Raw genomic sequence first — 111,168 nt, forward strand, 5'->3', positions numbered from 1 at the left:
AGGCCGGCGCGTGACCACCCGGGCCAAACTGACCGTCTACTCGGCGCTGGCCACCACCCTCGCCTCGCTGTGCATGCTGCCGCTGCTGACCACCCGCAGCTGGCTCACCCACGCCGTCCTGGTCGTCGGGGTGCTCTCGGCCGTCGGCGTGGGCATGCGCCGCTCCCCGCTGTACCGCTGGTCGGTGCCGGTGGCCCAGCTGCTGGTGCTGCTCCTGCTGATGCTGATCGGCTTCGCCGGCTCCGCGATGACCGCGGGCGTGCTGCCCGGGGCGAACGCGCTGCGCGTGCTGGGCCGGGTGTTCTCCTCCGGCATCGACGACATCGGGCAGTACGCCATCCCGGCCCCGCCGACGGCGGGCCTGCGGCTGATCCTGGTCTCGGCGGTCGGCCTGATCGCCGTACTGGTGGACACCATCGCGGTGACCTACCGGCGCGCGGCGCTGGCCGGGCTGCCGCTGCTGGCGCTGTTCTCGATCGGCAACGCCCTGGCCGCGGAGCACGGCAGCTGGGTCTGGTTCTGCCTCGCCGCGGCCGGCTACCTGGCGCTGCTGTTCGCCGAGGGCCAGGACCGGGTCTCCCGCTGGGGCCGGGTCTTCCGCGGCGGCGCGCGCGGCACGGTCACCTCCAACCGGATCAGCCTGGGCGGCCAGCAGGTCGGCGTCCTGGCGCTGGCGCTGGCGCTGCTGCTGCCGGTCTTCCTGCCGCGCTGGGACCTCGGCCTGCTGGACTCCGGCTCGGGCGGGTCGTCCGGCAGCGGCACCGGGGGCAGCGTGGCGACCAGCCTCGATCCGATGGTCAGCCTGGAGTCCGCGATCACCAAGCCGAGCAACAACGAGCTGCTCACCTACACCCTGGACAGCGACCTCGCCGACCAGACCTACCTGCGCACCGGCTCGCTGGACCAGTTCGACGGCACCAACTGGAAGCTCAGCAGCCCCGTGGTCCGCGACCTCCCGGTCACCCTGCCCTCCCCCGAGGGACTGCACGACCCCAACGTCCCCCGGATCAACGGCGAATTCCAGGTCAGCGACCAACTGGAGAAGAGCTGGCTGCCGATGCCGTACCCGGCCGCCTCGGTCACGCTCCCCAACCGCAACGAGTGGAAGCTCGACCCGATGACCGGCACCCTCTTGCCGGCCAACGACAAGGCCATCCGCGGGCTGCACTACCAGGTCAGCGCGCTGGACCTGCGGCCCACCGCCGACGAGCTGCGCACCGCGCCGCTCGCGCCCCAGGACGTCCGGGAGCACTACACGGCCCTCCCCTCCGACCTGCCGTCGGTGGTCGCGGACCAGGCCAGGTCGGTCACCGCCAACGCCCGCAACGACTACGACCGGGCGACGGCGCTGGTGAACTGGTTCACCAGCCCGCAGTTCAAGTACGACACCTCGGTCGAGGGCGGCACCGGCAGCAACGCGATCGCCGTCTTCCTGCGCGACCGCCGGGGCTTCTGCGTGCACTTCGCCTCCACCATGGCGGCGATGGCCCGGGTGCTGAAGATCCCCGCCCGGGTCGCGGTCGGCTTCACCCCCGGCGACAGCAAGGACGGCAAGAACTACTCGGTCACCGGCCGGATGTACCACGCCTGGCCCGAGCTGTACTTCTCCGGCTACGGCTGGATGCGCTTCGAACCGACCCCGAGCCGGGGCGTCCCGGCCCGCTACACCGAGGCGTCCAGCGTCCCGACCACGGCGCCCACCCAGCAGCCGACCGTCGCGGCGACCAGCGCGGCAGCCGCCCCGGCACCGTCCAGCAGCACGGACTGCACCGCCAAGCAGCGCCAGCTGGGCGACTGCGGTCCCAAGGGCAAGGTCGTCAGCCAGGCCGCCGAGGAGTCCTGGCTGCTGTCCGGTCAGGTGCTCGGCACCCTGGCCGTGGTGCTGGCACTGATCGCCCTGCTGCTCGTCCCGATGTTCTGGCGCACCGCCGTGCGCCGTCGCCGGCTCGGCGGCGGCGGGCGGCGCCGCCCCGGCGGGGACGGCCCGACCGAGCTCACCGACGCCCAGGTGCTGGCCGCCTGGGACGAGCTGATCGACTCCGCCTGGGACCTCGGAATTCCCCCGGACGAGTCACGCACCCCGCGCTCGGCCGCCCGCCGGATCACCGAGACGGCGCACCTGGACGCGGAGGCGGCGGCCGCCGCCGGGCGACTGGCGCTGGCCACCGAGCGCGTGCTCTACGCCCCGGCCGGTCAGGTCACCACGGCACCGCTGGCCGCCGACGTCCGCACCGCGCGGCGCGCCCTCCAGGCCGACGCCGGCCGACGCGGGCGGATCCGGGCGCTGCTGCTGCCGCCGTCCTCGGCCCAGCTGTGGTGGCGGATCGCCGACGCGGTGCGGTCGGCCCGGACGGCCGTCGCCACCCGCACCGGACGGGCCGTCGACGCGGTCACCGGCCCGGTCCGGCGGGTGTTCACCCGGCGTGAGCGGTCCGGCCCCGGGGCCTGACGGGACGTGCGAGAGCCGGGGCGGGCAGTCGATCGACTGCCCGCCCCGGCTCTCGTTCGCAACGGTCCTCGGTGGTCCCGACGTGGTCCCGGCGTGGTCCCGGGTCGGTCCCGGCCGGCTGTGTTCCGGCCCTGACCGGTACGGCTCAGAGGCCGCCGGTCTGCTCGTCCCGGCGTCGCTGCCAGCGCTGCTCCACCCGGTCCATCATCCCGGCCTTGCGGCGCGGGACGGCGGCCTGGCGGGGGCCGGAGCCCTGGCCCGCGGGCCCGCGGCGCCAGCCGGTCACGGCGAACACCGCGCACCCGAGCATCACCAGGAACCCCACGACGCTGACCCAGATCTGGTCCGGAACGACCATGCCGCCCATCAGCAGGCCGATCCCCACCACGAATCCGGCGACGGCCAGGTAGACCCGCCGACGGGTGTAGGTGCGCAGCCCGGTTCCCTCAAGCGCCGACGCGAATTTGGGATCTTCGGCATACAGCGCTCGCTCCATCTGGTCGAGCAGTCGCTGCTCGTGCTCCGAGAGCGGCACGGAGTCCTCCTACTCGTCGGTCGCGGGTGCGACCGGTCCGCCACCCCGGTCGGGGAGGCCAGTCCAATCAGCCTTGGGCACACGGTCGGACGCCCGTGTGGGGGACCCGGCCCGTGTCGTCCATATGCCCCACGCGTCCGGCTGTCATGCTTTCCGGCTTTACCCAGATCATACGGTCCGTGGGCCCGTAACGGAGTGGTCTGCGCCGCGTGGGCCGGGCCACTTCGGGCGGCCGGTACCGCACCCCGCTCAACGCCGGACGACTCGGACAAGTGCCCGAGCCGACGGAATCGGCCCGGACCTGGGGAGCTCGGCGAGCGCACCCGCGCGAGGAGCGGGGGACCGCCGGCCGTCCGGGAAGCGAGCCGCCGCCGTACGGCGTGCGAACCGTTCGGCGGCGGGCGGGGGATCCGGCGGCCTCAGACCAGGGTGGCCAGCAGGTGCAGCTGGGTGGCCACGGCGTGGAAGGCGGGCTGCGCGGCGGCGGCCTCCTCCAGCTTCAGCAGCGCCTCCATCGCGCCCGGCTCGGTGTCCACCAGGACCCCGGGCACCAGGTCGGCGAAGACCCGGACGCCGTGCACCGACTCCACCCGCAGGCCCGCGCCCTCGGCCAGCCGGCCCAGTTCCTCACCGGTGAAGCGGCGCGGCATCGGGTCCTGCTCGCCCCAGCGGCCGTCGACGGCGGAGAGCACCGCGCGGGCCTCGTTGAAGTGGCCGGCCAGCGCCCGGGCCAGCACCGCGCCGTTGCGGTTGGCGGCCAGCAGGCTGACCAGGCCGCCCTTGCGCAGGGTGGCGGCCAGGCTGCCCAGCGACTCGGCCGGGTCGTCCACGACCTCCAGCACGCCGTGGCAGAGCACCGCGTCCACGGTGCCGGGGGCGACCAGCTCGGGCAGCGTCTGGGTGTCGCCCTGGACGGCCCGGACCAGGTCCGTCACCCCGGCCTCGGCGGCCCGGCGCTCCAGCGCGAACAGCGCGTCCGGGCTCGGGTCGACCACGGTGACCCGGTGGCCGAGCTTGGCCACCGGCACGGCGAAGTTGCCGGTGCCGCCGCCGGTGTCGACCACGTCCAGCACCGGCTGGTCCAGCTCGGCGGCCCGCTTCTCCAGGGCTGTCCGCACCACCTCCCAGACCACGGCGGTACGCAGGGCGCTGCGGGGACGCGTCGGGTACAAGGCGGGGCTCCTCGGCACGTGCAGATCGATCAGGTTGCCTCCACCTTATGCCTGACCGGTGGCGGCTTCGCCCGCGCCGCCCGGCTCCCCGCCGTCGAGCGGCAGGCGGGGGGCGGGCGGGGCCGGGTGCAGGCCGAGCAGGCGCTCGACCAGGCGCAGGAACAGGGCCGAGTTGCGGATCAGGTCGTCCGCGTCGCGGGCCGAGGCGGCGCCCCGGATCCCGGCCTCGGCGGCGGCCCGGCGGCGGGCGCCGGCGCCGTAGTAGAGCGCCCATTCGGCCAGTTCGGGGGCCACCTCGGGCAGCACCTCCCAGGCGCTGCGGATGGCCTTGCGCCGCCGCGGGTTCTTCTCCGGCCGTCCGCGGACGGCCAGCACGGCCGCCACCGTGCGCAGGGCGGCCAGGTGGGCGGTGGCGTAGCGCTCCAGCGGGTCCTCCAGCGCGCGGGCGCGGGCCAGCGTGCGGTGGGCGTCGGCGAGCAGGTCGAGGGCGGCGGGCGGCGCGGCCGTCCGGCGCAGCACCGGGTGGACGTCCCGCCCGGCGGGGCGGCCAGCGGCGGCCCCGGGGACGTGCGGAAGGGCGGAGGAGTGGAGGCGGGCGGTGACGGGCTCAGGATGGCTGATGGTCATGGTCTCCCCCGTTCCGAGGCAGCGCGCGGACCGGGTGGTCCGTGCTCCCCCATCGTGAACCGCACCACTGACAATCCGGCCCCGGGCACGGGCGTGCCGGCGGCGGTCGCGGTCCCCCCGGTCCGCGCCGCCGCCGTCTGCCGTCGCCCCGCCCACCCCCCACCGGGCGGCGGTGGCGAACTCCCCCCGTTCTCCCCCGTTCGGTGGCCGGCCTCCCCCCGGCCCGCTCCGCCGCCCCGTGCCGGCGGTGCGGGGCCCGAGACCGGCGCCCGTTCGCGGGTCCCGGCCGCCGCCCCAGGCCCTCCCGGCCGGGGGACGGACGGATCCGCCACCCGGGAGGGCGGCGCCCGACGCGCCGTCCTCCCGGGTGCCACCACTCTCCCGTCCCAGCAGGTCGGAGGCCATCCGCTGACGTACTCAACCGCGGATCTGAGTACCCGTACTCAGTCGGTCCCGGTCCCGCCGGGCGCGGAACCGCGGCGGTGGCCCGCGACGTCCCGGGTCCCGGTACGGTACGGCGGGGCCGGGCGGTCCCGGCCGGGTCGGAGGACCCGGGAGAGCGAGGAGGGGGACGCGATGACGGTCCTGCCGCTGATCTTCACCAGCGGACTGGCCAGCGGCATCAACGCGTACGCGGTGGTGCTGCTGCTCGGCCTGCTGGGCCGGTTCGCCGGGGCGGAGTCGGTGCCGCACGCGCTGGAGCGCACCGACGTGCTGATCGCGGCGGCCGTGCTGTTCCTGCTGGAGGCGATCGCCGACAAGATCCCGTACGTGGACACCGTCTGGGACGCCGTGCACACCGTGATCCGGCCGATCGCCGGCGCCGTGGTCGGCGTGCTGATCGCGGGCAACGACCCGGGCTCGCTCAGCGAGGTCGCGGCGGGGGCGATGGGCGGCACCACCGCGCTGGTCACCCACCTGGTCAAGGCCTCGCTGCGGATGGCCGTCAACACCTCGCCCGAACCGGCCAGCAACATCGTGGTCAGCCTGCTGGAGGACCTCTCGGTGGCCGGCCTGGTCACCCTGGCGATCTTCCACCCGTGGGCGGCCGCCTCGATCGCCGCGGTGCTGCTGGCGATCGGTCTGCTGCTGGTCCGGCTGGTGATCAGCCGGATCCGGGCGTTCCGGGCCCGCCGCCGCGAGCGCAGGGCGGCCAGGGCGGCCGCCGAGGGGGCTTTCGCAGGTCGGGCCTAGGATCGGGTGCCATGGCACGGATCGTCATCATCGGCGCAGGAATGAGCGGGCTCGCGGCGGCCTCCCGGCTGGCCACCCTCGGCCACCGGGTGACGGTCTGCGAGGCGGGCGGCACGTACGGCGGCATGGTCGGCCGGTACGAGCGCGACGGCTTCGCCTTCGACACCGGGCCCGGCCTGCTCACCCTGCCGGCGGTCTACCGCGACCTCGCGCTGAAGACCGGCCGGGAGCCGCTGGAGGACCTGGTCGACCTGGCGCCGGTCGACCCGGAGAGCCGGCACCTGTTCCCGGACGGCGGCGACCTCGCCCTGCCCAACGCCTCCCGCGGCGGCGTGGGCCAGGCCCTGGACGCCGCCTTCGGGTCCGGCTCGGGCGAGCGCTGGAACGCGATGATCAACCGCGGCCGGACGGTCTGGGAGGCCACCCGCCGCCCGCTGCTGGAGGAGCCGCTCCCGGCCGACCCCACGCCGCTGCACACCGACCCGTACCCCGTCCCGCCCCGGCGGGGCCTGGCCCGGCTGCGGCCCACCGGCCGCTGGACGCTCTCCGACGTCGCCGCCCGGGAGCTCGGCGGCCACCCGGGCCTGACCGCCCTGCTGGCCGAGCACGCGCTGCGCTTCGGCTTCGACCCGCGCAGCACCCCGGCGTCGGCCACCGTGCTCCCGTACATGGAGCAGTCCTTCGGCGTCTGGTACGTCAAGGGCGGCCTGCGCGCGCTGGCGGACGCGGTGTACCGCCGCTGCGAGCAGCGCAAGGTCGAGTTCCGCTTCGACACCCGGTGCGAGGAGGTGCTCACCGCGGACGGCCGCGCCCGCGGGATCGACACCAGCGCCGGCCCGGTCGAGGCGGACGTCGTGATCTCCGCGCTGGACGCCAACGCGCGGTTCCACGAGCTGACCGGCACCGCCGGGGCCCCGGACGACCGGCCGGCCTCGGCTCGCCACGCCGACGAGGTCCCCGGCCGGGTCGTGGTGCTGCTGGCCCTGCGCGGGGAGCGCCCGGCGGGCACCGTGCACCGCACCGTCGTCCACGCCGCCGACCCGGCGGCCGAACGGGCCGGGATCTTCGACCGCGGCGCCCCGCTCGCCGAACGCCCGACCGTCCAGGTGCTCCGGCCGGACGACCCCTCGCTGTACCCGGCGGGCCACCACACCGCCGTCCTGACCGCGACGGTCCCCTCCACCAGGGCGCACGACTGGGAGGCCCCCGGCGCCGCCGACCGCTTCGCCGACCGGATGCTCGCCCACGCGGACGCGGCCGGTCTGGGCCTCGGTGAGCGCGTTCTGTGGCGGGTGGTCCGCACCCCGGCCGACACCCGGCGCGAGCACGGCTCCCTGCACGGCGCCGTCCCCCGCCCGGCCCTGCCGGGCGCCCGCGGCGCCTACCTCCAGGCCGCCACCGAGGAGTACCCGGGCTACTACCTGATCGGCGGCGCCGCCCACCCCGGTGGCGGGCTCGCCCGGGTCGGCATGTCGGCCTGCATCACGGCCAACCTCATCGGCCCGGCCTGAGCGCCCGGACGGCGCCCGGGTCTCAGCCCTGGTGCCAGGTGTTCTGCTGCTGGTAGCCGTAGCCGCTCTGGTCGTAGACCGGCTGCTGCGGGATGCCGTGGCCCTGCTGGTCGGGCTGGGGCTGCCACTGCTGGCCGTGCTGGTCGTGCTGCTGCTGGTGCTGCTGCTGGGCGTTCGGGTCCCAGGCCTGCTGCGGGTAGCCCTGGTACGGGTCCTGGGGCTGCTGCTGGTAGCCGCCGTACGGGTCCTGCTGCTGGGCGTAGCCGCCGTAGGGGTCCTGCTGGTCGTAGGCGTAGGCGGGCTGCTGCTGGGTCTGCCACTGCTGCTGGTCGTACCCGGACCGGTAGTCCGGGGCGTACGGGTCCTGCGGCTGCTGGGCCTGCTGCTGCTCGTAGTAGGCCGGCGCGTAGATGCCGTCCTGGGCCAGCTCCTGCATCTCGAAGGCGGCGGTCTGCTCGACCGCCGGGACCTCCTCGGCGAACGGCTCCGGCTCCGGCTGCTCGACGGGCGCCGCGCCCGGGGCCGGGGTCTCCTCGACCGCGCTGACCTCGCCGACCCGCTTCTCCTGCGCCGCCGCGACGGCCGCGACCGCCGCGCCGCCGGTCAGGGCGCCGAGCAGGGGCACCTTGGCGAGCGGGCCGGGCAGGCTGCCGTCGGCCTTCCGCAGGGACCAGCCGTTCCGGTGGCCCTTCTTGACCGACAGCGTCACGAAGGCCTGGCCGACCGCGAACAGGCCCGCTCCGGCGCCGATCACCACGACCGAGCCGAGGCCCATCCCGACGGCCACGCCGAGGAAGCCGGCCAGGGCGAGCACCCGCCAGTGCAGCGGCGCCCGGTTCTGCAGCAGCACCTCGGCCACCAGCCAGAGCGCCACCACCGCCAACGCGACGTACAGCAGCAGGTATCCGATGCCCATCCGCGCGCTACCTCCAGTCGCGTGCCCGCGCGCGCCGCGCGTGTGCGGCGACTGTACCGGTTCAACGGCCGGGGCACCGCATTGCGTTCCCGCCGTCCGCGGCACGGGGGGCACACGACCGAGCCCGCCACCGCGGAACGGTGACGGGCTCGTGAACGCCGTGCCAGGTCGGGGACGACACCACCTACGGGCGCTGGTGCAGCCCCAGGTTCTGGTAGATCTCCAGCGTCGCCGTCGAGTGGTTGAGCGTGATGAAGTGCAGGCCGGGCGCGCCCTCGGCGAGCAGCCGTTCGGCCATCGCGGTGGCGTGCTCCATGCCGATCGCCCGCAGCGCCGCCGGGTCGTCGACGACGGCCCGCAGCCGGGCCTCCAGGTCGGCCGGGAAGGCCGAGCCGCTGAGCTGCGGGAAGCGCTCCAGCTGCTTGGCGTTGGTGACCGGCATGATCTCCGGGATGATCGGCGTCTCGCAGCCCGCCGCGGTGACCCGGTCGCGGAACCGCAGGTAGTCGTCCACCTCGAAGAACATCTGGGTGATCGCGTAGTCGGCGCCGGAGCGGACCTTGGCGATGAAGTGCCGGATGTCCTCGTCCCAGTCGGTCGAGCGCGGGTGCATGTTCGGCGAGGCCGCGACGCCGACGCAGAAGTCGCCGATGCCCTTGATCAGCTCCACCAGCTCGTACGCGTAGGTGACGCCGTCCGGGTGGCGGACCCATTCGCCCATCGGGTCGCCGGGCGGGTCGCCCCGGACCGCGAGGACGTTCCGCACGCCCTGGTCGGCGTACTGGCCGATGATGTTGCGCAGTTCGGCGACCGAGTGGTCCACCGCGGTCAGGTGGGCGACCGGGGTGAGCGTGGTCTCGGTGGCGATCCGGCCGACCATGTTGACGGTGCGCTCGCGCGAGGAGCCGCCGGCGCCGTACGTCATGCAGACGAAGTTCGGGTCCAGCGGTTCGAGTCGACGGATGGCGTCCCAGAGCTTCTGCTCGCCGACCTCGGTTCGGGGCGGCATGAACTCGAAGGAGAAGGAGCGCTTTCCGGCCGCCAGGAGCTCGCGGACCGTGAGTGCGCGGTCCGATCTCGTGGAAGCGATGCCGAGTGCCATGCTGGCAGGTTATCCGGCCCCCGAAGGGGCCGGACAACCCGATTCCACGATTCGGGACAAGTAATGGACCGCCTTCCGCTTCCGTCCCGCCGGCCCCTCGGGCCCCCACCGGCCCGCTCGCACGCCCGTTCCCGGCCGCCCCGCTACGCTTGCTGCACCCCCAGCGAACAGCGGAGCCTCATCGTGACCTCGTCCAGCAACCGGCCGGCCAACCCCATTGACGTGGAGGACGTCCGCACGCGCGTCAACGCCGCCCTCGCCGCGTTCATGGAGGACCGGTCCGCGCTGCTCGGCAAGATCTCGCCGCAGCTGGTGCCCGCCGCCGACGCCCTGCGCGACTTCCTGCTGGACGGCGGCAAGCGGCTGCGCCCGGCCTTCTGCTACTGGGGCTGGCGCGCCGCCGGCGGCCCGGCCGGGGACGGGGGGATCGCCACCGCGGCCGGCGCGCTGGAGCTGCTGCAGGCCAGCGCGCTGGTGCACGACGACCTGATGGACCGCAGCGACACCCGCCGCGGCCTGCCCTCGGTCCACCGCCGCTTCGAGGCGCTCCACCGGGACAACGGCTGGCGCGGCGACCGCGAGCAGTACGGCGCCTCGGCCGCGGTGCTGCTCGGCGACCTGCTGCTGATCTGGTGCGACGAGCTGTTCCTGGGCTCGGGCCTGGACCCGGCCGCCGTGCTGGCCGCCAAGCCGGTGTTCGACCTGATGCGCACCGAGGTCATGCTCGGCCAGTACCTGGACGTGCTGGAGCCGGTGGCCGGCGACTCGGCCGACGAGGGCGCCCTGGAGCGGGCCCGGACCGTCCTGCACTACAAGTCGGCGAAGTACACCATCGAGCGGCCGCTGCAGGTCGGAGCCCTGCTCGCCGGGGCCGGACCGGAGCTGGTCGAGGCGCTCGGGGCGTTCGGGCTGCCGCTGGGCGAGGCCTTCCAGCTGCGGGACGACCTGCTCGGCGTCTTCGGGGACCCGGCCGTCACCGGCAAGCCCGCCGGGGACGACCTGCGCGAGGGCAAGCGCACCCTGCTGGTCGCCCACGCGATGCGCGGCCTGCCGCAGGCCGAGGCCCGGCATCTGGACGCCCGGCTCGGCGCGCCGGACCTGGCCGCCGAGGAGGTCGCCGAGCTGCGCGAGCTGGTCGCCCGCAGCGGTGCGCCCGAGCTGGTGGAGCGGCGGATCGAGGAGCTGATGGGCCAGTCGCTGGCCGCGCTGGCGGCGGCGCCGCTCGCCGACGAGCGGGCCCGTACGGTGCTGCTGGCGCTGGCCGAGGCCGCCACCGTCCGCAAGTACTGACGGCGACGGCCCCGGAGGGCGGTCCGGGGACGGACGTCAGGCCGCGCGCACCCGGCGGGCGAGCTCGGCGGCGGCGGCCCGCGGGTCCTCCGCCGCCGTGATGGCCCGGACCACGACGATCCGGCGGGCGCCGGCGGCCAGCACCTCGTCCACGTTGCCGAGGTCGATCCCGCCGATCGCGAACCACGGCCGGTCGGTGGCCTGCTTCGCCGCGTACGAGACCAGGCCGAGGCCCGGCGCCGGGCGGCCCGGCTTGGTCGGGGTCGGCCAGACCGGGCCGGCGCAGAAGTAGTCCACGCCCGGCTCGGCGAGCGCCGCGTCCACCTCGGACTCGGCGTGGCAGGAGCGTCCGATCAGCACGTCCTCGCCGAGGATCGCCCGGGCGGCCGGCACCGGCAGGTCGTCCTGGCCGAGGTGCAGCACGTCCGGCCGGGCCGCGTGGGCGACGTCGGCGCGGTCGTTGACGGACAGTAGCTTGCCGTGACGGCGGCAGGCGTCGGCGAAGACCTCCAGCGCCGCCAGCTCCTGCTTGGCCTCCAGGCCCTTGTCGCGGAGCTGGACGATGTCCACTCCGCCGGCCAGCGCCGCGTCCAGGAACTCGGCCAGGTCGCCCTGCTCGCGCCGGGCGTCGGTGCACAGGTAGAGCCGGGCGTCGGCCAGGCGGGCGCGCGTGTCCGTCGCCATCAGATCAGCATCGCCTGGGCGCGGCGCTTGACCTCGGTGCCACGGTTCTCCCGCAGGGCCTGGATCGGGCTGCCGGGCAGCGACGGGTCCTCGGTGAAGAGCCACTCCAGGATCTCCATGTCGTTGTACCCGCAGTCGCGCAGCACGGTCAGGGTGCCGGGCAGGTGCTTGACCAGCCCCGGGCCGTCGATGAACGCCGCAGGGACCTGCAGCGACTTGTTCGGCCCCCGCCGGACGGCGATCAGCTCACCCTTCTTCACCATGTTCCGGACCTCGGTGACCAGCACCCCCCACTGCTCGGAGATGTCGGGGAGGTACATCCACTCGGGGACCAGGGCTTCAATCTTGCTTTCGATCTCGCTCACGCCACCAGACTGCCACCTCGGCGCCGCCCGGCGCTAAGCGGTGGCCCCCTTGAGCGCGGCCTTGAGCGCGACCGACGGGTCCGCCGCCAGGGCCGGGTCCAGCGCCGCCCCGCGCTCGATCAGCTTCCGGCCCTGGGTGAGGTCGCGCGGCCGGTCCACCGCGAGCAGCGCGCTGGGCACCCCGTCGCGCAGCCACAGCACCGACCAGGCGGCGTCCAGCGGGCTGCCGCGCCACAGCAGTTCGTCGCCCTCTGCGTGCCGGCCCGCGTACTGGACCATCCGCCCGAACTGCTCGGACCAGAAGTACGGCACCGGGTCGTACGGCGCGTCCGCCCCGAGCACGGCGAGGGCCGCGGCCCCGCCCGACTGCAGCGCGTGGTCCCAGTGCTGGACGGCCAGCCGGGCGCCGGAGCGGGCCGACGGGTAGCTGACGCAGTCCCCGGCCGCGAACACCCCGGGCAGGGCGGTGCGCAGCCGCCCGTCCACCACCACCGCGCCGGAGGCGTCCAGCTCGACGCCCGAGCCGGCCAGCCAGCCGGTCGCGGGGCGGGCGCCGACGCCGACCACCACCTCGTCGGCGGGCAGGTGGGAGCCGTCCGCGAGCAGCACCGCCCCGGGCTCGACGGCGGCCACGCCGACGCCGCAGCGCAGCTCGACCCCGGCCTCGGCGTACCAGTCGGCCATCGCCGCGCCGATCTCGGTCGGCAGCGCGCCCGGCACCGGCGCCGGGCCGGCCTCGACCACGGTGACCTCGCAGCCGGCCTGCCGCGCGGCGGTGGCCACCTCGGCGCCGATCCAGCCCGCGCCGACCAGCACCAGCCGCAGGCCGGGGCGCAGCAGCGCGCGCAGCGCCAGGGCGTCGTCCAGGGTGTGCAGCAGGTGGGCGCGCTCGGCCCCGGGCAGGACGCGCGGGCTAGCGCCGGTGGCGATCACCAGGGAGTCGTACCGGAGGTCGCCGCCGTCGGTGTGCAGCACGCCGGGGGTGAGGCCGGTCGCGCGGCGGCCGGTGAGCAGCTCGATGCCGAGCCCCTCGTAGTCGATGTCCAGGGTGGTGGCGTCGGCCTTGCCGAGCAGCACGTCCTTGGAGAGCGGCGGCCGGTCGTACGGGGCGTGCGGTTCCTCGCCGACCAGGACGATCCGCCCCCGCAGGCCGCCCTGCCGCAGCTTCAGGGCGCACTGCGCCCCGGCCAGCCCGGCTCCGACGACGACGACCACCTGGTCCGTTCCGCTCAGCTCTGCCACGCCCGTCACTGTACCCACCGGCCGGGCGGGCCCCGGCGGCCGTCCGGCCCTCGTCCGCTCCTCGTCCGCTCCCCGTACGGCCCTTCGGCCGGGCCGACCCCCGGCGTTAAGGTGGGGGCACCACACGGGAGCCCGGCGAACCGGGCTGAGAGGCGGGCTGGCACGGCCCGCGACCGTCCGAACCTGATCCGGGTCATACCGGCGAAGGGAGAAGAGCAGCTTTGTCACGCTTGCCAACGGACAGCCGCGCGGACGTGCTGGTGATCGGCGGGGGCGTCATCGGCCTCGCGGTCGCCTGGCGCGCCGCACAGCGCGGGCTGCGGAACGTGACCGTGGTCGACCCCGGCCACGGCGGGGGCGCGGCAGGGGTCGCGGCCGGGATGCTCGCCCCGGTCACCGAGCTGCAGTACGGCGAGGAGCCGCTGCTGCACCTCGGGATGGCCTCCAACCAGCGGTACGGGACCTTCGCCGCCGAGCTCACCGAGGCCGCCGGCGGCCTGGACACCGGCTACCGCCGCTGCGGCACCATCGCCGTCGCGCTGGACTCCGACGACCGCGAGGAACTGCGCGAACTGCACGCCTTCCACCAGCGGCTGGGTCTGGACTCCAGCTGGCTCACCGGCCGGGAGGCCCGCAAGCTGGAGCCGATGCTCGCCCCCGGTGTGCGCGGCGGCCTGCACGTCGCGGACGACCACCAGGTGGACCCCCGCCGACTGCTCAGAGCCCTGGTCGCCGCCTGCGAGCGGGCCGGCGTCCTGCTGCACCGATCCGAGGCCGTCGAGCTGCTGGTCGGGAACGGCCGCGCGGTCGGAGCCCGGCTGAGCACCGACGAAACCGTGACCGCCGAGCAGGTCGTCCTGGCCGCCGGGCCGCACAGCCACCGGCTGCCGGGCCTGCCCGAGGGGACGCTGCCCCCGGTCCGCCCGGTGAAGGGGCAGGTGCTGCGCCTCCAGGTCCCCGACGCCTACCGGCCGTTCCTCTCCCGCAACGTCCGCGCGGTGGTGCGCGGCCGGCACCTCTACCTGGTGCCCCGGGAGAACGGCGAGCTGGTCATCGGCGCGACCACCGAGGAGCAGGGCTACGACACCACCGTCACCGCCGGCGGGGTGTACGAACTCCTGCGTGACGCCCATGAGTTGGTCCCGGGCATAACCGAACTCCCGCTGCGGGAGACGGCGGCCGGGCTGCGCCCCGGCTCGCCGGACAACGCCCCGCTGCTGGGCCCGACCCCGCTGCCCGGACTGGTCGCCGCCACCGGCCACTACCGCAACGGCGTGCTGCTCACCCCGGTGACCGCCGACCTGCTCGCCGACTACCTGGTGACCGGTGAAGTCCCCGAGCTGGCAAGGCCGTTCACGCCCACCAGGTTCTCCCCCGACGCCCCCACCACGAAGGCCTCCGCATGACCGAGAGCACCCCGACCGAGACCCCGACCGAGATCGCCCTGACCGTCAACGGCGAGCCCCGCCGGCTGCCCGCCGCCACCACCCTCGCCGAGCTGGTGGCCACCGTCAGCGCCGCCAACACCGGCGTCGCCGCCGCCCTCAACGAGGCCGTGGTGCCGCGCAGTTCGTGGCCCGCGACGCCGCTGAACAGCGGCGACCGGATCGAGATCCTCACCGCCGTCCAGGGAGGCTGAACCATGGCCGACGACCTTCTCACCATCGCCGGGACGACCTTCTCCTCCCGGCTGATCATGGGCACCGGCGGCGCGCCGAGCCTGGAGGTCCTGGAGCGCGCCCTGCTCGCCTCCGGCACCGAGCTGACCACCGTGGCCATGCGCCGGGTCGACGCCACCACCCAGGGCTCCGTCCTGGACGTGCTGGCGCGCAACGGCATCCGCGTGCTGCCCAACACGGCCGGCTGCTTCACCGCCGGAGAGGCCGTGCTGACCGCCCGGCTGGCCCGCGAGGCACTCGGCACCGACTGGGTGAAGCTGGAGGTGATCGCCGACGAGCGCACCCTGCTGCCCGACCCGATCGAACTGCTGGACGCCGCCGAGACGTTGGTCGACGACGGCTTCACGGTGCTCCCCTACACCAACGACGACCCGGTGCTGGCCCGCAAGCTGGAGGACGTCGGCTGCGCGGCGATCATGCCGCTGGGCTCGCCGATCGGCTCCGGCCTGGGCATCCGCAACCCGCACAACTTCCAGCTGATCGTGGAGGGTGCGGGAGTCCCGGTGATCCTGGACGCGGGCGCCGGCACCGCCTCCGACGTCGCGCTGGCGATGGAGCTGGGCTGCTCGGCGGTGATGCTCGCCTCCGCGGTGACGCGGGCTCAGGATCCGGTGCTGATGGCCGAGGCGATGCGGCACGCCGCCGAGGCGGGCCGGCTCGCCCACCGGGCCGGCCGCATCCCGCGCCGCTTCCACGCCGAGGCCTCCTCCGCGATGGCCGGCCGCGCCGACCTGGACACCCGGGAGCGGCCCGCCTTCGGGCCCGTGTAGGGCATGTCACAAGCCGGTCCCGGAGCGGTGTCCGCCGGGACCGGCGTCCGCCCGCCCCACTAGACTCCCCCGGGTGGACATGGCATTGCACGATCCCCTGATCGGTACCCTGCTCGACAACCGGTACCGGGTCGAGCAGCGCATCGCGACCGGCGGGATGTCCACCGTCTACAAGGGCACCGACACCCGGCTGGACCGGGTGGTCGCCCTCAAGGTGATGCACCCCCAGCTGGCCGGGGACGAGGGCTTCACCGCCCGCTTCATCCGCGAGGCCAAGGCGGTCGCCAAGCTCACCCACCCCAACGTGGTCAACGTCTTCGACCAGGGCGCGGACGGCGGAAACGTTTTCCTCGCCATGGAGTACGTGCCCGGCCGCACCCTGCGCGACCTGCTGCGCGACCGCGGCGCGCTGTCGGCGCGGGCCGCGCTGGACGTCCTGGAGCCCGTGCTCGCCGCCCTCGGCGCCGCCCACCGCGCCGGGCTGGTCCACCGGGACGTCAAGCCGGAGAACGTGCTGATCACCGAGAGCGGCCTGGTCAAGGTCGCCGACTTCGGCCTGGTCCGGGTGCTCGGCAGCGCCGACGGCGCGCCCACCTCGACCAGCACCGCCACCGGCGGCACCGTCATGGGCACCGTCTCCTACCTGGCCCCCGAGCAGATCCTCCCGGACGCCCCCACCGACCAGCGGGTCGACGTCTACGCGTCCGGCATCCTGCTGTACGAGATGCTCACCGGCCGCCGCCCGCACACCGGCGACAACCCCGTCCAGGTCATGTACAAGCACCTGCACGAGGACGTCCCCGCGCCCTCGCTGGCCGCCCCCACCGTCGCCCCCGCGCTGGACGCCATAGTGGCCGGCGCCTGCGCCCGGGCCGCCGACGCCCGCCCGTACGACGCGGTGGAGCTGCTCGCCGCCCTCCAGCGGGTGCGCCGCGCCCTCACTCCGGCCGAGCTGGACGCCGAACCGCCGGCCTCCACCCGGCCCAGCCCGCGCTACCCGACCAACGAGCCGACCTCGGTGATCCAGCCGCTGCCCCGGCCCGCCGACGCCCCCGCGCCGGAGCGCACCAGCGTGCTGAACGTTCCGGCGGAGGTGATGGACCAGCTGCTCGCCGAGCCCCGCCCGTACGACGAGCCGACCCCGGTCCGGGTGGAGCGGCCGAGCCGGCTGCGCCGCCTCCCCCGCAAGCCGCTGATCTGGACCGCCGCGCTGACCGCCCTGGTGCTGGCGGTCGGCATCGCCACCTACGGGATCTCCGGGGGGCTGTACGGCTCGGTGCCGGGCGTGCTCGGCAAGGACCGGGGCGAGGCCCAGCGGATCCTGGACGACGCGGGCATGCACGGCAGGTTCGTCGAGGCGTTCAGCGAGTCCGTCCCGGCCGGGCAGGTGATCTCCACCGACCCCGGGGTCGGCGCGCGCACCCGCAAGAGCGACTCGGTGACGGTCACCGTCTCCAAGGGCCCCAAGCGGATCGCGGTGCCGGACCTGACCGGCAAGAGCGCGGACGCCGCGGCCGCCGCGCTGGCCGCCGCCCAGCTGACCAGGGGCACGGTGACCCAGACCTACAACGACACCGTGCCGGAGGGCTCGGTGATCAGCAGCTCGCCGGCCGCCGGGCAGATGCTGCAGGAGAACGCCGCGGTCTCGCTGGTGGTCAGCAAGGGCATGGTGCCGGTCCCGGACGTCACCGGGATGGGCCGGGACGACGCCCAGAAGGCGCTGCAGGCGGCGGGCTTCACCATGAAGGCCTCCACCGACTGGACGCTCGGCATGGGCAAGGTGAGCAGCCAGTCCCCGGCGGCCGGCGAGCGGCGCCCGCAGAAGACCGTGGTGACGGTCAACTTCTCGCTGTTCTAGCGGGTTCGGGGGCTCAGCGCAGCGGCCCGTCGCCCGGCTCCTCCTGGTAGGAGTAGCGCTGCTCGCGCCACGGGTCGGCGAGGTTGTGGTAGCCGCGTTCCTCCCAGAAACCGCGCCGGTCGGCCCGCATGTACTCGACCGCCCGCACCCACTTGGGGCCCTTCCAGGCGTACAGCTTCGGCACCACCAGCCGCACCGGGAAACCGTGCTCGGCGGTCAGCGCCTCGCCGTTGCGGTGGGTGGCGAGCAGGGTGCGGGCGTCGGCGAAGTCGGCCAGCCGCAGGTTGGCGCTGTAGCCGTACTCGGCCCAGACCATGACGTGGGTGACGCCGGGCGCCGGGGGCACCAGGTCGAGCAGCAGGCCCGCTGGCACGCCCGTCCACTCGTTGCCGAGCACGGAGAACTTGGTGACGCAGTGCAGGTCCGCGACGACGGTGGCGCGCGGCAGGGCGTTGAATTCCTCGAAGTCCCAGCTGTGCTTCTCGGCCGAGGCGGTGGCGCCGAACACCTGGAGGTCCCAGGTCAGCGGCTTGAAACGGGGCACCGGCCCGTAGTGCAGGGCGGGCCAGCCCCGCTGCACGCGCTGTCCCGGGGGGAGCCTCGGGTCAGACGGCGGAAGCGGTTCTCTTTCGGACTGACCCATGGCTCCATGGTGACAGACGGCGGGCGAGCCCCGGCGTGCGCCCCTTGGCCCCGGTTCACGCCCCGCCCGTACGGGCCAACGGTCGATCGCACACTCCCGGATCTCCGCCCAAACCGGCTATTCCGCCACATGTCCTAGTGAGTGTGAACTTACTGGAATTTCCTGCCGATACGGTGCCAGGATGCCCAGCGCAGGACTCACCGCAGGACTCACCGCAGGACGTAACGCAGGGAGGCAGCACCATGCAGGGCGACCCGGAGGTCATCGAGTTCCTCAACGAGCAGCTCACGGCCGAGCTCACCGCGATCAACCAGTACTTCCTGCACGCCAAGATGCAGGAGAACTTCGGCTGGACGAAGCTCGCCAAGTACACCCGGCACGAGTCCTTCGACGAGATGAAGCACGCCGAGACCCTCACCGACCGGATCCTGTTCCTGGAGGGACTGCCCAACTACCAGCGGCTGTTCCACGTCCGGATCGGCCAGACGGTCAAGGAGATGTTCGAGGCGGACCGCCAGATCGAGGTCGAGGCGATCGACCGGCTCAAGCGCGGGATCGTGGTGATGCGGGCCAAGAACGACGTCACCTCGGCGAACATCTTCGAGGACATCCTGGCCGACGAGGAGCACCACATCGACTACCTGGACACCCAGCTGGAGCTCCTGGAGAAGCTCGGCGAGGCCCTCTACATCGCCCAGCTGATCGAGCAGCCGGAGTCCTAGGACGGCTCCGGCTCAGGCCACCCGCAGCGGGACCACCGGCGCGAGCGGGCCCAGCGGAGCCGTCGGGCCCGGCTTCGGGGCGGCCGGCGCCGGAACGTCCTGGACCTCCGGGTCGGCGAGACCGAGCTTGGCGGCCAGCCGGGCGGTCGGGCAGGGCCGGGCGCCGTGCTCGCCGAGCAGCGCCTGGATCCGGCGGACGCAGGACCCGCAGTCCGTGCCGGCCTTGCAGCCCTTGGCTATCTGGCGCGGGGTGCCGGCGCCCCCGTCGATCGCCTTCTTCACCTGGTCCTCGGTGACCGCATGGCACATGCACACGTACATCGCGGTCTCTCCCGGGGGTGCGGCGCAGGTGAAGCGCGGAGTGGATCTTGACTAAGGCTTGCCTTAGTTCACTAAGCCTCACCTTACCCGGCGATCCGGGCATGAAAAAGCCCCTCCGGCTTCGAAACCGGAGGGGCCTTCGTCACATCAGGGCCGACGCCTCACTGGCCGCGGTACATCTCCGCCACCAGGAACGCCAGGTCCAGCGACTGGCTGCGGTTGAGCCGCGGGTCGCAGGCCGTCTCGTAGCGCTGGTGCAGGTCGTCGACCAGCACCTCGTCGCCGCCGCCGACGCACTCGGTGACGTCGTCGCCGGTCAGCTCCACGTGGATGCCGCCCGGGTGGGTGCCGAGCGAGCGGTGCACCTCGAAGAAGCCCTTGACCTCGTCGAGCACGTCGTCGAAGCGGCGGGTCTTGTGACCGCTGGAGGCCTCGAAGGTGTTGCCGTGCATCGGGTCGCAGATCCACACCGGCTTGGCACCGGAGGCGGTGACCTTGTCCACCAGGGTGGGCAGGTGGTCGCGGACCTTGCCCGCGCCCATCCGGGTGATGAAGGTCAGGCGGCCGGGCTCGCGCTCCGGGTCCAGCTTCTCGATCAGGGTGAGCGCCTCGTCCACCGAGGTGGTCGGGCCCAGCTTGACCCCGATCGGGTTGCGGATCTTGGAGGCGAACTCGATGTGCGCGTGGTCCAGCTGCCGGGTGCGCTCACCGATCCACACCATGTGGCCGGAGACGTCGTACAGGTCGCCGGTGCGCGAGTCCACGCGGGTCAGCGCGGTCTCGTAGTCGAGGATCAGGGCCTCGTGCGAGGAGAAGAACTCGACGGTCTTGAACTCCTCCGGCGCCACGCCGCAGGCGTTCATGAACGCCAGGGCGTTGTCGATCTCCCGGGCGAGCTGCTCGTAACGCTGGCCGGCCGGCGAGTTGCGCACGAAGTCCTGGTTCCAGGCGTGCACCTGGCGCAGGTCCGCGTAACCACCGGTGGTGAAGGCGCGCACCAGGTTCAGCGTCGCGGCGGACGCGTTGTACATCCGCTTCAGGCGCTCCGGGTCCGGGATCCGGGACTCCGGGGTGAACTCGAAGCCGTTCACCGAGTCGCCGCGGTAGACCGGCAGGGTCACGCCGTCCCGGGTCTCGGTCGACTTCGAGCGCGGCTTGGAGTACTGGCCGGCGATCCGGCCGACCTTCACGACCGGCACCGAGGCGGCGTAGGTCAGCACGGCCGCCATCTGCAGCAGGGTCTTCAGCTTGTTGCGGATGTGCTCCGCCGAGACGCCGTCGAAGGCCTCGGCGCAGTCGCCGCCCTGCAGGAGGAACGCCTCCCCGCGCGCCACGGCTCCGAGCCGGGCGCGCAGCTGGTCGCACTCGCCGGCGAAGACGAGCGGCGGATAGGAGGCGAGCTCAGCAAGGGTCTTGCGCAGAGCCTCTTGGTCCGGCCATTCAGGCTGCTGCGCCGCGGGCAGGGACTGCCAGGAGTGGCCAGTCCTCGTTGTCTCAGTCGTAGCGGTCACACGGCAAGGCTACGGGGTCCCGCGAGCGATCCGTGACCATTGCCCGAGGGATGAGACACGTCTCGGACAATGCCCGGCATCGGCCTCGCCCGCCCGGTCGAATCGGCTAGGCTCGCCCCATGCACGCGCCCCACACCCACTCCTGGTGGTGGGCCTCCCCCATGGGTGGCCCACAGATCGCGCGTTCCTAGACGAACACGACGGCCGCCCCTCGGGGCGGCCGTCGTGTTTTCCGAGCAGACGGCCCTCCGGGAGCGGAACAGCACCGCCTCGCCATCCTCCCCGGAAGGAAGCCGTACTCGTGACCACCCCAGCCGAGCTGCTCGCCCGCCTCACCGCCCCCGGCGCGCCCGCCTTCGCCCTGCTGCACCGCCGCACGCCCCGGCACGCCCCGGACACCGTCGAGGTGCTGCTGGGCACCGTCGACAGCTACGAGCACCTCGCCGACCTGCCGGTCCGGGCCGGCATCCCGGCCGCCGGGCCGGTCCACGACCTGCTCGCGCTGGTCCCGTACCGGCAGATCCGCGAGCGCGGCTTCGAGGCGCACGACGACGGCACCCCGCTGCGGGCCCTCGCGGTGACCGAGCAGTACGCCCTGCCGCTGGCCGAGTTCACCGCCGCCCTGCCGCAGCTGCCGGTCACGCTGTCCGGCGGCGCGTTCGACGTGGACGACGAGGCGTACGCGGAGATCGTCCGCCGGGTGATCGAGGACGAGATCGGCAACGGCGAGGGCGCCAACTTCGTGATCCGGCGGGACTTCCACGCCACCCTGGAGGCCCCCGGCGGAGCCGAGGACGGACGCTGCGGGCCCGAGCTCGCGCTCACCCTGTTCCGCCGGCTGCTGGACCAGGAGCGCGGCGCGTACTGGACCTTCCTGGTGCACACCGGCGACCGGGTGCTGGTCGGCGCCTCCCCCGAGGTGCACGTTCGGCAGAGCGGCGGCACCGTCGTGATGAACCCGATCTCCGGCACCTACCGCTACCCGGCCGGCGGCTCCGACATCCACTCGCTGCTCCGCTTCCTCCACGACCCCAAGGAGCTGGAGGAGCTGACCATGGTGGTCGACGAGGAGCTGAAGATGATGTGCACCGTCGGCGACCTCGGCGGCCAGGTGCTCGGCCCCCGGCTCAAGGAGATGTCCCACCTCGCCCACACCGAGTACGAGCTGCGCGGACGCACCTCGCTGGACGTCCGCGAGGTACTGCGCGAGACGATGTTCGCCGCCACCGTCACCGGCAGCCCGGTGCAGAACGCCGCCCGGGTGATCCGGCGCTACGAGCCCGGCGGGCGCGGCTACTACTCCGGCGCGCTCGCCCTGATCGGCCGCTCCGCGAGCGGCGGGCAGCTGCTGGACTCCCCGATCTGCATCCGCACCGCCGACATCGACCCGGCCACCGGGCGGCTGGTCGTCCGGGTCGGCGCCACCCTGGTGCGCCACTCCGTCCCGGAGTCCGAGGTCGCCGAGACCCACGCCAAGGCCGCCGGGGTGCTCACCGCGATCGGCGCCCGGCCCGCGCCCGCCCGGCTGCCCCACCCCGGCGGACCCCGGCTCGCCGACGACCACCGGGTGCAGGCCGCCCTGGACGCCCGCCGGGCCGACCTGGCGCCGTTCTGGCTGCGGATGCAGACGCCGTCCCGGGTCACCGAGGCCGAACCGACCCTGGTCGTGGACGGCGAGGACACCTTCACCTCGATGCTCGACCACCTGCTGACCTCGCTCGGCCACCGGGTCACCGTGGTCCGCTTCGACCGGCCCGGCCTGCGCGAGCTGGTCGCGGCGCACCGCGGCCCGTTGGTGCTCGGCCCCGGCCCGGGCGACCCGGCGCTCGCCGGCGACCCCAAGATGGCGGTGCTGCGACCGGTCGTCGCGGACGCCCTGGCCGCCGTGCGCTCCGGCGCCCGCACGGCCCCGCTGCTCGCGGTCTGCCTCAGCCACCAGCTGCTCTCCGCGGAACTCGGGCTCGCGCTGGGCCGCAAGGCCGTCCCGCACCAGGGCGCTCAGGAGCGCATCGACCTGTTCGGCACCAAGCGGACGGTCGGCTTCTACAACACCTTCACGGCGCGCTGCTCGGACGCCGACGCGGTCCGGCTCGCCACCGCGGGCGTCGAGGTCTCCCGGGACGCCGCCACCGGCGACGTCCACGCGCTGCGCGGCCCCGGCTTCGCGGGCCTGCAGTTCCACCCGGAGTCGGTGCTCACCCGGGACGGCGTGGACATCGTCGCCGGCCTGCTGCGGGAGGCGACGGCCGTACGGGGCTGAGGAGTTGGGGCGGCCCGGGCGGCAACCCCGCCCGGGCCGCGCTCACAGCTCCTCGTCCAGCCCGCGCTCGATCGCGTACCGGACCAGCTCCACCCGGTTGTGCAACTGCAGCTTGCCCAGGGTGTTCTGCACGTGGTTCTGCACCGTCCGGTGCGACAGCACCAGCCGGTCCGCGATCTGCCGGTACGACAGGCCCTTGGCCACCAGGCGCAGCACCTCGGTCTCCCGGGCCGTCAGCTGCGGGGCGGCCGGTGCCGAGGCCGGGGCCGGCTCGGCGGCGAGCCGGCGGAACTCTCCCAGCACCAGCCCGGCCAGACCGGGGGTGAACACCGCGTCGCCGACGGCCGTACGGCGCACCGCGTCCAGCAGCTCCTCCCGACCGGCCGACTTCACCAGGTACCCGGTCGCGCCGGACTTCACCGCCTCCAGCACGTCCTGGTGCTCGCCGCTGGCCGACAGCACCAGCACCCGCACCGCCGGGTCGTGCGCGACCACCTGGCGGCACACCTCGGCGCCGGGCAGGCCGGGCAGGTTGAGGTCCAGCACGACGACCTGCGGCGAGCAGGCCCGGGCGCGGCGCACCGCCTCCTCGCCGTCGCCCGCCGTGGCCACCACGTCCAGGCCGGCCTCGGCGAGGTCGCGGGAGACGGCGTCGCGCCACATCGGGTGGTCGTCCACCACCATCACCCGCACCGGCCGGTCGGTGTCCGGCCGCTCGGCGGCCGGCTGTTCGGTCATCGGCTGGTTGGTCATCAGGAGGCCTTCCTCGGGACGCGCAGTTCGACCTCGACGCCCTCCCCGGGCGCCGAGTACAGCTCGGCCGTGCCGCCGAGGTCCAGCACCCGGCCGCGGATGGACTGGGAGACGCCCAGCCGCCCGGCCCGCTCCGCCTCGCCGAGCCGCCCCGGCGCGAAGCCCGGGCCGTCGTCGCGGATGCTGACCGTGACGGCCTCCGGCTCGTCCTCCACCAGGATCCAGGCCCGGGCGCCCTCCCCGGCGTGCCGGCGGACGTTGTCGACGGCCGCACCGACCGCCGCGGCCAGCTCGCCCGCGGCCGGGCCCGGCAGCAGCACCGGGGTGCCCGGGGCGGAGAGCGTGATCCGCTCGTCGGCGTACGGGCGCAGCAGCGCGGTGAGGTCGCGCGGTCCGGCCGGGTCGGGTTCGTCCGCCCCGGCCTCCGGCAGCCGCTGCGCCGGGAGCGGACCGCCCGTCATCAAGGCCCGCAGCGCGCGCTCCTGCTCACCGGCGAGGCGGCCCAGCTCGGCGAAGTCCGTACCGTCGGCGTCGCGGCCGGCGTGGGAACCGCCGCCCAGCTCCGCGCCCCGGCGCTGGACCAGGGCGAGCACCTGGAGGACGCCGTCGTGGATGTCGCGGGAGAGCCGCTCGCGCTCCCGGGTGGCCGCCTCGACCTGCAGCGCCCGGGTGAGGGTGGCCTCGCTGGCACGGGCCAGCTCGATCACGTACCCGATCGCGCAGCCGGCCACCAGCAGCAGCACGATGTTGTGGACGTTGTCGCCGGTGGGCCCGCCGTGGCCGAGGATGTTGGCCACCCCGATGACCGCGCCGGAGGCCGCCGCCGGGCGCCAGCCGCCCTTGGCGGCGAAGCCGAGCACCGTACCGGCGGCCCAGATGGTCGGCAGGGTGGGCGCGCCGTGGCTGATCCGGGCCGGCGCGTCGGTCAGCCCGCTCAGCACGATGCCGGTCACGGCCAGGGCGAGGTCGAAGCCGAGGACGTACCAGGTGCAGCGCTGCGGGTTGGCGAAGGCCCGGGTGCTGGCGAGCGTCCAGAGGATCAGCGCGCCGAAGTAGATCCAGCCGGCGACCGGGTGCAGGAAGTGCAGGTAGGAGTTGAAGTACCGCAGCAGCGCGTAGCACAGGGCCAGCACCCGGAAGTAGGAGATGGCCTTCCACAGCGGCAGCTCGACGGACATGCCGCCGGCCGCCAGCGTTCCGCCGACCGCGCCGCCGGTTCCCGTGCCGACCGTTCCCGTGCCGACCGTTCTCGCGCCGTCCGTTCTCGCGCCGTCCGCCATGCCCCGGCCCCTCCCCCTGGACCCGTCCGGGTCGGTCAGGCCGACCCGGTGTCCTTGTGCTCCTGCTGGTGCTGCTGCTCGGCCTTCTCGGCCTCGGCGGCCTTCTCTGCTTCGGCGGCCTCGGCCTTCTCCGCCTTGGCGGCGGCCCGGCGCTCGGCCTCGGCCCGCTTCTTCTCGTCGGAGATCTGCCGCTTGGCCGCGGTCGCGTAGATGTCCACGTACTCCTGGCCGGAGAGCCGCATGATCTCGTACATCACCTCGTCCGTCACCGAACGGAGGATGAAGCGGTCGTTCTCCATGCCGTGGTAGCGGGAGAAGTCCAGCGGGCGGCCGATCCGGATGCCCGGGCGGATGCCGAAGTTCGGGATCACCTGGCCGGGCGGCTGCACCTTCTCGGTGTCGATCATGGCGACCGGGATGACCGGGGCGCCGGTGGCCAGCGCGACGCGGGCCAGACCGCCGACCTTGCCGCGGTACAGCTTGCCGTCGGGCGAACGGGTGCCCTCCGGGTAGACGCCGAACAGCTCGCCGCGGTCCAGCACCGCGATGGCGCTGCGGATCGCGGCCTCGCCGGCGCCGCGCACGCCCGAGCGGTCCACCGGCAGCTGGCCGACGCCCTTGAAGAAGGCGGCCGTCAGCCGGCCCTTGAGGCCCGGGGTGTTGAAGTACTCGGCCTTCGCGATGAAGGTCACCCGGCGCTTGATCAGCGCGGGGAAGAAGAACGAGTCCGAGAAGGACAGGTGGTTGCTCGCGATGATCGCCGCACCCTCGGTGGGGATGTTCTCCTCACCCTCGATCCACGGCCGGAAGAAGATCCGAAGCAGTGGCGCGACGATCATCTTCATCAGTCGGTAGAACAACCCGGGCCTCCTGTTATGCGGACCGGTCGATCCTAATGCCCCGCGGCCGTCGGCTGTGCCCGGGCCCGCCGTAGGGGGTGTACGTCCCGGCTCGGGGCATGGGACGATGCGGATTCCTGCAGCTCCCCTCCCAGCGTCCCTCCCCCAGCGCCACCTGCCCGCGAAGGAGTCCGCCATGCCGCTGCTGCCCGGTGCCGAACCGTACCGCCACCGCGGCGGACCGGTCGGGGTGCTGCTCTGCCACGGCTTCACCGGCTCGCCGCAGTCGATGCGGCCCTGGGCCGAGGAGCTGGCGGCGGCCGGGTTCACCGTCTCGCTGCCGTTGCTGCCGGGGCACGGCACCCGTTGGCAGGACATGCAGGTCACCCGGTGGGAGGACTGGTACGCGGAGGTCGAGCGCGAGCTGCTGGCCCTCGCCGAGGAGTGCGAGCAGGTCTTCGTCTGCGCGCTGTCGATGGGCGGCGCCCTGGCGCTGCGGCTGGCCGCGCTGCACGGCCCGACGGTGTCCGGGCTGGTGCTGGTCAACCCGTCGGTGCGCTCGGACAACCCCGCCGGGGTGCTGCTCCCGGTGCTCCGGCACCTCGTCCCGAGCATCGCGGGGGTCGCGAACGACATCCACAAGCCGGGCGCCCGGGAGCTCGGTTACGACCGGACGCCGCTGCACGCCGCCTGGTCGCTGGGCCGGCTGTGGCGGGAGGTCCAGCGGCGGCTGCCCGAGGTGACCCAGCCCGTGCTGCTCTTCCACAGCCCGCAGGACCACGTCGTCTCTCCGGCCAACTCGGAACTGGTGCTGGCCCGGATATCCTCGACCGACGTGACGGAGCGGCTGTGCCAACGCAGCTTCCACGTCGCGACGCTGGACCACGACGCGGCGGAAATATTCGCGGCGAGCCAGGACTTCATCCGACGGCTGGCTCCCGCGTACGCGGCGGGGGCGGACTTGGCCGAATCCGACGATCACCATGGCTGAAGGGCCGGAAGTGCACGAGAGCAGCACGGCGGGCAGTGGGGACGAGAAGCCCCGCGAGGACGGCGCGCGGACGGACGGAGCGCCGACGGACGCCACCGGCCGGGGGGACGCCGGCGCCGAGGGGACCCCGATCGTCCCGGGCGACGCCACCGTCCACGGGGACGGCACCGTCCAGGGCGGCCCGGCCTCGGGAGGTGCGGCAGCCGGCGGCGCGCCGACCGTCCCGGCCGGGGAGCCGACCGAGGCGGACGCCCCCGTGCCCGTGGAGCCCCGCCCGCGCCGCAGCGCCCCCGAGCGCAGCCAGGCCGAGCAGGACGCGATCTTCGCCGCCCTGGTCGCCCAGTTCGACGACCCGGTCGACCTCACCAACCCCAACTGGCCCGAGGTCGAGAACCTCCGGGCGCAGAACGACCTCAAGGGCGGCTTCAAGGACGGCACCGGCCCCGGGGCCGGCCAGGGCGCCCCGGACGACCTCTCCGACCTCGCCCCCCAGCCCCGCTCCCGCTCCGGGCGCCCCGTGCTCCCGGCCGCCACCTCGGGCCCGCGCGACTTCGAGCTGGCCGAGGAGAGCGACGAGGGCCACTACGTCCCGCCGGAGCCCCCGCCGCTGCCGCCCGCCGACACCACCGCCAAGTTCGCGTGGCTGGCGGTGCTCGGTGGCCCGGCCCTGCTGCTGATCGACGCGGTGGTGTGGCGGGAGATCTCCGGCTGGCCCGCCTGGGTCGGGGTCACCGCCTTCCTCGGCGGCTTCGTCACCCTGGTCGCCCGGATGAAGGACCGCGACGAGGACGAGCCGGAGGACCCGGACCACGGCGCGGTGGTCTGACCGCCCTGCTCATCGGCCGGCCTCGGGCAGTTCGACGACCGCCAGCACCGGCAGGTGGTCGGTAGCGGCCCGCAGGTCGGCCTCGGTGACGCCGGGCAGGCCGTGCGGCACCCCGCAGCCGAGGACGGTGATCCCGGGCGTGGCGAAGACGGCGTCGATCCGCTGGTAGGGGTTCTCGGGGACGGACGTGAACTCGCCGCCCCAGGGCGCCGTCGGATATCCGTCCCGCATCCGGGAGGCCAGCAGCTGCCAGCCCGGCCCGTCCGGATGCTCGTTGAAGTCCCCTGCCACGACGCCGTGTTCGGCGATCGCGAGCTGGTCGAGCAGCAGCTCGAACTGCCCGCGGCGCTCCTCGGCGTCCAGGCTGAGGTGGCAGCTGGTGACGGTGAACGGTGCCGCGCCGGGCACCCTCAGCAGCGCGGTGGCGAAGCCGCGCGCGTGCAGGCCGCGGGTCTTGGGCAGCAGCCGGTCGTGCCGGCCGAGCACCTCCACCGCGTCGGGCCGGCCGAGCAGCAGCGGCCCGGCGGCGGTCCGGCCGCCCCCGGACAGCACCACCGTCCCGGTGCTCCGGGCCAGCCAGGCGGCCTGTCCCTCCGGGCGCCAGTAGCGCGGCGACTCCTGGACGCAGACCAGGTCGGGCGCGCAGGCCCGGATCACCCGCACCAGCGCCCGCCGGTCGTCGCGCAACGAGCGGATGTTGTAGCTGAGCAGGCGCAGTCGGCGCGGGCCGCCCGGTGGCGGAGCGATGGGCGCGGCGGTCATCTCACGGTCCTCCCCTGTACGTGTCACCTGTACGTGTCACTGGGAAGGACGGTAGGGCGTGTCCGACCGTTCGCGCCGCATCAGCGCGCGCGGCGGGAGTGGTCGGACCCGCCCGACGACGACGGCGGCGGCGCGTCCGGGATCGGTCGGGGCCCGGTCGCACCGCCGCCGGCGGGTCTGCGCAGGGGAGCGGACGTCAGGTGCGGGCGAGGTCCGCGGCGCCGACGATGCCCGCCGCGGAGCCCATCGAGGCGAGTACGACCTCGGCGCGCGGGCGGTGCACCCCGCCGGTCAGGTAGTGCTCGAAGGCCTTGGCGACCGGGTCGAGCAGCAGTCGGCCGGAGTCGGAGACGCCGCCGCCGAGGACGAAGACGCCCGGGTCGAACAGCGCGGCGAGGTCGGCCATGCCGCGGCCGAGCCAGTCGGACAGCTCGGCGTAGCACTCCAGGGCGAGCGGGTCGCCCCCCTCGGCCGCCTCGGTGATGTGGATGCCGCGGATGGTCTCGGCGACGCCGTCGTTGAGCTCCAGCATCCGCCGGCCGCGCACCGGGTCGGCCGCGGCCCGCTCCCGGCCGTAGCGGCGCAGCGCGCGCCCGGAGCCGTACTGCTCCCAGCAGCCCTTGCCGCCGCAGCCGCACGGCAGGCCGTCCGGGACCATGTTGAGGTGGCCGATCTCGCCGGCCACGCCGAAGCGGCCGCGGTGCAGCCGCCCGTCCAGGACGATGCCGCCGCCGATGCCGGTGCCGACGGTGATCAGCACCATGTCCTGGTGGTCGGCGGCCGCGCCGAAGCGGAACTCCGCCCAGGCGGCGCAGTTGGCGTCGTTCTCGACCACCGTGGACAGGCCGGTGAGCTCCTCGATCCGGCCGCGCAGCGGTTCGTTCTCCCAGTCGATGTTGGGCGCGAAGATCACCGTGGAGCGGTTGCTGTCGACGAAGCCGGGGGCGCCGACGCCGACCGCGGTGACGTCGGGGTGCTGCTCCTTGAGCTCGCGCACGGCCTGGGCGATGGCGTCGACCGCCCACTGGGGGTCGGCCGGGGTGGGGACCCGGGTCCGCGCCAGGATCGCACCCGCTTCGTCGACCACGCCTGCCGCGATCTTGGTCCCGCCGACATCGACGCCGATGGTCAGAGCCATGTGTCCCTCAGCTATTCACTCGTTCCCGCTGGACGGAACGGTACCGTCCAACCCAGCCCCCGTACACAGCCTCGCATACATTATCCGAAGACAATTTTGGGAAAACCGGGCCGCGACGCTTCAAAAGTCTTATCTAATCTCCGCCTTCGTGACGTACGAGAGCAGCGCGATCACCCTCCGAAGGTTACGGATTCATTGCTTGGCGGACGTCTCGTCAGTGCCGTCCGCACCGCCGTCGTCCGTGGCCCGGCCGGGCCCGTCGAGGTCGATCTTCTCCACCGGAGCGCTCTCCCCGGCGGTCCAGCGCTGCTCGTGCCCGGCCACCGCGGCCCGGTAGGCGGCCAGCAGCTCGGAGCCCGCGGCGGCCAGCCCGGAGCCGGCCGCGGCGAGGTGGGAGTAGACCTCCGGCTGCTGGGTGCGCAGGCGGTCGGCCAGCCCGGAGAGGGCGATCAGGGTGGTGGCGCTGGTCTCCTGCGCCTTCTCGCCGACGGCGGTGGCGAACCTGCGCACCTCGTCGACCAGCGGGCCGAGTTCCGGCCCGAACGGGTGGGACGGCCCGCTCCCCTGCTCCGCGCCGGGCTCGGTACGGTCGTCGGTGCTGGTCATCGCGGGCGCCTCCTCAGCCGTGGCCGCACCCCGCGGCCCTCCGGCCCGACGCTACCCGACCGGCGGCGGCCCCCGAAAAGACCGGAGAACCCGTCAGCCCTGCGGCCAGAGCGAAGGGTCGGGCGCGAACCGCACCGACAGCACGCCCTCGTGCAGCCCCGCCCCGGCGACCGTGCAGCGGCGCAGCGCGGCGGGCAGCGGCAGCACCCGGCGGTGGGCGCCGAGGCCGACCACCAGGTCGTCGCCCCGGCGGACCAGGTCGAGCCCGGCGCGGTCGGCGCCGGGCAGGTCGAGGTGCCAGACCAGCAGGCCGTCCCGGGCGAGCCGGTCCTCGACCGCCCAGGGCTCCGGGGCCAGCCGCTCGGGGCCGGGCCCGTCCCCGTACAGGCGGTCGGCGACGGCCTCCAGGGTGCCCTCGGCCAGGCCGGTGACCAGCACCGGGGCGTCGGTCACGGCGGCGAGTCGGTCCAGCTCCTCCTGGCGGCGGCGGGCCAGCGCGGCCAGCCAGGCGTCGGGCGAGGCCAGGGCAGCCGGCGGCAGCGCGCCGTGCACCACGACGGCGTCCGGCCGGTGCCCGTACAGCGCGAGCGCGGCCCTGATCCGGCGCAGTTCCTCGTACGGGTGGCCGTCGGCCGGCACGACCAGGCGCACGCTGGTTCCCGGGTCGCTGATCGCGGCGCGGGACTCGGCGAGCACCGCGGCGGCCTTGGTGCGCCCCTCGTACAGCCACTCGGCGGGCATCGGGACACCGGCCAGCCCCGCCAGCAGCGGGCGCAGCGCGCGGGCGGCCTGCCGCTGCTCGGGGACCAGCCGGTCCAGGTAGCGGGCCAGCTGCTCGGGCAGGGCGAGAGTGGCGATCAGCTCGGCGGGCGGCGGGGCGAGCACCACCAGGACGTCCTGGTCGGCGGCGGGCAGGGCACGCAGCAGGGCGAGCCGGGCGATGCCGGGGAGGGCGCTCAGTTCCTCGGGGTCGAGCTGTTCGGCGCCGAGCAGGTCGAGGGCGGGCTTGAGCCGGCCGGTGAGCTCGCCGACGGCGTAGCGGAAGGCGGCCTGCTCGTCGATCCGGGAGACCGTGAGGCCCGGGGCGTAGCGGATCGGTTCGGGTTCCAGCCGGGTGTCGAGGACGGCGTCCAGGGTGCGGTGCGGGTCGTCGGCGGCCAGCAGCCAGGTGCGGTGGCCGCTCCGGGCGGCGTGCAGGGCGGTGGCGGCGGCCACGGTGGGCGCGCCCGCGTCACCGCTGACCAGGATGGTGCGCGTCGCCGTCATGCCGTCAGCCCCCGTTCCGCCGTGCCGTGCCGTTCCCGTCAGCCCTCGACGCGCTTCTTCAGGCCGTCCAGGGCGCGGTCGATGATGACCTTCTCGGCCTTGCGCTTGATCATGCCGAGCATCGGGATCTTGACGTCCACGGCGAGCTGGTAGGTGACCTCGGTGCGGCCGCCGGCCAGCGGGGCGAGGGTGTAGGAGCCGTCCAGCGAGCGGAGCATCTGGCTGCGGACGAGGGTCCAGCGGACCTCGCGGTCGCCGTCCCAGGTGTAGGACAGGGTGTGCTCGTCGCGGATGGCGCCGGCGTCCAGCAGCAGCCGGACCTCGGTGGCGCGGCCGTCCTCGGCGGTCCCCAGGACCTCGACCTCCTTGACCTCGCCGGTCCAGGCCGGGTAGGCGGCGAAGTCGGCGATCACGGCCATGACCTCGGCCGGGGTCGCGTCGATGGTGATGCTCGACCTGGTGTGCTCCGCCATGGAATGACCCTCCGCGTCGTCCCTCTGCCTGCCGGCCCGGGTCGGGGCACGCTCGACCCGATCCGCCCGGAGCAGGCTACCGCGACCGGCGATCGGCTCGGCCGCGCGGGCACCGGCGGCGGGCGCTGCGGGGCGGGCGGCGGGGCATGCTACCGGCCGGTCACCGGGGGCTGCCGTAGGGTGCCAGTCGAACGACCCGGTCACGGCCTGGTCCGACCCGCCCCGGTGTGACACTTCGAACACCGGGGCCGACCCCCCTGGTCGAAGCTGCCTACCGGGCAGTAACGTCCTGCCGTCCCGCAGCGTCGCGAACGAGGAGCAGTCTTGCTCGACTTCAGCCTTCCGGCCCTCTACCAGGTACCGAGCGGCGGTAACCTCTCCGACCCTGTGCACCGGAACGCCGAGGAGCACCCGGACGTCGCGGTGCTCAGCCGGAAGGTGGACGGCCGCTGGCAGGAGTTGACCTCGGTCCAGTTCCTCGCCGAGGTGCACGCCGCCGCGAAGGGCCTGATCGCCGCGGGCATCGAGCCCGGCGACCGGGTGGGCATCATGTCCCGCACCCGGTACGAGTGGACGCTGCTGGACTTCGCGATCTGGACGGCCGGCGCGATCACCGTGCCGGTGTACGAGACCTCCTCCGCCGAGCAGGTCGAGTGGATCCTCGGGGACTCGGGCGCGGTCGCCGTCCTGACCGAGACCGACCAGCACGTCAAGGTGGTCGCCGAGGTCCGCGACCGGCTGCCGCAGCTGAAGCGCACCTGGCAGATCGAGGGCGGCGCGCTCGCCGCGCTGACCGAGGCCGGCCGGGACGTCCCGGACGCGACGGTGCAGGAGCGCCGCTCGATCGCCGGCCCCGACGACATCGCCACCATCGTCTACACCTCGGGCACCACCGGCCGCCCGAAGGGCTGCCAGCTGACCCACGGCAACTTCCTCGCCGAGTGCGGCAACGTGGTCGCGCGCCTGGCCCCGCTGTTCCGCACCGGCGACAGCTCCGTCCTGCTCTTCCTGCCGCTCGCCCACGTGCTCGGCCGGATCGCCGAGATCGCCCCGGCGATGGCCCCGATCAAGCTGGGCCACGTCTCCGACATCAAGGACGTCACGGCCGAGCTGGCCGCCTTCAGGCCGAGCCTGATCCTGGGCGTGCCCAGAGTGTTCGAGAAGGTCTACAACACCGCCCGCGCCAAGGCCCAGGCCGACGGCAAGGGCAAGATCTTCGACAAGGCCGCCGAGACCGCGATCGCCTACAGCCGGGCGCTGGACGCCGGCGGCGCGGGCCTGGTCCTGCGGCTCAAGCACGCGGTGTTCGACAAGCTGGTCTACAGCAAGCTGCGCGCCGCCCTCGGCGGCCGGGCCACCCACGCGATCTCCGGCGGCGCCCCGCTCGGCGAGCGGCTCGGCCACTTCTACCGGGGCATCGGCTTCACCGTCCTGGAGGGCTACGGCCTCACCGAGACCTGCGCGGCCACCGCCTTCAACCCGTGGGACAAGCCGAAGATCGGTACGGTCGGCCAGCCGGTCCCCGGCGCCTCCGTCCGGATCGCCGAGGACGGCGAGGTCTACTTCAAGGGCCCGCACGTCTTCACCGGCTACTGGAACAACCCGCAGGCCACCGCCGACACCCTCAAGGACGGCTGGATGGCCACCGGCGACCTCGGCTCGCTGGACTCCGAGGGCTACCTGACCATCACCGGCCGCAAGAAGGAGATCATCGTCACCGCCGGCGGCAAGAACGTCGCCCCGGCCGTGATCGAGGACCGGATCCGCGCCCACGCCCTGGTCGGCGAGGTCATGGTGGTCGGCGACCGCAAGCCCTTCATCGCCTGCCTGATCACCGTCGACCCGGACTTCTTCCCGAAGTGGAAGGAGCTCAACGGCAAGCCCGCCACCGCCACCGTCGCCGAGCTCGCCGACGACCCGGACCTGCTGGCCGCCCTCCAGACGGCGGTGGACGACGGCAACGCGGCCGTCTCGCACGCCGAGGCGGTCAAGAAGTTCCGCCTGCTGGACACCGAGTTCTCCGAGGAGAGCGGCCACTTGACGCCCTCGCTCAAGCTCAAGCGCAACGTGGTGCTCAAGGACTACGCCGCCGAGATCGAGGCGCTCTACAAGAAGTAGGGGGTGTGGACGGGCCCCGCCTCCCCGGACGGGGGCGGGGCCCGTCCGCGTCTCAGCCCGCCAGCAGCGAGGTCAGCCGCCCGGCCAGCAGGTCCCAGCGCCAGGAGCGCTCCACCCAGCGCCGCCCGGCCTCGCCCATCCGCCGCCGCAGCTCCTCGTCCCCCAGCAGCCGGACGATCCGCTCCGCGGCCACCGCGGCCGAGCCGCCCGGCACCACGTACCCGGTCTCGCCCTCCAGCACCGCGTCCGGAGCCCCGCCGGAGTCCCCCGCGACCACCGGCAGTCCGGTCGCCGAGGCCTCCAGGTAGACGATCCCCAGGCCCTCCACGTCCAGCCCGCCGCGCCTGGTCCGGCAGGGCATGGCGAAGACGTCCCCGGCCCCGTAGTGGGCGGGCAGCTCCTCCCACGGTACCGAGCCGGTGAACCTCACCGAGGCCCGGACGCCCCTGGCCTCCGCGAGCTTCTCCAGGTCCGCCCGGTACGGTCCGCCGCCGACGACCAGCAGCACCGCGTCCGGCACGTCCGCCAGGATCTGCGGCATCGCCTCGATCAGGGTGTCCTGGCCCTTGCGCGGCACCAGCCGGGAGACGCAGACCACCACCGGCCGGTCCGCCAGCCCCAGCCGCCGGCGCACCTCGGCACCCCCCGAGGCCGGGTGGAAGGTCGACTCGTCGACGCCCGGCGGCAGCTGCACCATCCGGCCCGCGGCCCGCGGCCCGACCGCGGCGGCGATCCGCGAGCGGGTGTACTCGCCCAGGTACGTCAGCACGTCGGTGCCCGCCCCGATCCGCCGCAGCAGCTGCCGGGAGCCCGGCAGCTGCGCCCAGGCGGCCTCGTGCCCGTGGGTCATGCCGAGCAGCCGCCCGGCCCCGGCCCGGCGCAGCGCGGGCGCCATCAGGCCGAGCGGTGCGGCGGCGCCGAACCAGACCGAGTCGCACTTCTCCGCACGCAGGATCTCGGCGGCCCGCCGGGTGACCCGCGGTGTGGGAACCATCACCTTCGTGCGGTCCCGGATCACCGGGAACGGCTGCTCGGCGTCGAAGCGCCGCACCTCGGTGCCGTCCCGCCAGGTCGAGGCGTACACCACGACGCTCCCGGCGGGCTGACGGACGGCCATGTTGTGCACGAAGGCCTGGATGCCTCCCGGGCGGGGCGGGAAGTCGTTGGTGACGATCAAGGTTCTGTGCATCAGGCCACGGCTCGCTCGGTCGGGGGGTGCTCGGTGTACCGCTGGGTGATCCGTACGATAGGTCAACACCATGACCCGCCGGGAACGGAACCGCACACGGCAACCGTTTGACCCCCGGGTCAGTCCTAGTACCTAGGTTGCTGCGCACGCGGCGGCCCGGGCGTCCGTCAGTACGACGCCTCCGGTGAGGACGTCGAGACGAACGAGGGAGCGCAGTGGAGTTGGCCCCGGCCACCGAGTCCGGTACTTCGCGCGGCCGCCTCGGCCGCCCGCTCGGGGCGCTCGCCGCCCTCGGGGCGACCTGGGTGGCCACCCGCACCGTGCTGGTGCTGCTGATGACCGGCGTCCTGAAGTCGCCCGGTGGCGACGTCACGGCCGACGTCTGGATGATCTACCACGCCTGGTACGGCGTGCTGCAGACCGGCACCTTCCCGTTCGACGACGTGACCTGGCAGTACCCGCCCGGCGCCGCCCTGGTCATCCTGCTGCCGGGCCTGCTGCCCTGGTCGTACCTGACCTCGTTCTGGGTGATCTGCGGCATCGCCGACGCCGCCGCGGCCGCGCTGCTGATCCGCACCGGCCTGCGCAAGGGCCGGGCGCTGACCGGCGCCTGGATGTGGGTGGTCGGCGTGCCGCTGCTCGGCCCGATGATCTACAACCGCTTCGACCTGCTGGTCACCGCGCTCGCCCTGGCCGGCCTGCTCGCGCTGATCCGCCGCCCGGCGGTCGGCGGGCTGCTGCTGGGCCTGGGCGGCATCGTCAAGGTGTGGCCGCTGCTCGGCCTGATCGGCACCCCGTCCGGCCGCCGCACCCGCCGCTCCTGGACGCTGGCCGCGGCCACCGCCGTCTCGGTGGGCTTCCTGCTCGCGGCCGGGATGAACGGCGCCTTCGGCTTCCTCGCCTTCCAGAAGGACCGCGGCATCGAGGTCGAGTCGGTCGGCGCCCTGCCGCTGCACCTGGCCCGGATCGCCGGGGGCTGGAACGGCAGGGTCACCATGAACTACGGCTCCCCCGAGATGCTCGGACCGTGGGTCAGCGTGATCAGCAAGGTGATGATGGCCGGCACCGTGCTGGGCTTCCTCTGGCTGCTGCTGTGGCGCTTCACCGCCCGCCGCCGCAACGCGGCCACCATGTACGACGCGGCGCTGTGCGCGCTGCTGGTCTTCGTGGTGACCAGCCGGGTGATCAGCCCGCAGTACCTGGTCTGGCTGATCGGCGTGGCGGCGGTCTGCCTGACCGTGCGCGGCACCAGCCAGCGGCCGGTGGCGCTGCTGATCCTGGTCGCCTGCCCGCTCACCCTGCTCGAATTCCCGACCATGTTCACCCAGGTCCTGGACAGCGATCCGCTGGCGATCACCGTGCTGGGCCTGCGCAACCTGCTGCTGCTGACCGCCACCGTGCTCTCCGCCGTCCGGCTCTGGCGCTCCACCCGCGCCGCGGCGCCCCTGCCGCCGACCGTGGTGCTGTCCGAGCCCGCCGCGCTGCCGCCCGCCTCCGCCTACCCGGTCCGCCCGGGCATCGCCTACGAGCAGGACCTGCTGGACGGCATCGACCACCCGGCCGGTCGCTAGGGCCTGACCGACGAGGGCCGCCCTAGCCGGCTTTCAGCGCCTGCACCTCGGCCAGCCAGAGCGTGGTGAACTCGGCCAGTCCGATGCCCAGTTCGCCGCGCAGCAGCCGGTCGGTACGGCGGTCCCGGTCCTCACCCTGCCCGTCGGCCGCGCCGACCGCCCGGTAGAAGGCGACCAGCCGGTCCGTCCCGTAGCGGCGGGCGATCAGCTCGCAGGCGAGCCAGGCCTGCTCGTAGGCCTGGGCGATGCCGGTGGCTCCGGCGGAGAAGTCCCCGTCGGCGGGCAGCGCGGTGGGCAGCTTCCCGGCGGCGACGTCCCGGGTGAGCTCGGGGGCGATCTGCTGCGGGCGGCGGCCGGACCCGCGGTAGGCGGTCCAGTCGGCGACGCCCTCGGAGAGCCACAGCGGGGTCCAGGCCCGGGTGTCGGCCCGGGTCGCGACGTGGGTGGCCTCGTGGGTGACCACCACCTGCCGGCCGAAGTCGCTGAGCCGCCCGAACGCCTCGGGGTTGATCACCACCCGGTCCGCCGGGGTGTGCCAGGGGGCGCCGGGGGCGGCCACGGTGACCGCCGCCATGCCCGTCCAGCCCGCCGGGTCGGCCTCCAGCAGCCGGGCGAACTCCGGCTCGGTGGCGGGCAGTTCGAGCAGCAGCCGGCCGGCCCAGCCGCTGCCCCAGACCGCGCTGACGGCCGGCACCGCCTGGTCCCCCACCGCGACCAGCCCGGCCGGGTCGGGCCCTGCGGCCAGGCCCAGCACCAGGCACCGGGCGCCGGGGGCGGTACGGGCGGGGCCGAGGTCCCACAGCGCCGGGGGTCCGCCCGTGCCCTCCTCGTGCTCGACCCGCCAGCCGCCCCGGTCCCGGACCAGCTCGATCCGGCGCGGGTACACCACCGGGTACTCGTCGTACCCGGCGACCCGCAATGCCAGTTCGACGGACGCGGTCAGCCGCTCCGGGCCGCCGGCCGCCGGGGCCGTCGGCCCGGGCGACAGCACCAGGTTGCGGTACGCCGCCCCGGCCCCGGTGAGCCCGGACCAGACGGGCAGCGAGCGCGCCCGCTCCGCCAGCAGCGCGGCCACCTCGGTGGCCCGGTCGGCGTCCCGCGCGTCCGGCGGCGCCGCCGGGGCGGCCGGGGGGAGCGACAGCTGGACCAGCCCGCCGGCCGCCAGCAGCAGTGCTCCGCGCCGGGACAGCACGCGACCGGCCGCGTCTATCGGGTGCGGCTCGGCCGCGCCGGAAGGCGTCGCGCTCAGAGCCGGACCACCCCCGAGACCGGCATCGAGTTGACGCTCTCGTACCGGACCTTGGCGCCCGGGTAGGGGGCGTGCACCATCACCCCGCCGCCGGCGTACATCCCGACGTGGTGCATGTCCCGGTAGAAGATCACCAGGTCTCCCGGCCGTGCTTCGGAGAGGCTGATCCGCTGCCCGGCGTACGCCTGGGCCTGCGAGGTCCGCGGCAGGGTCACTCCGGCCTGCCGCCAGCTGTAGTACATCAGACCGGAACAGTCGAAGGCGCGGGGCCCGGTGGATCCGTAGACGTAGGGCGAGCCGATCATCCGCACCGCGGCGGCCAGCGCGGCCGCCCCGCGCTCGGAGGCGGGCGGGGCGGTGCCGAGGTCCAGCCGGTCGGTGCCGCGGGTGGCGCGCTGCTCGGCCTCCCGGGCGTCCTGGACGGCCATCCTGGCCCGCTCGGCGACGCCCAGGCCGCTCAGCAGCTTCTGCGCCGCGGCCAGCCGCTGCTGGATCTGCTGCTTGTTCTCGGCCAGCGAGCGGCGGGCCTGGTCCAGTTCGGCGAGCTTGGCCGCCGTCTCGGCGCGGCGCTGGTCGAGCCTGCGCTGACGGGTGACCAGCTCGTGCAGGGTCTCCTGCTGCCGCTCGGCGGCCTGGCCGAGGGTGCGGGCACGGGCGAGGTAGGCCTCGGGGTCGGTGGAGAGCATCAGCTGGGCGGTCTGGGCCATCCCGCCGCTCCGGTACTCGGCCCCGGCCACCGTGGCCAGGTCCCCGCGCAGCTGGTTGAGCTGGTCCTGGGCGGCGGCTACCTCGCCCTGCAGGTTCGCGGTCTCGCTCAGGAGCCGCTTCTGCGCCTCCTGAGCGGCGTTGTACTTCTCCGAGGCCTGCTCGGCCTCGTCGTACAGCTGCTCGACCTGCGCCTTGACGTCCTTGCGGTCGGGCGTGTCCGGCGCCCCGGGGGCGGCCTGGGCGCTGCCGGCGGTCGCCACGCCCAGGGCCGTGGTGGCGGCCGCGGTCAGTACCAGCGCACGGGCGAGCAGTTGGGAACGGCGGTGCACGGGCATGGCGGCAGCGGCTCCAGTCCTGCGGCGCGGCCCCGCGGCCGCGCCCCGGTGGGCGGCCGTCGAGCGGGAGTCCGGTGGCAGACGTTAGCGAGTCCGGGCAAGTGAGTCCAAACCCCTCCTGACCCGAATATTTGACCCCTATTCGGACACCAGAGCGCGTCGCCGGAAAAGCCGCAGGCCCGGCCCTCCGTGGTGGAGGACCGGGCCCGTCGGACCGGGCGGGGATCAGACCCGCACGATGGAAGCCAGCGGCATGTTGGAGACGGCCTCGTAGCGCACCGAGGCACCCGGCTTGGGTGCGTGCAGCACCTGGCCGTTGCCCGCGTAGATGCCGACGTGGTGGGCGTCGCTGTAGAAGATCAGCAGGTCGCCGGGCTGGGCCTGGGAGAGGTCCGTGCCGATCCGGGTGCCGGCGCCGGCCTGCTCCTGCGAGGTGCGCGGCAGCGACACGTTGGCCTGGTTGAACGCCCAGACCATCAGGCCGGAGCAGTCGAAGGAGCTGGGGCCGGTGGCGCCCCAGACGTACGGGCTGCCGACCTTGGAGGCGGCGGCGGCCAGCGCGGCCGCGCCGTGCGAGCTGCCCGGGGCGATCTTGACCGGCGCGCTCGAGGAGCCCGAGCCGAGGTCGGAGCGGCCGCTGTCGCGCGAGGCGCGGTCACCGGAGCCCGACTGGGAGGCCTGCGCGGCGGCGTCCGCCTTGGCCTTGGCGTCTGCGGCGGCCTTTTCCTCGGCCGCCTTGATCGCCTGGCGCTCCTGCTCGGTCAGCGTGTTGAGCAGGTCCTGGGCGGCCTTCAGCTTGTTCTGGACGTCCTCCTTGGACGCCTTCAGCTGCGTGGTCGTGGACTCCAGCTCGGCGAGCTTGCCCTGGGCCTCGGTGCGGTCCTGGTCGAGCTTGCGCTGCTGCTCCTGGAGCTGCTTCAGCTGGTTCTTCTGGGTGTCACCGGCCTGGTTCAGCGCCCCGGCCTGGTTGAGGAAGTTGTCCGGGCTGGAGGAGAGCATCAGCTGGACGGTCGGGGATATACCCCCGTTGCGGTACTGCTCGCCGGCGATCTCGGCGAGGCCGCCCTGCAGGTCGGTGACCTGCGCCTGCTGACGGGCCACCTGGTCCTGCAGGCCGGAGACCTGCTTCTCCAGCTCCTGCTGCTTCTCCTGCGCCGCGTTGTACTTCTCGGTCGCCTGCTCGGCCTGCTCGTTGAGCTGGTCGACCTGCTCCTTGACCTGCTCCTTGGTCGGCTGCGGGTCGGCGTGCGCGCCGGTCTGCGCGGAGAGGGCGACGGCCGCGGCGGCGACACCGGTCAGGATCGAGACACGGGCGCGGCCGGCGGGCTTGGGACGACGATGGGACGCCACGAAGGCGGACTCCTTCTTCCTACCTCCGTCTACCGGGTGAGCTGACGGGTTCGGGCCGGAAGCATGCCCTACGACGCCTCACGGCCTCAGCAACGGCCGACCTGGCGCCGATTCACCCCGGAGGAACGTGGTTCCCCGGCTCCGCTCCGCAGCGCCCCCGACCACTGGGCTCCCCTGTCGGGCAGTCGCTTCGACCTGCCCCGCTGTTTCGCGAACTCGACGGAAACCACCGCCGCCACCCAGGCTGGGTGATCGACAGTGCGGTGGTTCGGGGCACGACCCTAGTAACTGAACCGTGATCCGTTCAAATCCTTGTCAGAAAAAAGACGGAAGATTACCCATGTTCTTTTGTGAAAATGACTGATCGTGATCGCCGCCGCACGCAAAGCTGATCGACGCTCACCGGTCGGCCGATTGCGGGCAAACCCGAAGCGCCACCCCCGGTCGGGAGGTGGCGCGGATCACAGGGCCGGAGTCGGACCCCTCGGGCGTGTCGGGCCGTCAGACCCGGCGGATCGTGTTGATCGGCATCGCGTCGGCCTTCATCACCTTCACCACGTCACCGGTGTGCGGCGCGTGGACCACCATGCCGTTGCCGATGTACATCCCGACGTGGTGCCGGTCGCTGCCGTAGATCACCAGGTCGCCCGGCTGGGCCTGGTCCAGCGAGGGCACCCGGGTGCCGACGTCGCCCTGCTCCTGCGAGGTGCGCGGCAGCGAGACGCCGGCCTGGGCGTACGACCAGAGCATCAGGCCCGAGCAGTCGAAGGTGCTCGGCCCGGTGGCGCCCCACACGTACGGCGAGCCCTGCTTGCTCATCGCCTTGGCCACGGCCACGGCCGCGTAGCCGCTGGCCGGCGGCAGGCTGCTGAGGTCGACCCGGGCCGCGCCGCGCGAGGCGCGGTCGTCCTGCTGCTGCTGGGCCTTCAGCGCGGCCCGCTCGGCGGCGCTGAGCGAGTTCAGCAGGTCCTGCGCGGCCTTCAGCTTCTGGTTGACGTCCGTCTTGGCCTGGTTGAGGTCCTTGGTGGTGGCGTCCAGCGAGGCCAGCACGGCGGCCGCCTCGGCCTTCTCCTGGTCCAGCCGGCGCTGCTGGTCGAGCAGCCCCTTGAGCGCCTCGGTCTGGCTCGCGCTGGCCTGCTGGACGCTCGACGCCTTGTCCAGGTAGCCGGTCGGGTCGGAGGAGAGCATCAGCTGGACGGACGGGTCGATGCCCCCGGTGCGGTACTGCTCGCCCGCGACCTGGGCCAGACCGGTCTGCAGCTGGCTCATCTGGTCCTGACTGCGGGCCACCTGGTCCTGCAGCTGGTCGGCCTGCTTGCGGAGCTGGTCGGCACGCTCCTTGGCGCCGTTGTACTTCTCCGCCGCCTGCTCCTGCTCCTGCTGGAGCTGGTCGATCTGCGCCTTGACGTCGGACGTGTTCGGCTGCGGCGCGGCATGCGCGGCCACCTGGGCCGAGAGGGCGACCGCGGTCGCAGCGGCAGCGGTGAGCACGGAGACCCGCGCGCGGCTCGGCTGCTTGGGACGGCGGTGGGAGGCCAAGGGATCCGGCTCCTTCTTCCAATGGACTCACCTGTTCGGGTGAGATTCCGGAAAATAGGTTTGACGCCAGACCCTAGTGAAGATCTATCCGTTTTGCCACTCCCCCGAAGGCGTGAACTCCGGTTCCCACGCTGGCTTCACCGGATCCGCACACCCCCACGGAAAGCGCCCGAAAAGGGCACTGACCAGGAATCACGGCCACCGGCCCGGATCAGGGCCGGGCGAGCCGGTTCAGCAGCAGCACCGAGGCCACCGGGCGCGCACCCGCCTTCCGCACGCCCTCCGCGACCTCCCGGTCGGTGGACACCACCACCACCGGACGGCCCTGCGGCTCGGCCCGGACCAGACGCCGGATCAGCTCGTCCGCCGTCTCCCCGGTCCGGCTGAACCGTACCCGAACCCCGCGCGGCGGCGCCATGATGACCGGCACGTCCAGGTCCTGCCCGTCGAACACGCAGGTGACCTCCGCCTGGGTGCGCTGGGCGAGCATCGCCAGCCCGCCCAGCAGCCGGATCCGCTGCTGCTCCAGCGGCAACGTCGGGTACCCGGTCTTGGTCACGTTGTAGCCGTCCACCACCAGGTGCACCTGCGGGATCGCCAGCAGCTGGTCCAGCAGCGCCGGATCGTCCTCGGCCAGACCGCGCCGGGCCACCTCGTGCGGCGAGGCCGCCCCCGGGACCACCGCCTCCACCAGGTCCGCCGGGCGGATCTGGGAGACCGGCAGCGCCAGCTCGCGCTGAAGACCCTGCGCCGACTGCAGCACGGTGTCCAGCAGCAGCCGCAACCGCATGTCCTCGACGCTGCGCCCCTCGCGGGCCGACCGGCGGCCCTGCTCGGCCGCGGTCTCCAGCTCGGACACCCGGTGCCGCAGTCGTCGGGCCTCGCCCTCGGCCGCACTGCGCTCGCCCGCGGCCTGCGCCTTCGCGGCCTCCAGCTCCCCGGTCACCCGCCGGGTCTCGGCCTGCGCCCGGCGGGTGTCGCTCTCCAGCGACCGCACCTTCTTGCGCAGCGACTCGACCTCCCGCCGGACGCCCTCGAACTCCGCGCGCTGGCGGTCCAGGTCCGCCCGCGCCGCGGCCCGCACCTCGGCCAGCTCGGCCTGCAGCTTCTCCACCAGCCGGGTGGCCTCCGCCGCCGCGTCCTCGGCACCGGCCCGCTCGGCCTCCTCGCCGGCCTCGGTGACCAGTCGGCTCCAACCCGCCGAGCGCACCAGGTAGGCGGCGGCCGCGACGTCCATCGGATCGGCGGCGCCGGGGACGGTACCCGACTCCAGCGCCTTGACCAGGTCCGGCTGGCCCAGCCGCAGCCGCTCCGCTATCCGTACCCGGAAGGCCGGCTCGGACTCCAGCGCCGCCGCCAGCGCGGTGGCCGCGTACTTGGCCCGCCGGGCCGGGGTGAACTTGACGTACTGACGCAGGCTCTGCGGCAGCTCCGCGGGTGGCAGCCCGCTCAGCGCGTCGGAGGCCAGCCCGACCACGCGCCGGCGCACCCCCTCCGGCAGCGGCCGGTCCAGCTTCTCGACCACGCGCTCCGCGGCGGGCTCCGGCGCGGCGGGCTCCGACGGGACCGCCCCGGCGGCCGGCTCCGGTGCCTGCGCAGCGGGCTGGAGCCCCTGCGCTTCGCCGGGCTCCCTCGCTGCGTCCACCACGTCCTCGGCTCCGATCCTGGTCCAGCGGGTGCGGCCCGCGGCCGCCCCTGTCGTCACGCTCCGTGCGTCTTGTCTGTATTGTCCCGTGCGGTGGACGGCCGCGTCGCGCACCGCCCACCGCACCGGCGGGGTCAGCCCTGCTCGGCGGGGGCCTCCGCGCCCTCGGCACCCGGGCGGGCCACCAGCTCGACCTGGTCCACCGCGTTGCACCAGCGGCAGCGCACCGACTCGATCGTCTCGCTGTGCACCTCGGTCTCCTCGACCTTGGAGTCCCCGGCCAGGTCGAAGTGCAGGAACTCGGTCACCCGCGCGGTGCGGGTCACGTCGAAGCGGGTGAGGTTGCCGCACAGCGTGCAGCGCCAGCGCGTCTCGGCGGTCAGTGCGGGGACGGTCATCGGGGATCCTCTCGGCTGGTCCCTGGGTGGGCTAGGCGCTCCCCCCGGAGCCCCGGCGTCGGCGGCGGGAGACGGGATTGCCCGCCCCAAGCCTATTGCCTGGGGCAACCACCCCGACCACCGGTTGCCGGAACACGGCGGCTGGTCCACTTGCCGTAAACCGCCGTGTCACCTGCCGCGCGCGGAGGGATGCTTGGCCGCATGGCGCTCGCGGCCCCCCGGTACACGGAAGCGCGGGGAGACCGCCCGGCGGTGCCCGCAGCGGCGGTCACGTACGCCCTGATCGCGGTCAACACCCTGGTCTTCCTGCTCGGCCCGGCCGCCGGCCTCAACCCGCTGTACGGCACCGGCCAGGCCCGGATCTGCGCCGAGCAGCGGTACGAGCAGCGCTGGGGCGCCGTCCCCGCCGAGCTGCTGACCGGCCACCCGCTCACCGCCGAGCAGCTGGCCGCGGGCCCGGACCCGGTCCCTGGCTGCCCCGCCTCCCCCACCCCGGGCAAGCACCCGGCGGTCTCCGCCCTCACCGGGCTGTTCCTGCACGCCGGCTGGCTCCACCTGCTGGGCAACCTGCTCTTCCTCCACGTCTTCGGCCCCACCGTCGAACGGCGGGTCGGCCGGGCCAGGTATCTCCTCTTCTACCTGGCCGCCGGCAGCCTCGCCTCGTACGGCTTCGCGCTCGCCGAGGCGCACTCTCCCGACTCCACCCGGGTCCTGATCGGCGCCTCGGGCGCGATCTCCGCCGTGCTCGGGGCGTACCTGCGCTTCCACCCGAGGGCCCGGGTGACCACCCTGGTGCCGCTGCTCCTCTTCCTCCCGCTGCGCTTCCCGGCCTGGCTGGTGCTCGGCCTCTGGTTCGCCCTGCAGTGGTGGTCGGTGCACTCGGCCGGTCCCGGGGTGGCCTACCTGGTGCACGTGGTCGGCTTCTCGGCCGGCTTCCTCTACGCCTGCACCGTCGTCGGCCACCCCCCGAGACGCCCCGGCTGAGGCCCGATACGCTGGCCGCACCTCACGAAGGAGCCCTGAACAGTGATCACCGCCATCGTCCTGATCAAGACCAGCGTCGACCGCATCCCGGAGATCGCCGAGGCCATCGCCGCCATCGAGGGCGTCAGCGAGGTCTACTCGGTGACCGGCGGCTACGACCTGGTGGCGATGGTCCGGGTGCGCCGCCACGACGACCTGGCCGAGGTCATCCCGGGCCGGCTGAACAAGGTCCCGGGCGTGGCCCACACCGAGACCCAGATCGCCTTCCGCACCTACTCCCAGCACGACCTGGAAGCGGCCTTCGCCCTCGGCCTGGACGAGTAGTCCCGCCCTAGCGGCGGCTGTCGGCGACGCAACGGCCGCCCTCGTTGCGGTAGTTCCACGCCGCGCCGTCGGTGACCAGCTCGCGGACGGCGGTCAGGAAGCGCTCGACGTGCTCGTCCGGCGTGCCGGCCCCGAAGCTCACCCGGATCGCGTTGAGGCTGCGCTCCCCCGGGAGCGAGGGCTCCGGGGCCCCGCACTCGGACGGCGCCACGTCCTCGTCCCCCAGCAGTGTCCGCACCAGCGGGTGGGCGCAGAACAGCCCGTCGCGCACCCCGATGCCGTACTCGGCGGACAGCGCGGCCGAGAAGTGCGAGCTGTTCCAGCCCCGGACGACGAAGGACAGCACGCCCACCCGGGCGCTGCTCCGACTGTCGCCGGCCTCGCCGAACAGGTTCAGCACCTTGACCTCGGGGATCTCCGCCAGCCCCGCCGTCAGCCGCTCGACCAGCTGCCGCTCCCGGGCCTCCAGCGCGTCGAAGCCGGCCTCGGTCAGCGCCCGGCAGGCCGAGGCGATCGCGTAGGCGCCGATGACGTTCGGCGAGCCGGCCTCGTGCCGGGCCGGGCCGGTGTGCCACTGCACCGCCACCGAGCCGTCCGACTCGCGGGCCACCGTCCGGGTCGCCCCGCCGCCGGCCAGGTACGGTTCGGCCGCGTCCAGCCAGTCCGCCCGCCCGGCCAGCACCCCGGCGCCGAACGGCGCGTACAGCTTGTGGCCGGAGAAGGCGATCCAGTCGACGCCCAGCTCGCGCACCGAGACGCGGTGGTGCGGGGCCAGCTGGGCGGCGTCCAGCACCACCCGGGCGCCGTACCGGTGCGCGGTCCCGGTCAGCTCGGCGACCGGCCACAGCTCGCCGGTCACGTTGGAGGCGCCCGTCACGCAGAGCAGCTTCGGCCCCTCGGGCGCCGCGGCGAGCGCCGCCTCCAGCGCGGCCACCGCCTCGGCCCGCGAGCGCGGCGCCCGCAGGTAGCGGACCTCCAGCCCGGCGTGCGCCCAGGGCAGCAGCGAGGCGTGGTGCTCGGTCTCGAAGGCGAACACCCGGGTGCCGGCCGGCACGGCCGAGGCCAGCAGGTTGAGCGAGTCGGTGGTGGCGCGGGTGAAGACCACCTGGTCGCCCTCGCGCAGGTCGAGGAAGTCGGCGACGGTCCGGCGGCTCTGCTCGAACAGGTCGGTGGACAGCTGCGACAGGTACCCGGCGCCGCGGTGCACGCTGCCGTAGTACGGCGCGTAGGCGGCGACGTCGTCCCAGACCCGCTGGAGCGCCGGCGCGCTGGCCGCGTAGTCGAGCGCCGCGTAGCCGACCTTCTCACCGCTGGCGAGCGGCACCTGGACGTCGTGGCCGAGGACGGCGAGCGGGGCGGAGGTCTCGGTGGCGAGGGACATGAGGATGCACTCCTTCGGGGGGTAAGGGACCCCGGGAGTGCTCGTCGTCCGGCGTCCGCGCTTGTCGCGCGGACGGCTTGCCCGGCGACCCGGTCCTCACCCAGGGCACCCCGCCACGGACGGAGGGTTGCCGGACAGCCAGCTGGGGCTTGGCGCTGTCACTCATGACCTGGCGAAGACTCTAGGTCGGGTGCGTCGGACGGTCAAACAGGCATCCACCATCCGGACGGCGTTCCCGCCCCCGCGGCGGGCGGCAGCCCGAGGGCCCGTGCCGACGGAACGGCACGGGCCCTCAACTACCGTCTCAGATCCGGCTGGTGGCCTCCGACCAGCGCCGCAGCAGCTCCTGCGCCGCGCCCGAGTCGATCGCCTCGGCCGCCCGGACCATCCCCGCCGCGAGCTGCTCCGTCAGCGGCGCGTCGCCGAGGTCCATCGCGACCAGCGCCGCCGCCGTGTTCAGCAGGACGGCGTCCCGCACCGGCCCGCGCTCCCCGGCCAGCAGCCGGCGCGCGACCTCGGCGTTGTACGCGGCGTCGGCCCCGCGCAGCGCCTCGATGCCGACCAGCTCGATGCCGACGTCCCGCGGGTCGAAGCCGGTCTCGGTGACCGCCCCGTCGCGCACCACCCACACCCGCGAGGTGGTGGTGACGGTCAGCTCGTCCAGCCCGTCGTCACCGCGGAACACCAGCGCCGTCGCCCCGCGCCGGGCCAGCACGCCCGCGATCAGCCCGGCGAGCCGGGTGTCGAAGCAGCCGATGGCGTGCGAGGTGACCTTCGCCGGGTTGGTCAGCGGACCGAGGATGTTGAAGGCGGTCGGCACCCCGAGGTCGCGCCGCGCGGTGGCCGCGTGCCGCATCGAGGGGTGGAACTTGGCGGCGAAGCAGAAGGTGAGCCCGACCTCCTCGGCCACCTCGGCCACCCGCCGGGCCGACAGGTCGAGCGCCACCCCGAGCTTCTCCAGCACGTCCGAGGAGCCGCTGGAGGAGGAGGCGGCCCGGTTGCCGTGCTTGACCACCTTGGCGCCGGCGGCCGCCGCGACGATCGCCGACATGGTGGAGATGTTGACGGTCTTCGCCCGGTCGCCGCCGGTGCCGACGATGTCGACCGCCGGGCCGGGGATGTCCAGCGGCTCGGCGTGCGCGTACATCGCGTCGACCAGACCGGCGATCTCGTCGACCGTCTCGCCCTTGGCCCGCAGCGCCACCATGAACCCGGCCACCTGGACGGGGGACGCCTCGCCGCTCATGATCCGGTCCATCGCCCACGCGGTGGACGAGCGGTCGAGGTCCTCCCCCTTCAACAGTGCCGCCAGGAGGTCCGGCCAGGTGCGGACCACCTGCGCGGGGTCGGTACCACCGTTCGCAGGGTTCACGTTCACCATGGCTGACTCCAGCTGTTGTGGGTTCCCCGCACCGGGGGACGTCCGTACGGATGGAGCCAGCCTATCGAGCGGTGGGGCGCCCGGCCCCGGTCATCTCCGGTACTGGGACGACACCGCTCAGCGTGCGACCGGGGCCCGCTTCGCCAGCCGCGCCCGCAGCAGGGTGGCCACCGCCCCGGCCAGTGCCACCGGGTCGACCGGGTGGGAGATCGCGGCGTCGGCCCGGCTCCAGGCGGCGAGCCAGGAGTCCTGCGGCCGGCCGATCAGCACCAGCACCGGCGGGCAGCCGTAGATCTCGTCCTTGAGCTGGCGCCCGAGGCCGAGCCCGCCGGCCGGGACCGCCTCGCCGTCCAGCACGCAGAGGTCGATCCCGCCCTTCTCCAGTGCCTTGATCACCGCGGGGGTGGTCGCGCACTCCAGGTAGGACAGCTCCGGAAGATCCTCGGCGGGCCGACGGCCGAGTGCCGTCAGCACCTGCTCGCGGGTGTTGCGGTCGTCGCTGTAGACGAGGACGGTGAGCGTCTCGTCGGTCGTGTACGCCATGGACCCTGCTCCCTCAAGTGTGATCCGGACCACGTTCACCTGACCCGGATGCTACTCCCGTTTCCCCCGTCGCCGGTCCCCCTCGCGCACGTTCCTCCCCGAGCCGCCCCGCCCGCGGCTCACCCACCCGGAGGACGGCCCGTCACCCGGGCCCCGCCGGTCCACCCGGACGGCGGACACGGCATCCTCTCCCCTACACCCCGGCGGTGCGCCGTCCGTGCAACGACGCACCGGGCAAGGGGGTCGCGCACCCGTCCGAGGAACCGTCAGAAAAGGGACACGCCGCTGCTCAGCCCCCGTACGGACACCCCGTCGCCCCCCAAGCGGGCATACCGCACGCACCGGACACTCCGAGGGACACCCCCCGACGTGAAGACGGAATAAGGGACCGACATAATGTCCGTCGTGGCGACAGCAACAGCAACAGAAACCGGGCACGCGCACGGATCGGTCAATCGACCGAACATGGTCAGCGTCGGAACGATCGTCTGGCTCAGTTCCGAGCTGATGTTCTTCGCGGCGCTCTTCGCGATGTACTTCACGCTCCGCTCCGTCAAGGGAGCCGAGTTCTGGGCCGAGAAGGCGCACGCCCTCAACGTGACGTTCTCCTCGATCAACACCACGATCCTGGTGCTCTCCTCGCTCACCTGCCAGCTCGGCGTGTTCGCCGCCGAGCGCGGTGACGTGAAGAAGCTCCGCGCGTGGTTCGCCCTCACGTTCTTCATGGGCGCGATCTTCATCGGCGGCCAGGTCTACGAGTACACCGAGCTGGTCAAGAACGACGGCCTCTCGCTGTCCTCGGACCCGTACGGCACGGTGTTCTACCTGACCACCGGCTTCCACGGTCTGCACGTGACGGGCGGTCTGATCGCCTTCCTGCTGGTCCTGGGGCGGACGTACGCAGCCAAGCGCTTCACGCACGAGCAGGCCACCGCCGCGATCGTCGTGTCCTACTACTGGCACTTCGTCGACGTCGTGTGGATCGGCCTGTTCGCGACCATCTACCTGATCAAGTAACCAGCTGATCAGGTCGCTGGCCACCGGCTGCGGCCCCCGCCCTCACCGGCGACGGGCCGCTTCTGCCGGTGCCGACGCTCCCACCGACCGACCGCGCGCGCAGCCTTGGACAGGCAGCCTCGTGCCGGCCAGACCGGCCGCCGGGTGCACCCACCAGTCGACCAGATCCTGACACCGGGGTTATTCCGTGAAAAAGCTCTCCGCACGACGGCGCCACCCATTGGCGGCGCTGGTCGTCCTACTTCTCGCCCTGGCGGCAACCGGGGGGCTGTACGCCGCGTTCGCGCCCGCCGACAAGGCGCAGGCCGACGTCGCCGCGCAGTCGCTCGCGATCGATGAGGGCAAGAGGCTCTTCGCCGTCGGCTGCTCCTCCTGCCACGGCATCAACGGCCAGGGCGGCAGCGAGGGTCCGAGCCTGGTCGGCGTCGGCACCGCCGCCGTCGACTTCCAGGTCGGCACCGGCCGCATGCCGGCCCAGCAGCCCGGCGCCCAGGTGCCGCGCAAGCCGAAGATCTACACCCAGGGCGAGATCGACCAGCTCGCCGCGTACATCGGTTCGCTCGGCCCCGGCCCGATCGCGCCGAAGCCGGAGCAGTACAACTCGACCGACCCCCAGGACATCTCCAAGGGTGGCGAGCTGTTCCGCACCAACTGCGCCCAGTGCCACAACTTCGCGGGCCAGGGCGGTGCCCTGACCAAGGGCAAGTACGCCCCGTCGCTGGAGGGCGTGGACGCCAAGCACATCTACGAGGCCATGCAGACCGGCCCGCAGAACATGCCGTCGTTCCCGGACAGCACCATGCCCGAGGAGCAGAAGAAGCAGATCGTGGCCTTCGTCCGCCACACCACCAACGATGAGCCCAACCCCGGCGGTCTCACCCTGGGCAGCCTCGGTCCGGTGACCGAGGGTCTGTTCGGCTGGATCTTCGGCCTCGGCACGCTCATCGCGGTCGCGATCTGGGTCGCCGCCCACACCACCAAGGCCAAGAAGTCATGAGCCACGACATGTCAGAAGAGAAGCTCCCGGAGCCGCACGGCTCCGCCGGCGAGGTGGCCGACCACGGCAACCCGTTCGCCGACCCGGGCCTGCCGGCCCACGAGCCCCGCCGCACCGACATCGACGAGCGGGCCGCCAAGCGGGCCGAGCGCCAGGTCTCGCTGATGTTCGTGGTCTCGATGCTCGCCACCATCGGCTTCATCGCCTCGTACGTGGCCATCGACCCGGACAAGATCGTCTACATCTTCCCGCTGGGTCACGTCAGCGCGCTGAACTTCGCGCTCGGCCTGACCCTGGGCGTCGCGCTGTTCATGATCGGCGCGGGCGCGGTCCACTGGGCCCGCACCCTGATGTCGGACGTCGAGATGCCGTCCGAGCGTCACCCGATCGAGGCCTCCGACGAGGTCCGCAACGACGTCATCGAGCAGTTCAGGACCGGTGCCGCCGAGTCCGGCTTCGGTCGCCGCAAGATGATCCGCAACACCCTCATCGGGTCGATGGCGCTGGTCCCGCTCTCCGGCGTGGTCCTGCTCCGCGACCTGGGCCCGCTGCCGGAGAAGAAGCTCCAGGAGACGGGCTGGCGCGAGGCCACCCCGGCCAAGCCGCTGGCGCTCGTCAACATGAGCACCATGCAGCCGATGAAGCCCGAGGACCTCGTGGTCGGCTCGCTGACCTTCGCCATGCCGGAGGGTCTCACCACCCACGACGAGGACTTCCAGCAGCGCATCGCCAAGGACGCCCTGATGCTGGTGCGCATCGCGCCGGAGGACATCAAGGACGACAAGTCCCGCGACCTGGGCTTCGAGGGCATCCTCGCCTACTCGAAGATCTGCACCCACGTCGGCTGCCCGATCAGCCTGTACGAGCAGCAGACCCACCACGCGCTCTGCCCCTGCCACCAGTCGACCTTCGACCTGGCGGACGGCGCGCGCGTCATCTTCGGCCCGGCCGGCCACCCGCTGCCGCAGCTGAAGATCACCACTGACGACAAGGGCAACCTGGTCGCCACCGGCGACTTCGAGAAGCCTGTCGGCCCGAGCTTCTGGGAGCGTGCTCGATGAGTAGCGCGAGCAGCACCACGACCGGTGCCGCCAAGCCCTCCAGCACGCGTGCCAACCCCGCCAACAAGTGGGAGGCCGCGGCTGACTGGACGGACGGCCGGCTGGGGATCTACTCCCTCGCCAAGGCCAACCTGCGCAAGATCTTCCCGGACCACTGGTCCTTCATGCTGGGCGAGATCTGCCTCTACACCTTCGTCATCATCATCCTGACCGGTGTCTACCTGACGCTGTTCTTCAAGCCGTCGATGGCCGAGGTCGTCTACAACGGCTCGTACGTGCCGCTCAAGGGCATCGGGATGTCCGAGGCGTACGCCTCGACGGTCGACATCAGCTTCGAGATCCGCGGCGGTCTGCTGATCCGCCAGATCCACCACTGGGCCGCCCTGGTCTTCGTGGCCGCGATGCTCGTGCACATGATGCGCGTGTTCTTCACCGGCGCCTTCCGCAAGCCGCGTGAGATCAACTGGGTCTTCGGCTTCCTGCTGCTGGTCCTGGGCATGTTCGACGGCTTCTTCGGCTACTCGCTGCCGGACGACCTGCTGTCGGGCACCGGTATCCGCTTCATGGAAGGCGCGATCCTCGCGGTCCCGCTGGTCGGCACCTACATCCAGATGTTCCTGTTCGGGGGCGAGTTCCCCGGCCACGACATCGTGCCGCGGTTCTTCACCATCCACGTCCTGCTGATCCCGGGCATCATGCTCGGTCTGCTGGTCGCGCACCTGATCCTGGTCTTCTACCACAAGCACACCCAGTGGGCGGGCCCGGGCAAGACCGAGAAGAACGTCGTCGGCATGCCGCTGATGCCGGTCTACATGGCCAAGGCCGGTGGCTTCTTCTTCCTGGTCTTCGGCATCATCGCCGCCATCTCGGCGATCGCCACGATCAACCCGATCTGGGCGTACGGCCCGTACCGTCCGGACCAGGTGTCGACCGACGCCCAGCCCGACTGGTACATGGGCTTCTCCGAGGGCCTGATCCGCGTCATGCCGGGCTGGGAGATCAGCCTGTGGGGCCACACCCTGAACCTGGGTGTGTTCATCCCGCTGATGATCTTCCCGCTGGTCCTGGTCGCGATCGCGGTCTACCCGTTCATCGAGGGCTGGATCACCGGCGACAAGCGCGAGCACCACATCCTGGACCGCCCGCGCAACGCCCCGGTCCGCACCGCCCTGGGCGCGGCCTGGATCAGCCTGTACCTGGTGCTGCTGGTCGGTGGTGGCAACGACCTGTTCGCCACGCACTTCCACCTGTCGCTCAACGCGATCACCTACTTCGTGCGCACCGGCTTCTTCGTGGTGCCGGTCATCACCTTCATCGTCACCAAGCGCTGGTGCCTCGGCCTGCAGCGCCGTGACAAGGACAAGGTGCTGCACGGCCGCGAGACCGGCGTCATCAAGCGCCTGCCGCACGGTGAGTACGTCGAGGTGCACGCCCAGCTGCCGCAGAAGGACCTGCACACGCTCACGGCGCACGAGCAGAACCAGCCGATCGAGCTGCCGGCCCAGACGGACGGGAACGGCGTGGCCCGCAAGGCCGGCGCCCTGACCCGCACCCGGGCCAAGCTCTCCCGCGGCTTCTACGGCGAGGGCAGCCAGATCCCCAAGCCCACCGCCGAGGAGCACCACGAGATCACCAGCGGCCACGGCCACCACTGATCCCGTACGCACCCCGCGTCACCCCGAGGGCCGCTGACCAGAGTTCATCTGGTCGGCGGCCCTCGGCCTTTGCCCACCTGCCGGCCCCGCACCCGCACCGCTTCCAGGAGTCCCCCGTGCAGCTGTCCGTCGACCCCGCCGCCGCCACTCCCCCGTACGAGCAGATCCGCGCCCAGATCGCCGAGCAGGCCCGCTCCGGCGCGCTGCCCACCGGGCTGCGGCTGCCGACCGTACGGGCCCTGGCCGAGGAGCTGGGGCTGGCCGCCGGGACGGTCGCCCGGGCCTACAAGGAGCTGGAGGCGGACGGAGTGGTGGAGACCCACGGCCGACGCGGCACCCTGATCGCCGCCACCGGGGACGCCGCCCACCGGCTGGCCGCCGAGGCGGCCACCGAGTACGCCGAGCGCGCGAGCCGGCTGGGCCTGTCCCACGCGGACGCCCTGGCCGCCGCCGTCACGGCCCTGGGCGTGGCCTACCCGGAGGCCTGACCCTCCCGAGCGGAGGGACCGGCCTCAGACCTCGGGGCGCATCATCCCGACGGCCGGGGCCTGGGCGGCGGGAGTGGTGGTGCTGAGGGGCTTTCCGAGGGCGCTGTGCTTGACCCAGTCCGTCCAGGAGACGTTCCAGTCCCCGAAGCCGTTGCCGAAGGGCTCCATGGTGGCGCCGCGGCTGTTCACCACCGTCACCAGGTCCCCCACCCGGGTGTTCTCGTAGAACCACTTGGCGTTGTCGGTGCTCATGCCGGTGCAGCCGTGGCTGACGTTGTCCACGCCCTGCGAGCCGACCGACCAGGGCGCCGCGTGGACGTACTCGCCGCTCCAGGTCACCCGGGTGGCCCACTCGACGTTCAGGTCGTAGGACTCCGAGCTGCCCGCGGCTATGCCGATCGTCTCGCCGCTCATCCGGACCGAGCGCTCCTGGCCGAGCACCACCTTGATGCCGTTGCGGGTGTCGAAGCCGGGCTTGCCGGTGGTGACCGGGATGCTCCGGACCGGCTGGCCGTCACGCTTGAGGGTGAGTTCGTGGGCGGCCGCGTCGATCACCGACTCCACCCGGGCGCCGATCCGCAGCCGCAGCGAGCTGCGGTCGCCCCCGTAGAGGCCGTCGGCGATCCGGCTGCCGGTGTCGTCGAAGGCCAGCGACACGGTGGTGCCGGCCGGCCAGTACTCCTGCGGGCGGAAGTGCAGGTTCTTGTCGTCCACCCAGTACCAGGCGCCGGTGACGGCCGGCTGGGAGGTCACGGTCAGCGCGCTCTCGACCGCCTGACGGGCCTGCGGGTCCTTGACCGCCTCGGAGAGCTGGACGGTCAGCGGCTGGCCCACCCCGTAGACGCCGCTGCCGGAGGAGTCCGGGCCGAGCTTGGCGGTGAGCAGGCGCTGGGCGGCCAGGGTGCTGAACTTCTCGGTGGTGTCACCACGGCCGTTCCTGCCGTCGTCGGCGGAGATCCGCACGGTGTACGCGGTGTCGGCCTTGAGCCGTCCGGTGGTCTGCCAGCTGCGCTGGTCGTCGGCGAGCCGGCCGGCCACCACCCGGCCGTCCGGGCCGACCACGGTGACGTCGGTGAGCCGGCTGCCCTCCACGGCCGTCACGGTGACCGGCTTCGAGGGGTCGACCTTGCCCTCGGCGGAGAGGTGGACGAGCGGTCCCGCGTCGATCCGGTGCGGCCCGGAGGGTTCGTCCCCGGACGAGCAGGCGGCCAGCGGGGCCAGCACTGCCAGGGCCAGCGAGATGCTGCCGATGCCTGCGATTCCGCGCCTGTCGCCCATGACCGCCTCCGAGGGGTCTGCACTATTCGCACGATTGCTCAGATCGTAGGAACGGCCCGGGGCCGGCGACATCCGGGCGACCCTCCGTTGACCCGGGTGAGTGAGGCCGTCACCCCGGGGACGCAGCAGGGCCGGTCCCCCCGTGCGGGAGGACCGGCCCTGTGGTCGGGAGCGGGAACCTACTGGTTCTGGTTCTCGCCCCGGTAGAACTCGAAGACCCATCCGAAGATGCCGATCAGGATGATCGGGGCGGCCCAGAACATCAGCCACCAGCCGAAGATCACGCCCAGGAAGGCGAGCGCGCCACCGAGCGCCAGCGACAGCGGCTGCCAGCTGTGCGGGGCGAAGAAGCCCAGCTCGCCGGAGTCGTCCGCGACCTCGGCCTCGGGGTTGTCACCCGCGCCGCTGTCCACCCGGCGGGCGGTGAAGGCGAGGTAGTACCCGATGAAGGCGCACAGGCCGAAGGCGAGGAACAGCGCCGTGGTACCGGCGGCCTCCAGGCCCGGGCCCGAGTGGTTGGTCCACAGGCCGTAGGTGATGGCCATCGCCAGCACGAAGACCGACAGGCCCAGGAAGATCTTTCCCTGTTCCTTCATCAGGCGTCACCCTCCTGCTTGCCCTTGCCCAGCTTCGGGGCGTCGTACTTCGCCGGGGTCACACCGGCGAGGTGCTTGGCCGGCTCGCCGTGGTTCTCCAGGTAGTCCAGCGCGGCGATCTCCGGGTGGTGGAGGTCGAAGGCCGGGGATTCGGAGCGGATCCGGGGCAGCGTGAGGAAGTTGTGCCGCGGCGGCGGGCAGGAGGTCGCCCACTCCAGGGAGCGGCCGAAGCCCCACGGGTCGTCCACGGTGACCTTCTCGCCGTACTTGGCGGTCTTCCAGACGTTGTAGAGGAACGGCAGGATCGACAGGCCGAGCACGAAGGAGCCGATGGTCGAGACGGTGTTCAGGGTGGTGAAGCCGTCCGAGGCCAGGTAGTCGGCGTAGCGGCGGGGCATGCCCTCCGCGCCGAGCCAGTGCTGCACCAGGAAGGTGGTGTGGAAGCCGAAGAACAGCGTCCAGAAGGTGATCTTGCCGAGGCGCTCGTCCAGCATCTTGCCGGTCATCTTCGGCCACCAGAAGTGGAAGCCGGCGAACATCGCGAACACGACGGTGCCGAAGACCACGTAGTGGAAGTGGGCGACGACGAAGTACGAGTCCGAGACGTGGAAGTCGATCGGCGGCGAGGCCAGCAGGACACCGGTCAGACCACCGAAGAGGAAGGTGACCAGGAAGCCGACCGTCCAGAGCATCGGCGTCTCGAAGCTCAGCGAGCCCTTCCACATGGTGCCGACCCAGTTGAAGAACTTCACACCGGTCGGGACCGCGATCAGGAAGGTCATGAAGGAGAAGAAGGGCAACAGCACCTGTCCGGTGACGTACATGTGGTGCGCCCACACCGTCACGGACAGACCGGCGATCGCGATGGTGGCCGCGATCAGGCCGGAGTAGCCGAACATCGGCTTGCGGCTGAAGACCGGGACGATCTCCGAGACGATGCCGAAGAACGGCAGCGCGATGATGTACACCTCGGGGTGGCCGAAGAACCAGAACAGGTGCTGCCACAGCATCGCCCCGCCGTTGGCGGGATCGAAGACGTGTGCCCCGAACTTGCGGTCCGCCTCCAGGGCGAACAGCGCGGCGGCCAGCACCGGGAAGGCCAGCAGGACCAGCACCGAGGTCAGCAGGACGTTCCAGACGAAGATCGACATCCGGAACATCGTCATGCCCGGAGCGCGCATGCAGATGATCGTGGTGATGAAGTTGACCGCACCGAGGATCGTGCCGAAGCCGGAGAAGGCCAGACCCATGATCCACATGTCGCCGCCGACGCCGGGCGAGTGCACCGCGTCCGACAGCGGGGAGTAGGCGAACCAGCCGAAGTCGGCCGCGCCGTTCGGGGTCAGGAAGCCGCAGACCGCGATGGTCGAACCGAAGAGGTACAGCCAGTACGCGAACATGTTCAGACGCGGGAAGGCCACGTCCGGGGAGCCGATCTGCAGCGGCATGATCCAGTTCGCGAAACCGGCGAACAGCGGCGTCGCGAACATCAGCAGCATGATCGTGCCGTGCATCGTGAACGCCTGGTTGAACTGCTCGTTCGACAGGATCTGGGTCCCGGGACGAGCCAGCTCGGCACGCATGACCAGGGCGAGGATGCCACCGATCAGGAAGAACGCGAACGACGTGCCCAGGTACAGGGTGCCGATCGTCTTGTGGTCAGTGGTGGTCAGCCACTTGATGATGGTCGAACCCGGCTTCCGGGTCCGCTGCGCCCCGACCGTGACGGCCTCGGCGCCCCCGCCGGCCGCGGCGGGCTCGTTGAGGATGGTCACTTCGCTTCACTTCCCATGGTGATGACGCCGGAGGGCACCGCGCCGTTCTGGCCCTTGGCGCGAAGCTCGGCCAGGTGCTTGTCGTAGTCGGCGCGGTCGACGACCTTGACGTTGAACAGCATGCGCGAGTGGTCGACGCCGCAGAGCTCGGCGCACTTGCCCATGTAGTCGCCCTTGACGGTCGGGGTGACCTCGAACTTGTTCACCACGCCCGGCACGACGTCCATCTTCATCATGAAGTTGACGGGCCAGAAGTCGTGGATGACGTCACGAGAGGTGAGCCGGAACTGCACCGTCTCGTTGACCGGCAGCCAGAGCGTCGGAGCGTCCTTGGGCGTACCGACGTCGTACGCGGCGTCCTTGTTGGCCGGGTCGGGGGTCTCGGTGTTCTCGTAGTTGAACGCCCAGCTCCACTGGAAGCCGACCACGTTGACGTAGTGCTGCGGCTTCGCCGAGACCTGCGTCAGCTTCGCCTCGTCGCGGGCGACGAAGTAGAAGAGGACCGAGACGATGATGATGGGGACCGCGGTGTAGAGCGCCTCGATGGGCACGTTGTACCGGGTCTGCGGGGGGATCTCCACACCGGTGCGCTTGCGCCGGTGGAAGATCACGCTCCAGATGATCAGACCCCACATCAGTACGCCGACCACCAGCGCCGCGATCCAGGAGCCCTGCCACATCTGGAGGACCATGGGTCCTTCCTTGGTGACGGGGCTCGGGAGGCCAAGCCTGGGGAGGTCGTTGGCCGAGCAGCCGGTGGCGGTCGCGATGACGAGGCCCAGTGCCAGCGCCTGAGGCAGCTTCCGCCGCATCGTGCGCCGCGGCGAGCGGTCGGAGCCGTTGGGACTCACGTAGCGCCTTCCCGAAGTCTCGCCCGCCTTCGCGTCGCACCGGGAGGGGAGTGTGAGCCCCTCCGGCGACCCGTCCACGGGCACGGTTTGAATGCTTATGCGGGCCAAACCCTACTCCAGCCTTATGCGCTCCTGACGGGCAGCCCCCGGTAACGCGCCGCCCGGTCGCCCGATCAGGCCCGGCATGGGCTGCGTCGCAGGTCATCGTAGGCATTCGAGGTCCATACGCCCGATCGGGGGATGACCTCGAACAACGCGGGTGACGGCCCGTCGGTACCGGACGAAGCGGACATTCGGGGTGATCGACTGACGGCCGGTGAGCAATCCGGGCGGAGTAGCGCGCTCCCGGGTGTGTCGTCGAATGCGTGCCGTTAAATGTGACCGTGTATTTCGACGTGGCTTCGACGGCTCCCCTGCACCCCGTCGCGCGGCAGGCGCTGACCGCCGCCCTGGACGAGGGCTGGGCCGACCCGGCCCGGCTGTACCGCTCCGGCCGGCAGGCCCGGATGCTGCTGGACGCCGCCCGCGAGACGGTCGCCGCCGTCCTGGGCGCGCGGCCCGACGAGATCTCCTTCACCGCCAGCGGGACCCAGGCCGTCCAACTCGGCCTGCTGGGCGCGCTCGCCGGCAACCGGCGGCGCGGCGGGCACCTGGTGCACTCCGCGGTGGAGCACTCCAGCGTGCTGCACGTCGCCGAACGGCACGAGGCGGGCGGGGGCGAGGTCTCGGTCGCCCCGGTGGACCGCGCCGGCCGGGTGGACCCGGCGGCCTTCGGCGCCCTGCTGCGCACCGACACCGCACTGGCCGCGCTGCAGAGCGCCAACCACGAGGTGGGGACCGTCCAGCCGGTCGCCGAGGTCGCCGCGCTCTGCGCCGGGGCCGGGGTGCCGCTGCTGGTGGACGCCGCCCAGAGCGCCGGCCGGGTCGACGTCCCGGCGGGCTGGTCGCTGCTGACCGCGAGCGCGCACAAGTGGGGCGGGCCGCCCGGCGTCGGCGTCCTCGCCGTGCGCAAGGGAGTCCGGTACGCCTCCCCGCTGCCGGCCGACGAGCGCGAGGGCGGGCGGGTGCCCGGCTACGTCAACGTCCCGGCGATCGTGGCCGCGGCCGCCTCGCTGCGCGCCGTACGGGCCGAGGCCGAGCGGGAGAACGCCCGGCTGCACGCGCTGGTGGAGCGGATCCGCGGCCGGGTGCCGCAGTTGGTGCCCGAGGTGGAGGTGGTCGGCGACCCGGTGCGGCGGCTGCCGCACATCGTCACCTTCTCCTGCCTCTACGTGGACGGCGAGGTGCTGCTGACCGAACTGGACCGGGCGGGCTTCGCGGTCTCCTCCGGCTCCTCCTGCACCTCCTCCACCCTGACGCCGAGCCATGTGCTGGCCGCGATGGGCGTGCTCACCGAGGGCAACGTCCGGGTCTCGCTGCCGTACGGGACGGCTGAGGCGGACGTGGACCGCTTCCTCGCCGTGCTCCCGGACCTGGTGGCCGGCGTCCGGGCACCGCTCGGGCTGGACCTGCCCGCGCCCGCGAGCGCCACCGAGTCGCTGCTGGTCATCGATGCGCTCGGAAAGCGCTGTCCGCTGCCGGTGATCGAGCTGGCGAAGCGGATCGGCGAGGTGCCGGTGGGGGGCACGGTCGCCGTGCTGTCGGACGACGAGGCGGCCCGGCTGGACGTCCCGGCCTGGTGCGGGATGCGCGGGCAGGAGTACGCGGGCGAGGCCCCGGCCGCCGACTACGGCGGCGACCGGGGCTCGGCCTACCTGGTGCTGCGCCGCTCCTGACCGGAGCGGGCCGTACGGAGGACTACTTGACCAGGTGCGCGCGGATCTCCGCGGCGGCCTCGGCGCCGTAGGCGGCCTCGAAGCGCTTCAGGAAGCCGGTCGGGCGCAGCTCGTACTCCTGGGTGCCGACGGTCTCGATCACCAGGGTGGCGAGCATGCAGCCGAGCTGGGCGGCGCGCTCCAGGTCGAGCTCCCAGGACAGACCGGCCAGGAAGCCGGCCCGGAAGGCGTCGCCGACGCCGGTCGGGTCGACCTTGGCCTCCTCGACCGGGCAGCCGACCAGGATCGGGGCCTCGCCCTTGCGCTCGATCCGGACGCCCTTGCTGCCCAGGGTGGTGACCCGGGTGCCGACGCGGGTGAGCAGTTCCTCGGCGTCCCAGCCGGTCTTGGTCTCGATCAGCGCGGCCTCGTACTCGTTGGTGAACAGGTACGAGGCGCCGTCCACCAGCTCGCGGATGTCGTCGCCGTCGAGGCGGGCCAGCTGCTGGGAGGGGTCGGCGGCGAAGGCGTAGCCGCGGGTGCGGCACTCCTGGGTGTGGCGGACCATGCCCTGGGGGTCGTCGGCGCCGATCAGGACGAGGTCGAGGCCGCCGACGCGGTCGGCGATCGGCTTGAGCTCGATGTTGCGGGCCTCGGCCATGGCACCGGTGTAGAACGAGGCGATCTGGTTGTGGTCCTCGTCCGTGGTGCACATGAAGCGGGCGGTGTGCCGGGTCTCGGAGATGTGGACGGACTCGCAGTCCACGTTGTTGCGCTCCAGCCAGCTGCGGTACTCGGCGAAGTCCGCGCCGGCGGCACCGACCAGGATCGGCCGGAGCCCCAGCACGCCCATGCCGAAGGAGATGTTCGGCGCGACCCCGCCGCGGCGGATGTCCAGGGCGTCGACCAGGAACGACAGCGACACGGTGTGCAGCTGCTCGGCGACGAGCTGGTCGGCGAACCGACCGGGGAACGTCATCAGGTGGTCGGTGGCGATCGAGCCGGCGACGGCGATACGCACGGAGGTCTCCTCAAGATGGCAACAGGGCCAGCGGGCACGGATGAACCCACCCACGGTACCCGTCCGGGACGGCCCGCCAGCAAGAGTCCGGAAAGCTGCCGCCACCGGTCCCGCGGCCGGGGTGGCACCCCGGACCCTCGAACGTGTACTACCTCCGGGTAGCACTGGTGGGCCCCCGGAGCCGGGCCTAGGGTCGGCCGCAGGAGTCCCGCCGGACCGGTGGGGCCCGTCGGCGACCGTGGCGGTTGCGGCCACGGCTCTGGATCGGAGCGATGCCCGATGATGCCCAAGCACTCCCCGCTGACCGCCCTCCGGGCCGAGGCGGACGGCGAGACCCTCGACGCGCTGGTCAGCTCCTCCCGACGGCTGCGCCGGTTCTGGCCCCAGGTCGCGGCCGGGCCGGAGCCCGCCGCCGCCCCCGTGCCCGTCGGCGTCCGGGTGCCGTCCGGGGCGCAGCGGCTGGTCGCCGGGATGGCCGAGTACGGCCTCTGAGGGGCGGCGGGAACCGGATCCGACCGGGGCACGTCACATCCGCGCGGAACGGCCGGGACGGCGCCGCTGAGCCCTCGGGAGGATGTGCAGATGGATCTGGAGACGATGCCCCGCCGTGGTCGGCGGGCGGTTGCCCTGGCAGTGGCCGCGCTGGCGGCGGTGGTGACCCTGGCCGGCTGCGGCGGGGACGGCAAGGGCTCCGGGGACTCGGCGGCGAGCAGCGCGACGGCCTCCGCGAGTTCCCCGGCGTCGGCGAGCGCCTCCCCGCAGGCCCCGACCGCCTCCGGTTCGCCGTCCGCGGGGGCCGCGACGGCGAGCCCGTCGGGTCAGGCGCCGACCGGCTGGTCCCCGACCCCGGCCGAGCCCGCCCCCGGGCAGCCCTCCGCGGCGGCCACTCCCCCGGTCAACGGGATCGCGCCCGGTGAGCCGGACCCGGCCGGTAAGGGAACGGCCAACCCCAATGTGCGGCCGCCGGTCGGCTACCGGCTGGACGGCAGCAACAAGCTGACCGTCTACTTCTTCGGCGGGGTCTGCACCACGTACGCGGTGAAGGCGGACGAGTCGCAGCAGGGCCAGGTGGGCGTCACGGTCGTGCCCGGTCCGCCGACCGTCCAGCCGGGGCACGTCTGCACCGCGATGGCCAAGCGGCAGGCCGTCTCCGTCGACCTGCGCTCTCCGCTGGCGGGGCGGACGGTGGTGGACCGGACGAGCGGCCAGGAGGTGCCGATGGAGGGCGACCCGCACGCGGGCCTGGACCCGGTGACCCCAGACGGCGCGGCGCGCTAGGACTGCGGCCGGAGCAGCTGGAACCGCTGGAACGCGTGAGGCGGCCCCCGGGAATCCCGGGGGCCGCCTCACCGCTTCTCGCTCAGTGGGCCTTGGGGCTCAGCTGAAGGAGTCGCCGCAGGCGCAGGAGCCGGTGGCGTTCGGGTTGTCGATCGTGAAGCCCTGCTTCTCGATGGTGTCGACGAAGTCGACGGTGGCGCCGCCCAGGTACGGGGCGCTCATGCGGTCGGTGACGACCTTGACGCCGCCGAAGTCCTTCACCACGTCGCCGTCGAGCGAACGCTCGTCGAAGAACAGCTGGTAACGCAGGCCGGAGCAGCCGCCGGGCTGGACGGCGACGCGCAGCGCGAGGTCCTCGCGGCCTTCCTGCTCCAGCAGGGCCTTGACCTTGGCCGCGGCGGCATCGGTAAGGAGGATGCCACTCTCGACGGTGGTCTCGTCCTGGACGGTCATCTGCTTTCTCCCGGTCTTTGACGACGGTCTGCCGCCAGTGCCAACCAACGACCCTCCGGTTTCATTTCCCGGACGGTGATGGAATTCTTCGGCCTGTTCGACGGCGGATCTTCCGTGGGCCGGGTGTGCCACCCGTGTCCCCATACGCTCCCCATGCTCGCACAACCGGGGAGGACGGGGCACCGCCCACGTCATGGATCCGGGTGAACGGGCCCCGCGGCCGCGCCCCGGGCGCCAGGATGGTCGGCATGATCCTTCGCCAGGTCAGGGACACCGCCGCGGACGCGGAGGTCGTCTCGGAGCTGTCCCTCGCCGCGTTCGCCGCACCGTCCGGCGACCCCGCGCGGCCGCCGACGCCGACGCCGCTGCAGCTGGCCAGGACCAGGCACCTGGCGCGCACCGATCCCGGGGGCTGCTGGCTGGCGGAGAGCGGCGGGCAGGCGGTCGGGGTGGTGCTGTCGATGCGCCGCGAGGGCCTGTGGACGCCCTCGCTGTTCGCGGTCCGGCCGTCGGCACAGGGCCAGGGGGTCGGACGGCTGCTGTTCGAGCGGGCGCTCGCCCACGCCCGGGGCTGCTTGCGCGGGATGGTCTGCGCCGCCGACTCCCCGGCGGCGGCCCGCCGCTACCGGCTGGCCGGGTTCACCCTGCACCCGGCGATGCGGCTGACCGGGCGGGTGGACCGGGAGGGGCTGGTCGACCCGGGCGACATACCGGTGCACCCGGGCAACGCCCGCCACCTGCACCTGCTGGACTCGGTGGACCGCCGGCTGCGCGGGTCCGCGCACGGGCCCGACCACGAGCTGATGCTCGGGCACTTCGAGGAGCTCCTCGTCGCCGACGCGCTGGCCGGCAGCGGCTACTGCTACCGGGACGGCGGCACGGTGCGGCTGCTGGCGGCGACCAGCAAGCGGATCGGGGCCCGGCTGCTGCGGGAGGCGCTGGCCCGGGTGCCGGACGGGGCCGAGGCGCGGGTGGAGTACCTGACCGCCGAGCAGGAGTGGGCGCTGGACGTCGGGCTGGAGGTCGGGCTGACCCCGGAGACCAGCGGCTTCGTCGGGGTGCGCGGGATGCGGCCGCCGAGCCCGTACCTGCCGAGCGGGGCGTTCCTGTAGCGCGAACGGCCGGCGGACGCGTACGGCTCGTCGAGGCGCGTACGGCTGAGAACGCGTACGGCCCCCGACCGGCGGACCGGTGGGGGCCGTACGGACGACGGGGCCTCGATCAGGCCATGGTGTCCAGGATCTCCTTGACCATCGCCATGGTCGTGCCCGGGTGCAGGAAGGCGAAGCGGGCGACCGTCTCGCCGTCCCAGCCGGTCGGGGTGACGAAGCCGATCTGGTCCGCGAGCAGCTGCTGCGACCAGCGGTAGTAGTCGTCGTTGGTCCAGCCGGTGCGCTTGAAGCAGACGGCGGAGAGCTGCGGGTCGAACAGCAGCTCCAGGTGCTCGGTGTCGCGGATCAGCTGGGCGGTGTCGCGGGCCAGCTGGAGGCCGGTCTCGATGGCGTCGGTGTAGGCCTGGACGCCGTGGACGGCCAGCGAGAACCAGAGCGGCAGGCCGCGGGCGCGCCGGGTCAGGTGGTAGGCGTAGTCGGTGGGGTTCCACTCGTCGCCCTCGGTGTGCAGGACGTCCAGGTAGGAGGCGTCCTGGGTGTGCACGGCGCGGGCGAGCTGCGGGTTGCGGTAGATCAGCGCGGCGCAGTCGAAGGGGGCGAACAGCCACTTGTGCGGGTCGACCACGAAGGAGTCGGCGTGCTCGATGCCGTTGTAGCGCTCGCGCACCGACGGGGCGAACAGGCCCGCTCCGCCGTAGGCGCCGTCCACGTGGAACCACAGGTCGCGCTCGCGGGCGACCTCGGCCAGGCCGGCCAGGTCGTCGACGATGCCCTCGTTGGTGGTGCCGGCGGTGCCGACGACGGCGATCACCGTCTCGGGGTTCGGGTCGGCGGCCAGGGCGGCGCGCAGCGCCTCGCCGGTGAAGCGGCGGTTCACGGTCGGCACCTTGAAGGCCTCGACGCCGATGATGTTGAAGGTGTTCTTGACCGAGGAGTGCACCTGGTCGGCGACGGCTATCCGCAGCCGGGCCTCGGGGCCGACGCCGAGGCGGCGGCGGGCGGTGTCGCGGGCGACCACCAGGGCGGAGAGGTTGCCCGCCGAGCCGCCGGAGACGAAGCAGCCGCCGGCCGAGGCGGGCAGCCCGGCCCGGTCGGCGATCAGGCGCAGCACCTGGTTCTCGGCGGCGATGGCGCCGGCCGCCTCCAGCCAGGAGATGCCCTGGAGCGAGGCGCAGGAGACGACCATGTCGAACAGCAGCGCGGCCTTGGTCGGGGCGCACGGGATGAAGGACAGGTAGCGGGGGCTGTCGGCGGAGATGACCGCGCGGGACAGCTCGTGGTCGTACAGCTTGAGCACGTCGGCCGGGTCGTTGCCGTCCTGGTTGAGCAGGCCGGCCAGCTGGGCGCGCAGGTGCTCGCCGTCACCGGGGTGGTCGAGCGGAACGGGGTCGTACTGCAGCCGCTCCCGCATGTAGTCGAAAACCAGGTCGACCAGTTCGTTGTCGGGCCGGTGCATGCGGTCGGGTGCTGCGGACACGGCTGTCCCTCTCGGCTGTGGGTGTCGGCGGGGGGATCCGGTCCGCGGGACGCCTCACCGCACTGACCGGACGTGATCAGCGTAGGCAGCGGCGGTGCTCCGCCGCGCGTCGGAACGCGGCTGGTCAGGCAGGTTTCGAGCGTCTTCGCAGGGGGCCGCGCAGGATTCCTGCGTACCCCTGGCGCGGGTCAGCCGATCAGCTGGGAGAGGACAACCGAGGAGCGGCTGCGCTGGACGCCGGGCTCGCGCCGGATCCGCTCGATGACGGCCTCCAGGTGGCGCATGTCGGCGGCCCGCAGGTGGACCAGGGCGTCCGGGTCGCCGGTGACCGTCCAGGCGGCGACCACCTCGGGGAACTGGCGCAGGCTGGCCAGGATCTCCTCGGGGGCGGTGCGCTCGCGGCAGTAGACCTCGACGAAGGCCTCGGTCTGCCAGCCGAGCACGGCCGGGTCGAGCACCACGGTGAAGCCCCGCACGACGCCGCGCGCCCGGAGCCGGTCGATCCGGCGGCGCACAGCGGTGGCGGACAGGTTCACCTGGAGACCGATCTCGGCGTAGGAGGCGCGGCCGTCGCTGCCGAGGCGGGCGAGGAGCTGCCGGTCGGTCTCGTCCAGGTCGGCCCCGATCACCTCGTGCGCTCGGCTGCTGGTCATCGGTGCGGGGCTCCACGGTCGTGCGGGGGTCGAGGGCGCGTCCCGGCGGCGGCCGGTGCTGCCGGCGCCGCTGCCGAAACGGTTCGCCACCCATTCTGGCGGATGAGCTGAACGAGGTCACCGCCGACGGAGGACGACGAGGAGGCGGTCACTCCACCAGGAGGACGATCTTCCCCCTCGTGCGGCCCTCGGCGCTGAGGGCCTGGGCGGAGGCGGCCTGGGCCAGCGGGAAGGTGGAGGCGACGGTGACGGTGAGCCGGCCGTCGTCGGCGAGGGCGGCGAGTTCCGCCAGGCCCGCCGCGTCCGGGCGGGCCCAGACGTAGCGGCCGCCGAGGGCCTTGACCCCGAAGTCGGTGACCGAGGCGATCCGGCCCGGGTCGGACACCAGGTCCGCCGAGACCTGGACGGCGCCGCGGCCGACCAGGTCGAGGGCCGCGTCCACACCGTCCGGGGCGAGCGCCCGGACCCGCTCGGCCAGGCCCTCGCCGTACGTCACCGGCTCGGCGCCGAGGCCGCGCAGGTAGTCGTGGTTGCGCTCGCCCGCCGTGCCGATCACCCGGGCGCCGCGGGCCCGGGCGATCTGGACGGCCAGGTGGCCGACTCCGCCGGCCGCGGCGTGCACCAGGACCGTCTCCCCCGCCCCGACCCGCAGGGCGTCCAGGCTCTGCAGCGCGGTGAGCCCGGCCAGCGGCAGGCCGCCGGACTGCGCCCAGTCCAGTGCGGCGGGACGGCGGGCCAGGGTGCGGACCGGGGCGGAGACCAGTTCGGCGTAGGTGCCGTGCTCGACGGCGTCCTTGCGGACGTAGCCGTACACCTCGTCGCCGGGGGCGAACTCCGTCACCCCGCCACCGACGGCGCGGACCACGCCCGCCACGTCCCAGCCCATGACCAGCGGGAAGTGCGCGTCCAGCAGGCCGTCCAGGGCGCCGTCGCGGACCTTCCAGTCCACCGGGTTCACCCCGGCCGCCCGGACCTGCACCAGCACCGAGTCGGGTCCGACCCTGGGGTCCGGGCGGTCGGTGTACTCGACGACCTCGGGACCGCCGTAGTGGTTGATCGTGATTGCTTTCATGGGCTCAGCCATACCCGTGGGCTTCGAAATATCGATTCGGCGACGGCGGGAAGCATCCGTTTCGCCGAGCGGTTCTCGTCACATCGACAGAATGGCCGTCGTCACTCTGACGCTAACCGGTTAGAATAGATAGCGTCAGATAGACGAGAAGGCCCCACCGCTAGCTCGGCCGCACAGAAGGGCACCCGCCCGTGACCACGACCATCACCGAGACCTACGGCGTCGACCCCAGCCCGACGCCGCTCGCTCTGCTGCTGCTCGGCCGGGAGGCCGACCCGAACAGCGAGCGCGGAGTCGAGTGCCCGGGCGACCTCCCCCCGGCCTCCGACCCCGACCTGGTCGAACGCGCCCGGGCGGCCAAGGCCGCGCTCGGCGACCGCGTCTTCATCCTCGGCCACCACTACCAGCGCGACGAGGTCATCGAGTTCGCCGACGTCACCGGTGACTCGTTCAAGCTCGCCCGCGACGCCGCGGCCCGCCCGGAGGCCGAGTACATCGTCTTCTGCGGCGTGCACTTCATGGCCGAGTCCGCGGACATCCTCACCAGCGAGCGCCAGCAGGTCGTGCTGCCCGACCTCGCCGCCGGCTGTTCGATGGCCGACATGGCCACCGCCGAGCAGGTCGCCGAGTGCTGGGACGTGCTGACCGACGCCGGCATAGCCGACGTGACCGTCCCGGTCTCGTACATGAACTCCTCCGCCGACATCAAGGCCTTCACCGGCAAGCACGGCGGCACCATCTGCACCTCCTCCAACGCCCAGCGCGCCCTGGAGTGGGCCTTCGAGCAGGGCCAGAAGGTGCTCTTCCTGCCCGACCAGCACCTCGGCCGCAACACCGCCGTGCGGGACATGGGCCTCTCGCTGGACGACTGCGTCCTCTACAACCCGCACAAGCCGAACGGCGGCCTGACCGCCGAGCAGCTGCGGGACGCCAAGATGATCCTCTGGCGCGGCCACTGCTCGGTGCACGGCCGGTTCAGCCTGGACTCGGTGAACGACGTCCGCGAGCGGATCCCCGGCGTGACCGTCCTGGTGCACCCCGAGTGCAAGCACGAGGTCGTCTCGGCCGCCGACATGGTGGGCTCGACCGAGTACATCATCAAGGCCCTGGACGCCGCCGAGCCCGGCTCCAAGTGGGCCATCGGCACCGAGCTGAACCTGGTCCGCCGGCTGGCCAAGGCGCACCCGGACAAGGAGATCGTCTTCCTGGACCGCACGGTCTGCTTCTGCTCGACCATGAACCGGATCGACCTGCCGCACCTGGTCTGGGCGCTGGAGTCGCTGGTCGAGGGCCGGGTGCCGAACGTGATCACCGTCGACCCGGAGACCGAGAAGTACGCCAAGGCCGCGCTGGACCGGATGCTGGCCCTGCCGTAGTCCGGCCGCGCCGCACGCACGAAGGGCGGGCCCCCTCCGGTGGGAGGGGGCCCGCCCTTTCGTCTGGCAGCAGCCGCAGGGTTACTCGGGGAAGCCCGGGATCACGCCCTCGCCGTCGGCCATCAGCAGCTCGCGGACCTCGTCGATCGTCGCGTCGGCGCTCGGCAGGATCAGCTCGGACGGCTCCAGCGAATCCAGCGGCACCGGGGTGCCGTACTGCTTCACCGCGTCCAGCAGCTTGCCGTAGGCCTGGCGGAAGAGCTCCTCGTCCCCCGAGTCCACTGCGGTGACGAGCTCGGCGTCGAGCTCGTTGAGCAGGTTCAGGTGGGGCTCGCCCACCTCGAACTGCCCTTCACCCATGACCCTCATGATCATGCCGTGCGTCTCCCTGGTTCGTGGGGTCGAGCTCAGATCACTTGTTGTAGTTGATGCGCGGGGTGTCCTGCGACGGCGCGTCGTGCGGCTGCTGGGCCGGCTTGCCCTGCTCGATCGCGGCCGGACCGGCGGCGGGGCCACCGGACAGCTCGGCCTTCATCCGGGCCAGCTCCAGCTCGACGTCGGAACCGCCGGCCACCCGCTCCAGCTCGGCCTCGATGTCGTCCTTGCGGCCGAGACCGCTGGCGTCGTCGAGCGCGCCGGAGGCCAGCAGCTCGTCGATCGCGCCGGCCCGGGCCTGCATCTGCGCCGTCTTGTCCTCGGCACGCTGGATGGCCAGGCCGACGTCGCCCATCTCCTCCGAGATGCCGGAGAAGGACTCGGCGATGCGGGTCTGCGCCTGGGCCGCGGTGTAGGTGGCCTTGATGGTCTCCTTCTTGGTGCGGAAGGCGTCCACCTTGGCCTGGAGGCGCTGGGAGGCGAGGGTGAGCTTCTCCTCCTCGGCCTGCAGCTGCTGGTACTGCGTCTCCAGGTCGTTGATCTGGGACTGCATGTTGGCCTTGCGGGTCAGCGCCTCGCGCGCGAGGTCCTCGCGGCCGAGGGACAGCGCCTTGCGGCCCTGGTCCTCGTACTTCGCGGACTGCTGCTGGAGCTGGGTCAGCTGGAGTTCCAGGCGCTTGCGCGAGGTCGCGACGTCCGCGACACCACGCCGTACCTTCTGCAGCAGTTCGAGCTGCTTCTGGTAGGAGTAGTCGAGCGTCTCACGGGGATCCTCCGCCCGATCCAAGGCCTTGTTCGCCTTGGAGCGGAAGATCAGCCCCATACGCTTCATGATTCCGTCGCTCATGGGCCTCGGGTGCCCCCTTCTCCGGCCTGCGGTCTTAATCTCGTTACCAGACACGACGAGTGTATGTGCAGCGAGCCCGTCGCCGCAGTGCACCTGCCTGCAACAAGACTGCTACAGCGACCAGCGGCAGTTCCTCATCCCCGGGGTGGATCCGCCTCTCATCCTCCCCATAGTCCATCCGACTGATCCCCTACGGGAAGGGGCCGGGAACCCCGGTTCGCGACTCGGCCGGACGGATCGATATGCGTTTGGGTCCGAGGGGACCCGTGGTCGCCGCGCCGCACCCCGTACGCTGGGGGTGTGTTCCGACGCCGTTCAGATGATGCCGCCGCCTCCGCCACCGTGCTGGAGAAGCAGGACGAGACGCCCCAGGCCCGCCACCCGCAGGCCAAGAAGGGCCGCCCCACCCCCAAGCGCAGCGAGGCCGAGGCCAACCGGCGTACCCGGGTCACGGTGCCCAAGGACCGCAAGGAGGCCTCCCGCCAGGCCCGCGACCGGATGCGGGTCGAGCGCGAGAAGCAGCGCCAGGCGCTGATCGACGGCGACGAGCGCCACCTGCCGGCCCGTGACAAGGGCCCGGTGCGCAAGTTCGCCCGCGACTACGTGGACTCCCGCTGGTCGCTCGCCGAGTTCTTCCTGCCCGCCGCCGTGGTCATCCTGGTGCTGAGCATCATCAAGGTGCCCACCCTGCAGCTGCTGTCCACGCTGCTGTTCCTGCTGTTCTTCGTCCTGGTGATCCTGGACTTCGCGCGCCTCGGCTTCGGCCTGCGCAAGCAGCTGGGCGAGCGCTTCGCCGGGCAGAACACCCGCGGCGTGGTCGCGTACGGCATCATGCGCACCCTGCAGATGCGCCGGCTGCGCCTGCCCAAGCCGCAGGTGCGGCGCGGGGAGAAGCCCTGACCGCCGAACCGGTGGACTCCGGCTGGGCCCCGCCGTCCTGGGAGGGGCCCGGCCTGTACGCCCTGCCCGGGCAGGGCGGCACGCTCCCCGGCCAGGGCGACGGCGGCCACGACCGGCTCGGCCAGGAGCGCCGGCTGCCCTCCCGCAGCGGCTCCTTCGCCGGCGGCACCGGCGCCTGGCTGGACCGGCTCGGCGGACTGCGCAACTTCGTCCGGCAGGAACTCGTCTCCCGGCAGCTCGCCGAACAGCTGGCCGGCCGCACCGCGCAGCGCGTCCTCGACATCGGCTGCGGACAGGGCACCCAGGCCCTGCGGCTGGCCCGGGCCGGCCACTACGTCACCGGGATCGACTCCGACCCGGTCGCGCTCGGCGTCGCCCAGGGGGCGCTCGCCGAGGAACCGCCCGAGGTGCGCGGCCGGATGCAGCTGCTCAGCGGCGACGGCCACCAGTGCGGGCGCTGGTTCGGCCCGCGCAGCTTCGACGTGGTGCTCTGCCACGGCGTCCTGATGTACCTGCCCGACCCGGACCCGATGATCGCCTCGCTGGCCCGGCTGCTGGCGCCCGGCGGACTGCTCTCACTGCTGGTCCGCAACCGCGACGCGCTCGCGCTGCGGCCCGCCGCCGCCGGTGACTGGCGGGCCGCCCTGCACGCCTTCGAGAGCGACCGGTACTACAACCGGCTCGGGCTGGCCGCCCGCGCCGACCGGCTCGCCGACCTGTCCGTCACCCTCTCCGAGGTGTCCGTGCCGCTGCGGCACTGGTACGGCGTCCGGGTCTTCACCGACAACGCGCCCGACGACGCCGCCCCGCCGGTGGACGGGCGGCAGCTGGCCCAGCTGCTGGAGGCCGAGGACCGGGCCGGCCGCACCGACCCCTACCGGCAGGTCGCGGCGCTGCTGCACGTGATCGGGGCCAAGTAGGGCCCGGGGCCCGGGGGCTCAGCCCTCGTGCAGGCTCATCGAATAGACCTTGCCGCCGTCCTCCAGCAGGACCGCGGTGTCCACGCCCTCCTCGGCGAGCTGCTTCCAGGTCTCCCCGATCCAGGTCTCGGCGTCACCCTGGCCGGCGAACTCCTCCTGGCCGAGGCTCGACGTCACCGCGCTGCCGTCCGCCTTCTCGTACCGCCACGTCCAGACCATGCCCGGCTCCTCCCACTGACGCTGCCTGCCTTGTGTGCTGCGCACCATAGCTTGCCCGGCCCGATCTTCCGTATGCCTGTCCGGCAGGATGGTCGCCATGGCGACCTACCCCCCGCTCCCCCGCACGCTGCTGCTCGGCGGCGCGCGCTCCGGCAAGTCCACCCGCGCCGAGCAGCTGCTCGCCGACCGGCCGGACGTCCTGTACGTGGCCACCGGCGGCACCCGGGACGGCGACGCCGAGTGGGCCCAGCGGATCGCGCTGCACCGGGACCGCCGGCCGGACAGCTGGCGCACCGCCGAGACCTGCGAGCTGGAGGCCGTACTGGCCGACACCGCCGACCCGGCGCCGGTACTGATCGACTGCCTGGCGCTGTGGCTGACCGCGGTGATGGACGAGTGCGACGCCTGGGACGACGAGGCCTGGGCGAACGGGGCCGAGGAGGCGGTGCAGCGCCGCTGCCGGTCGCTGGCCGCGGCCTGGGCGGCCACCTCGCGCACGGTCGTCGCGGTGAGCAACGAGGTCGGTATGGGCGTCGTCCCCGCCACCGCCGCCGGGCGGCGCTTCCGCGACACCCTGGGCCGGCTCAACATGGACGTGGCCGATGCCTCGGAACGGGTGCTCCTGGTCGTCGCGGGACAGGTTCTGACGGTCAAGCCCGGCCCGCACACCCACGGCGTGTAGCCTTCCGGACGATGGACACGACCGTGGATCTCGATACGTTCTCCTCGCTCGTCGAGCGCCCCGACGACAGTGCCCGGCGCGCCGCCGAGGAGCGCTGGCAGGAGGCCGGGCGGCCGCGCGGCGGCCTCGGCAAGCTGGAGGAGCTGGGCAGCTGGCTCTCGTCCGTGCAGGGGCGCTCCCCCGTACGACCGGTGTCGGCGCCCAAGGTGCTGCTGTTCGCCGCCGACCACGGCGTGGCCGCGCTCGGGGTCTCCCGGCTGCCCGCCCAGGGCGGCACCGCGGCCCGGGTGCGGGCGGTGCTCGACGGCAGCGCGCCGGTCGCCCGGCTGGCCGCGCGCTACGGCGCGGACCTGCGGGTGATCGATGTCGCGGTGGACACCGACCCCGCGGACTTCCCGGACGAGGTGGTCGCCCACCGGATCCGGCGCGGCTCCGGCCGGATCGACATCGAGGACGCGCTCACCCCGGAGGAGACCGTACGGGCCTTCCGGGCCGGCATGGCCGTGGCCGACGAGGAGGCCGACTCCGGCACCGACCTGGTGCTGCTCGGCGACCTCGGGGTCGGCTCCACCACGGTGGCCGCCGTCCTGGTCGGCGCGCTGTGCGGAACGGACGCGGCGGCGGTCTGCGGACGCGGCTCCGGCATCGACGACCGGGTGTGGATGGTCAAGTGCGCCACCATCCGGGACTCGCTGCGGCGGGCCCGGCCGGTGCTCGGCGACCAGCTGGCACTGCTCGGCGCCACCGGCGGGGCGGACTTCGCCGCCATCACCGGCTTCCTGCTGCAGGCGGCCGTCCGACGGCTGCCCGTGGTGCTCGACGGCGTGGTCTCCTCGGCCTGCGCGCTGGTCGCGCAGCGGATCGCCTTCCGGGCCCCGGAGTGGTGGCGGGCCGGGCAGTCCAGCGGCGAGCCGGCCCAGGCGAAGGCGTACGACCGGCTGACCCTGACGCCGTTGCAGGACCAGGGGGTCACCATGGGCGAGGGCGTCGGCGCGGTGCTCGCGCTGCCGCTGCTCCAGGCGGCGGGCGACGCGCTCGCCGAGGAGGCGCCGCGGCCGTTCGTGCCGTCGGCGCCGAAGGAGCAGCCGAAGCTGCCCTCGGCGGCCGATCTGCTGCGGCGGCTGTAGCGGCCGGGAGGTCGGACGGCCCGGCGACCGGGCGTCGCCGTCCGGGCCCCGGGCACGTGGCCTTCCGCCCCGCGCCGTTCCCCGCGCCCCTTTCGGGACGCGGGGATTCTGCTTGTCCGGGGGCCCGGGGACTTCTGTTGTGGGGTGCGGTGCGGTGAAGGAGTGGGAGTGATGGCCGACGGCGGCGAGCGGGTGACCTGGGGCGAGGGGCTGCGGTTCGCGTTCGGAACGCTGTCGGTGCTGCGGGTGCGGGTGGAGCGGTGGGACCAGGCGGCGGGGGGCCGGGCGATGACGGCGGCCCCGGTCGTCGGGGTCGTGCTGGGCGGGATCGCGGCCGGAGCGGGGGCGCTGGTGGCCTGGCGGGCGGGCGGCCTGCTCGGGGCCGTGACGGCGGTGGGCGTCCTGGCCGCGCTGACCAGGGGCCTGCACCTGGACGGTCTGGCGGACGTCGCCGACGGGCTGGGCAGCGGCAAGCCGGCCGAGGACGCCCTGCGGATCATGAAGCAGTCCGACATCGGACCGTTCGGCGTCCTGACCCTGCTCCTGGTGCTGCTGGCCCAGGTCGCCGCGCTGGCCGGTCAGTTCGGGCACTCGGTGCCGCGCGGCGCGCTCGCGGTGCTCGCCTCGGCGGTGGCCGCCCGCTGCGCCCTCGCCCTGGGCTGCCTGCGGTCGGTGCCGGCCGCCCGTCCGGGCGGGCTCGGGGCGATGGTGGCGGGCACCGTGCCACCCGTCGGGGCCGCAGCCGGAACGGCCCTCGCGGCGCTCGGCCTGGCCGCGGCCGGATCGTTCGACGGATGGTCAGCCCTGCGGCTGCCGCTGGCCCTTGTGCTCGGCACTGGCTGCGCCGGGCTGCTGCTCGCACGGTGCGTCCGCCGGTTCGGCGGGATCACCGGGGACGTGCTCGGCGCCATGGCGGAAACCGCCGCCACCGGGACGCTGTTCGCCTTGGCGTTGCTCGGCTGACACCGGGCGGCGCGTGATCCCACCATGCGGACTACCATGCGTGAAGCACCGCAGCCCTGCACCGTGGCAGGTCCTGCCCGCCCGGCGCACCGAGGAGCCGGGGCCTCTGGTGTGCGCGGCCGCTGTCGGCGGACGCGCGCGCCAGGGGGCCCGGAACCGCAGGGCCCGCCGGCGGACGGCCTGCGACGGCGGGCTGCGCCGGTGCGGCAGTCACGCCGCGACCGGCCGTGGACCGCGAAAGAACAGGACGCATTACGTGACTGCATTGTCTGTGAGCACCTCCTCCGCCGCCTCGCTGCGCGCGGACGCCCTGGTGGTCGGTGTCGCTAAGGGCCCCAAGGGCATTGTGCTGGCCCCTGGCGCCGAGGCCGTGAACGAGGCGTTCGAGGGCAAGCTCGCCGAGGTCCTCGGCACCCTGGGCGCGACCGGCGCCGAGGGCGAGACCGTCAAGGTGGCCTCCCCCGCAGGCCTGAAGGCCGCGCTCGTACTCGCGGTCGGCCTCGGCGAGGCGGCCGAGGGCGGTTACGAGCCGGAGGCGCTGCGCCGCGCCGCGGGTGTCGCCGCCCGTGCCCTGGCCGGTGTCAAGAAGGCCGCGCTGGCCCTGCCGGCCGAGTCCGCGGAGGAGGTCGAGGCGGTCGCGCTGGGCGGCCTGCTCGGCTCGTACGCCTTCGGCACGTACAAGGGCAACGGCAACGGCAAGGAGCCGGTCGGCGAGCTGGTCGTGCTGACCGTCCGCAAGGGCAGCAAGGACGCCAAGGCCGCCGTGGAGCGGGCCACCGCGATCGGCGAGGAGATGAACCGCGCCCGCGACCTGGTCAACACCGCCCCGAACGACCTGACCCCGAAGATCTTCGCCGCGATCGCCCAGGCGGCCGGCAAGGAGCACGGCCTCAAGGTCGAGGTGCTGGACGAGAAGGCGCTGACCAAGGGCGGCTTCGGCGGTCTGCTGGGCGTCGGCAACGGCTCGACCAACCCGCCGCGGCTGGTCAAGGTGGCCTACACCCACCCGAAGGCGAAGGCCTCGCTGGCCTTCGTCGGCAAGGGCATCACCTACGACTCGGGCGGCATCTCGCTGAAGCCGGCCGGCCACAACGAGACCATGAAGTGCGACATGGCCGGCGCCGCCGCCGTGTTCGCCGCCGTGGTCGCCGCCAAGCGCCTGGGCCTGACCGTCAACGTCACCGCCTGGCTGGCACTGGCCGAGAACATGCCGTCCGGCTCGGCGACCCGCCCGGGTGACGTGCTGCGCATGTACGGCGGCAAGACCGTCGAGGTCCTGAACACGGACGCCGAGGGCCGCCTGGTGCTGGCCGACGCGATCGTGAAGGCCGGCGAGGACAACCCGGACGTCATCATCGACGTGGCGACCCTGACCGGCGCGATGGTGCTGGCCCTGGGCACCCGCACCTTCGGCGTGATGGCCAACCGCGACGAGCTGCGCGAGAACCTGCACGCCCTCGCGGGCGAGGTCGGCGAGCAGTCCTGGCCGATGCCGCTGCCGGCCGAGCTCAAGAAGGGCATGACCGACTCGACCATCGCCGACCTGGCCAACATGGGCGAGCGGATGGGCGGCGGCCTGGTGGCCGGCCTGTTCCTGCAGGAGTTCGTGGCCGAGGGCATCGACTGGGCGCACCTGGACATCGCCGGTCCGGCGTTCCACGAGAGCGCGCCGTTCGGCTACACCCCGAAGGGCGGCACCGCGAGCGCGGTGCGCACCCTGGTCCGCTTCGCGGAGCAGACGGCGGCCAACGGCAAGGCCTGATCCCGCAGGGCCGACCGGTTGGCCTGATCTATGGCCCCGGTCCTCGCGGACCCGAGCCCGGACGGGGGCCCGGCGCGTGTGCGCCGGGCCCCCGTCGGCGTCCCCGCGCGGGTTACCTGCGAGTAGGCCGGGACGGCCCACCGCACCTCTGTTCGCCACGGGCGAAACTTTGTTCCGCACTGCGGAAGAGGCGGCTCCGCAGGGGGCGGAAGACGCCCGTCCGGCGGCTGCCAACAAGGCTTTGAGCTGCGATGATGCCCTTCCGTCGAGGGTGTTGCCGCCCCGGTGACCACTCCTTGGGACACCCCTGGGGCGGACCCGGACATCAGCCACCGCGAACAAGTGCGAAGATGTATTTCCGGCACGACTGGGCGCCCCACAAAGGCTTCCGACCCACCGGACCGCGACCGGCCCGGCGACCCACCCCATTGCATGGAGGACGTGACGTGGCGAACGACGCCAGCACCGTTTTCGACGTAGTCATTCTCGGAGGCGGAAGCGGCGGTTACGCCGCGGCGCTCCGCGCCGCTCAGCTGGGTCTGAGCGTTGCCCTGGTCGAGAAGGGTGAGCTGGGCGGCACCTGCCTGCACCGCGGCTGCATCCCGACCAAGGCTCTGCTGCACGCCGCCGAGATCGCGGACGAGACGAAGGAGGCCGCCGAGTTCGGCGTTCTGGCCACCTTCCAGGGCATCGACATCAACGGCGTCCACAAGTACAAAGACGACGTCATCGCCGGCCTGTACAAGGGCCTGCAGGGCCTGGTGGCCTCCCGCAAGGTGACCTTCATCCAGGGCGAGGGCAAGCTCTCCTCGCAGACCTCGGTGGACGTGAACGGCCAGCGCATCGAAGGCCGCCACATCGTCCTGGCCACCGGCTCGGTCCCGCGCTCGATCCCGGGCCTGGAGATCGACGGCAACCGCGTGATCTCCTCGGACCACGCCCTCAAGCTCGACCGGATCCCGAAGTCGGCCGTCATCCTGGGCGGCGGCGTCATCGGCGTCGAGTTCGCCTCGGTCTGGAAGTCCTTCGGCGTCGAGGTCACCATCGTCGAGGCGCTGCCGCACCTCGTCCCGCTGGAGGACGAGAACTCCTCCAAGCTGCTGGAGCGCGCGTTCCGCAAGCGCGGCATCAAGTTCGAGCTGAAGGCCCGCTTCTCGGGCGTCGAGTACACCGAGACCGGTGTCCGCGTCTCCACCGAGAACGGCAAGCAGATCGACGCCGACCTGCTGCTCGTCGCCATCGGCCGCGGCCCGGTCTCGGCCGGCCTCGGCTACGAGGAGAACGGCGTCGCGATGGACCGCGGCTACGTCCTGGTCGACGAGTACATGCGCACCAACGTGCCCACCATCTCGGCCGTCGGCGACCTCGTCCCGACCCTGCAGCTCGCCCACGTCGGCTTCGCCGAGGGCATCCTGGTCGCCGAGCGCCTGGCCGGCCTCAAGCCGATGCCGATCGACTACGACGGCGTCCCGCGCGTGACCTACTCCAACCCGGAGGTCGCCTCCGTCGGCATCTCCGAGGCCAAGGCCGTCGAGCTGTACGGCAAGGAGAAGGTCGTCACCCTGAAGTACAACCTGGCCGGCAACGGCAAGAGCAAGATCCTGAAGACCGCCGGCGAGATCAAGCTCGTCCAGGTCAAGGACGGCGCCGTGGTCGGCGTCCACATGGTCGGCGCCCGCATGGGCGAGCAGGTCGGCGAAGCCCAGCTGATCTACAACTGGGAGGCCCTGCCGGCCGAGGTCGCGCAGCTCATCCACGCCCACCCGACCCAGTCCGAGGCCCTGGGCGAGGCGCACCTGGCGCTGGCCGGCAAGCCGCTGCACGCGCACGACTGATCGCGCCCACCACCCCCCGTTTCCAGTACTTCCCGTACGCAAGACTTGATAGGAGTCGCTGAAACCATGGCGGTCTCAGTAACACTGCCCGCGCTGGGCGAGAGCGTTTCCGAGGGCACCGTCACCCGTTGGCTGAAGGCCGAGGGTGAGCGTGTCGAGGTCGACGAGCCGCTGCTCGAAGTGTCGACCGACAAGGTCGACACCGAGATTCCGGCCCCGGCTTCCGGCATCCTCTCCTCGATCAAGGTCGGCGAGGACGAGACCGTCGAGGTCGGCGCCGAGCTGGCGATCATCGACGACGGCTCGGGCGCTCCGGCCGCTGCCGCCGCCCCGGCCGCCGAGGCCGCTTCGGCCGCCGCTCCGGCTCCGGCCGCCGAGGCCCCGGCTGCTCCGGCTGCCGCCCCGGCCGCCCCGGCTGCCGCTCCGGCCGCTCCGGCCGGCGACGCCACCCCGGTGCTGCTGCCCGCCCTGGGCGAGTCGGTCACCGAGGGCACCGTCACCCGCTGGCTGAAGGCCGAGGGTGAGACGGTCGAGGTCGACGAGCCGCTGCTGGAGGTCTCGACCGACAAGGTCGACACCGAGATCCCGTCGCCGGTCGCCGGTGTCGTCGTCAAGATCCTGGTCGGCGAGGACGAGACCGCCGAGGTCGGCGCCCAGCTCGCGCTGATCGGTGCCCCGGGTGCCGCCGCTGCCGCTCCGGCCCCGGCTGCCGCTCCGGCCCCGGCCGCTGCCCCGGCTCCCGCTGCCGCTCCGGCTCCGGCCGCCCCGGCTCCGGCCCCGGTTGCCGCCCCCGCCCCGGTTGCCGCTGCTCCGGCTCCGGCCGCTGCCCCGGCCGCCCCGGCTCCGGCCCCGGTCGCCGCTCCGGCCCCGGTCGCCGCTCCGGCTCCGGCCGCCCCGGCCGCCCCGGCTGCCCCGGTGGCCGACAACGGTGACGCCTACGTCACCCCGCTGGTGCGCAAGCTCGCCGCCGAGCACGGTGTCGAGCTGTCCTCCGTCGCCGGCACCGGCGTCGGCGGCCGCATCCGCAAGCAGGACGTCATCGCCGCCGCGGAGGCCGCCAAGGCCGCTCCGGCCCCGGCCGCCGCTGCCGCCCCGGCCGCCGCGCCGAAGGCCGCCGCCGCGCCGTCCGCCCTGCGCGGCCAGACGGTCAAGATGACCCGCATGCGCAAGGTCATCGGCGACAACATGATGAAGGCCCTGCACGAGCAGGCGCAGCTGACCAGCGTGGTCGAGGTGGACGTCACCAAGATCATGTCGCTGCGCGCCAAGGCCAAGGACGGCTTCCTCGCCCGCGAGGGCGTCAAGCTCTCCCCGATGCCGTTCTTCGTCAAGGCCGCCGCCCAGGCGCTGAAGGTCCACGCGGTCGTCAACGCGCGGATCAACGAGGCCGAGGGCACCATCACCTACTTCGACTCGGAGAACATCGGCATCGCCGTGGACTCCGAGAAGGGTCTGATGACCCCGGTCATCAAGGGTGCGGGCGACCTCAACATCGCCGGCATCTCGAAGAAGACCGCCGAGCTGGCCGCCAAGGTCCGCGACAGCAAGATCACCCCGGACGAGCTGTCCGGCGCCACCTTCACCATCAGCAACACCGGCTCGCGCGGTGCGCTGTTCGACACCGTGATCGTGCCGCCGAACCAGGCCGCCATCCTGGGCATCGGCGCGACCGTCAAGCGCCCGGTGGTCATCGAGGCCGACGGCGGCACCGCCATCGGCATCCGTGACATGACCTACCTGTCGCTCTCCTACGACCACCGCCTGGTGGACGGCGCCGACGCCGCCCGCTACCTGGTCGCGGTCAAGGAGATCCTGGAGGCCGGCGAGTTCGAGGTCGAGCTCGGCCTGTAAGGCGTTCCAGCCCCCCGGGAGCCCCGCGTCGTCCCCGGACGGCGCGGGGCTCCCGCCGTTCCGGGTGCGCTTTCCGCCGGGTCATGGCATGCGTGGAGGCGGCGGAACAGGGATGCTGGAGCGGTGATGGACGAGACCGACTTCTGGCAGATCATCGACGACACCTGGGAGGCCGCCGCAGGCGATCCCGACGAACAGGCCGAGCGGCTGGTGGAGCGCCTCGTGCAGCTGACACCGGACGACGTGATCGACTTCGCCCGGCTGTTCGAGGCCCGGTTCCAACGCGCCCACCGCTACGACCTGTGGGGCGCGGCCCACCTGCTGCTGGACGGCGCCTCCGAGGAGACCTTCGACTACTTCCGCTGCTGGCTGATCGGCCAGGGCCGGGAGGTCTTCGAGGGTGGGCTGGCCGAACCTGACGACCTGGCGGACCTGCTGCCGGAGTTCGACGAGGAGGAGGACGGCGAGGCCGAGGACCTCGGCTACGCCGCCGACGAGGCGTACGAGCAGCTGACCGGCCTGCCGCTGCCGGACGTCGGCGGCCGGGAGGCGGGACAGCCGTCCGGGACCCCGCTGGACTTCGAGGACCCGGAGGTCATGGCGAAACGCTTCCCCAAGCTCTGGGATCGCTACGGGGACCAGTAGGAGCGGCTCAGGTGCTGCTGCCGGAGGAGCTGTCCTGCTTGATGCCCTTGAGGATCTGGTCCAGCACCGAGGCGTCCGGCGCGGCCGGGTCGTCGTCCACGCCGCCCTCGAAGACCACGTAGCCGCCGCCCTTGGCCGGGACGGCGGCCAGCAGCACGTAGCCCTGGGTGCCGTCCGAGGTGCGGACGTGCCAGCGGGTGGCGTAGCCGAGCACGCCGGCGACAGTGACGTAGCCGGAGCCGGAGTCGGTGTGGGAGGAGATCCCGCTGAAGATCGTCCCGGCGTAGGCCGGGATCGCGGCGTCGGCGGCGCCCTTCGGGGTGTCGCCCTGGGCCGTGTCCTTCTCGATCGAGAACTGGCCGCGGATGCAGGAGTTGCCGTCGGCGCAGGTGTAGCGGCCGCTGCCGAGGTAGACCGTGGAGTGCGCGGAGTTGGCCGCCGCGTCCCAGCCGTCGAACACCGGGACGGTGATCGCGTGCTGCGGGTCCGGCACGGTGCTCTTGAGGGACGGCACCGGCTTGGGGGTCGGGGCGGACCGGGTCGGGGTGGGGCTCGGCGAGGGGCTGTCGCTGTGGGTGACGGTGACCGTGGGGTTCGGGGTGGGGTCCGCCTTCGGGTCCCCGCCGTTGCTGAGCACCAGCCCGGCGATGATGCCGCCCACCACCAGCACGGCGACGGCGACGCCGGCGATCACGCCGGTCCGGTTGCGCCCCGGGCCGGCCGGCGGCGGGTAGCCGTAGCCGGCGCCCGGGTAGGCCTCCTGGCCGGGGTAGGCCCCCTGGCCGGGGTACGGTGACTGGCCCGGGGCTGCCTGGCCGGGGTAGCCGTAGCCGGGCCCCTGGGCCGCGTCCTGCACCGGGTAGCCGTAGCTTCCGGGGGCGGGTGAGCCGCTCTGCCCCGGGTAGCCGTAGCCCGGCTGCTGCTGGTGCTGCGGGGTGGGGGGCTGCCAGGTCTGGGTCGGCGCGTCGGCGACCTGTCCGGCGCCGCCCTGGAGCGGCCGGACCTCGCTGGTCCAGGCGCTGCCGTCCCACCAGCGCTCGTGCCCGGGCGCGCCGTCCGCACCGGGGACCGGGTACCACCCGGGAGGCGTCGAGTTGCTCACGGGCGTACGGTACCCGGCGGCGTGCCGCTCCAGACAGGGCGGGTACGTCACGACTCTGCAGCACCTGTCCTGATGGAGCGTCAGGTCGTTCGGGGCGGCCGGGGAGCGGATTCGGGCCGGGTGCGGGAGGGGTCAGGCGATGAGCCGGCGGGCCATCCAGACGTCGTCCACGTAGCGGCCGTCGATCAGGAACTCCTCGGCCAGCGAGCCCTCGACCACGAAGCCGCAGCTCTCGTACAGCCGGCGGGCCGGGGTGTTCCAGCCGAGCACCCGGAGGGTCAGTTTGCGGGCGCCGTCGGCCCGGGCCGCCGCGCAGGCGGCCTCGACCAGCCGTCGGCCGATGCCCCGGCCGCGCACCGTGTGGTCGACGGCCAGGCCCTGGATCTGCCGGACGTGCCGGTTGGCGGCCAGCGGGGTCGCGGGGACCTGTCGGACGTAGCCGACGATCCGGCCGTCCAGGACGGCGAGCAGGTACTGGTCGGGGGTGTGCCGCTCGTCGAAGACGCCCTCCTCGGCGGACGGCTCCGGGGAGACGTCGGACAGGGTGGACCAGGCGGCGCGGTTGAGCTCGGCGAGTCCGCGCTCGTCCTCGGGCCGGGCCGGGCGGATGGTCAGATCGTCGTCGCGGGTCATGCCGCGTGATGCTAATAGGGCGCGTGCGAAAGGTGACAGCTGATAAGAACTGCGAGGATGAGCCCATGCGCATCGCTGTCACAGGCTCCACGGGATTGATCGGTTCGGCGCTCGTCCGCTCCCTGCTGGCGGACGGCCACGAGGTGGTCCGGCTGGTCCGGCACCGCTCCAGGACGGGCCCGCAGCCCGACGGCAGCACCGCGATCGGCTGGAACCCGCTGCTCGGCGAGGTCGACCGAGAGGGGCTCGCCGGGGTCGAGGCGGTGGCGCACCTGGCCGGGGCCGGGGTCGGCGACCGGCGCTGGTCGGACTCCTACAAGCGGGAGATCCGGGAGAGCCGGGTCTACGGCACCGAGACCCTGGCGGTGGCGCTGGCGGCGCTCAAGGAGCCGCCGCGGGTGCTGGTCAGCGCCTCCGCGGTCGGCTGGTACGGGCAGACCGGCGATCGGGTGGTCGACGAGGACTCCCCCGCCGGGGACGACTTCCTGGCCGAGGTCTGCCTGGAGTGGGAGGCGGCCGCGCGGCCGGCCGAACGGGCCGGGATCCGGGTCGTCCACCCGCGCACCGGGATGGTGCTCTCCGCCAAGGGCGGGGCGGGCGGCCGGCTGTTCCCGCTGTTCAAGCTGGGCCTGGGCGGCCGGCTCGGCAGCGGCCGGCAGTACTGGAGCTACATCTCACTGGCCGACGAGGTCGCCGCACTGCGGTTCCTGATCGACCGGGAGGACCTCTCCGGCGCCTTTAACCTCACCGCGCCCGAGCCGGCCACCAACGCGGAGCTGACCGCGGCGATCGGCCGGGCGCTGGGGCGGCCGACGCCGTTCCCGGTGCCGGAGGCCGTGCTCAAGCTGGTGCTCGGGGAGCTGGCGGTCGAGGTGGTGGGCAGCCACCGGGTGGTGCCGCGGCGGCTGTTGGACGCGGGCTTCCGCTTCGCCCACCCGGACCTGGACTCGGCGGTGCGAGCGGCGCTGTGACGGGCCCGTGCGCTGTGCCGGGCGCGGCGGGGGCCTCGCGCGCCGTGGCGGGCTCGTCCGCCACGGCGGTGACGCGTCGTCCTGCGTAGTCCCGCTACGGCGTTCGCCCTGGCCAGGGGCATATGCCGGGCGGGGTCGGAGGGGTCTCCGAAGGGGCTCCGGGAGGGGGCGCACGGGAGCACACAACGGGCGCGTCGCACGCCCCCGGTGACCGTGCGCGCCCGCCTGCCGGGCAACTCGGCCAGTACGGCGCACTGTCCGTGACCGCGCCCCCACCCGGTGCCGCACAACCCCTTCCAACCCCCGCATCGGGCTCATCGCACTTGTCTGACGCTCACACTGACTGGGCATCACCTTCCTCGGACCGTGTCCCGGCACCCCGCTGCCTGCGTCGGCCGGAGCCCCGGGACCAGGGAGGGAGCACGCCAGTGCCCACGTACGACTTCACCCGCCGCGCCCGCCGACCGTCCGACCCGGACGTCGTCGTGGTCGGCGCCGGACTCGCGGGCCTGGCCGCCGCCCGCGCACTCACCGGCCACGGACTCACCGTTCAGGTCCTGGAGACCACCGACCGGATCGGCGGCCGAATGGCCACCCGCTCAGTGGACGGCTTCCGCCTCGACGACGGCAGCCACCTGCTGAACACCGCCTTCCCGGAGCTGCGCCGGGCCCTCGACCTCGACCGCCTGGATCTGCGCCCGCTCGCGCCCGGCGTACTCGTGCACAGCGCCGGCCGCCGCTACCGCGCCGGGGACCCGCAGCTCACCGCCGCCCGGCAGGCCGCGCTCCGGGCCCCGCTCGGCAGCCCGCTGGACAAGGCGCGCCTCGGCAATTGGCTCGGCCGGATCGCCACCGCCCCGGCCGGCCGGCTGAAGGCCCGCCCCGAGACCACCGCCGCCCGCGCGCTGACCGGCCACGGGCTCGCCCCGCGCAGCATCGACGGCTTCCTGCGGCCGCTGCTCAGTGCCCTGCTCGGCGATCCGGCCCTCGGCACCAGCAGCCGGATCGCCGACCTGGTGCTGCGCTCGTACGCGCGCGGCCGGCTCTGTCTGCCCGCCGACGGGATCGCGGCCGTGCCGGCCCAGCTGGCCGCCGCGCTGCCCGCCGGCACCGTACGGACCGGGGTGCAGGTCACCTCGATCGGCGCCGACGGCGTGGAGACCCTCACCCACGGTCGGATCGGCGCCCAGGCCGTGGTGGTCGCCACCGACGCCCGCTCCGCCGCCGAACTGCTGCCCGGGCTGCGGCTGCCGGACTTCCACCCCGTCACCACCTTCTTCCACGCCGCCGACCGGGCCCCGCTGAACGAGGCCGTGCTGCTGCTCGATGCCGACCGGCCGAACGGGCACCCGTCGCTGGTCTCGCACTCGCTGGTGCTCAGCGAGCTGCACCCGTCCTACGCCCCGGCCGGGCAGGCGCTGATCGCCACCACCGTGCTCGGTCGTCGCTCCTTCGACGCGGGCGGCCCGGCCGGGCTGGAACCGGCCGTCCGGGCCCGGCTCGCGGAGCTGTACGGCACCTCGACGGCGGACTGGCAGTTCCTCAACGTGCGGCACGTCCCGGACGCGCTGCCCGCGATGCCGCCGCCGCACAACCTCCGCCGCCCGGTGCGGCTGCTGGCCGGGCTGTACGTCGCCGGGGACCACCGGGACACCAGCACCGTGCAGGGTGCGCTGGTCTCCGGACGGCGGGCGGCGCAGGCGGTGCTGGGCGACCTGGGGCTGCCGGCCGGTTCGCGGGAGGCGGAGGCGGCGGCCTGAGCGCCGTGTTCGTCGAGCGGTTCTCCGGGCAGTGCTCCGCGCGCCCGGTGCGGGCACGCGCGCGGTCTGCCGGGGTGACGGACCGACGGACCCCGGGGCTCCGGGCCGGGAGCCGGTGGGCTCCCGGCCCGGTCGTCCTCCGGGTCGTCCGGACGGGGTGCGCGGTTCAGATCACCCCCGCCTGGCGGGCCGTCTCCTCGAAGGCCCGGGCCACCTGGCTGCCCCGGTACGGGGTGAGGCGGCGGTGGAAGTCCCGGACGTACTCCAGCGAGCGGGCCGAGCGCATCTCCCCCGCCGCCCGCAGCGCGTCGGTGGCCATGGTGCAGGCCTCGTCGAGGTCCCCCATGCCGAGCCGGGCGGTGGCCAGCACCAGCCGGCAGAAGATCCGGCTGCGCGCGTAGGCGGGCGAGCGCAGCCGCAGCGACTTCTCGGCGTGCTGCGCGGAGGTGCGCCACTGCTGGAGGTCGCGGTAGCAGTGGGCGAACTCGTCGGAGAGCTGGGCCTCGTCGAAGTACCGCGCCCAGGAGGGCAGTTCGTCACCGGTGCGGGAGGCCGCCAGCGAGCGCTCGGCCCGTACCAGCGCCGTGGTGCAGGAGCGGACGTCGCCCAGCAGGCCGTGCCCGCGCGCCTCGGCGGCGTGCATCAGCGACTGGACCACCGGCGGGACGGCGGTGCCGACGCCCTGCTGGGCGACCCGGGCGAGCTGGACGGCCTCCCGCCCGTGGCCCAGGTGGACGGCCTGCTGGCTCATCGTCACCAGGACGTAGCCGCCGAGCGCGCGGTCCCCGGCGGCCTGGGAGAGCCGCAGCGCCTGGACGAAGTAGCGCTGGGCGAGGCCGTGCGCGGCGATGTCGAAGGACGTCCAGCCGGCCAGCCTGGTCAGGTCGGCGACGGCGCCGAACAGGGCCCGGCCGATCTGCTCGCCGTAGCGGCCGCGCAGCATCGGCTCGGCCTCGCTCTCCAGGTAGCGGACCAGCGCCTGACGGGCGTGGCCGCCGCCGTAGGCGTGGTCGAGCGCGCGGAAGAGGTCGCCGACGGCGCGGATGGCGGCGATGTCGCCGCGGCCGACCCGCAGGGCGGGGCGGGCCTCGCGGGTCGGGTCGGTGTACGGCGGTTCGACGGCGGTGGGCGGGCGGCGGCTCTGGGTGGGCACCCGGCCGATGGTGGCGGCGGTGCCGGTGGTTCCGGCGGTGCTGCGGGCGCCGGGGGTGCCCGGGGCTCCGGGGGCGCCGACGGGCTGGGGGCGCGCCGGGCTCAGGGCGGGCCCGCCCGGGGCGGTGGGCGCCGGTGCGCCGGGGGCGGCGCCGGGCGGACCGGCGTCCGGGCGGGCCAGGGTGGAGCCGTCCCGGGCGACCCGCTCGTCGGTGCGGCCGATCAGCCAGTCCCGGCTGGGGACGACCAGGCCGGCCGGGGTGAAGGCGATCCGGCGCAGCTCGGACTGCGGGCCGTTGTCCTTGCGCCACATGCTCGCCACGATGTCCACCGCCTCCTGCGGGGTCTCGGCGAACTCCAGGCCCGCGTAGACCGGGGCGCAGGCGTCCAGGCCGAGGTCCTGGGCGGTGAGGCGGCGGCCGAGGCGGCGGGTGAAGACCTCGGCGATCAGCGCCGGGGTGGCGCCGCGGGGCTGCTGTCCGCGCAGCCAGCGGGTGACCGAGGTCTTGTCGTAGCGCAGGTCGAGGCCGTGTTCCAGGCCGAGCTGGTCGACCCGGCGGGCCAGCCCGGCGTGCGAGAAGCCGGCCTCCTCGATCAGGGCGGCGAGCTGGCCGTTCTGCGGCGACGGGCCGGAGTGGCCGGTGTGGCTGCCGTGGCCGCTGGTGGTCGCGGGGGCGGCGGTGGCTTCGTGCCGTGCGGGTGTGGCCTGCGCGGGCAGCCGCAGCTCGTCGGCGGTCGGGGCGTCGGCGGTCAGCGTGTCAGCGGTCAGCGTGTCGCCGGTCAGCGTGTCGGCGGTCAGGGCGTCGGGGGCGTCCGGAAGGCCCCGGCCGACCTGGCCTCGGCGCTGGCCGAGCGGGTCGAGCGGTCCGTACGCCGGGCTGTCGGTTGCAGGCCGTTGGGGCATGTCAGTCAACACCTCTCGGACGTCGCACCGGGCTCCACCAGCACTTCGGCTCGCCCGGGGCGGCGCCCCCTGTCGGGAATCGGCGTGAATGTAGCGAGCATTCGGGCGCTATGGGTGGATCTGACCGAGCAATCCTCCGAACGGGTGAAGCAACCGCGCCCATTGTGGGGAAGCGAGGTCAGGATGGGTTTGGCCTTCCGGGGTCGAACCGTCGATCGACACTCGTAGTGGTTGACGCCATGGTCAGCGGTCCTGCTGTGTCGGTCCGCCACATGGGAGTCGCGCCGCCGGATTCCTACCGTTCTCGGCCATGGACACCTCTACCGCCCGCCCGCTCGACGGCCGCACGGCCCTGGTCACCGGGGCCGCCTCGGGGATCGGCCGGGCCTGCGCCGAAGCCTTCGCCGGGGCAGGCGCCCGGGTCTACGTCGTCGACCTCGCGGCCGGCCCGGCCCGGGAGCTCGCGGACCGGATCGGCGGGCACGCGATCGTCGCGGACCTCGCCGATCCCGGGGCCGTGGACGCCCTGCCGGCCGACGCCGACATCGTGGTCAACAACGCCGGCCTCCAACACGTGGCGCCCGTCCACGAGTTCCCCGTCGACCGCTTCACCCTCATCCAACGCGTCATGGTCGAGGCACCGTTCCGCATCCTGCGCCGCACGCTCCCGCACATGTACGAGCGGGAGTGGGGCCGGATCGTCAACGTCTCCTCCGTCCACGGCCTGCGCGCCAGCGCCTTCAAGTCCGCGTACGTCACCGCCAAGCACGCCCTGGAGGGCCTCAGCAAGACCGTCGCGCTGGAGGGCGCCCCCTACGGCGTCACCAGCAACTGCCTCAACCCCGGGTACGTCCGGACCCCCTTGGTGGAGAAGCAGATCGCCGCCCAGGCCCTGGCCCACGGCATCCCCGAGGACGAGGTCGTCGAACGGGTCATGCTCGACCGCACCGCGGTCAAGCGCCTCATCGAACCGGACGAGGTCGCCCAACTCGCCCTCTGGCTCTGCACCCCGCCCGCCGCGTACATCACCGGCGCCAGCCTCCCCATCGACGGCGGCTGGACGGCGCACTGACACGGGACGCGCCCACCCGGGACGCGCCGACACGGGGGCGCACCGGGACCGCGGACGAGACCGCGCCCGACACCGGCGCCCCTGGACGAAAGAACCGGCGGTGATCCCCGCGGACGCCTCGTCCGCGGGGATCACCGCCGGTGCACCGCCTGTCGCGGTCGATCAGTGGCCCTACGGCCGCCGAGTCCCCGGAGTCACTGGTACCGGGCCGCCTCCGGCCGCACGACCAGGCGGACCCGGGTGAGGACGTCAGGGGGCAGTTGCCCGTTGAGCTCACGGCCGTACCGGGCGGCCAGGCGCCGGAAGAACTCGCCCTCGGTGTCCGGCACGATCCGGTGCACCCGGCCCCGGACCTCCAGGTAGCGGTACGGCTGCTCCGGGTCGTTGACCGACACGGAGACCCGGTCGTCCCGCCGGACGTTGGCGTACTTGACCCGGGTGGTGGACGTGCTGAACGACAACTCGCCGTCCTCCCACAGGAACCACATCGGGTTGACCTGCGGGGCGCCGTCCGCCCGGAGGGTGCCCAGATGGCAGAAGAGCGGCCGGGTCAGCAGGTCCTCGTGGCCGGCCGGCACCACCTGGCGGGCCATCAGGCGCCACTGCCGGCGAGGGCGGGTACGGCGTCCAGGTCGTCCGCCGAACGCAGGGCCGCCGTCCGCAGCCAGGGATGGGCCCGCTCGGCCAGCTTCGTCAACGGCCCCGCGGGCGCCAGCTCGACGTGCAGCGTCCGCGCCGAGGAGTGCCGGGCGGCGGACTCCGCGCACAGGTCCCACCGGACGGCCGAGGTGAGCTGCGCGACCAGCCGCTGCCGGAGGTCGTCCGGTCCGCCGACGAGGGCGCCGTCACCGTTGCCCAGCATCGCGGAGTCCGGCGCCCGCCACGGCGCCCGGGCCACGGCGCGGGCGAAGGGCTCCAGGGCCGGAGCCATCGCCTCGGTGTGGAAGGCCCCGGCCACTTCCAGCCGGACCACCCGCACGCCGGCCGGCGGGTTCGCGCCGAAGGCCTCGACCGCGGCCGAGGGACCGGCCGCCACGAACTGGTGGCTGCCGTTCCAGTTGGCCACGGACAGTCCCCCGGCCCGGATCGCGTCGACGATCGCCTCGTCCGCCGCGCCGTCCCGCTTGGACGGCATGCACGCCGCCATGCCGGTCGGGGCCGTCGCGCACGCCGCCGACATGGCCTTCCCGCGTTCCCGGGCGAGGGCGACCGCCGCCTCCGGGGACAGGTAGCCCGCACCCGCGGCCGCGGCCAGCTCGCCGACGGAGTGCCCGGCGTACAGCACCCGGTCGGGGTCCACGGCCAGCCGGGCCCGCAGCCGCTCCAGCGACAGCAGCGCCGTCGCCGTGATCAGCGGCTGCGCAACGGCGGTGTCGGCCATCGCGGCGGCGTCACGGCCGGCCTCCAGCAGGTCGAGCCCGGCGGCCTCGGACCACTCGGCGAGCAGCTCCCGGGCGTGCGGTGCCGACGCCAGCCAGGAGTCGAGCATCCCCGGTCGGTGCGCCCCCTGACCCGGCACGGTGATCACGTGGTCGTACATGGTGCCTCACTTTCGTCGGACGGCAGGTCGGTCGGCGCTGCTCGCCGTGGCGAGGGAGTCCGGGGGCCGGCTCAGGGTGATCGCGCGCTCCACGGTGAGCACGGGCTGTCCGTCACCGGTGCGGGAGACCCCGGAGAACACCGCGGTGTCCTCGTGCGCGTCGAGCAGTCGCACCGAGTGCACGAGCAGCTCGCCCGCCCGGACCGATCCCTCGAAGCGCAGGTTGCGGGCCGACCCGAACACCAGCAGCCGGTCGCGCGAACCCTCCTCGGCGTCGAGCACGGCCAGCAGCCCGCACGCCTGGAGGAAGGACTCCAGCACCAGGGTCGACGGGAGCCGGGCCGGCCGGGCCGATCCGGCGTGACCGCCGAGCTCGTGCTGGGACACGGCCTTGACGGCGGTCAGCTCGCCCGGCGCGTGGGCGAGGATCCGGTCGACGTGGAGCGCCGGGTGGCCGTACGGCAGCAGGTCGGCCGGGTCCGGGTACTCGGTCATGACGCGCACCTCCAGGTCGCGGCGATCCGGGCGCACCGCCGGCCGTCGACGGTGCAGGTCGTCGTGGTCGACAGCAGCGGGCGCTCTCCGGTGACGCTCGTGTCGAACAGCACCTCCTCCCCCGCCAGGACCGGCAGGCTGAACCGGGCCGACTCGACGGAGACCAGTTCGATCCCCCCGGGCGCGCCGTCCAGGTGGAGTTCGAGCATCTGCTGCACGCCCTCGATCAGGAACACCCCGGGGTAGACCGTCAGCGACGGGAAGTGCCCGGCCAGGTAGGGGTCGTCGGCCCGTACCCGCTTGCGCCCGAGGAACCCGCCCTCCCGCGCCTCGACCGCGTCCACCGCGGACAGCGGCAACTGCCGGGCGGCGATCACGGCTTGCCGGGCGGCGGTCACCGCTTGCCGTCCTGGCGGCGGAGCAGCACCAGCACGGCCACCACCGACAGCGCGGCCAGAACCACCGAGATCCACATCACCTGGTGGAACGCCGAGGCGTGCGCCGAGGCGAGGGTGGAGACCTGGTCCGGGTGCTGCGCGAAGAGCTGCTTGACGTCGCCCGCGGCCAACTCGTCCGCCGCCTTGGCGGCGTTCAGGTCCGCGGGCAGCGAGGCGTCCGCGAGCCGGGTGTTGACGAAGGAGGCGACCAGGGCGACGACGACCACGGAGGCGAGGGACTCCGCGGCCAGCCTGATGGTGTTGAACATCCCCGCCGCCATGCCCGCCGAGGTGTTCGGCACCGAGCCGACCGCCGCACCGTCCATGACGCCGTTGAGCACACCGACACCCGCGCCGGTGACGGCCAGCGGGACCGCCAGCGCCCACAGCGCGCTGTCGCCCTCGACGAAGGTCAGCCCGAACGCGCCGAGGCCGATCAGGGCGAGGCCGCCGACCAGGATCAGCCGCAGCGGCACGCCCGCGGCGCTCAGCCGGCCGGACACCATCGGCACCAGGAAGATGGGCACGGTCAGCAGCAGGATCCGCAGGCCGGCCGCCCCGTTGCCCAGTCCGCCCACGCTGAACAGGAAGGCGGGGAGCAGCAGGAGCAGGCCGATGAAGCCGAAGGCGAACTCGATGTTGACCAGGTTGACGGTGAGGAACTGGCGGTCGGCGAAGAGGCCCAGTTCGAACATCGGGTTGCTCGTGCGCCGCTCGTGGAGGACGAACAGGACGAAGGTCAGCGCCGCGCCCGCGAACAGGGCGATGGTGCGGGCGTCCGCCCACCCCGACTGCGGGCCCTCGATCGTGCCGATCGTGAGCAGCAGCAGCGCGGCGGTGAACAGGCCCGCCCCGAGGAAGTCGAAGCGGTTGCCGCCCTTGCTGCGGGACTCGGTCAGCACCAGCGAACCGAGCAGTCCCGCCGCCACGATCACCGCGTGGAACCCGAACACCGCCCGCCAGTTCAGGAGTTGGGCGATGAAGCCGCTGATGGTCGGCCCCAGCGCGAGCCCGGCGCCGATCACCACGCCGACCAGCCCGAAGGCCTTGGCCCGGGCCGGGCCGTCGAACGAGTTGGCCACGATGGCGGTCATCGACGTCACGATGGCGCCGGCCCCGATCCCGGCGGCGGCCCTGGCCACGTCGATCACCAGGGTGCTCTGGGCCAGGACGGTGACCAGCAGGGAGACCAGGTACATCCCGGCGCCGAGGCGGAAGACCCGGCGCCTGCCGTACCGGTCGGCGAGCACGCCGGTGGCGAGCATGGTGCTCGCCGCGGCCACGTTGTAGGCGTTGACCACCCATTGGAGCGGGGCCAGGCCACCGCCCAGGTCGGTGCCGATCCCCGGTAGCAGGAGCGGCGTGCCGCTGACTCCGAGGGGCACGATCACGACGGCCACCGCGGCCACCGCGAGCACCGACCACGACGGTGTGCGGTGTTCGCGGGTGTCGGCGGTGCCCGTGTGGATGACGGACTCCGTGCTGGTCACTGTTGGACTTCCTGTCTGTGAGGTGGTGGCCTACGCGGCGAGCGAGCCCGCGAACGAGGTGATGGCACGCACGAGGGAGTTGGCGGGCAGGTCGGCGAACAGGACGTCGTGGTGGCTCAGGGCCTTGTCCTCGACGAGGTCGAGACGGCTGATGGCCGACAGCTGGGCGAGTTCCTTCGCGGCCTCCAGCGAGGAGCCGTTGGTGAACGCGGAGGCGTAGGCCAGCACCGGGACGTCGATCTCCTTGACGTGCAGGCCGCGCAGGCCGAGCAGCTCGGTGATCTCGCTCGGCCGCAGCGGGTCCGCGGCGATCAGGTCGAGCAGGGTGCGGTTCAGCGTGTGCCACTGGAACCCGCCCGCGCCGAGCGCGTGGGCGTGGGCGACGACACCGAGCCGGGTCGGGCCGTCCTGCACCCAGGTGCCGCCGTCGAAGTGTCCGGCCGTCACGCCGTAGCCCGGCTTGGCGTTGCCCAGGTTGACCAGGGCGGCGAAGACCTCGTGGTTGGTGGCCGAGGCCGGCACGGGGTACCGCTCCGGCAGGCGGGCGGCCAGCGGCGAGACGGCGGTGGGCTGCTCCAGCACCGCGCGGGCCGCCAGCTTGTAGAACAGCGCGGCGGTCTCCGGCGGGCCGTCGAAGCCGAGGGTGGCCGACGTCGAGGTGTCGGTCTCGAACACGCCGCCCGCGCGGATGCCGGCCAGCCAGCCCTGCGCGGTGGCGAGGTCGATGCCGAACTCCATGCCGGCGCCGCGGAAGGCGTTGAGCGCACCGCCGTCGACCAGGATCAGGCCGTCGATGCTCCGGTGGCCGCCGACGCCGTCGAAGTCCCAGCTCGCGTAGTGCACGGCTTCGGCGGAGCCCACGGAGTGCCCCGCGAGCAGCACCTTGCGCCCGCCCTCGGCGGCCGCGGCGACCGCGACCCGGATGTCGTCGACCAGGACCTGCAGGCCCCACTCGGCGTACTCGGCGAACCGGGCCTCGTCGGGGCGCCGGTAGCCGCCGTCGAGGTAGTAGGCCACGGCCTGGTCCAGGGGCGCCTCGGCGCGGGAGGTGTCGGCGAGGAACGCCTCGCGCCGGTCCATGGCCCAGAACTGAAGGTCGGGCGCGACCGCGGCGACGCTGCGGCCCAGGGCGGTGAAGCCGGCGGCCGTGCCCTCCTTGCCGCCGAGGAACAGCACGACCGTGGAGGCGTGCGGGTTGCCGATCTTCAGCAGGCCGATCGAGGCGTCCGTGCCGGTCCCGGTCGACACCGGGAGGGTCACGTACTCCTCGCGCCAGGGGCGGAAAGAGGTGGTCAGGGCTGCGTCCATGTCTGGGTGTTCCTTTCGGTGGTTCGGATCGGTTGCCGCGGGCGGGGCGGGCGGGGTGGACGGGCGGGTCACACGCCCATCCCGATGCCGCCCCCGATGGGTATCGAGGCCCCGGTGATGAATCCGGCCTCGTCGGAGACCAGGAAGCCGACCAGAGCGGCCACTTCCTCGGGTGTTCCGGTGCGGCGCAGCGGGGTCTGGGAGACCACCTGGTCGCGCCTGCGGTCCGTCAGGCCGGCGATCATCTCGGTCTCGATGAGGCCGGGCAGGACGGCGTTGGCCGTGATGCGCGCCCGGCCCAGTTCCCAGGCGAGGGAGCGGGTCAGACCGATCAGCCCGCTCTTGGAGGCGGAGTAGCTGGTCTGCCCCGGCGAGCCCCACAGGCCCATGACCGAGGAGACGAACACGATCCGGCCCCACTTGTTCGACATCATGTCGGACACGGCCTCGCGGACGACGTTGAAGGCGCCCGTCAGGTTGGTGTCCAGCACGCCGGCCACGTCGTCGGCGTTCTGGGTGACCAGCAGCCCGTCCTGGGTGATGCCCGCGCTGCTGACGACGATGTCGATCTCGCCGAGCACCTCCCGGGCCTCGCGCACCGCCGAGGCCACCGAGTCGGGGTCGCGGACGTCGCAGTGGACGAACGAGACGCCGTCCACGTCGGGGCGGGTGCTGCGGTAGGTGCCGACGACGCGGTACCCGCGCTTGGCCAGGTCCCTGGCGATGGCCTCACCGATGCCCCGGTTGGCCCCGGTGACAAATGCCGATCGCGAGCTCATCGCGACACTCCTTCACAGATCGCCGCGGAGCCGCTGATCATCGAGTCGATGAGCGCGATCGCGGATTTCGTCGAGTCCCCGCCGGAGAGCACGCCGCCCCAGCCCGCCTGTCGGGCGCCTGCGACGTTGCCCGGCAGGTCGTCGACCAGGACGTTGAACCGGGGGGCCAGGCCCGAGCGGGCCTCGGCGAGACGGAATATCCGGGTTTCGGGTTTGCGGGTGCCGACGTCGCAGGACAGCACGACGTCGTCGAAGCCGTCCGCGACGGTGGGGAAGGCGGCCAGGTGCCCCCGCCACTCGACCGGCAGGTTGGACATCAGCCCGACGAAGGCGCCGGCCGCCCGCCACTCCCGCAGGGCCGCCACCCAGTCCTCGTCGAGCCGCCGGTCGCTCCACCACCGGGTGGCGAAGTCGGACAGGTCGGCGGAGACGTCGTAGCGGCTGAGCAGTTCGCGTTCGATCTCCCCGGTCCAGCGGCGCTCGTCGAGGACGCCGGAGTCGAGCACCGCCATTCCGTCCGGGCAGCCGTGGCGCTCGGCGATCGCGCGCAGGCACTGCACGATCTGCGCGGGGGTGAAGTCCGTGCCCTCGCAGAACCGTCGCACCCCCTCGGCCAGCGGCGGGGTGAGGACGCCGCGGAAGTCGCTCCAGATCGCGATCCGGGTCATGACCGCCTCGCCATCGACGTCAGTTCGAACCACATCCCGGTGACGACGCGGTCGTCCTGCCGGCAGCTGACCTCGACCTGGTTGCCGGACCTCCGGGCGACGACGGTGGTCCGGGTGTCGAGTTCGGCGAACCCGGGGAACTCCGCGCGGCAACCGCTGATGATCCAGTCCACCGGACGGTCGGTGCACGCCAGGGCGAGCTGGCGGCCCGCCTCGATGAGCACCATCGCGGGGTAGTGGTCGTAGTCGTGGTCGAACAGACTGGTGTTGGCCAGGTCCGCGTCGAGGAGCGCGGTGGCCCCGTCGGCGGTCCGCTCCAGCCCGGCCAGCACCACGTTGGCCGTCTGGGTCCGGCCGACCCGCGCGGGCTCGGCGATGTCCCGGTGGCGCCGGAAGGTGGCCCGCATCGTCGCGGTGGTCGGTGCCGGGGAACCGTTGCGCTGGTAGGCGCGCAGGTCCGCGTACCGCCCCTTGGGCACCCCCTGGACGGCCATCCGCGAGTTCAGCACGGGCTCCTTCGAGCCGGTGACGACGGCCTCCTGCGAGTAGACGATCTGCTTCGGCGAACCGTCGGCGCGCAGCTTCATCTGCTCCATGGAGGTGGTGATCATCAGCTCCTTGGTGGAGTTCACCAGGGTGTCGACGTTGCTCAGCCGGATGTCGATGGAGTTGAAGAACGCCGCGACCCCGAGCGGAACGCCCTCGAAGCGGTGCGCCGCGCTGATCGCCGCCTGTCTGCACGCCTCGGTCATCAGCAGCAGGTCGAGCCGGTGCCGGCCGTGGTGGTCCAGGTAGTAGGAGCTGATGTCGGTGGTGACCGTCGTGGTGTGGTACCGGTGTTCGGCGCCCCAACTCGGCGCGGAGACCAGGATCTCCTGCGGGTTCGCGCGGTGCACCAGCTCCTGGGTGATGCGGTTGACGGCCGTGGTCATCGAGTGCTGTCCCCCCTGTTGCGAGCGGTCTCCGGTGCGATTTCGGCCACGATCCCGTCCGGACGCACGACGCAGGTGACGCGCCGGCTGATGCCCAGGGCGGACCGCAGGGCCGGACCGGTCAGCGACACGACGTCGAGCCCCGCCCGCTGGGCGACCGAGTGCCGCACCTTGCTGTGGCGGCCCGACGTGCCCGCGGGGTCGAACTCGATGGCGACCGGTTCGGTCAACGACAGGAAGTCGTGCAGGCGCGCCCCGCCGGCGGTGTCCGTGGGGATCGCGACGTTCGGCAGCCTGGCGTGGCTGCGGAGCACCCCGACGGCCTTCGGACGGCCCTGCCCGGGGCCCGGGCTGAACCGCTGGGCGATCTGGGTCTGGCGGGGGATCACCACGCGGTCGAGCAGCCCGGTGCGCTCGGCGCCGTACAGCACCGCGTCCCGCAGGCGGCGGCGCAGTCCGCGCACGCCCCAGAGCCGGGTCTGCAGGTCGGTGTCGCGCAGCACGTTCTCGACGACCTGGTGGCGTTCGTCCGCCCACTGGGTGAAGACCCGGCCGGACTCCGCCGCGGACCGCGGGTCGCGGCAGACCGCGCCGAGGCGCCAGGCGAGGCTGGTCGCGTCCTCCACGCCGGTGTTGATGCCCTGCCCGCCCGCCGGACTGTGCGCGTGGGCGGCGTCCCCGACCAGGAACACCCTGTCCCGCCACACGTGTTCCGCGGCCTTGCGGTGGATCCGGAACCGGCCGGCCACGTGGCCGTCGAGGAACCGGACCGGGACGGGCGACCGCTGGCCCACCACGCGCGCCACCGTGTCGACCAGCGCCTCGCCCTCCGGGATCTCGCGCGGCGCGCTGATGAAGGCGCGCCACTGTTCGTTCGGGAGCGGCACCATGACGAGCACACCGGTGTCGGTCATGAAGTAGTGCGCGGAGTCGGTGGAGAGCTTCGTGTCGCAGGGGCCGTCCGAGAGGAGGAAGGTCTGTTCGTAGGTCTGGCCCACGAACTCGACGCCGATCGCCGAGCGGACGGAGCTGTGGACCCCGTCCGCGCCGATCACCCAGTCGTAGGCCTCCTCCTGCGCCGCGCCGGTCCCCAGGTCGGTCAGCGTCGTGGTCACCGCGTCCACGTCCTGCCGCAGCGCGGTCAGTTCGGTGTGGGTGCGGATCGAGCCGCCGAGCTCGGACAGGCGGTCGCGCAGGACGCGCTCGGTGGTGTGCTGCGGGATGGCCAGCGCGTACGGGTACTTGGTGTGCCGCAGCCTGCGGAAGGTCATGCTGGCGACGCGGGTGCCGTTGGAGTGGTAGTGCTGGCCGGTGAGTCGGTGGCCCTCGGCCACCAACCGGTCGGCGACGCCCAGGCGTTCGAAGCTCTCCAGCGCGCGCGGCCAGAGCACCACGGCCTTCGGGTGGGTGTGCGGGGCGGCGGCCTTGTCGACCACGGTCACCGGCAGCCCCTGGAGGCGCAGGGAGACGGCGGCGGACAGGCCGACCGGGCCGGCGCCCACGACCAGGATCCGCGGGCTCATGTCCCGGCCCCGATCCGCAGGACGGCCGCACCGACGGCGCCGGAGATGTCGATCCCCGTGATCAGCGCCGTGTCGCCGGGCCGTCCGACCGCCAGGGCGGCCGCGACCTGGAGGGCCCCGGTGGCGCTGCCGCACTCGCCGAGCGCCTTGCGCACGTCCACCCGCCGGGCCGCGAAGCCGGCCAGTGCGGTCTGCTCGGCCGCGGCCAGCACCGTGCTCTCCGAACCGGGCAGGACGAGGTCGACGGCGGTGCCCTCCACCCCGGCCTGCCGGAGCACTCCGGTGACCACCCGGCGCAGGGCGTCGCCGTACCCGGCGGCCGAGCGGTCGGGGGCGAAGCCCACCGCGCACGCCGGTACGGTCGCCAGCGCGGGCGCCTCGCTGAGCCCCTCGGGCTCCAGCGCGAACACCGCGGCGGCCTCGCTGACCGGCACGGTCTCGTGCACGATCTTCTTCGAGCGGATGCCCCAGGCCGTGTGCGGGGACAGCTCCTCCACCCCGCCCACCAGCATCCGCTGCCCGTGGCCGCGGCTGATCAGCCGCGCCGCGTACTGCAGCGCCGAGACGGCGCTGAGGTTTCCGTTGGCCAGCGTGGAGTTGGGGCCGCTGAACCGGTGCCAGATCGCGATCTGGCTGGCGCAGCAGTTCATCGTGGTGTTGGGGAACTGGGCCGGGTTGACCAGGTCGATGCCGGCCCCCTCGATCACCCGGGAGTCCAGTTCGATGCTGCTGCGGAGGCTGCCCACCATGCTGCCCATCGCGACCCCGGTGGACAGCCAGGAGTCGTCGGTGATTCCGGCCCGCTCGGTCAGCGATCGCTTGAGCGTGGCGCTGACCGCCAGTCCGAGAGCGGTGGTGCGGTCGATGTTCTTCGTGCCCTTCTTGGGCACGTAATCGGTGATCCTGAAGGAGGGCACGGCCGAGATCCGGCCGGGAATTCCGACGTAGTCACCGGCGTCCGCCTCCGGCGGCGGGTTCTGCGGCAGACCGTCGGCCGCGTTCAGGCGTTCCCGTAACGCGTCCGTGCCGAGGCCGGCGACGGACAGGACGGAGATGTCGGTGATCCGAGGTGCACCGGTCCGGCTCATCACAGCGACTCCCCCGTCGCGGCGGCCACGGGGCGATCCGTGACGGCGCCGAATATCGTGATCGCGTTGTTCCCGCCGAACGCGAAACCGTGGTTCTGGGCGACCTTCACGTCCGCGCTCCGCGCCTTCCCGGCGACGAAGTCGATGCCGGGTCCGAGCTCGGGATCGACCTCGGTGAGGTTGATCGTCGGCGGCAGGAAGGAATCCTCGATCGCCTTGCAGCAGGCGATGGCACCGAATCCGCTCGCCGCGCCCATGGTGTGCCCCAGCATCGACTTGATGGAGCTCATCGGCGGGTGCGCGTCACCGAAGACGCTGCGCGTCGCGGTGACTTCGGTGACGTCGTTGGTCGGCGTGCCCGTGCCGTGGGCGGAGATGTAGTCGACGCTGCCCGCGTCGATCCCGGAGTGCGCGTGGGCCTTCCGGATGCAGTCCGCGATGCTGTCCGCGTCCGGGTGGACGATGTGGTGCGCGTCGCAGGAGAGCCCGTAGCCGAGGAGTTCGGCGTAGATGTGGGCGCCGCGGCTGGTGGCGTGCTCCAGTTCCTCCAGCATGAGCACCGCGCCGCCCTCGGCCGTGACGATGCCGGTCCGGTTGCGGTCGAACGGCCTTCCCACCCCGTCGGCGATGGCGCCGAGGCTGAGGAACCCCGCGTGGGTGAAGCGGTTGACGCTGTCGGCGCCGCCCGCGAACATCACGTCCGCCTCGCCCGAAGCGATCTTGTCGCCGGCGCTGCCGATGGCGTAGTTGGCCGCCGAACAGGCCGTCGGGATCGTCATCGTCTCGCCGTGGAGGCCGAGTTCGACCGAGACGGCGGCGGCGATGTTGCCGGCGGGTAACTGGCTGACCAGGCCGGCGTCCATGAGGCCGGGGCCGTGGTCCAGCCAGTGGCCGGTGAGGGTGTCGACCGTAGGGGCCTCCCCGTTGGTCGTCCCGATGATCGCCCCGGTCGCCAGCCGAAGTTCCTCGGTCAGCTCGATGCCCGAGTCCTGCGCGGCCAGCCGAGCGGCGGCGGCCGCGATCTGCGCGGTCCGGCCCCAGTCGCCCGGGTCGATCGTGCGGACGATCGATTCCGGTACGAAGTCGTGCACTTCGCCGCCGAGGTGGCTGCCGAAGTCGCTGCTGTCGAAGGAGCGGATTTCCGATATCCCGCTCCGGCCGTGCTTGATGCCTTCGGTGAAGTTCTCGACACCCGTGCCGATGCTGCTGACGCAGCCGATTCCGGTGACGACCACCCGACGGGTCCTAGCCTTCATGGCCGGCCTCCTCGGCGGCGCGCAGCTGGATGATCCGCCGGATGATCTCGTCCACGGTGCGCAGTTCCCCGACCTCTTCGCGGGGCAGGCGGATCGCCAGTTCCTTGTTCACCCTCGCGAGGACCTGGATCAGGCCGAGCGAGTCCGCCTCGTAGTCGTCGATCAGGTTCGCGGTCAGGTTCACCTCGTCGGGCTCGACATCGAGTTCGAGTTCGTCGACGACGATCTCCAGAGTGACCTGCTTGATCGTCTCGTCGCTGAGCTTGGTTTCCACTTGCGCCTCCATGACTGGATATGGGCAGCCGTCATCACCGGCGATGCCGGGAAGGGGATTGCTCTTGAACGCCGTTTTCCGGCGGAGTCCCCGTCGTGGACGGAGGACTCCCGCGCGCTCACGCGCGGTGCGGCCGATCGGGTCGGCTGTCGGGGACTTGACTCGCCCCGGTCCGGCGGCGATCGGCTCCTGCGGGCACGACTGCGCCCGCGTCATCAGCCACTGACGCCCACCTGCGGTTGCTACCCACGTCTTCGCTCACCCCCGTAGCGACGGTCAGCCCCATGTGGGGGTGACTCCCACAAGGGTTATACACCCAGAAGGGAATCGCTGCCTAGTGGGGGTCAAACCCATGCGGGTGCTGCTACCTTCCGCTTATGACGAGCAAATCCCCTCAGAAACACCAGCCGGAGTCGCTGCGCGACATCAAGAAAGCCGAGGTCAAGGAGCAGATCCTCCGCTCGGCGCGCGAGCTCGGCGCCACCTACGGCTACGACGCGACCACCGTCGCGCAGATCTGCCGGCACGCCCGCGTGGGCACCAGCACCTTCTTCCGGTACTTCCCGGAGAAGCAGGGGGTGTTCCTGGCCCCCGAAGTCGAGCTGTGGGACCGGTACCTGGAGGAACTGTCCCCGGAGGCGTCGACGATGGCGGACCTCAACGAACCGCTCGAACACGTGCTGTCGACCGCGGGCGAACAGTGGGCCGACGACTTCGCCGCCTCCCTCGACCTGGCGGCCGGGAGCATGACGCTGGCCAAGCACAGCTTCGACCACTGCGTCGAGATGGAACTCACCATCCTCGGCAGGGTCGTCGCGAACGGCGCCCAGGACAGCCTGGTGACCCACATGCGGGTCGGGGTCTTCCTGGCCTCGTGGCGCATCGCGCAGAGCCGCTGGCGCGAGGCCGGCGACCGCACCGTCAGTTCACTGGCCGCGATCAGGCGGGAGGCGTTCGACCTGGTGAAGCACCTCGGGGCCGACCCCCCGTCGGCCTGATCCCCTCCCACGGCCCGGTCCGGACCGGGCCGGGCTGACCAGTAGCCGGGGTCGTCATGGGGTGGGCGGCTACATCCACCCCATGGGCTACGTGGGTCAACCACATAGTCCCGGGGACGCGGGGTTCCTACCTTGTGGCGACGCGTCCCCGTCCGGTTCTGGGAGGAGCGGTAGCCATGGAGGGCTCTGCACGTGGTTCGGCGGTGAGCAGCTCACTCCCCCGAGTGGTGGCTGCGAGCCTGATCGGTACGACCATCGAGTGGTACGACTACTTCTTGTACGGAACGGCCGCGGCCCTCGTGTTCGGGAAGCTGTTCTTCCCCCACACCGATCCGCTGACCGGGACACTGCTGTCGTTCCTGACCTATGCGATCGGGTTCGCGGCGCGGCCGATCGGAGCCCTGGTGTTCGGGCACTTCGGTGACCGGATCGGGCGCAAGAAGCTGCTGGTGGTGAGCCTGCTGCTGATGGGCGGGTCGACCACCGCGATCGGGCTGCTGCCCACCTACGACTCGGTCGGGGTGGCCGCCCCGGTGCTGCTGACGGCCCTGCGCCTGGTGCAGGGGTTCGCGCTCGGCGGCGAGTGGGGCGGCGCGGTGCTGCTGGTGTCGGAGCACGGCGACCAGCGGCGGCGGGGGTTCTGGGCCTCCTGGCCGCAGGGCGGGGCGCCGGCCGGGAACCTGCTGGCGGCGGGCGTGCTGTCGCTGATGACGTCGGTGCAGTCCGAGAGCGCGTTCCTGGCCTGGGGGTGGCGGGTGCCGTTCCTGCTGTCGGCGGCGCTGGTCGGGATCGGCATGTGGATCCGGCTGGCGGTGGACGAATCGCCCCTGTTCCAGCGGGCGTTGGCCGCACGGCAGGGCAGGACGGAGCAGAAGCCGCCGCTGGTGGGGGTGTTGCGGCACCACTGGCGGGAGGTGCTGGTGGCCATGGGCGCGCGGATGGCGGAGAACATCTCGTACTACGTGATGACGACCTTCGTGCTGACCTACGCCGTCACCCACGCGCACTTCGACAAGCAGAGCGCGCTCAACGCCGTACTCATCGCCTCCGCGATCCAGTTCGCGCTGATCCCGCTGTTCGGGGCGCTCTCGGACCGGGTCGGGCGCAAGCCGGTGTACCTGGTCGGCGCGGCCGGGGTCGGGGTGTGGGCGTTCGTGTTCTTCGGGATGGTCGACACCGGCTCCTTCGGGACGCTGGTACTGGCGGTGACCGTCGGGCTGGTGTTCCACAGCGCGATGTACGCGCCGCAGGCGGCCTTCTTCTCCGAGCTGTTCGCGACCCGGATGCGCTACTCGGGGGCCTCGATCGGCGCCCAGTTCGCCTCGGTGGCGGCCGGCGCGCCCGCGCCGCTGATCGCGACCGCCCTGCTGAAGGACTACGGCAGCGCCACGCCGATCTCGGTGTACGTGGCCGCCGCGGCGGCGCTCACCGTGCTGGCGGTGCTGTGCGGGCGGGAGACCAGGGGACAGGACCTCGCGGAGGTCGAGGAACGGTCGGCGGAGGGCCTGCCGGCGGACGGCGGCGCGGTCGGAAAGCCTGCCGTCACCTGACGGTTGAGCCGATAGCATCGCGATTTCCCGGGAGCGACGTCTCCGACCCGAGGACGGCCTCCCGGGAGCGACTTCTCGGCACCGACGGAACCGACGCCGATTGGCGGCCCGCACCATGAACCACGCGCCATGAACCACCCCGACGAGAGCGCCGCGCCCGCACTGCGACGGCTGCTCGACCTGCTCGCCTCCGGCGCCGCCACCGAGGACTTCGCCGAGGTGCTGGCCGACGCCCGCCGCCGCGGGGCGCCGGCCGGCGTCCTCGCCGAGATCGACGACGCCACCTGGCAGGCCCTGCGGGTGCACCGCACCCTGCGTCAACACCGGCGCCGTGAGGCAGAGTTGACGGCGCTGTTCGACACCGCCGGGGACCTCGCCGCCTCCCGGGACCTGGACACCGTGCTGCAGGCGATCGTCCGCCGGGCCCGGATGCTGCTCGGCACCGACACCGCGTACCTGACCCTGCCGGACGAGGCCGCCGGCGACACCTACATGCGGGTCACCGACGGCTCGGTCTCCGTCCTGTTCCAGACCCTGCGGCTCAGCCTCGGCGACGGCCTGGGCGGGCTGGTCGCCCAGACCGCCCGGCCCTACGCGACCCCCGACTACCGCACCGACGAGCGCTTCCACCACACCGGCACGATCGACGCCGGCGTGCTGGACGAGGGCCTGGTGGCGATCATCGGGGTGCCGCTGCTGCTCGGCGGGCAGGTCATCGGCGTCCTGTTCGCCGCCGACCGCTCCCCGCGCGCCTTCTCCCCCGACGAGGTCGCGCTGCTCTGCACCCTGGCCGCGCACGCCGCGATCGCCCTGGACACCGCCAAGTCGCTGGCCGACACCCGGGCCGCGCTCGCCGAGCTGAACACCGCCAACGAGCTGGTCCGGGCCCACTCCGCCGCCGTCCAGCGCGCCGAGCAGGCGCACGACCGGCTCACCGACCTGGTGCTGCGCGGCGCCGAGGTCCCGGACGTGGCCGCCGCCGTCGCCCACCTGCTGGACGGGGAGATAGCCGTCCTGGACGCCGAGGGCGAACCGCTGGCCGGGCGCCCCGCCCCCGCCGCCGAACTGGCCGCGGCGGTGGCCGCCTCCCGGGCCGAGGGCCGCTCCGTACGGCACGGCGAGCTGTGGGTGTGCGCGGTGCTGGCCGGGCACGACACCCTCGGCACCCTGGTGCTGCGCGGCCGGCCCGGTCTCGACGACGCCGACCGGCGGCTGTTCGAGCGGGCCGGCGTGGTGACCGCCCTGCTCCTGCTGCTGCGCCGCTCGGTCGCGGAGACCGAGAACCGGGTCCGCGGCGAGCTGCTCACCGACCTGCTCACCGCCCCCGAACGCGACCCGGCCGGGCTCACCGCGCGCGGCCGCCGGCTCGGCGTCGACCTCGCCCGGCCGCACCTGGTGCTGGTCGCGGAACCCGCCGACCGCGACGGCGACGACCGGGGACGGCTGGCGGGCGCGGCCCGGCGGTACCTGTTCGGATCCCGCGGCGTCAGCGCCGAGCACGGCGCGGCGGTGGTGCTGCTGGTGCCCGTCGGACCGGGCGACACCGGCGACGCCGAGAAGACCGCCGACTCGACCGCCCGGCGCGCCGCCGAACGGCTGGCCCGGCTGGCGGGCTTCCCGGTCACGGTCGGCGCCGGCCGCCCCGCCGCCGGTCCGGCCGCGCTGGCCGCCTCGTACGGCGAGGGCCTGCGCTGCGTGCGTGCCCTGCGGGTGCTCGGCCGCGCCGGTGAGGGGGCCTCCGCCCGCGCGCTCGGCTTCCTCGGGGTGCTGCTCGGCGACGGCCACGACGTGGACGGCTTCGTCGGCTCCGCGCTCGGCCCACTGCTCGCCTACGACGCCCGGCGCGGCACCGAGCTGGTGCGCACCCTGCGCGCCTACTTCGACTGCGGCGGCAGCCTCACCCGGGCCAAGGACGAGCTGCACGTCCACGTGAACACCGTGGTGCAGCGGCTGGACCGGGTGGAGGCACTGCTCGGGCCGGACTGGAACCAGCCGGAGCGGTCGCTGGAACTGCAGCTGGCGCTGCGCCTGCAGCTGCTCGCCGGGGGCGGGAACGGGCACGGGGACGGCTGAACGGGTGACACGGCCGTGGGCGTACAGTGGCGAGGTTGGTCTCGAACGCCTGGCAAGGAGCGGCAGCGGTGAACGAGCGGAGCGAGCGAACAATCGGCCGGGGCGCGTCTCGCGAAGCGACCGCCGAGCGAAGCGGGGCGGGCGCATGAGCGAGCAGGTGCGTTTCGTTCGCCTGGGCATAGGCGAGCACCTCGTCCCGTACGAGGAGGCGTGGGAGGAGCAGCAGCGCCTGCACGCGCTGCGGGTCGCCGACGAGATCCCCGACACCGTGCTGCTGCTGGAGCACCCGCCCGTCTACACCATGGGCAAGCGCACCAACCCCGCCGACCTGCCGCTGGACGGCACCCCGGTGGTCGAGGTCAACCGGGGCGGCGAGATCACCTGGCACGGCCCCGGCCAGCTGGTCGGCTACCCGATCATCAAGCTGCCCGACCCGATCGACGTGATCGCCTACGTCCGCCGGCTGGAGGAGGCGCTGATCCGCGCCGCCGCCGACTTCGGCGTCGGGACCACCCGGATCGAGGGCCGCAGCGGGGTCTGGGTGCTCGGCGAGAACATCCCGGACGCCGTGGTGGACCCGTCCGAGGTGGTGGACATCGGCAAGCTGACCCTGCGGATGGGCCTGCCCCTGGGCATCGACCCGCGGCTGGCCGGGCCCGAGTACGCTCCCTCCAACGCCGGGCAGCGCGGCGACGACCGCAAGCTCGCGGCGATCGGCGTGCGGGTCGCCCGCGGGGTCACCATGCACGGCTTCGCGATCAACTGCGACCCCGACATGACGTACTTCGACAAGATCGTGCCCTGCGGCATCCGGGACGCGGGCGTCGCCTCGCTGGCCGGTGAGCTGGGGCGCGACGTCCCGGTGAGCGAGGCGCTGCCCTCGGTCGAGCGCCACCTCACGGACGTGCTGGCCGAGCTGCCGGAGCCGGCGATCAGCCGCTGAAGCCCCCGCAAGTCCTCACCGGTCGGGGGGAATCGCCGGGATTCCCTGGGAATCACCGGAAATCACTGGGAATCTACTGGCCGGTAGCCGCGTTGCCCTGCGATTGCAGGGCGCCAGGCCCGGCGAAGGCCGTACAACCACAGGCGTACCCTGGGGGTACCCCGTCTAGTTCTAGGAGTCGCACGTGTCCGCTGTCGCGCCCGACGGCAGGAAGCTGCTCCGCCTGGAGGTCCGCAACAGCGAGACCCCCATCGAGCGGAAGCCCGAGTGGATCAAGACCCGCGCGAAGATGGGCCCGGAGTACAACGCCCTCCAGTCGCTGGTGAAGAAGGAGGGACTGCACACGGTCTGCCAGGAGGCCGGCTGTCCCAACATCTTCGAGTGCTGGGAGGACCGCGAGGCGACCTTCCTCATCGGCGGTGACCAGTGCACCCGCCGCTGCGACTTCTGCCAGATCGACACCGGCAAGCCCGCCGAGTTCGACCGCGACGAGCCGCGCCGGGTCGCCGAGTCCATCGTCACCATGGACCTCAACTACGCCACCATCACCGGCGTCGCCCGCGACGACCTGGAGGACGGCGGCGCCTGGCTGTACGCCGAGACCGTGCGCCAGGTGCACGCGATGACCGCCGAGCGCGCCGGCGGCCGCACCGGCGTCGAGCTGCTCATCCCCGACTTCAACGCGGTGCCCGAGCAGCTGGCCGAGGTCTTCTCCTCCCGCCCCGAGGTGCTCGCGCACAACGTCGAGACCGTCCCGCGCATCTTCAAGCGGATCCGCCCGGCCTTCCGCTACGAGCGCTCGCTGGACGTCATCACCCAGGCCCGCGCGGCCGGCCTGGTCACCAAGTCCAACCTGATCCTGGGCATGGGCGAGACCCGCGAGGAGGTCAGCCAGGCACTGGCCGACCTGGTCGGGGCCGGCTGCGAGCTGATCACCATCACCCAGTACCTGCGGCCCTCGCTGCGCCACCACCCGGTCGAGCGCTGGGTGAAGCCGCAGGAGTTCGTCGAGCTCCAGGAGGAGGCCGAGGAGCTGGGCTTCGCGGGTGTCATGTCGGGGCCGCTGGTGCGTTCGTCGTACCGGGCCGGCCGGCTGTACCGGCAGGCGCTGGAGCGGCGCGAGCAGGCCGCGGTCTGACGGGGGAGTTCGAAGACCGACCCGCCGGTCGGTTTCGCGCCGTGTCGGCCATTGGAAGGGCGGAGCTGCGGCTCCGCCCTTCCGGCTTTCACCACGCTTTGACTGCCTGGTCACAGGCTGGTAACACGGGGTGGGGACGATGGACGCCCGGTAGGCGTTCGATTCTTCTCAGCCACGGCTCGGCCACGCCTCGGCCGCGCCCCAGCCAGGGCGGCCACACGGTCGCAAGAGGAGCTGTTCGGGATGCAGATGCTGCACATGCGGATCCGCTCGGTGAGGACGGCGCTGCGGTTCGCCGAGAGCGTCCTGCTGGCGCCCGGCCAGCGGCACGCGCGCCGCAACGCCTGGGCGGCGGTGTGCGAGAACCGTGAGTACGCGGCCCACCGGCGGCACGACGCGCTCGGGGCCTCGAACCCGGCCGGGAGCACCGGCCCGCGGTCCGCACGGCGGTGAGGTCCTGACGTCGCTGTGCGCGACGGCGTACCGGCACACGGGTCACGGTTCGGGCGAACGGGTACCCGGGCTTGGATATCCCGTACCCGCGCCACGTACCATGAGCGTTATGGCGAGGGAAACATCCGAGAACCCCGGGCGACTGAAGCAGATCCGCCTGGCGTACACCATGACCAAGAAGGTCGACACCAAGATCGGCCTGATCATCGCCGGCGTCGGCCTGCTGACCTTCGGCGTGTTCCTCGCCATCGGCTTCGCGATCGACCACCCCATCTACCTGGGCATCCTGGGCTTCATCGTGGCCGTCCTGGCCATGGCGATCGTCTTCGGGCGCCGGGCCGAGCGCGCCGCGTTCGGGCAGATGGAGGGGCAGCCGGGTGCCGTGGCCGCGGTGCTGAACAACATCCGGCGCGGCTGGAGCTCCAGCTCCACCCCGGTGGCGGTCACCCGTAACCAGGACGCGGTCTACCGCGCGGTGGGCCGGGCCGGCATCGCGCTGATCGGCGAGGGCAACCCGAACCGGGTGCGGCAGCTGCTGATCTCCGAGAAGAAGAAGATGGCCCGCGTGGTCGGCGACGTGCCGGTGCACGACATCGTGGTGGGCAACGGCGAGGGCGAGATCCCGCTGAAGAAGCTGCAGATCCACCTGATGCGCCTGCCCCGCTCCATCACCGCCGCCCAGGTCACCGAGACCAACGACCGGCTGCGCGCGCTGGGCGACCTGCTCTCCAAGGCGCCGATCCCCAAGGGCCCGATGCCCAAGGGCGCCCGGATGCCCAAGGGCGGCCAGGCCCGCTGACCCTCCCCTCCCCTGACGACGACGGCCCCGCCCCGGAAGCTTCCGGAGCGGGGCCGTTCCACGTCCTGCGGCGGGTGACGCCCGCGGGAACCGTCCGGCTCTAGAGCCGGACCTCGACGGTGCCGACCGCCTTGTCGTGCAGACCGCGGGTGTCGCGGTCCCAGACCAGCGGCGGCACCACCAGGCAGAGCAGCAGGGTGCGCAGCAGGACCTGCGGGATGGTCGCGCGGCGCCCGTCCAGGCGGACCACCCGGAGGCCGAACAGCCGCTTGCCGAGGGTCGTGCCGGTGGTGGAGAGCAGGAGCACCGCGACCAGGAAGAAGAGCGGGAGGGTCCACAGGTTGGCCTCGGCAGGGTCGCCCTTGGCGAGCATGCCGAAGGAGACCAGCGAGACCAGCCAGCCGTCCACGAACAGGGCGCCGATCCGTCGGCCGGGGCCGGCGATCGAGCCGGGGCCCGCCTCGGGCAGCCCGAGGCGTTCGCCGCGGTAGCCGAAGTCGGCACCCATCTTCTCGGCGGCGGCCTTGGGGCCGTCGATCCACGATCCCAACGCTTCTCTGGTGTCCACGAATCCACACTAACCGGGCTCACGCCGCGGCCCGGCACCGGCTCCCTCCCGGCGGGGCGCGGCCGGGCCGGCTGCCCCGGGGGCCTGCGGCGTCCGTCCCACGTCGGGAGGGGGTCCGTCCCACGTCGGGAGGAGGTCCGTCCACGACCGGGTGAATCGCGTGCGCCGGGCTTACCGAGTGGTCCAGACCACTTCCGGAACGGCTCCCAGGTGGGCGGGGTGATTTGCCCCGTAGCGTGCATCTTTGCCGCCCGTTCGGCGGTCGTGGTTAACATCTAGGAAACGAGCGGGTCACCGGCCGGAAACGACCCATTCCTAGGGTGAGCCCAATTCGCACGCCGAGGAGGATGGATGTTCAACAACGCCGCCGAAGTGAAGCAGTTCATCCAGGACAACGACGTGAAGTTCGTCGACGTCCGCTTCTGCGATCTGCCGGGCGTCATGCAGCACTTCTCCGTACCTGCGGCGACCTTCGATCCGTCCGAGACCCTGATGTTCGACGGTTCGTCGATCCGCGGCTTCCAAGCCATCCACGAGTCCGACATGGCCCTGGTGCCGGACCTCGCCACCGCCCGCCTCGACCCCTTCCGGGCCGAGAAGCACCTCAACATCAACTTCTTCATCCAGGACCCGGTCACCGGCGAGGCCTACAGCCGCGACCCGCGCAACGTCGCCAAGAAGGCCGAGGCCTACCTCGCCTCCTCCGGCATCGCCGACACCGCCTTCTTCGGGCCCGAGGCGGAGTTCTACGTCTTCGACTCGGCGCGGTTCGAGACCAGCGCCAACGCGTCCTTCTACCACATCGACTCGGAGGCCGGCGCCTGGAACTCCGGCGCCGCCGAGGGCGACGTACGCGGCTACAAGGTCAAGTACAAGGGCGGCTACTTCCCCACCCCGCCGGTCGACCACTTCGCCGACCTGCGCGCCGAGATGTCCCTGGAACTGGCCAGGTCCGGCCTGGAGGTCGAGCGCCAGCACCACGAGGTCGGCACGGCCGGCCAGGCCGAGATCAACTACAAGTTCAACACCCTGCTGCACGCCGCCGACGACCTGATGCTGTTCAAGTACATCATCAAGAACGTCGCCTGGCGCAACGGCAAGACGGCCACCTTCATGCCCAAGCCGATCTTCGGCGACAACGGCTCCGGGATGCACGTCCACCAGTCGCTGTGGAGCGAGGGCTCGCCGCTCTTCTACGACGAGCAGGGCTACGCCGGCCTCTCCGACACCGCCCGCTACTACATCGGCGGCCTCCTCCGGCACGCCCCCTCGCTGCTGGCCTTCACCAACCCCTCGGTGAACTCCTACCACCGCCTCGTCCCGGGCTTCGAGGCACCCGTCAACCTGGTCTACTCCCAGCGCAACCGCTCGGCCGCCATCCGCATCCCGATCACCGGCTCCAACGCCAAGGCCAAGCGCATCGAGTTCCGCGCCCCGGACCCGTCCTCCAACCCGTACCTGGCCTTCTCCGCCATGCTGATGGCCGGCCTCGACGGCATCCGCAACAAGATCGAGCCGCTGGAGCCCGTCGACAAGGACCTCTACGAGCTCGCCCCCGAGGAGCACGCCAACGTCCCCCAGGTGCCCTCCTCCCTCCCCGCCGTCCTGGAGGCCCTCGAAGCCGACCACGAGTACCTCCTCGCCGGGAACGTCTTCACCCCGGACCTGATCGAGACCTGGATCGACTTCAAGCGCACCAACGAGATCGCCCCGATCGCCCTCCGCCCCCACCCGCACGAGTTCGAGCTCTACTACGACCTGTAGGAGCCGTAGCCCGTTGTACTGTGCCCCGGCCGGGACGCCTCCGGCCGGGGCACGGCCGTGTCCGGGGCGGAAAACCGGTTGAAGGGGGCGGTTGGATGGGGGGATGGGGAGCAAGCGGAAGGTGACGCCGACGGTGTACCTGTCGGTGGACGTGGAGGCCGACGGGCCGATTCCGGGGCCGTACTCGATGGTGAGCTTCGGGGCGGTGGTGGCCGGTTGGGACGACGGCGAGGGGTTCCGGCGGGCGGGGGCGGGGGCAGCGGGGTTCTACCGGGAGCTGCGGCCGATCAGTGCGGAGTACGACCCGGAGGCCCTGGCGGTGTCCGGGCTGGAGCGGGCGGCGCTGGAGGCCGGCGGCGCGGAGCCGGAGGTGGCGCTGCGGGAGTTCGCGCGGTGGGTGGAACGGACGCGGACCGGGCCGGACGGGCGGCGCCACCGGCCGGTGATGGTGGCGTACCCGGCGGTGTACGACTGGCAGTTCCTGTACTGGTACCTGATGCGGTTCACCGGCTCCAGCCCGTTCGGGCACTCCGGGTGCCTGGACCTGAAGACGCTGTACGCGGCCCGGGCGGGGGTGCCGTTCGCCGGGATCGGGAAGCGGTCGATGCCCGCGGAGCTGCTGCCGGACCTGCCGCACACCCACCACGCGCTGGACGACGCGCGGGAGCAGGCGGTGCTGTTCGCGAACCTGTGGGAATGGCCGGGACCTACGCCCGGCGGTCCTGCTCCGGACGGTCCGGGTCCGGATGTCCCGGCTCGGGGGTGAGGGCGAGGACGGCGAGGTCGTCGGCGAGCAGGACGGCGTACTGGTGGACGTCCTGGGCCAGGAAGGAGACCAGGCGGTCGGGGGCCGTGCTGCCCAGGGCGGCCAGGCGCGGGGCGAGGGGGTAGAAGGAACCGGTGGCGTCGCGGGCCTCGCTGACGCCGTCGGTGTAGAGCAGGACGGTGTGGCCCGGGG

General features: G+C 73.1%; 106 protein-coding genes, 1 pseudogene and 3 riboswitches (2 of these 110 cut by a window edge). Of the genes and pseudogenes, 48 read left to right on the forward strand and 59 right to left on the reverse strand.

What is annotated here, in order from left to right; translation table 11 throughout:
- Both ACZ6Z8_RS06025 and ACZ6Z8_RS06030 read left to right on the forward strand, forming a co-directional pair.
- Positions 1-14, forward strand: the 3' portion of a protein-coding gene (locus tag ACZ6Z8_RS06025) for a DUF58 domain-containing protein (RefSeq protein WP_465606769.1). The gene continues 1,309 nt to the left of window position 1, outside the view; 14 of the gene's 1,323 nt are visible here — the last part of the coding sequence; its start codon lies beyond the left edge, outside the window; its stop codon occupies positions 12-14.
- A complete protein-coding gene (locus ACZ6Z8_RS06030; protein WP_465606771.1) occupies positions 11-2,449 on the forward strand; it encodes a transglutaminase TgpA family protein in 2,439 nt (812 codons plus the stop codon). Before ACZ6Z8_RS06025 ends, ACZ6Z8_RS06030 begins: the two co-directional genes overlap by 4 nt.
- A gap of 145 nt (positions 2,450-2,594) precedes the next feature.
- On the opposite strand, the gene ACZ6Z8_RS06035 is transcribed toward ACZ6Z8_RS06030, so the two are convergent.
- The 3 genes from ACZ6Z8_RS06035 to ACZ6Z8_RS06045 all read right to left on the reverse strand — a co-directional run bounded on the left by ACZ6Z8_RS06035 (position 2,595) and on the right by ACZ6Z8_RS06045 (position 4,783).
- Positions 2,595-2,984, reverse strand: a complete 390-nt coding sequence (locus tag ACZ6Z8_RS06035) for a DUF3040 domain-containing protein (RefSeq protein WP_465606773.1) — start codon at positions 2,982-2,984, stop codon at positions 2,595-2,597.
- A gap of 419 nt (positions 2,985-3,403) precedes the next feature.
- Positions 3,404-4,156, reverse strand: a complete 753-nt coding sequence (locus ACZ6Z8_RS06040) for a methyltransferase domain-containing protein (protein ID WP_465606774.1) — start codon at positions 4,154-4,156, stop codon at positions 3,404-3,406.
- Positions 4,157-4,201: 45 nt separating this feature from the next.
- Positions 4,202-4,783, reverse strand: coding sequence for an SAV_6107 family HEPN domain-containing protein (locus tag ACZ6Z8_RS06045; RefSeq protein WP_465606775.1), 582 nt, complete (start codon positions 4,781-4,783; stop codon positions 4,202-4,204).
- A gap of 576 nt (positions 4,784-5,359) precedes the next feature.
- Between ACZ6Z8_RS06045 and ACZ6Z8_RS06050 the strand changes: the two genes are divergently transcribed.
- The gene (locus tag ACZ6Z8_RS06050; RefSeq protein WP_465606777.1) at positions 5,360-5,977 is read left to right on the forward strand and encodes a DUF4126 domain-containing protein; all 618 of its coding nucleotides are present in this window, start codon (positions 5,360-5,362) and stop codon (positions 5,975-5,977) included.
- Positions 5,978-5,988: 11 nt separating this feature from the next.
- Positions 5,989-7,488, forward strand: coding sequence for a phytoene desaturase family protein (locus ACZ6Z8_RS06055; protein ID WP_465606778.1), 1,500 nt, complete (start codon positions 5,989-5,991; stop codon positions 7,486-7,488).
- 22 nt (positions 7,489-7,510) lie between these two features.
- On the opposite strand, the gene ACZ6Z8_RS06060 is transcribed toward ACZ6Z8_RS06055, so the two are convergent.
- A complete protein-coding gene (locus ACZ6Z8_RS06060; RefSeq protein ID WP_465606780.1) occupies positions 7,511-8,404 on the reverse strand; it encodes a hypothetical protein in 894 nt (297 codons plus the stop codon).
- A 184-nt stretch (positions 8,405-8,588) separates the two neighbouring features.
- Positions 8,589-9,506: a methylenetetrahydrofolate reductase [NAD(P)H] gene (metF, locus tag ACZ6Z8_RS06065; RefSeq protein ID WP_465606781.1), complete on the reverse strand. Its 918-nt coding sequence runs from the start codon at positions 9,504-9,506 to the stop codon at positions 8,589-8,591.
- Positions 9,507-9,689: 183 nt separating this feature from the next.
- Between metF and ACZ6Z8_RS06070 the strand changes: the two genes are divergently transcribed.
- A complete protein-coding gene (locus tag ACZ6Z8_RS06070) occupies positions 9,690-10,796 on the forward strand; it encodes a polyprenyl synthetase family protein (RefSeq protein ID WP_465606783.1) in 1,107 nt (368 codons plus the stop codon).
- Between the two features lie 36 nt (positions 10,797-10,832).
- Here the strand turns inward: ACZ6Z8_RS06070 and thiE are convergent, their stop codons facing one another.
- From thiE to ACZ6Z8_RS06085, 3 genes are read right to left on the reverse strand one after another with little or no spacing between them, the layout of a single operon-like run.
- Entirely contained in the window at positions 10,833-11,480 is a 648-nt protein-coding gene (thiE, locus tag ACZ6Z8_RS06075) for a thiamine phosphate synthase (protein ID WP_465606785.1), read from the reverse strand.
- Entirely contained in the window at positions 11,480-11,845 is a 366-nt protein-coding gene (locus ACZ6Z8_RS06080; RefSeq protein WP_465606787.1) for an Rv2175c family DNA-binding protein, read from the reverse strand. The genes thiE and ACZ6Z8_RS06080 overlap by 1 nt, the downstream gene beginning before the upstream one ends.
- A gap of 33 nt (positions 11,846-11,878) precedes the next feature.
- On the reverse strand, positions 11,879-13,087 hold the full coding sequence (locus tag ACZ6Z8_RS06085) for an NAD(P)/FAD-dependent oxidoreductase (RefSeq protein ID WP_465606789.1): 1,209 nt from the start codon (positions 13,085-13,087) through the stop codon (positions 11,879-11,881).
- A 114-nt stretch (positions 13,088-13,201) separates the two neighbouring features.
- Positions 13,202-13,314: riboswitch (TPP riboswitch) on the forward strand.
- 3 nt (positions 13,315-13,317) lie between these two features.
- On the opposite strand from ACZ6Z8_RS06085, the gene thiO reads away from it, so the two are divergent.
- The 4 genes from thiO (at position 13,318) to pknB (ending at position 17,394) form a co-directional block, all read left to right on the forward strand.
- The gene (gene thiO, locus ACZ6Z8_RS06090) at positions 13,318-14,493 is read left to right on the forward strand and encodes a glycine oxidase ThiO (protein WP_465606791.1); all 1,176 of its coding nucleotides are present in this window, start codon (positions 13,318-13,320) and stop codon (positions 14,491-14,493) included.
- A complete protein-coding gene (gene thiS, locus ACZ6Z8_RS06095) occupies positions 14,490-14,726 on the forward strand; it encodes a sulfur carrier protein ThiS (protein WP_465606793.1) in 237 nt (78 codons plus the stop codon). The genes thiO and thiS overlap by 4 nt, the downstream gene beginning before the upstream one ends.
- 3 nt (positions 14,727-14,729) lie before the next feature.
- Positions 14,730-15,536: a thiazole synthase gene (locus tag ACZ6Z8_RS06100; RefSeq protein ID WP_465606795.1), complete on the forward strand. Its 807-nt coding sequence runs from the start codon at positions 14,730-14,732 to the stop codon at positions 15,534-15,536.
- Between the two features lie 79 nt (positions 15,537-15,615).
- Positions 15,616-17,394 carry a Stk1 family PASTA domain-containing Ser/Thr kinase gene (gene pknB, locus ACZ6Z8_RS06105; RefSeq protein ID WP_465607482.1) on the forward strand — a complete coding sequence of 593 codons (1,779 nt, stop codon included), beginning with the start codon at positions 15,616-15,618 and terminating at the stop codon, positions 17,392-17,394.
- A gap of 13 nt (positions 17,395-17,407) precedes the next feature.
- Here pknB and ACZ6Z8_RS06110 read toward each other — a convergent pair whose 3' ends face one another.
- Positions 17,408-18,037, reverse strand: a complete 630-nt coding sequence (locus ACZ6Z8_RS06110) for a sulfite oxidase-like oxidoreductase (protein WP_465606797.1) — start codon at positions 18,035-18,037, stop codon at positions 17,408-17,410.
- 242 nt (positions 18,038-18,279) lie between these two features.
- On the opposite strand from ACZ6Z8_RS06110, the gene bfr reads away from it, so the two are divergent.
- On the forward strand, positions 18,280-18,759 hold the full coding sequence (bfr, locus tag ACZ6Z8_RS06115; RefSeq protein ID WP_045692153.1) for a bacterioferritin: 480 nt from the start codon (positions 18,280-18,282) through the stop codon (positions 18,757-18,759).
- A gap of 12 nt (positions 18,760-18,771) precedes the next feature.
- On the opposite strand, the gene ACZ6Z8_RS06120 is transcribed toward bfr, so the two are convergent.
- Together ACZ6Z8_RS06120 and ACZ6Z8_RS06125 are read right to left on the reverse strand one after the other, a co-directional pair.
- Entirely contained in the window at positions 18,772-19,080 is a 309-nt protein-coding gene (locus ACZ6Z8_RS06120; protein WP_465606799.1) for a (2Fe-2S)-binding protein, read from the reverse strand.
- A gap of 161 nt (positions 19,081-19,241) precedes the next feature.
- The gene (locus tag ACZ6Z8_RS06125) at positions 19,242-20,591 is read right to left on the reverse strand and encodes a class II 3-deoxy-7-phosphoheptulonate synthase (RefSeq protein ID WP_465606801.1); all 1,350 of its coding nucleotides are present in this window, start codon (positions 20,589-20,591) and stop codon (positions 19,242-19,244) included.
- A 301-nt stretch (positions 20,592-20,892) separates the two neighbouring features.
- On the opposite strand from ACZ6Z8_RS06125, the gene ACZ6Z8_RS06130 reads away from it, so the two are divergent.
- Positions 20,893-22,851, forward strand: a complete 1,959-nt coding sequence (locus ACZ6Z8_RS06130) for an anthranilate synthase family protein (protein ID WP_465606803.1) — start codon at positions 20,893-20,895, stop codon at positions 22,849-22,851.
- A gap of 42 nt (positions 22,852-22,893) precedes the next feature.
- Here the strand turns inward: ACZ6Z8_RS06130 and ACZ6Z8_RS06135 are convergent, their stop codons facing one another.
- The 3 genes from ACZ6Z8_RS06135 to ACZ6Z8_RS06145 form a co-directional block, all read right to left on the reverse strand.
- Positions 22,894-23,589 carry a response regulator gene (locus ACZ6Z8_RS06135; RefSeq protein WP_465607484.1) on the reverse strand — a complete coding sequence of 232 codons (696 nt, stop codon included), beginning with the start codon at positions 23,587-23,589 and terminating at the stop codon, positions 22,894-22,896.
- A gap of 14 nt (positions 23,590-23,603) precedes the next feature.
- The gene (macS, locus tag ACZ6Z8_RS06140) at positions 23,604-24,782 is read right to left on the reverse strand and encodes a MacS family sensor histidine kinase (RefSeq protein ID WP_465607486.1); all 1,179 of its coding nucleotides are present in this window, start codon (positions 24,780-24,782) and stop codon (positions 23,604-23,606) included.
- A 137-nt stretch (positions 24,783-24,919) separates the two neighbouring features.
- Positions 24,920-25,744, reverse strand: coding sequence for a lysophospholipid acyltransferase family protein (locus ACZ6Z8_RS06145; protein ID WP_465606805.1), 825 nt, complete (start codon positions 25,742-25,744; stop codon positions 24,920-24,922).
- A 175-nt stretch (positions 25,745-25,919) separates the two neighbouring features.
- Between ACZ6Z8_RS06145 and ACZ6Z8_RS06150 the strand changes: the two genes are divergently transcribed.
- Positions 25,920-26,714, forward strand: a complete 795-nt coding sequence (locus ACZ6Z8_RS06150; RefSeq protein ID WP_465606807.1) for an alpha/beta hydrolase — start codon at positions 25,920-25,922, stop codon at positions 26,712-26,714.
- A complete protein-coding gene (locus ACZ6Z8_RS06155) occupies positions 26,707-27,540 on the forward strand; it encodes a hypothetical protein (RefSeq protein ID WP_465606808.1) in 834 nt (277 codons plus the stop codon). The genes ACZ6Z8_RS06150 and ACZ6Z8_RS06155 overlap by 8 nt, the downstream gene beginning before the upstream one ends.
- A 9-nt stretch (positions 27,541-27,549) precedes the next feature.
- Here the strand turns inward: ACZ6Z8_RS06155 and ACZ6Z8_RS06160 are convergent, their stop codons facing one another.
- From ACZ6Z8_RS06160 to ACZ6Z8_RS06180, 5 genes are all read right to left on the reverse strand, one after another.
- A complete protein-coding gene (locus ACZ6Z8_RS06160) occupies positions 27,550-28,302 on the reverse strand; it encodes an endonuclease/exonuclease/phosphatase family protein (RefSeq protein WP_465606810.1) in 753 nt (250 codons plus the stop codon).
- Positions 28,303-28,498: 196 nt separating this feature from the next.
- Entirely contained in the window at positions 28,499-29,440 is a 942-nt protein-coding gene (locus tag ACZ6Z8_RS06165) for an ROK family glucokinase (protein WP_465606812.1), read from the reverse strand.
- Positions 29,441-29,632: 192 nt separating this feature from the next.
- The gene (locus tag ACZ6Z8_RS06170) at positions 29,633-30,046 is read right to left on the reverse strand and encodes a DUF5304 family protein (RefSeq protein WP_465606814.1); all 414 of its coding nucleotides are present in this window, start codon (positions 30,044-30,046) and stop codon (positions 29,633-29,635) included.
- Between the two features lie 93 nt (positions 30,047-30,139).
- The gene (locus ACZ6Z8_RS06175; protein WP_465606816.1) at positions 30,140-31,312 is read right to left on the reverse strand and encodes an ArsA family ATPase; all 1,173 of its coding nucleotides are present in this window, start codon (positions 31,310-31,312) and stop codon (positions 30,140-30,142) included.
- A 38-nt stretch (positions 31,313-31,350) separates the two neighbouring features.
- Complete coding sequence (locus ACZ6Z8_RS06180) at positions 31,351-31,785, reverse strand: SRPBCC family protein (RefSeq protein WP_465606817.1); 435 nt, start codon at positions 31,783-31,785, stop codon at positions 31,351-31,353.
- A 324-nt stretch (positions 31,786-32,109) separates the two neighbouring features.
- Here ACZ6Z8_RS06180 and ACZ6Z8_RS06185 point away from each other — a divergent pair, with 324 nt between their 5' ends.
- On the forward strand, positions 32,110-33,903 hold the full coding sequence (locus ACZ6Z8_RS06185) for an AMP-dependent synthetase/ligase (RefSeq protein WP_465606818.1): 1,794 nt from the start codon (positions 32,110-32,112) through the stop codon (positions 33,901-33,903).
- A 52-nt stretch (positions 33,904-33,955) separates the two neighbouring features.
- Here ACZ6Z8_RS06185 and ACZ6Z8_RS06190 read toward each other — a convergent pair whose 3' ends face one another.
- Complete coding sequence (locus tag ACZ6Z8_RS06190) at positions 33,956-35,092, reverse strand: glycosyltransferase family 4 protein (protein ID WP_465606820.1); 1,137 nt, start codon at positions 35,090-35,092, stop codon at positions 33,956-33,958.
- Positions 35,093-35,307: 215 nt separating this feature from the next.
- On the opposite strand from ACZ6Z8_RS06190, the gene ACZ6Z8_RS06195 reads away from it, so the two are divergent.
- Positions 35,308-36,663: a glycosyltransferase 87 family protein gene (locus ACZ6Z8_RS06195; RefSeq protein WP_465606822.1), complete on the forward strand. Its 1,356-nt coding sequence runs from the start codon at positions 35,308-35,310 to the stop codon at positions 36,661-36,663.
- Positions 36,664-36,685: 22 nt separating this feature from the next.
- Here the strand turns inward: ACZ6Z8_RS06195 and ACZ6Z8_RS06200 are convergent, their stop codons facing one another.
- The 6 genes from ACZ6Z8_RS06200 to ACZ6Z8_RS06225 all read right to left on the reverse strand — a co-directional run bounded on the left by ACZ6Z8_RS06200 (position 36,686) and on the right by ACZ6Z8_RS06225 (position 43,887).
- Positions 36,686-37,855 (reverse strand): hypothetical protein, encoded by a 1,170-nt coding sequence (locus ACZ6Z8_RS06200; RefSeq protein WP_465606823.1) that lies wholly within the window; start codon positions 37,853-37,855, stop codon positions 36,686-36,688.
- A gap of 53 nt (positions 37,856-37,908) precedes the next feature.
- Complete coding sequence (locus ACZ6Z8_RS06205; RefSeq protein ID WP_465606825.1) at positions 37,909-38,955, reverse strand: C40 family peptidase; 1,047 nt, start codon at positions 38,953-38,955, stop codon at positions 37,909-37,911.
- A gap of 225 nt (positions 38,956-39,180) precedes the next feature.
- Complete coding sequence (locus tag ACZ6Z8_RS06210) at positions 39,181-40,305, reverse strand: NlpC/P60 family protein (RefSeq protein ID WP_465606827.1); 1,125 nt, start codon at positions 40,303-40,305, stop codon at positions 39,181-39,183.
- Between the two features lie 31 nt (positions 40,306-40,336).
- Positions 40,337-40,445, reverse strand: a riboswitch (cyclic di-AMP (ydaO/yuaA leader).
- Between the two features lie 361 nt (positions 40,446-40,806).
- The gene (locus ACZ6Z8_RS06215) at positions 40,807-41,844 is read right to left on the reverse strand and encodes a C40 family peptidase (protein ID WP_465606829.1); all 1,038 of its coding nucleotides are present in this window, start codon (positions 41,842-41,844) and stop codon (positions 40,807-40,809) included.
- A 211-nt stretch (positions 41,845-42,055) separates the two neighbouring features.
- Positions 42,056-43,492: an NYN domain-containing protein gene (locus ACZ6Z8_RS06220; RefSeq protein ID WP_465607488.1), complete on the reverse strand. Its 1,437-nt coding sequence runs from the start codon at positions 43,490-43,492 to the stop codon at positions 42,056-42,058.
- Between the two features lie 131 nt (positions 43,493-43,623).
- Positions 43,624-43,887, reverse strand: coding sequence for a hypothetical protein (locus tag ACZ6Z8_RS06225; RefSeq protein WP_465606831.1), 264 nt, complete (start codon positions 43,885-43,887; stop codon positions 43,624-43,626).
- Between the two features lie 252 nt (positions 43,888-44,139).
- On the opposite strand from ACZ6Z8_RS06225, the gene ACZ6Z8_RS06230 reads away from it, so the two are divergent.
- Together ACZ6Z8_RS06230 and ACZ6Z8_RS06235 are read left to right on the forward strand one after the other, a co-directional pair.
- On the forward strand, positions 44,140-44,871 hold the full coding sequence (locus tag ACZ6Z8_RS06230; protein WP_465606833.1) for a rhomboid family intramembrane serine protease: 732 nt from the start codon (positions 44,140-44,142) through the stop codon (positions 44,869-44,871).
- A 42-nt stretch (positions 44,872-44,913) separates the two neighbouring features.
- Positions 44,914-45,195: an Lrp/AsnC ligand binding domain-containing protein gene (locus tag ACZ6Z8_RS06235; protein WP_030240061.1), complete on the forward strand. Its 282-nt coding sequence runs from the start codon at positions 44,914-44,916 to the stop codon at positions 45,193-45,195.
- 7 nt (positions 45,196-45,202) lie between these two features.
- On the opposite strand, the gene ACZ6Z8_RS06240 is transcribed toward ACZ6Z8_RS06235, so the two are convergent.
- The 3 genes from ACZ6Z8_RS06240 to ACZ6Z8_RS06250 form a co-directional block, all read right to left on the reverse strand.
- On the reverse strand, positions 45,203-46,576 hold the full coding sequence (locus ACZ6Z8_RS06240; protein WP_465606835.1) for an aminotransferase class V-fold PLP-dependent enzyme: 1,374 nt from the start codon (positions 46,574-46,576) through the stop codon (positions 45,203-45,205).
- 52 nt (positions 46,577-46,628) lie between these two features.
- Positions 46,629-46,746, reverse strand: a riboswitch (SAM riboswitch).
- Between the two features lie 134 nt (positions 46,747-46,880).
- Entirely contained in the window at positions 46,881-47,957 is a 1,077-nt protein-coding gene (trpD, locus tag ACZ6Z8_RS06245) for an anthranilate phosphoribosyltransferase (protein WP_465606837.1), read from the reverse strand.
- Between the two features lie 117 nt (positions 47,958-48,074).
- Positions 48,075-48,500, reverse strand: a complete 426-nt coding sequence (locus ACZ6Z8_RS06250) for a response regulator (protein ID WP_402815822.1) — start codon at positions 48,498-48,500, stop codon at positions 48,075-48,077.
- Positions 48,501-48,896: 396 nt separating this feature from the next.
- Between ACZ6Z8_RS06250 and ctaE the strand changes: the two genes are divergently transcribed.
- The 5 genes from ctaE (at position 48,897) to ACZ6Z8_RS06275 (ending at position 53,718) form a co-directional block, all read left to right on the forward strand.
- Entirely contained in the window at positions 48,897-49,517 is a 621-nt protein-coding gene (gene ctaE / locus ACZ6Z8_RS06255; protein ID WP_350515899.1) for an aa3-type cytochrome oxidase subunit III, read from the forward strand.
- Positions 49,518-49,704: 187 nt separating this feature from the next.
- Complete coding sequence (qcrC, locus tag ACZ6Z8_RS06260) at positions 49,705-50,514, forward strand: cytochrome bc1 complex diheme cytochrome c subunit (RefSeq protein ID WP_402815823.1); 810 nt, start codon at positions 49,705-49,707, stop codon at positions 50,512-50,514.
- A gap of 8 nt (positions 50,515-50,522) precedes the next feature.
- Positions 50,523-51,575, forward strand: a complete 1,053-nt coding sequence (gene qcrA / locus ACZ6Z8_RS06265) for a cytochrome bc1 complex Rieske iron-sulfur subunit (RefSeq protein ID WP_465606839.1) — start codon at positions 50,523-50,525, stop codon at positions 51,573-51,575.
- Complete coding sequence (gene qcrB / locus ACZ6Z8_RS06270; protein ID WP_465606841.1) at positions 51,572-53,230, forward strand: cytochrome bc1 complex cytochrome b subunit; 1,659 nt, start codon at positions 51,572-51,574, stop codon at positions 53,228-53,230. The genes qcrA and qcrB overlap by 4 nt, the downstream gene beginning before the upstream one ends.
- Positions 53,231-53,346: 116 nt before the next feature.
- Positions 53,347-53,718, forward strand: coding sequence for a GntR family transcriptional regulator (locus ACZ6Z8_RS06275; RefSeq protein ID WP_402815826.1), 372 nt, complete (start codon positions 53,347-53,349; stop codon positions 53,716-53,718).
- 24 nt (positions 53,719-53,742) lie between these two features.
- Here ACZ6Z8_RS06275 and ACZ6Z8_RS06280 read toward each other — a convergent pair whose 3' ends face one another.
- The 4 genes from ACZ6Z8_RS06280 to ctaC form a co-directional block, all read right to left on the reverse strand.
- The gene (locus ACZ6Z8_RS06280) at positions 53,743-54,996 is read right to left on the reverse strand and encodes a L,D-transpeptidase (RefSeq protein ID WP_465606843.1); all 1,254 of its coding nucleotides are present in this window, start codon (positions 54,994-54,996) and stop codon (positions 53,743-53,745) included.
- 179 nt (positions 54,997-55,175) lie between these two features.
- Positions 55,176-55,592, reverse strand: coding sequence for a cytochrome c oxidase subunit 4 (locus tag ACZ6Z8_RS06285; RefSeq protein WP_402815828.1), 417 nt, complete (start codon positions 55,590-55,592; stop codon positions 55,176-55,178).
- The gene (gene ctaD, locus ACZ6Z8_RS06290) at positions 55,592-57,367 is read right to left on the reverse strand and encodes an aa3-type cytochrome oxidase subunit I (protein ID WP_380415424.1); all 1,776 of its coding nucleotides are present in this window, start codon (positions 57,365-57,367) and stop codon (positions 55,592-55,594) included. Before ctaD ends, ACZ6Z8_RS06285 begins: the two co-directional genes overlap by 1 nt.
- Positions 57,364-58,218: an aa3-type cytochrome oxidase subunit II gene (gene ctaC / locus ACZ6Z8_RS06295; protein WP_402815830.1), complete on the reverse strand. Its 855-nt coding sequence runs from the start codon at positions 58,216-58,218 to the stop codon at positions 57,364-57,366. The genes ctaD and ctaC overlap by 4 nt, the downstream gene beginning before the upstream one ends.
- A gap of 383 nt (positions 58,219-58,601) precedes the next feature.
- On the opposite strand from ctaC, the gene ACZ6Z8_RS06300 reads away from it, so the two are divergent.
- Positions 58,602-59,993, forward strand: coding sequence for an aminotransferase class V-fold PLP-dependent enzyme (locus tag ACZ6Z8_RS06300; RefSeq protein ID WP_465606846.1), 1,392 nt, complete (start codon positions 58,602-58,604; stop codon positions 59,991-59,993).
- Positions 59,994-60,015: 22 nt separating this feature from the next.
- On the opposite strand, the gene ACZ6Z8_RS06305 is transcribed toward ACZ6Z8_RS06300, so the two are convergent.
- On the reverse strand, positions 60,016-60,993 hold the full coding sequence (locus tag ACZ6Z8_RS06305; RefSeq protein WP_465606848.1) for a carbohydrate kinase family protein: 978 nt from the start codon (positions 60,991-60,993) through the stop codon (positions 60,016-60,018).
- Positions 60,994-61,272: 279 nt separating this feature from the next.
- On the opposite strand from ACZ6Z8_RS06305, the gene ACZ6Z8_RS06310 reads away from it, so the two are divergent.
- A complete protein-coding gene (locus ACZ6Z8_RS06310) occupies positions 61,273-61,485 on the forward strand; it encodes a hypothetical protein (protein WP_465606850.1) in 213 nt (70 codons plus the stop codon).
- A 90-nt stretch (positions 61,486-61,575) separates the two neighbouring features.
- Positions 61,576-62,271 carry a hypothetical protein gene (locus ACZ6Z8_RS06315; protein WP_465606852.1) on the forward strand — a complete coding sequence of 232 codons (696 nt, stop codon included), beginning with the start codon at positions 61,576-61,578 and terminating at the stop codon, positions 62,269-62,271.
- Positions 62,272-62,370: 99 nt separating this feature from the next.
- On the opposite strand, the gene erpA is transcribed toward ACZ6Z8_RS06315, so the two are convergent.
- Entirely contained in the window at positions 62,371-62,724 is a 354-nt protein-coding gene (gene erpA / locus ACZ6Z8_RS06320) for an iron-sulfur cluster insertion protein ErpA (protein WP_030282750.1), read from the reverse strand.
- A 248-nt stretch (positions 62,725-62,972) separates the two neighbouring features.
- Between erpA and ACZ6Z8_RS06325 the strand changes: the two genes are divergently transcribed.
- A complete protein-coding gene (locus ACZ6Z8_RS06325; RefSeq protein WP_465606854.1) occupies positions 62,973-63,836 on the forward strand; it encodes a GNAT family N-acetyltransferase in 864 nt (287 codons plus the stop codon).
- Between the two features lie 109 nt (positions 63,837-63,945).
- Here the strand turns inward: ACZ6Z8_RS06325 and ACZ6Z8_RS06330 are convergent, their stop codons facing one another.
- The 3 genes from ACZ6Z8_RS06330 to ACZ6Z8_RS06340 form a co-directional block, all read right to left on the reverse strand.
- Positions 63,946-65,313 carry a pyridoxal phosphate-dependent decarboxylase family protein gene (locus tag ACZ6Z8_RS06330; protein ID WP_465606856.1) on the reverse strand — a complete coding sequence of 456 codons (1,368 nt, stop codon included), beginning with the start codon at positions 65,311-65,313 and terminating at the stop codon, positions 63,946-63,948.
- Between the two features lie 188 nt (positions 65,314-65,501).
- Positions 65,502-65,966: an Lrp/AsnC family transcriptional regulator gene (locus ACZ6Z8_RS06335; RefSeq protein WP_270147404.1), complete on the reverse strand. Its 465-nt coding sequence runs from the start codon at positions 65,964-65,966 to the stop codon at positions 65,502-65,504.
- A gap of 148 nt (positions 65,967-66,114) precedes the next feature.
- Positions 66,115-67,038 (reverse strand): NADP-dependent oxidoreductase, encoded by a 924-nt coding sequence (locus ACZ6Z8_RS06340; RefSeq protein WP_465606858.1) that lies wholly within the window; start codon positions 67,036-67,038, stop codon positions 66,115-66,117.
- Between the two features lie 191 nt (positions 67,039-67,229).
- Here ACZ6Z8_RS06340 and nadA point away from each other — a divergent pair, with 191 nt between their 5' ends.
- Entirely contained in the window at positions 67,230-68,414 is a 1,185-nt protein-coding gene (nadA, locus tag ACZ6Z8_RS06345) for a quinolinate synthase NadA (RefSeq protein ID WP_465606860.1), read from the forward strand.
- An 81-nt stretch (positions 68,415-68,495) separates the two neighbouring features.
- Here the strand turns inward: nadA and pspAA are convergent, their stop codons facing one another.
- The gene (pspAA, locus tag ACZ6Z8_RS06350; RefSeq protein WP_465606862.1) at positions 68,496-68,789 is read right to left on the reverse strand and encodes a PspA-associated protein PspAA; all 294 of its coding nucleotides are present in this window, start codon (positions 68,787-68,789) and stop codon (positions 68,496-68,498) included.
- A gap of 37 nt (positions 68,790-68,826) precedes the next feature.
- A complete protein-coding gene (locus ACZ6Z8_RS06355; protein ID WP_465607490.1) occupies positions 68,827-69,612 on the reverse strand; it encodes a PspA/IM30 family protein in 786 nt (261 codons plus the stop codon).
- Between the two features lie 324 nt (positions 69,613-69,936).
- Between ACZ6Z8_RS06355 and ACZ6Z8_RS06360 the strand changes: the two genes are divergently transcribed.
- A complete protein-coding gene (locus ACZ6Z8_RS06360) occupies positions 69,937-70,536 on the forward strand; it encodes a DUF3043 domain-containing protein (RefSeq protein WP_465606864.1) in 600 nt (199 codons plus the stop codon).
- 179 nt (positions 70,537-70,715) lie between these two features.
- A complete protein-coding gene (locus tag ACZ6Z8_RS06365) occupies positions 70,716-71,456 on the forward strand; it encodes a methyltransferase domain-containing protein (RefSeq protein ID WP_465607492.1) in 741 nt (246 codons plus the stop codon).
- Positions 71,457-71,474: 18 nt separating this feature from the next.
- On the opposite strand, the gene ACZ6Z8_RS06370 is transcribed toward ACZ6Z8_RS06365, so the two are convergent.
- On the reverse strand, positions 71,475-71,675 hold the full coding sequence (locus ACZ6Z8_RS06370) for a hypothetical protein (protein ID WP_465606866.1): 201 nt from the start codon (positions 71,673-71,675) through the stop codon (positions 71,475-71,477).
- Between the two features lie 109 nt (positions 71,676-71,784).
- Here ACZ6Z8_RS06370 and cobU point away from each other — a divergent pair.
- The 7 genes and pseudogenes from cobU to ACZ6Z8_RS06405 form a co-directional block, all read left to right on the forward strand.
- Positions 71,785-72,357 (forward strand): annotated as a pseudogene (cobU, locus tag ACZ6Z8_RS06375) (bifunctional adenosylcobinamide kinase/adenosylcobinamide-phosphate guanylyltransferase); the annotation flags it as partial.
- 11 nt (positions 72,358-72,368) lie between these two features.
- Positions 72,369-73,484 carry a nicotinate-nucleotide--dimethylbenzimidazole phosphoribosyltransferase gene (locus ACZ6Z8_RS06380; protein ID WP_465606868.1) on the forward strand — a complete coding sequence of 372 codons (1,116 nt, stop codon included), beginning with the start codon at positions 72,369-72,371 and terminating at the stop codon, positions 73,482-73,484.
- A 171-nt stretch (positions 73,485-73,655) separates the two neighbouring features.
- Positions 73,656-74,447: an adenosylcobinamide-GDP ribazoletransferase gene (locus ACZ6Z8_RS06385; protein ID WP_465606870.1), complete on the forward strand. Its 792-nt coding sequence runs from the start codon at positions 73,656-73,658 to the stop codon at positions 74,445-74,447.
- A 256-nt stretch (positions 74,448-74,703) separates the two neighbouring features.
- The gene (locus ACZ6Z8_RS06390) at positions 74,704-76,209 is read left to right on the forward strand and encodes a leucyl aminopeptidase (RefSeq protein ID WP_465606872.1); all 1,506 of its coding nucleotides are present in this window, start codon (positions 74,704-74,706) and stop codon (positions 76,207-76,209) included.
- A gap of 446 nt (positions 76,210-76,655) precedes the next feature.
- Positions 76,656-78,044, forward strand: coding sequence for a dihydrolipoyl dehydrogenase (lpdA, locus tag ACZ6Z8_RS06395; protein ID WP_402815844.1), 1,389 nt, complete (start codon positions 76,656-76,658; stop codon positions 78,042-78,044).
- A 66-nt stretch (positions 78,045-78,110) separates the two neighbouring features.
- On the forward strand, positions 78,111-79,895 hold the full coding sequence (gene sucB / locus ACZ6Z8_RS06400; RefSeq protein ID WP_465606874.1) for a 2-oxoglutarate dehydrogenase, E2 component, dihydrolipoamide succinyltransferase: 1,785 nt from the start codon (positions 78,111-78,113) through the stop codon (positions 79,893-79,895).
- A gap of 126 nt (positions 79,896-80,021) precedes the next feature.
- Entirely contained in the window at positions 80,022-80,540 is a 519-nt protein-coding gene (locus ACZ6Z8_RS06405; protein ID WP_465606876.1) for a DUF4240 domain-containing protein, read from the forward strand.
- Positions 80,541-80,547: 7 nt separating this feature from the next.
- Here ACZ6Z8_RS06405 and ACZ6Z8_RS06410 read toward each other — a convergent pair whose 3' ends face one another.
- Entirely contained in the window at positions 80,548-81,642 is a 1,095-nt protein-coding gene (locus tag ACZ6Z8_RS06410) for a DUF2510 domain-containing protein (RefSeq protein WP_465606878.1), read from the reverse strand.
- 132 nt (positions 81,643-81,774) lie between these two features.
- A complete protein-coding gene (locus ACZ6Z8_RS06415; protein WP_465606879.1) occupies positions 81,775-82,275 on the reverse strand; it encodes a GNAT family N-acetyltransferase in 501 nt (166 codons plus the stop codon).
- Between the two features lie 65 nt (positions 82,276-82,340).
- On the opposite strand from ACZ6Z8_RS06415, the gene ACZ6Z8_RS06420 reads away from it, so the two are divergent.
- Together ACZ6Z8_RS06420 and ACZ6Z8_RS06425 are read left to right on the forward strand one after the other, a co-directional pair.
- A complete protein-coding gene (locus tag ACZ6Z8_RS06420) occupies positions 82,341-83,246 on the forward strand; it encodes a TIGR01777 family oxidoreductase (RefSeq protein ID WP_465606881.1) in 906 nt (301 codons plus the stop codon).
- A gap of 428 nt (positions 83,247-83,674) precedes the next feature.
- Positions 83,675-85,006 (forward strand): NAD(P)/FAD-dependent oxidoreductase, encoded by a 1,332-nt coding sequence (locus ACZ6Z8_RS06425; protein WP_465606882.1) that lies wholly within the window; start codon positions 83,675-83,677, stop codon positions 85,004-85,006.
- Between the two features lie 166 nt (positions 85,007-85,172).
- Here the strand turns inward: ACZ6Z8_RS06425 and ACZ6Z8_RS06430 are convergent, their stop codons facing one another.
- The gene (locus ACZ6Z8_RS06430; protein ID WP_465606884.1) at positions 85,173-87,062 is read right to left on the reverse strand and encodes a regulator; all 1,890 of its coding nucleotides are present in this window, start codon (positions 87,060-87,062) and stop codon (positions 85,173-85,175) included.
- A 310-nt stretch (positions 87,063-87,372) separates the two neighbouring features.
- Here ACZ6Z8_RS06430 and ACZ6Z8_RS06435 point away from each other — a divergent pair, with 310 nt between their 5' ends.
- Positions 87,373-88,134, forward strand: coding sequence for a 3-hydroxybutyrate dehydrogenase (locus ACZ6Z8_RS06435; RefSeq protein WP_465606886.1), 762 nt, complete (start codon positions 87,373-87,375; stop codon positions 88,132-88,134).
- Positions 88,135-88,328: 194 nt separating this feature from the next.
- On the opposite strand, the gene ACZ6Z8_RS06440 is transcribed toward ACZ6Z8_RS06435, so the two are convergent.
- From ACZ6Z8_RS06440 to ACZ6Z8_RS06500, 13 genes are all read right to left on the reverse strand, one after another.
- Positions 88,329-88,727: a PPOX class F420-dependent oxidoreductase gene (locus ACZ6Z8_RS06440; RefSeq protein WP_465606887.1), complete on the reverse strand. Its 399-nt coding sequence runs from the start codon at positions 88,725-88,727 to the stop codon at positions 88,329-88,331.
- On the reverse strand, positions 88,727-89,674 hold the full coding sequence (locus ACZ6Z8_RS06445; protein WP_465606889.1) for an ACP S-malonyltransferase: 948 nt from the start codon (positions 89,672-89,674) through the stop codon (positions 88,727-88,729). The genes ACZ6Z8_RS06440 and ACZ6Z8_RS06445 overlap by 1 nt, the downstream gene beginning before the upstream one ends.
- A 6-nt stretch (positions 89,675-89,680) precedes the next feature.
- On the reverse strand, positions 89,681-90,169 hold the full coding sequence (locus ACZ6Z8_RS06450) for a 3-hydroxyacyl-ACP dehydratase FabZ family protein (protein ID WP_465606890.1): 489 nt from the start codon (positions 90,167-90,169) through the stop codon (positions 89,681-89,683).
- Positions 90,166-90,567, reverse strand: a complete 402-nt coding sequence (locus ACZ6Z8_RS06455) for a 3-hydroxyacyl-ACP dehydratase FabZ family protein (protein ID WP_465606892.1) — start codon at positions 90,565-90,567, stop codon at positions 90,166-90,168. Before ACZ6Z8_RS06455 ends, ACZ6Z8_RS06450 begins: the two co-directional genes overlap by 4 nt.
- Positions 90,564-92,096 (reverse strand): MFS transporter, encoded by a 1,533-nt coding sequence (locus tag ACZ6Z8_RS06460; protein WP_465606894.1) that lies wholly within the window; start codon positions 92,094-92,096, stop codon positions 90,564-90,566. The genes ACZ6Z8_RS06455 and ACZ6Z8_RS06460 overlap by 4 nt, the downstream gene beginning before the upstream one ends.
- A 30-nt stretch (positions 92,097-92,126) precedes the next feature.
- Positions 92,127-93,404, reverse strand: a complete 1,278-nt coding sequence (locus ACZ6Z8_RS06465) for a hypothetical protein (protein ID WP_465606895.1) — start codon at positions 93,402-93,404, stop codon at positions 92,127-92,129.
- Between the two features lie 68 nt (positions 93,405-93,472).
- Complete coding sequence (gene fabG, locus ACZ6Z8_RS06470; protein WP_465606897.1) at positions 93,473-94,183, reverse strand: 3-oxoacyl-ACP reductase FabG; 711 nt, start codon at positions 94,181-94,183, stop codon at positions 93,473-93,475.
- The gene (locus ACZ6Z8_RS06475; protein ID WP_465606898.1) at positions 94,180-94,851 is read right to left on the reverse strand and encodes an HAD-IA family hydrolase; all 672 of its coding nucleotides are present in this window, start codon (positions 94,849-94,851) and stop codon (positions 94,180-94,182) included. The genes fabG and ACZ6Z8_RS06475 overlap by 4 nt, the downstream gene beginning before the upstream one ends.
- Positions 94,848-95,783: an AfsA-related hotdog domain-containing protein gene (locus tag ACZ6Z8_RS06480; RefSeq protein ID WP_465606900.1), complete on the reverse strand. Its 936-nt coding sequence runs from the start codon at positions 95,781-95,783 to the stop codon at positions 94,848-94,850. The genes ACZ6Z8_RS06475 and ACZ6Z8_RS06480 overlap by 4 nt, the downstream gene beginning before the upstream one ends.
- Positions 95,780-97,306, reverse strand: coding sequence for an FAD-dependent oxidoreductase (locus ACZ6Z8_RS06485; RefSeq protein WP_465606902.1), 1,527 nt, complete (start codon positions 97,304-97,306; stop codon positions 95,780-95,782). The genes ACZ6Z8_RS06480 and ACZ6Z8_RS06485 overlap by 4 nt, the downstream gene beginning before the upstream one ends.
- The gene (locus ACZ6Z8_RS06490; RefSeq protein WP_465606904.1) at positions 97,303-98,394 is read right to left on the reverse strand and encodes a beta-ketoacyl synthase N-terminal-like domain-containing protein; all 1,092 of its coding nucleotides are present in this window, start codon (positions 98,392-98,394) and stop codon (positions 97,303-97,305) included. The genes ACZ6Z8_RS06485 and ACZ6Z8_RS06490 overlap by 4 nt, the downstream gene beginning before the upstream one ends.
- Entirely contained in the window at positions 98,394-99,650 is a 1,257-nt protein-coding gene (locus ACZ6Z8_RS06495) for a beta-ketoacyl-[acyl-carrier-protein] synthase family protein (RefSeq protein ID WP_465606906.1), read from the reverse strand. Before ACZ6Z8_RS06495 ends, ACZ6Z8_RS06490 begins: the two co-directional genes overlap by 1 nt.
- The gene (locus ACZ6Z8_RS06500) at positions 99,640-99,924 is read right to left on the reverse strand and encodes an acyl carrier protein (RefSeq protein ID WP_465606908.1); all 285 of its coding nucleotides are present in this window, start codon (positions 99,922-99,924) and stop codon (positions 99,640-99,642) included. Before ACZ6Z8_RS06500 ends, ACZ6Z8_RS06495 begins: the two co-directional genes overlap by 11 nt.
- A gap of 377 nt (positions 99,925-100,301) precedes the next feature.
- Between ACZ6Z8_RS06500 and ACZ6Z8_RS06505 the strand changes: the two genes are divergently transcribed.
- From ACZ6Z8_RS06505 to ACZ6Z8_RS06535, 7 genes are all read left to right on the forward strand, one after another.
- Positions 100,302-100,922, forward strand: coding sequence for a TetR/AcrR family transcriptional regulator (locus ACZ6Z8_RS06505; protein WP_465606909.1), 621 nt, complete (start codon positions 100,302-100,304; stop codon positions 100,920-100,922).
- Between the two features lie 176 nt (positions 100,923-101,098).
- The gene (locus ACZ6Z8_RS06510; RefSeq protein WP_465606911.1) at positions 101,099-102,472 is read left to right on the forward strand and encodes an MFS transporter; all 1,374 of its coding nucleotides are present in this window, start codon (positions 101,099-101,101) and stop codon (positions 102,470-102,472) included.
- 129 nt (positions 102,473-102,601) lie between these two features.
- Positions 102,602-104,545, forward strand: coding sequence for a helix-turn-helix domain-containing protein (locus ACZ6Z8_RS06515; RefSeq protein ID WP_465606912.1), 1,944 nt, complete (start codon positions 102,602-102,604; stop codon positions 104,543-104,545).
- A 145-nt stretch (positions 104,546-104,690) separates the two neighbouring features.
- Positions 104,691-105,488, forward strand: coding sequence for a lipoyl(octanoyl) transferase LipB (lipB, locus tag ACZ6Z8_RS06520; protein ID WP_465606914.1), 798 nt, complete (start codon positions 104,691-104,693; stop codon positions 105,486-105,488).
- Between the two features lie 184 nt (positions 105,489-105,672).
- On the forward strand, positions 105,673-106,626 hold the full coding sequence (gene lipA, locus ACZ6Z8_RS06525; RefSeq protein WP_270147375.1) for a lipoyl synthase: 954 nt from the start codon (positions 105,673-105,675) through the stop codon (positions 106,624-106,626).
- 243 nt (positions 106,627-106,869) lie between these two features.
- Entirely contained in the window at positions 106,870-107,079 is a 210-nt protein-coding gene (locus ACZ6Z8_RS06530) for an SCO2195 family GlnR-regulated protein (RefSeq protein ID WP_465606916.1), read from the forward strand.
- Between the two features lie 100 nt (positions 107,080-107,179).
- Complete coding sequence (locus tag ACZ6Z8_RS06535) at positions 107,180-107,878, forward strand: DUF4191 domain-containing protein (RefSeq protein WP_402815871.1); 699 nt, start codon at positions 107,180-107,182, stop codon at positions 107,876-107,878.
- 100 nt (positions 107,879-107,978) lie between these two features.
- On the opposite strand, the gene ACZ6Z8_RS06540 is transcribed toward ACZ6Z8_RS06535, so the two are convergent.
- Positions 107,979-108,446, reverse strand: a complete 468-nt coding sequence (locus ACZ6Z8_RS06540; RefSeq protein ID WP_465606918.1) for an RDD family protein — start codon at positions 108,444-108,446, stop codon at positions 107,979-107,981.
- Between the two features lie 351 nt (positions 108,447-108,797).
- On the opposite strand from ACZ6Z8_RS06540, the gene glnA reads away from it, so the two are divergent.
- A complete protein-coding gene (glnA, locus tag ACZ6Z8_RS06545; protein ID WP_465606920.1) occupies positions 108,798-110,210 on the forward strand; it encodes a type I glutamate--ammonia ligase in 1,413 nt (470 codons plus the stop codon).
- Between the two features lie 103 nt (positions 110,211-110,313).
- Positions 110,314-110,976 carry a 3'-5' exonuclease gene (locus ACZ6Z8_RS06550; protein WP_465606922.1) on the forward strand — a complete coding sequence of 221 codons (663 nt, stop codon included), beginning with the start codon at positions 110,314-110,316 and terminating at the stop codon, positions 110,974-110,976.
- Here the strand turns inward: ACZ6Z8_RS06550 and ACZ6Z8_RS06555 are convergent.
- Positions 110,918-111,168 carry the 3' end of a PP2C family protein-serine/threonine phosphatase gene (locus tag ACZ6Z8_RS06555; RefSeq protein WP_465606923.1) on the reverse strand. 883 nt of this gene lie beyond the right edge of the window, so only the last 251 of its 1,134 coding nucleotides appear in the window; its start codon lies beyond the right edge, outside the window — the gene reads right to left on this strand; its stop codon occupies positions 110,918-110,920. The two genes, ACZ6Z8_RS06550 and ACZ6Z8_RS06555, sit on opposite strands and share 59 nt — an antisense overlap.

It is taken from the genome of Kitasatospora sp. NPDC101108, from assembly GCF_055584725.1.

Bases quoted from the DNA above. Each gene is read 5' to 3' on its own strand.
- ACZ6Z8_RS06370 (WP_465606866.1), bottom strand. From the start codon at position 71,675: ATGGTCTGGACGTGGCGGTACGAGAAGGCGGACGGCAGCGCGGTGACG.
- ACZ6Z8_RS06175 (WP_465606816.1), bottom strand. From the start codon at position 31,312: ATGACGGCGACGCGCACCATCCTGGTCAGCGGTGACGCGGGCGCGCCC.
- ACZ6Z8_RS06285 (WP_402815828.1), bottom strand. From the start codon at position 55,592: ATGAAGGAACAGGGAAAGATCTTCCTGGGCCTGTCGGTCTTCGTGCTG.
- ACZ6Z8_RS06385 (WP_465606870.1), top strand. From the start codon at position 73,656: ATGGCCGACGGCGGCGAGCGGGTGACCTGGGGCGAGGGGCTGCGGTTC.
- qcrA (WP_465606839.1), top strand. From the start codon at position 50,523: ATGTCAGAAGAGAAGCTCCCGGAGCCGCACGGCTCCGCCGGCGAGGTG.
- ACZ6Z8_RS06405 (WP_465606876.1), top strand. From the start codon at position 80,022: ATGGACGAGACCGACTTCTGGCAGATCATCGACGACACCTGGGAGGCC.
- metF (WP_465606781.1), bottom strand. From the start codon at position 9,506: ATGGCACTCGGCATCGCTTCCACGAGATCGGACCGCGCACTCACGGTC.
- ACZ6Z8_RS06055 (WP_465606778.1), top strand. From the start codon at position 5,989: ATGGCACGGATCGTCATCATCGGCGCAGGAATGAGCGGGCTCGCGGCG.
- ACZ6Z8_RS06505 (WP_465606909.1), top strand. From the start codon at position 100,302: ATGACGAGCAAATCCCCTCAGAAACACCAGCCGGAGTCGCTGCGCGAC.
- ACZ6Z8_RS06205 (WP_465606825.1), bottom strand. From the start codon at position 38,955: ATGCCCGTGCACCGCCGTTCCCAACTGCTCGCCCGTGCGCTGGTACTG.
- lipB (WP_465606914.1), top strand. From the start codon at position 104,691: ATGAGCGAGCAGGTGCGTTTCGTTCGCCTGGGCATAGGCGAGCACCTC.
- ACZ6Z8_RS06530 (WP_465606916.1), top strand. From the start codon at position 106,870: ATGCAGATGCTGCACATGCGGATCCGCTCGGTGAGGACGGCGCTGCGG.
- ACZ6Z8_RS06225 (WP_465606831.1), bottom strand. From the start codon at position 43,887: ATGACCGTCCCCGCACTGACCGCCGAGACGCGCTGGCGCTGCACGCTG.
- ACZ6Z8_RS06510 (WP_465606911.1), top strand. From the start codon at position 101,099: ATGGAGGGCTCTGCACGTGGTTCGGCGGTGAGCAGCTCACTCCCCCGA.
- ACZ6Z8_RS06515 (WP_465606912.1), top strand. From the start codon at position 102,602: ATGAACCACCCCGACGAGAGCGCCGCGCCCGCACTGCGACGGCTGCTC.
- glnA (WP_465606920.1), top strand. From the start codon at position 108,798: ATGTTCAACAACGCCGCCGAAGTGAAGCAGTTCATCCAGGACAACGAC.
- pspAA (WP_465606862.1), bottom strand. From the start codon at position 68,789: ATGATCATGAGGGTCATGGGTGAAGGGCAGTTCGAGGTGGGCGAGCCC.
- sucB (WP_465606874.1), top strand. From the start codon at position 78,111: ATGGCGGTCTCAGTAACACTGCCCGCGCTGGGCGAGAGCGTTTCCGAG.
- ACZ6Z8_RS06165 (WP_465606812.1), bottom strand. From the start codon at position 29,440: ATGGCTCTGACCATCGGCGTCGATGTCGGCGGGACCAAGATCGCGGCA.
- ACZ6Z8_RS06155 (WP_465606808.1), top strand. From the start codon at position 26,707: ATGGCTGAAGGGCCGGAAGTGCACGAGAGCAGCACGGCGGGCAGTGGG.
- ACZ6Z8_RS06430 (WP_465606884.1), bottom strand. From the start codon at position 87,062: ATGCCCCAACGGCCTGCAACCGACAGCCCGGCGTACGGACCGCTCGAC.
- ACZ6Z8_RS06045 (WP_465606775.1), bottom strand. From the start codon at position 4,783: ATGACCATCAGCCATCCTGAGCCCGTCACCGCCCGCCTCCACTCCTCC.
- ACZ6Z8_RS06495 (WP_465606906.1), bottom strand. From the start codon at position 99,650: ATGAAGGCTAGGACCCGTCGGGTGGTCGTCACCGGAATCGGCTGCGTC.
- macS (WP_465607486.1), bottom strand. From the start codon at position 24,782: ATGTCCGTCGAGCTGCCGCTGTGGAAGGCCATCTCCTACTTCCGGGTG.
- ACZ6Z8_RS06120 (WP_465606799.1), bottom strand. From the start codon at position 19,080: ATGTACGTGTGCATGTGCCATGCGGTCACCGAGGACCAGGTGAAGAAG.
- ACZ6Z8_RS06340 (WP_465606858.1), bottom strand. From the start codon at position 67,038: ATGAAAGCAATCACGATCAACCACTACGGCGGTCCCGAGGTCGTCGAG.
- thiE (WP_465606785.1), bottom strand. From the start codon at position 11,480: ATGGCGACGGACACGCGCGCCCGCCTGGCCGACGCCCGGCTCTACCTG.
- ACZ6Z8_RS06150 (WP_465606807.1), top strand. From the start codon at position 25,920: ATGCCGCTGCTGCCCGGTGCCGAACCGTACCGCCACCGCGGCGGACCG.
- ACZ6Z8_RS06490 (WP_465606904.1), bottom strand. From the start codon at position 98,394: ATGAGCCGGACCGGTGCACCTCGGATCACCGACATCTCCGTCCTGTCC.
- ACZ6Z8_RS06160 (WP_465606810.1), bottom strand. From the start codon at position 28,302: ATGACCGCCGCGCCCATCGCTCCGCCACCGGGCGGCCCGCGCCGACTG.
- ACZ6Z8_RS06420 (WP_465606881.1), top strand. From the start codon at position 82,341: ATGCGCATCGCTGTCACAGGCTCCACGGGATTGATCGGTTCGGCGCTC.
- ACZ6Z8_RS06100 (WP_465606795.1), top strand. From the start codon at position 14,730: ATGGCCGACGACCTTCTCACCATCGCCGGGACGACCTTCTCCTCCCGG.
- ACZ6Z8_RS06110 (WP_465606797.1), bottom strand. From the start codon at position 18,037: ATGGGTCAGTCCGAAAGAGAACCGCTTCCGCCGTCTGACCCGAGGCTC.
- ACZ6Z8_RS06480 (WP_465606900.1), bottom strand. From the start codon at position 95,783: ATGACCACGGCCGTCAACCGCATCACCCAGGAGCTGGTGCACCGCGCG.
- ACZ6Z8_RS06335 (WP_270147404.1), bottom strand. From the start codon at position 65,966: ATGACCAGCAGCCGAGCGCACGAGGTGATCGGGGCCGACCTGGACGAG.
- ACZ6Z8_RS06440 (WP_465606887.1), bottom strand. From the start codon at position 88,727: ATGGCCCGCCAGGTGGTGCCGGCCGGCCACGAGGACCTGCTGACCCGG.
- ACZ6Z8_RS06465 (WP_465606895.1), bottom strand. From the start codon at position 93,404: ATGGACGCAGCCCTGACCACCTCTTTCCGCCCCTGGCGCGAGGAGTAC.
- ACZ6Z8_RS06280 (WP_465606843.1), bottom strand. From the start codon at position 54,996: ATGGGCGACAGGCGCGGAATCGCAGGCATCGGCAGCATCTCGCTGGCC.
- qcrB (WP_465606841.1), top strand. From the start codon at position 51,572: ATGAGTAGCGCGAGCAGCACCACGACCGGTGCCGCCAAGCCCTCCAGC.
- ACZ6Z8_RS06050 (WP_465606777.1), top strand. From the start codon at position 5,360: ATGACGGTCCTGCCGCTGATCTTCACCAGCGGACTGGCCAGCGGCATC.
- ACZ6Z8_RS06060 (WP_465606780.1), bottom strand. From the start codon at position 8,404: ATGGGCATCGGATACCTGCTGCTGTACGTCGCGTTGGCGGTGGTGGCG.
- ACZ6Z8_RS06315 (WP_465606852.1), top strand. From the start codon at position 61,576: ATGGATCTGGAGACGATGCCCCGCCGTGGTCGGCGGGCGGTTGCCCTG.
- ACZ6Z8_RS06310 (WP_465606850.1), top strand. From the start codon at position 61,273: ATGATGCCCAAGCACTCCCCGCTGACCGCCCTCCGGGCCGAGGCGGAC.
- ACZ6Z8_RS06190 (WP_465606820.1), bottom strand. From the start codon at position 35,092: ATGCACAGAACCTTGATCGTCACCAACGACTTCCCGCCCCGCCCGGGA.
- ACZ6Z8_RS06415 (WP_465606879.1), bottom strand. From the start codon at position 82,275: ATGACCCGCGACGACGATCTGACCATCCGCCCGGCCCGGCCCGAGGAC.
- ACZ6Z8_RS06550 (WP_465606922.1), top strand. From the start codon at position 110,314: ATGGGGAGCAAGCGGAAGGTGACGCCGACGGTGTACCTGTCGGTGGAC.
- ctaE (WP_350515899.1), top strand. From the start codon at position 48,897: ATGTCCGTCGTGGCGACAGCAACAGCAACAGAAACCGGGCACGCGCAC.
- ACZ6Z8_RS06380 (WP_465606868.1), top strand. From the start codon at position 72,369: ATGGACACGACCGTGGATCTCGATACGTTCTCCTCGCTCGTCGAGCGC.
- thiS (WP_465606793.1), top strand. From the start codon at position 14,490: ATGACCGAGAGCACCCCGACCGAGACCCCGACCGAGATCGCCCTGACC.
- ACZ6Z8_RS06535 (WP_402815871.1), top strand. From the start codon at position 107,180: ATGAGCGTTATGGCGAGGGAAACATCCGAGAACCCCGGGCGACTGAAG.
- fabG (WP_465606897.1), bottom strand. From the start codon at position 94,183: ATGAGCTCGCGATCGGCATTTGTCACCGGGGCCAACCGGGGCATCGGT.
- ACZ6Z8_RS06135 (WP_465607484.1), bottom strand. From the start codon at position 23,589: ATGACCGAACAGCCGGCCGCCGAGCGGCCGGACACCGACCGGCCGGTG.
- ACZ6Z8_RS06435 (WP_465606886.1), top strand. From the start codon at position 87,373: ATGGACACCTCTACCGCCCGCCCGCTCGACGGCCGCACGGCCCTGGTC.
- ACZ6Z8_RS06240 (WP_465606835.1), bottom strand. From the start codon at position 46,576: ATGTCCCTCGCCACCGAGACCTCCGCCCCGCTCGCCGTCCTCGGCCAC.
- ACZ6Z8_RS06355 (WP_465607490.1), bottom strand. From the start codon at position 69,612: ATGGGGCTGATCTTCCGCTCCAAGGCGAACAAGGCCTTGGATCGGGCG.
- ACZ6Z8_RS06445 (WP_465606889.1), bottom strand. From the start codon at position 89,674: ATGTACGACCACGTGATCACCGTGCCGGGTCAGGGGGCGCACCGACCG.
- ACZ6Z8_RS06450 (WP_465606890.1), bottom strand. From the start codon at position 90,169: ATGACCGAGTACCCGGACCCGGCCGACCTGCTGCCGTACGGCCACCCG.
- pknB (WP_465607482.1), top strand. From the start codon at position 15,616: ATGGCATTGCACGATCCCCTGATCGGTACCCTGCTCGACAACCGGTAC.
- ACZ6Z8_RS06170 (WP_465606814.1), bottom strand. From the start codon at position 30,046: ATGACCAGCACCGACGACCGTACCGAGCCCGGCGCGGAGCAGGGGAGC.
- ACZ6Z8_RS06485 (WP_465606902.1), bottom strand. From the start codon at position 97,306: ATGAGCCCGCGGATCCTGGTCGTGGGCGCCGGCCCGGTCGGCCTGTCC.
- ACZ6Z8_RS06475 (WP_465606898.1), bottom strand. From the start codon at position 94,851: ATGACCCGGATCGCGATCTGGAGCGACTTCCGCGGCGTCCTCACCCCG.
- trpD (WP_465606837.1), bottom strand. From the start codon at position 47,957: ATGGTGAACGTGAACCCTGCGAACGGTGGTACCGACCCCGCGCAGGTG.
- erpA (WP_030282750.1), bottom strand. From the start codon at position 62,724: ATGACCGTCCAGGACGAGACCACCGTCGAGAGTGGCATCCTCCTTACC.
- ACZ6Z8_RS06250 (WP_402815822.1), bottom strand. From the start codon at position 48,500: ATGGCGTACACGACCGACGAGACGCTCACCGTCCTCGTCTACAGCGAC.
- ACZ6Z8_RS06180 (WP_465606817.1), bottom strand. From the start codon at position 31,785: ATGGCGGAGCACACCAGGTCGAGCATCACCATCGACGCGACCCCGGCC.
- bfr (WP_045692153.1), top strand. From the start codon at position 18,280: ATGCAGGGCGACCCGGAGGTCATCGAGTTCCTCAACGAGCAGCTCACG.
- ACZ6Z8_RS06325 (WP_465606854.1), top strand. From the start codon at position 62,973: ATGATCCTTCGCCAGGTCAGGGACACCGCCGCGGACGCGGAGGTCGTC.